Annotated in this window: 109 protein-coding genes, 1 pseudogene and 1 riboswitch (1 of these 111 only partly in view); of the genes and pseudogenes, 76 read left to right on the top strand and 34 right to left on the bottom strand. The window is 40.5% G+C overall.

The window, feature by feature from the left end:
- Window positions 1-311 precede the first annotated feature (311 nt).
- Window positions 312-815: a hypothetical protein gene (locus tag J2S05_RS11955; RefSeq protein WP_306983083.1), complete on the bottom strand. Its 504-nt coding sequence runs from the start codon at window positions 813-815 to the stop codon at window positions 312-314.
- A 107-nt stretch (window positions 816-922) separates the two neighbouring features.
- Here J2S05_RS11955 and J2S05_RS11960 point away from each other — a divergent pair, with 107 nt between their 5' ends.
- From J2S05_RS11960 to J2S05_RS11970, 3 genes are read left to right on the top strand one after another with little or no spacing between them, the layout of a single operon-like run.
- Window positions 923-1,702, top strand: a complete 780-nt coding sequence (locus tag J2S05_RS11960) for a class I SAM-dependent methyltransferase (RefSeq protein WP_306983085.1) — start codon at window positions 923-925, stop codon at window positions 1,700-1,702.
- Window positions 1,703-1,723: 21 nt separating this feature from the next.
- Window positions 1,724-2,287: a class I SAM-dependent methyltransferase gene (locus J2S05_RS11965; RefSeq protein ID WP_306983086.1), complete on the top strand. Its 564-nt coding sequence runs from the start codon at window positions 1,724-1,726 to the stop codon at window positions 2,285-2,287.
- A 2-nt stretch (window positions 2,288-2,289) separates the two neighbouring features.
- Entirely contained in the window at window positions 2,290-3,144 is an 855-nt protein-coding gene (locus J2S05_RS11970) for an alpha/beta fold hydrolase (RefSeq protein ID WP_306983087.1), read from the top strand.
- Here the strand turns inward: J2S05_RS11970 and J2S05_RS11975 are convergent.
- Window positions 3,141-3,299 carry a YvrJ family protein gene (locus J2S05_RS11975; protein ID WP_306983088.1) on the bottom strand — a complete coding sequence of 53 codons (159 nt, stop codon included), beginning with the start codon at window positions 3,297-3,299 and terminating at the stop codon, window positions 3,141-3,143. The genes J2S05_RS11970 and J2S05_RS11975 overlap by 4 nt on opposite strands.
- A gap of 189 nt (window positions 3,300-3,488) precedes the next feature.
- Here J2S05_RS11975 and J2S05_RS11980 point away from each other — a divergent pair, with 189 nt between their 5' ends.
- The 3 genes from J2S05_RS11980 to J2S05_RS11990 all read left to right on the top strand — a co-directional run bounded on the left by J2S05_RS11980 (window position 3,489) and on the right by J2S05_RS11990 (window position 6,029).
- Window positions 3,489-4,043, top strand: coding sequence for a sigma-70 family RNA polymerase sigma factor (locus J2S05_RS11980; RefSeq protein ID WP_306983089.1), 555 nt, complete (start codon window positions 3,489-3,491; stop codon window positions 4,041-4,043).
- Complete coding sequence (locus J2S05_RS11985; protein WP_306983090.1) at window positions 4,036-4,239, top strand: hypothetical protein; 204 nt, start codon at window positions 4,036-4,038, stop codon at window positions 4,237-4,239. Before J2S05_RS11980 ends, J2S05_RS11985 begins: the two co-directional genes overlap by 8 nt.
- Before the next feature lie 62 nt (window positions 4,240-4,301).
- Window positions 4,302-6,029 (top strand): ABC transporter ATP-binding protein, encoded by a 1,728-nt coding sequence (locus J2S05_RS11990; protein WP_306983093.1) that lies wholly within the window; start codon window positions 4,302-4,304, stop codon window positions 6,027-6,029.
- 109 nt (window positions 6,030-6,138) lie between these two features.
- Here J2S05_RS11990 and J2S05_RS11995 read toward each other — a convergent pair whose 3' ends face one another.
- Entirely contained in the window at window positions 6,139-6,390 is a 252-nt protein-coding gene (locus tag J2S05_RS11995) for a GlsB/YeaQ/YmgE family stress response membrane protein (protein ID WP_306983095.1), read from the bottom strand.
- Window positions 6,391-6,670: 280 nt separating this feature from the next.
- Here J2S05_RS11995 and J2S05_RS12000 point away from each other — a divergent pair, with 280 nt between their 5' ends.
- From J2S05_RS12000 to J2S05_RS12025, 6 genes are all read left to right on the top strand, one after another.
- Window positions 6,671-7,210 (top strand): stress protein, encoded by a 540-nt coding sequence (locus J2S05_RS12000; RefSeq protein WP_306983096.1) that lies wholly within the window; start codon window positions 6,671-6,673, stop codon window positions 7,208-7,210.
- A 256-nt stretch (window positions 7,211-7,466) separates the two neighbouring features.
- Window positions 7,467-9,587: a YecA family protein gene (locus tag J2S05_RS12005; protein WP_306983098.1), complete on the top strand. Its 2,121-nt coding sequence runs from the start codon at window positions 7,467-7,469 to the stop codon at window positions 9,585-9,587.
- A gap of 60 nt (window positions 9,588-9,647) precedes the next feature.
- Window positions 9,648-9,750, top strand: a riboswitch (SAM riboswitch).
- Window positions 9,751-9,912: 162 nt separating this feature from the next.
- A complete protein-coding gene (locus tag J2S05_RS12010) occupies window positions 9,913-10,941 on the top strand; it encodes a methionine ABC transporter ATP-binding protein (protein ID WP_306983099.1) in 1,029 nt (342 codons plus the stop codon).
- Window positions 10,942-11,014: 73 nt separating this feature from the next.
- Window positions 11,015-11,614 (top strand): methionine ABC transporter permease, encoded by a 600-nt coding sequence (locus J2S05_RS12015; protein WP_370873643.1) that lies wholly within the window; start codon window positions 11,015-11,017, stop codon window positions 11,612-11,614.
- A 22-nt stretch (window positions 11,615-11,636) separates the two neighbouring features.
- Window positions 11,637-12,506 carry a MetQ/NlpA family ABC transporter substrate-binding protein gene (locus J2S05_RS12020; protein WP_306983103.1) on the top strand — a complete coding sequence of 290 codons (870 nt, stop codon included), beginning with the start codon at window positions 11,637-11,639 and terminating at the stop codon, window positions 12,504-12,506.
- 144 nt (window positions 12,507-12,650) lie between these two features.
- Window positions 12,651-13,466 carry an arylamine N-acetyltransferase gene (locus J2S05_RS12025; RefSeq protein WP_306983104.1) on the top strand — a complete coding sequence of 272 codons (816 nt, stop codon included), beginning with the start codon at window positions 12,651-12,653 and terminating at the stop codon, window positions 13,464-13,466.
- 49 nt (window positions 13,467-13,515) lie between these two features.
- Here the strand turns inward: J2S05_RS12025 and J2S05_RS12030 are convergent, their stop codons facing one another.
- A complete protein-coding gene (locus J2S05_RS12030) occupies window positions 13,516-13,710 on the bottom strand; it encodes a hypothetical protein (protein WP_306983106.1) in 195 nt (64 codons plus the stop codon).
- A gap of 125 nt (window positions 13,711-13,835) precedes the next feature.
- Between J2S05_RS12030 and J2S05_RS12035 the strand changes: the two genes are divergently transcribed.
- The 18 genes from J2S05_RS12035 (at window position 13,836) to J2S05_RS12120 (ending at window position 32,585) form a co-directional block, all read left to right on the top strand.
- Entirely contained in the window at window positions 13,836-14,282 is a 447-nt protein-coding gene (locus tag J2S05_RS12035) for a DUF4385 domain-containing protein (RefSeq protein WP_306983108.1), read from the top strand.
- 28 nt (window positions 14,283-14,310) lie between these two features.
- Window positions 14,311-14,562, top strand: a complete 252-nt coding sequence (locus J2S05_RS12040) for a DUF3006 domain-containing protein (RefSeq protein WP_306983110.1) — start codon at window positions 14,311-14,313, stop codon at window positions 14,560-14,562.
- Between the two features lie 207 nt (window positions 14,563-14,769).
- Window positions 14,770-16,287: an extracellular solute-binding protein gene (locus tag J2S05_RS12045; protein ID WP_306983112.1), complete on the top strand. Its 1,518-nt coding sequence runs from the start codon at window positions 14,770-14,772 to the stop codon at window positions 16,285-16,287.
- 80 nt (window positions 16,288-16,367) lie between these two features.
- Window positions 16,368-17,327: an ABC transporter permease gene (locus J2S05_RS12050; protein WP_306983114.1), complete on the top strand. Its 960-nt coding sequence runs from the start codon at window positions 16,368-16,370 to the stop codon at window positions 17,325-17,327.
- Window positions 17,328-17,344: 17 nt separating this feature from the next.
- Entirely contained in the window at window positions 17,345-18,220 is an 876-nt protein-coding gene (locus tag J2S05_RS12055) for a carbohydrate ABC transporter permease (RefSeq protein ID WP_306983116.1), read from the top strand.
- Window positions 18,221-18,332: 112 nt separating this feature from the next.
- Window positions 18,333-20,639 carry a helix-turn-helix domain-containing protein gene (locus tag J2S05_RS12060; protein WP_306983118.1) on the top strand — a complete coding sequence of 769 codons (2,307 nt, stop codon included), beginning with the start codon at window positions 18,333-18,335 and terminating at the stop codon, window positions 20,637-20,639.
- Window positions 20,640-20,665: 26 nt separating this feature from the next.
- Window positions 20,666-22,993 (top strand): glycosyl hydrolase, encoded by a 2,328-nt coding sequence (locus J2S05_RS12065; protein WP_306983120.1) that lies wholly within the window; start codon window positions 20,666-20,668, stop codon window positions 22,991-22,993.
- Window positions 22,994-23,008: 15 nt separating this feature from the next.
- A complete protein-coding gene (locus J2S05_RS12070; RefSeq protein WP_306983122.1) occupies window positions 23,009-23,650 on the top strand; it encodes a YesL family protein in 642 nt (213 codons plus the stop codon).
- A 93-nt stretch (window positions 23,651-23,743) separates the two neighbouring features.
- A complete protein-coding gene (locus tag J2S05_RS12075) occupies window positions 23,744-24,325 on the top strand; it encodes a GNAT family N-acetyltransferase (protein ID WP_306983124.1) in 582 nt (193 codons plus the stop codon).
- Between the two features lie 51 nt (window positions 24,326-24,376).
- Window positions 24,377-25,366, top strand: coding sequence for a Gfo/Idh/MocA family protein (locus J2S05_RS12080; protein ID WP_306983125.1), 990 nt, complete (start codon window positions 24,377-24,379; stop codon window positions 25,364-25,366).
- 67 nt (window positions 25,367-25,433) lie between these two features.
- Entirely contained in the window at window positions 25,434-26,393 is a 960-nt protein-coding gene (locus J2S05_RS12085; protein ID WP_306983127.1) for a carbohydrate kinase family protein, read from the top strand.
- A 684-nt stretch (window positions 26,394-27,077) separates the two neighbouring features.
- Window positions 27,078-27,785, top strand: a complete 708-nt coding sequence (locus tag J2S05_RS12090; protein WP_306983128.1) for a response regulator transcription factor — start codon at window positions 27,078-27,080, stop codon at window positions 27,783-27,785.
- Window positions 27,782-29,320, top strand: a complete 1,539-nt coding sequence (locus J2S05_RS12095; RefSeq protein ID WP_306983130.1) for a sensor histidine kinase — start codon at window positions 27,782-27,784, stop codon at window positions 29,318-29,320. Before J2S05_RS12090 ends, J2S05_RS12095 begins: the two co-directional genes overlap by 4 nt.
- A gap of 59 nt (window positions 29,321-29,379) precedes the next feature.
- A complete protein-coding gene (locus J2S05_RS12100; RefSeq protein WP_306983131.1) occupies window positions 29,380-30,231 on the top strand; it encodes an aldo/keto reductase in 852 nt (283 codons plus the stop codon).
- Between the two features lie 145 nt (window positions 30,232-30,376).
- On the top strand, window positions 30,377-30,832 hold the full coding sequence (locus J2S05_RS12105; RefSeq protein ID WP_306983133.1) for a MepB family protein: 456 nt from the start codon (window positions 30,377-30,379) through the stop codon (window positions 30,830-30,832).
- A gap of 276 nt (window positions 30,833-31,108) precedes the next feature.
- Window positions 31,109-31,819 carry an MBL fold metallo-hydrolase gene (locus J2S05_RS12110; protein WP_306983134.1) on the top strand — a complete coding sequence of 237 codons (711 nt, stop codon included), beginning with the start codon at window positions 31,109-31,111 and terminating at the stop codon, window positions 31,817-31,819.
- Window positions 31,816-32,379: a TetR/AcrR family transcriptional regulator gene (locus J2S05_RS12115; RefSeq protein ID WP_306983136.1), complete on the top strand. Its 564-nt coding sequence runs from the start codon at window positions 31,816-31,818 to the stop codon at window positions 32,377-32,379. The genes J2S05_RS12110 and J2S05_RS12115 overlap by 4 nt, the downstream gene beginning before the upstream one ends.
- Before the next feature lie 47 nt (window positions 32,380-32,426).
- Window positions 32,427-32,585 carry a hypothetical protein gene (locus tag J2S05_RS12120; RefSeq protein ID WP_306983138.1) on the top strand — a complete coding sequence of 53 codons (159 nt, stop codon included), beginning with the start codon at window positions 32,427-32,429 and terminating at the stop codon, window positions 32,583-32,585.
- A gap of 79 nt (window positions 32,586-32,664) precedes the next feature.
- Here J2S05_RS12120 and J2S05_RS12125 read toward each other — a convergent pair whose 3' ends face one another.
- Complete coding sequence (locus J2S05_RS12125) at window positions 32,665-33,204, bottom strand: hypothetical protein (protein ID WP_306983140.1); 540 nt, start codon at window positions 33,202-33,204, stop codon at window positions 32,665-32,667.
- A 193-nt stretch (window positions 33,205-33,397) separates the two neighbouring features.
- Complete coding sequence (locus J2S05_RS12130; protein WP_306983142.1) at window positions 33,398-34,333, bottom strand: aldo/keto reductase; 936 nt, start codon at window positions 34,331-34,333, stop codon at window positions 33,398-33,400.
- 315 nt (window positions 34,334-34,648) lie between these two features.
- On the opposite strand from J2S05_RS12130, the gene hutH reads away from it, so the two are divergent.
- The 11 genes from hutH (at window position 34,649) to J2S05_RS12185 (ending at window position 49,772) form a co-directional block, all read left to right on the top strand.
- The gene (hutH, locus tag J2S05_RS12135; protein ID WP_306983144.1) at window positions 34,649-36,160 is read left to right on the top strand and encodes a histidine ammonia-lyase; all 1,512 of its coding nucleotides are present in this window, start codon (window positions 34,649-34,651) and stop codon (window positions 36,158-36,160) included.
- Window positions 36,153-37,817 carry a urocanate hydratase gene (hutU, locus tag J2S05_RS12140; RefSeq protein WP_306983146.1) on the top strand — a complete coding sequence of 555 codons (1,665 nt, stop codon included), beginning with the start codon at window positions 36,153-36,155 and terminating at the stop codon, window positions 37,815-37,817. Before hutH ends, hutU begins: the two co-directional genes overlap by 8 nt.
- Before the next feature lie 3 nt (window positions 37,818-37,820).
- Complete coding sequence (gene hutI / locus J2S05_RS12145) at window positions 37,821-39,095, top strand: imidazolonepropionase (protein WP_306983147.1); 1,275 nt, start codon at window positions 37,821-37,823, stop codon at window positions 39,093-39,095.
- An 11-nt stretch (window positions 39,096-39,106) separates the two neighbouring features.
- Window positions 39,107-40,420 carry an amidohydrolase family protein gene (locus J2S05_RS12150; RefSeq protein WP_306983149.1) on the top strand — a complete coding sequence of 438 codons (1,314 nt, stop codon included), beginning with the start codon at window positions 39,107-39,109 and terminating at the stop codon, window positions 40,418-40,420.
- A gap of 142 nt (window positions 40,421-40,562) precedes the next feature.
- Window positions 40,563-41,324 carry an ABC transporter ATP-binding protein gene (locus J2S05_RS12155; protein WP_306983151.1) on the top strand — a complete coding sequence of 254 codons (762 nt, stop codon included), beginning with the start codon at window positions 40,563-40,565 and terminating at the stop codon, window positions 41,322-41,324.
- Window positions 41,325-41,338: 14 nt separating this feature from the next.
- On the top strand, window positions 41,339-43,159 hold the full coding sequence (locus J2S05_RS12160; RefSeq protein ID WP_306983153.1) for an ABC transporter permease: 1,821 nt from the start codon (window positions 41,339-41,341) through the stop codon (window positions 43,157-43,159).
- A gap of 136 nt (window positions 43,160-43,295) precedes the next feature.
- On the top strand, window positions 43,296-44,300 hold the full coding sequence (locus J2S05_RS12165; protein WP_306983154.1) for a LacI family DNA-binding transcriptional regulator: 1,005 nt from the start codon (window positions 43,296-43,298) through the stop codon (window positions 44,298-44,300).
- A 65-nt stretch (window positions 44,301-44,365) separates the two neighbouring features.
- Window positions 44,366-46,681, top strand: a complete 2,316-nt coding sequence (yicI, locus tag J2S05_RS12170; RefSeq protein ID WP_306983155.1) for an alpha-xylosidase — start codon at window positions 44,366-44,368, stop codon at window positions 46,679-46,681.
- Window positions 46,682-46,697: 16 nt separating this feature from the next.
- Window positions 46,698-47,969 (top strand): ABC transporter substrate-binding protein, encoded by a 1,272-nt coding sequence (locus J2S05_RS12175; RefSeq protein ID WP_306983157.1) that lies wholly within the window; start codon window positions 46,698-46,700, stop codon window positions 47,967-47,969.
- 151 nt (window positions 47,970-48,120) lie between these two features.
- Window positions 48,121-48,969, top strand: a complete 849-nt coding sequence (locus tag J2S05_RS12180; protein ID WP_306983159.1) for an SAM hydrolase/SAM-dependent halogenase family protein — start codon at window positions 48,121-48,123, stop codon at window positions 48,967-48,969.
- A 101-nt stretch (window positions 48,970-49,070) separates the two neighbouring features.
- Window positions 49,071-49,772: a YczE/YyaS/YitT family protein gene (locus tag J2S05_RS12185; RefSeq protein ID WP_306983162.1), complete on the top strand. Its 702-nt coding sequence runs from the start codon at window positions 49,071-49,073 to the stop codon at window positions 49,770-49,772.
- A gap of 57 nt (window positions 49,773-49,829) precedes the next feature.
- Here the strand turns inward: J2S05_RS12185 and J2S05_RS12190 are convergent, their stop codons facing one another.
- Window positions 49,830-50,690, bottom strand: a complete 861-nt coding sequence (locus tag J2S05_RS12190; RefSeq protein WP_306983164.1) for an AraC family transcriptional regulator — start codon at window positions 50,688-50,690, stop codon at window positions 49,830-49,832.
- 116 nt (window positions 50,691-50,806) lie between these two features.
- On the bottom strand, window positions 50,807-51,607 hold the full coding sequence (locus tag J2S05_RS12195) for a formate/nitrite transporter family protein (protein ID WP_306983166.1): 801 nt from the start codon (window positions 51,605-51,607) through the stop codon (window positions 50,807-50,809).
- Window positions 51,608-51,835: 228 nt separating this feature from the next.
- Between J2S05_RS12195 and J2S05_RS12200 the strand changes: the two genes are divergently transcribed.
- The 5 genes from J2S05_RS12200 (at window position 51,836) to J2S05_RS12220 (ending at window position 56,191) form a co-directional block, all read left to right on the top strand.
- Entirely contained in the window at window positions 51,836-53,116 is a 1,281-nt protein-coding gene (locus J2S05_RS12200) for an ATP-binding protein (RefSeq protein WP_306983168.1), read from the top strand.
- A gap of 78 nt (window positions 53,117-53,194) precedes the next feature.
- On the top strand, window positions 53,195-54,799 hold the full coding sequence (locus J2S05_RS12205; RefSeq protein WP_306983170.1) for a putative polysaccharide biosynthesis protein: 1,605 nt from the start codon (window positions 53,195-53,197) through the stop codon (window positions 54,797-54,799).
- Window positions 54,796-55,248 (top strand): ASCH domain-containing protein, encoded by a 453-nt coding sequence (locus tag J2S05_RS12210; RefSeq protein ID WP_306983171.1) that lies wholly within the window; start codon window positions 54,796-54,798, stop codon window positions 55,246-55,248. The genes J2S05_RS12205 and J2S05_RS12210 overlap by 4 nt, the downstream gene beginning before the upstream one ends.
- A gap of 52 nt (window positions 55,249-55,300) precedes the next feature.
- Window positions 55,301-56,038, top strand: coding sequence for a sulfite exporter TauE/SafE family protein (locus J2S05_RS12215; protein WP_306983172.1), 738 nt, complete (start codon window positions 55,301-55,303; stop codon window positions 56,036-56,038).
- Window positions 56,039-56,068: 30 nt separating this feature from the next.
- Window positions 56,069-56,191: a hypothetical protein gene (locus tag J2S05_RS12220; RefSeq protein ID WP_306983175.1), complete on the top strand. Its 123-nt coding sequence runs from the start codon at window positions 56,069-56,071 to the stop codon at window positions 56,189-56,191.
- Between the two features lie 396 nt (window positions 56,192-56,587).
- Here J2S05_RS12220 and J2S05_RS12225 read toward each other — a convergent pair whose 3' ends face one another.
- Window positions 56,588-58,069: an NAD(P)H-binding protein gene (locus J2S05_RS12225; RefSeq protein ID WP_306983176.1), complete on the bottom strand. Its 1,482-nt coding sequence runs from the start codon at window positions 58,067-58,069 to the stop codon at window positions 56,588-56,590.
- Between the two features lie 130 nt (window positions 58,070-58,199).
- Between J2S05_RS12225 and J2S05_RS12230 the strand changes: the two genes are divergently transcribed.
- Window positions 58,200-59,183, top strand: coding sequence for an aldo/keto reductase (locus J2S05_RS12230; protein WP_306983178.1), 984 nt, complete (start codon window positions 58,200-58,202; stop codon window positions 59,181-59,183).
- An 836-nt stretch (window positions 59,184-60,019) separates the two neighbouring features.
- Here the strand turns inward: J2S05_RS12230 and J2S05_RS12235 are convergent.
- Window positions 60,020-60,886: a DUF1206 domain-containing protein gene (locus J2S05_RS12235; RefSeq protein ID WP_306983179.1), complete on the bottom strand. Its 867-nt coding sequence runs from the start codon at window positions 60,884-60,886 to the stop codon at window positions 60,020-60,022.
- 142 nt (window positions 60,887-61,028) lie between these two features.
- Between J2S05_RS12235 and J2S05_RS12240 the strand changes: the two genes are divergently transcribed.
- Window positions 61,029-61,376, top strand: a complete 348-nt coding sequence (locus J2S05_RS12240; RefSeq protein WP_306983182.1) for an ASCH domain-containing protein — start codon at window positions 61,029-61,031, stop codon at window positions 61,374-61,376.
- Between the two features lie 38 nt (window positions 61,377-61,414).
- Here J2S05_RS12240 and map read toward each other — a convergent pair whose 3' ends face one another.
- Window positions 61,415-62,158, bottom strand: coding sequence for a type I methionyl aminopeptidase (gene map / locus J2S05_RS12245; RefSeq protein ID WP_306983184.1), 744 nt, complete (start codon window positions 62,156-62,158; stop codon window positions 61,415-61,417).
- Between the two features lie 204 nt (window positions 62,159-62,362).
- Between map and J2S05_RS12250 the strand changes: the two genes are divergently transcribed.
- The gene (locus J2S05_RS12250) at window positions 62,363-62,857 is read left to right on the top strand and encodes a GNAT family N-acetyltransferase (protein ID WP_306983186.1); all 495 of its coding nucleotides are present in this window, start codon (window positions 62,363-62,365) and stop codon (window positions 62,855-62,857) included.
- A 28-nt stretch (window positions 62,858-62,885) separates the two neighbouring features.
- On the opposite strand, the gene J2S05_RS12255 is transcribed toward J2S05_RS12250, so the two are convergent.
- Window positions 62,886-64,577, bottom strand: a complete 1,692-nt coding sequence (locus tag J2S05_RS12255) for a DUF2207 domain-containing protein (protein WP_306983187.1) — start codon at window positions 64,575-64,577, stop codon at window positions 62,886-62,888.
- Between the two features lie 172 nt (window positions 64,578-64,749).
- On the opposite strand from J2S05_RS12255, the gene J2S05_RS12260 reads away from it, so the two are divergent.
- Both J2S05_RS12260 and J2S05_RS12265 read left to right on the top strand, forming a co-directional pair.
- Entirely contained in the window at window positions 64,750-66,096 is a 1,347-nt protein-coding gene (locus J2S05_RS12260; RefSeq protein WP_306983190.1) for an MFS transporter, read from the top strand.
- Window positions 66,097-66,116: 20 nt separating this feature from the next.
- A complete protein-coding gene (locus J2S05_RS12265) occupies window positions 66,117-66,419 on the top strand; it encodes an MGMT family protein (RefSeq protein ID WP_306983191.1) in 303 nt (100 codons plus the stop codon).
- Here J2S05_RS12265 and J2S05_RS12270 read toward each other — a convergent pair whose 3' ends face one another.
- The 5 genes from J2S05_RS12270 to J2S05_RS12290 are packed head-to-tail and all read right to left on the bottom strand — an operon-like array spanning window position 66,420 to window position 70,860.
- Window positions 66,420-66,746: an STAS domain-containing protein gene (locus J2S05_RS12270; RefSeq protein WP_306983193.1), complete on the bottom strand. Its 327-nt coding sequence runs from the start codon at window positions 66,744-66,746 to the stop codon at window positions 66,420-66,422. It abuts the gene before it with no gap.
- Between the two features lie 15 nt (window positions 66,747-66,761).
- Window positions 66,762-68,765: a FapA family protein gene (locus tag J2S05_RS12275; protein ID WP_306983194.1), complete on the bottom strand. Its 2,004-nt coding sequence runs from the start codon at window positions 68,763-68,765 to the stop codon at window positions 66,762-66,764.
- 13 nt (window positions 68,766-68,778) lie between these two features.
- Window positions 68,779-69,582 carry a PP2C family protein-serine/threonine phosphatase gene (locus J2S05_RS12280; RefSeq protein ID WP_306983197.1) on the bottom strand — a complete coding sequence of 268 codons (804 nt, stop codon included), beginning with the start codon at window positions 69,580-69,582 and terminating at the stop codon, window positions 68,779-68,781.
- Window positions 69,549-69,899 carry an STAS domain-containing protein gene (locus J2S05_RS12285; RefSeq protein ID WP_306983198.1) on the bottom strand — a complete coding sequence of 117 codons (351 nt, stop codon included), beginning with the start codon at window positions 69,897-69,899 and terminating at the stop codon, window positions 69,549-69,551. The genes J2S05_RS12280 and J2S05_RS12285 overlap by 34 nt, the downstream gene beginning before the upstream one ends.
- The gene (locus J2S05_RS12290) at window positions 69,874-70,860 is read right to left on the bottom strand and encodes an ATP-binding protein (RefSeq protein WP_306983199.1); all 987 of its coding nucleotides are present in this window, start codon (window positions 70,858-70,860) and stop codon (window positions 69,874-69,876) included. Before J2S05_RS12290 ends, J2S05_RS12285 begins: the two co-directional genes overlap by 26 nt.
- A 205-nt stretch (window positions 70,861-71,065) precedes the next feature.
- Between J2S05_RS12290 and J2S05_RS12295 the strand changes: the two genes are divergently transcribed.
- The gene (locus J2S05_RS12295; protein ID WP_306983201.1) at window positions 71,066-71,599 is read left to right on the top strand and encodes a hypothetical protein; all 534 of its coding nucleotides are present in this window, start codon (window positions 71,066-71,068) and stop codon (window positions 71,597-71,599) included.
- 80 nt (window positions 71,600-71,679) lie between these two features.
- On the opposite strand, the gene J2S05_RS12300 is transcribed toward J2S05_RS12295, so the two are convergent.
- The gene (locus J2S05_RS12300) at window positions 71,680-72,603 is read right to left on the bottom strand and encodes an NAD(P)-dependent oxidoreductase (RefSeq protein ID WP_306983202.1); all 924 of its coding nucleotides are present in this window, start codon (window positions 72,601-72,603) and stop codon (window positions 71,680-71,682) included.
- Between the two features lie 124 nt (window positions 72,604-72,727).
- Between J2S05_RS12300 and J2S05_RS12305 the strand changes: the two genes are divergently transcribed.
- Complete coding sequence (locus J2S05_RS12305; protein ID WP_306983204.1) at window positions 72,728-73,264, top strand: DUF4269 domain-containing protein; 537 nt, start codon at window positions 72,728-72,730, stop codon at window positions 73,262-73,264.
- Between the two features lie 349 nt (window positions 73,265-73,613).
- On the opposite strand, the gene J2S05_RS12310 is transcribed toward J2S05_RS12305, so the two are convergent.
- From J2S05_RS12310 to J2S05_RS12340, 7 genes are all read right to left on the bottom strand, one after another.
- Complete coding sequence (locus J2S05_RS12310) at window positions 73,614-74,663, bottom strand: galactitol-1-phosphate 5-dehydrogenase (RefSeq protein ID WP_306983205.1); 1,050 nt, start codon at window positions 74,661-74,663, stop codon at window positions 73,614-73,616.
- Window positions 74,664-74,696: 33 nt separating this feature from the next.
- On the bottom strand, window positions 74,697-74,867 hold the full coding sequence (locus J2S05_RS12315; RefSeq protein WP_306983207.1) for a hypothetical protein: 171 nt from the start codon (window positions 74,865-74,867) through the stop codon (window positions 74,697-74,699).
- Between the two features lie 19 nt (window positions 74,868-74,886).
- Window positions 74,887-75,918, bottom strand: coding sequence for a zinc-binding dehydrogenase (locus J2S05_RS12320; protein ID WP_306983208.1), 1,032 nt, complete (start codon window positions 75,916-75,918; stop codon window positions 74,887-74,889).
- Between the two features lie 15 nt (window positions 75,919-75,933).
- Window positions 75,934-77,199: a PTS galactitol transporter subunit IIC gene (locus J2S05_RS12325; RefSeq protein ID WP_306983209.1), complete on the bottom strand. Its 1,266-nt coding sequence runs from the start codon at window positions 77,197-77,199 to the stop codon at window positions 75,934-75,936.
- A 120-nt stretch (window positions 77,200-77,319) separates the two neighbouring features.
- The gene (locus J2S05_RS12330) at window positions 77,320-77,601 is read right to left on the bottom strand and encodes a PTS sugar transporter subunit IIB (RefSeq protein ID WP_306983211.1); all 282 of its coding nucleotides are present in this window, start codon (window positions 77,599-77,601) and stop codon (window positions 77,320-77,322) included.
- The gene (locus tag J2S05_RS12335) at window positions 77,598-78,086 is read right to left on the bottom strand and encodes a PTS sugar transporter subunit IIA (RefSeq protein WP_306983213.1); all 489 of its coding nucleotides are present in this window, start codon (window positions 78,084-78,086) and stop codon (window positions 77,598-77,600) included. The genes J2S05_RS12330 and J2S05_RS12335 overlap by 4 nt, the downstream gene beginning before the upstream one ends.
- Window positions 78,067-80,175 (bottom strand): BglG family transcription antiterminator, encoded by a 2,109-nt coding sequence (locus tag J2S05_RS12340; RefSeq protein ID WP_306983215.1) that lies wholly within the window; start codon window positions 80,173-80,175, stop codon window positions 78,067-78,069. The genes J2S05_RS12335 and J2S05_RS12340 overlap by 20 nt, the downstream gene beginning before the upstream one ends.
- Before the next feature lie 200 nt (window positions 80,176-80,375).
- Between J2S05_RS12340 and J2S05_RS12345 the strand changes: the two genes are divergently transcribed.
- A complete protein-coding gene (locus J2S05_RS12345) occupies window positions 80,376-80,996 on the top strand; it encodes a peptidylprolyl isomerase (RefSeq protein ID WP_370873642.1) in 621 nt (206 codons plus the stop codon).
- A gap of 310 nt (window positions 80,997-81,306) precedes the next feature.
- On the opposite strand, the gene J2S05_RS12350 is transcribed toward J2S05_RS12345, so the two are convergent.
- On the bottom strand, window positions 81,307-81,867 hold the full coding sequence (locus J2S05_RS12350; protein ID WP_306983217.1) for a GNAT family N-acetyltransferase: 561 nt from the start codon (window positions 81,865-81,867) through the stop codon (window positions 81,307-81,309).
- 171 nt (window positions 81,868-82,038) lie between these two features.
- On the opposite strand from J2S05_RS12350, the gene J2S05_RS12355 reads away from it, so the two are divergent.
- From J2S05_RS12355 to J2S05_RS12365, 3 genes and pseudogenes are all read left to right on the top strand, one after another.
- Window positions 82,039-83,757: an NAD-dependent malic enzyme gene (locus J2S05_RS12355; protein WP_306983219.1), complete on the top strand. Its 1,719-nt coding sequence runs from the start codon at window positions 82,039-82,041 to the stop codon at window positions 83,755-83,757.
- Window positions 83,758-83,789: 32 nt separating this feature from the next.
- Window positions 83,790-84,736: pseudogene (locus tag J2S05_RS12360) on the top strand (AEC family transporter).
- Window positions 84,737-85,105: 369 nt separating this feature from the next.
- Complete coding sequence (locus J2S05_RS12365) at window positions 85,106-85,600, top strand: LURP-one-related/scramblase family protein (protein ID WP_306983221.1); 495 nt, start codon at window positions 85,106-85,108, stop codon at window positions 85,598-85,600.
- A gap of 28 nt (window positions 85,601-85,628) precedes the next feature.
- Here J2S05_RS12365 and J2S05_RS12370 read toward each other — a convergent pair whose 3' ends face one another.
- Complete coding sequence (locus J2S05_RS12370) at window positions 85,629-86,222, bottom strand: TetR/AcrR family transcriptional regulator (RefSeq protein WP_306983225.1); 594 nt, start codon at window positions 86,220-86,222, stop codon at window positions 85,629-85,631.
- A 126-nt stretch (window positions 86,223-86,348) separates the two neighbouring features.
- Here J2S05_RS12370 and J2S05_RS12375 point away from each other — a divergent pair, with 126 nt between their 5' ends.
- Window positions 86,349-86,768, top strand: coding sequence for a DUF4188 domain-containing protein (locus tag J2S05_RS12375; RefSeq protein WP_306983226.1), 420 nt, complete (start codon window positions 86,349-86,351; stop codon window positions 86,766-86,768).
- Window positions 86,769-86,790: 22 nt separating this feature from the next.
- Here the strand turns inward: J2S05_RS12375 and J2S05_RS12380 are convergent, their stop codons facing one another.
- Genes J2S05_RS12380 through J2S05_RS12390 form a run of 3 tightly spaced genes read right to left on the bottom strand, consistent with a single transcriptional unit; the run spans window position 86,791 to window position 91,138 of the window.
- Window positions 86,791-88,095 carry an amidohydrolase gene (locus J2S05_RS12380; protein WP_306983227.1) on the bottom strand — a complete coding sequence of 435 codons (1,305 nt, stop codon included), beginning with the start codon at window positions 88,093-88,095 and terminating at the stop codon, window positions 86,791-86,793.
- A gap of 24 nt (window positions 88,096-88,119) precedes the next feature.
- Window positions 88,120-89,664, bottom strand: a complete 1,545-nt coding sequence (locus tag J2S05_RS12385; protein ID WP_306983228.1) for an AbgT family transporter — start codon at window positions 89,662-89,664, stop codon at window positions 88,120-88,122.
- Window positions 89,665-89,695: 31 nt separating this feature from the next.
- Window positions 89,696-91,138 carry a M20 family metallopeptidase gene (locus J2S05_RS12390; RefSeq protein ID WP_306983230.1) on the bottom strand — a complete coding sequence of 481 codons (1,443 nt, stop codon included), beginning with the start codon at window positions 91,136-91,138 and terminating at the stop codon, window positions 89,696-89,698.
- A gap of 184 nt (window positions 91,139-91,322) precedes the next feature.
- Here J2S05_RS12390 and J2S05_RS12395 point away from each other — a divergent pair, with 184 nt between their 5' ends.
- Entirely contained in the window at window positions 91,323-92,585 is a 1,263-nt protein-coding gene (locus tag J2S05_RS12395; protein WP_306983232.1) for a LacI family DNA-binding transcriptional regulator, read from the top strand.
- A 130-nt stretch (window positions 92,586-92,715) separates the two neighbouring features.
- Here J2S05_RS12395 and J2S05_RS12400 read toward each other — a convergent pair whose 3' ends face one another.
- On the bottom strand, window positions 92,716-93,831 hold the full coding sequence (locus J2S05_RS12400; RefSeq protein ID WP_306983234.1) for an NADH-dependent flavin oxidoreductase: 1,116 nt from the start codon (window positions 93,829-93,831) through the stop codon (window positions 92,716-92,718).
- A gap of 236 nt (window positions 93,832-94,067) precedes the next feature.
- On the opposite strand from J2S05_RS12400, the gene J2S05_RS12405 reads away from it, so the two are divergent.
- From J2S05_RS12405 to uxaC, 5 genes are all read left to right on the top strand, one after another.
- On the top strand, window positions 94,068-94,865 hold the full coding sequence (locus J2S05_RS12405) for an ABC transporter ATP-binding protein (RefSeq protein WP_306983236.1): 798 nt from the start codon (window positions 94,068-94,070) through the stop codon (window positions 94,863-94,865).
- The gene (locus J2S05_RS12410) at window positions 94,837-95,658 is read left to right on the top strand and encodes an ABC transporter permease (protein WP_306983238.1); all 822 of its coding nucleotides are present in this window, start codon (window positions 94,837-94,839) and stop codon (window positions 95,656-95,658) included. Before J2S05_RS12405 ends, J2S05_RS12410 begins: the two co-directional genes overlap by 29 nt.
- Before the next feature lie 17 nt (window positions 95,659-95,675).
- Window positions 95,676-96,692 carry an ABC transporter substrate-binding protein gene (locus J2S05_RS12415; RefSeq protein WP_306983240.1) on the top strand — a complete coding sequence of 339 codons (1,017 nt, stop codon included), beginning with the start codon at window positions 95,676-95,678 and terminating at the stop codon, window positions 96,690-96,692.
- 347 nt (window positions 96,693-97,039) lie between these two features.
- Window positions 97,040-97,798: a DeoR/GlpR family DNA-binding transcription regulator gene (locus J2S05_RS12420; protein ID WP_306983241.1), complete on the top strand. Its 759-nt coding sequence runs from the start codon at window positions 97,040-97,042 to the stop codon at window positions 97,796-97,798.
- Window positions 97,799-97,915: 117 nt separating this feature from the next.
- Window positions 97,916-99,334: a glucuronate isomerase gene (uxaC, locus tag J2S05_RS12425; protein WP_306983243.1), complete on the top strand. Its 1,419-nt coding sequence runs from the start codon at window positions 97,916-97,918 to the stop codon at window positions 99,332-99,334.
- A 51-nt stretch (window positions 99,335-99,385) separates the two neighbouring features.
- Here uxaC and pelA read toward each other — a convergent pair whose 3' ends face one another.
- Window positions 99,386-100,393, bottom strand: coding sequence for a pectate lyase (pelA, locus tag J2S05_RS12430; protein ID WP_306983245.1), 1,008 nt, complete (start codon window positions 100,391-100,393; stop codon window positions 99,386-99,388).
- Between the two features lie 197 nt (window positions 100,394-100,590).
- Here pelA and J2S05_RS12435 point away from each other — a divergent pair, with 197 nt between their 5' ends.
- From J2S05_RS12435 to J2S05_RS12445, 3 genes are all read left to right on the top strand, one after another.
- Window positions 100,591-102,081 carry a UxaA family hydrolase gene (locus J2S05_RS12435; RefSeq protein WP_306983246.1) on the top strand — a complete coding sequence of 497 codons (1,491 nt, stop codon included), beginning with the start codon at window positions 100,591-100,593 and terminating at the stop codon, window positions 102,079-102,081.
- 18 nt (window positions 102,082-102,099) lie between these two features.
- The gene (locus tag J2S05_RS12440) at window positions 102,100-103,587 is read left to right on the top strand and encodes a tagaturonate reductase (protein WP_306983248.1); all 1,488 of its coding nucleotides are present in this window, start codon (window positions 102,100-102,102) and stop codon (window positions 103,585-103,587) included.
- A 127-nt stretch (window positions 103,588-103,714) separates the two neighbouring features.
- Window positions 103,715-103,915 carry a hypothetical protein gene (locus J2S05_RS12445; protein ID WP_306983250.1) on the top strand — a complete coding sequence of 67 codons (201 nt, stop codon included), beginning with the start codon at window positions 103,715-103,717 and terminating at the stop codon, window positions 103,913-103,915.
- A gap of 18 nt (window positions 103,916-103,933) precedes the next feature.
- On the opposite strand, the gene aguB is transcribed toward J2S05_RS12445, so the two are convergent.
- Both aguB and J2S05_RS12455 read right to left on the bottom strand, forming a co-directional pair.
- Window positions 103,934-104,809: an N-carbamoylputrescine amidase gene (gene aguB / locus J2S05_RS12450; RefSeq protein ID WP_306983253.1), complete on the bottom strand. Its 876-nt coding sequence runs from the start codon at window positions 104,807-104,809 to the stop codon at window positions 103,934-103,936.
- The gene (locus J2S05_RS12455; RefSeq protein ID WP_370873644.1) at window positions 104,806-105,843 is read right to left on the bottom strand and encodes an agmatine deiminase family protein; all 1,038 of its coding nucleotides are present in this window, start codon (window positions 105,841-105,843) and stop codon (window positions 104,806-104,808) included. The genes aguB and J2S05_RS12455 overlap by 4 nt, the downstream gene beginning before the upstream one ends.
- Window positions 105,844-106,068: 225 nt before the next feature.
- On the opposite strand from J2S05_RS12455, the gene J2S05_RS12460 reads away from it, so the two are divergent.
- From J2S05_RS12460 to J2S05_RS12500, 9 genes are all read left to right on the top strand, one after another.
- A complete protein-coding gene (locus J2S05_RS12460) occupies window positions 106,069-107,010 on the top strand; it encodes an ABC transporter substrate-binding protein (RefSeq protein ID WP_306983257.1) in 942 nt (313 codons plus the stop codon).
- Window positions 107,007-108,014: a FecCD family ABC transporter permease gene (locus J2S05_RS12465; RefSeq protein ID WP_306983259.1), complete on the top strand. Its 1,008-nt coding sequence runs from the start codon at window positions 107,007-107,009 to the stop codon at window positions 108,012-108,014. The genes J2S05_RS12460 and J2S05_RS12465 overlap by 4 nt, the downstream gene beginning before the upstream one ends.
- A complete protein-coding gene (locus J2S05_RS12470) occupies window positions 108,011-108,784 on the top strand; it encodes an ABC transporter ATP-binding protein (RefSeq protein ID WP_306983261.1) in 774 nt (257 codons plus the stop codon). The genes J2S05_RS12465 and J2S05_RS12470 overlap by 4 nt, the downstream gene beginning before the upstream one ends.
- A complete protein-coding gene (gene isdG, locus J2S05_RS12475) occupies window positions 108,781-109,104 on the top strand; it encodes a heme oxygenase (RefSeq protein ID WP_306983262.1) in 324 nt (107 codons plus the stop codon). The genes J2S05_RS12470 and isdG overlap by 4 nt, the downstream gene beginning before the upstream one ends.
- 50 nt (window positions 109,105-109,154) lie before the next feature.
- Window positions 109,155-109,847, top strand: coding sequence for a heme uptake protein IsdC (gene isdC, locus J2S05_RS12480; protein ID WP_306983264.1), 693 nt, complete (start codon window positions 109,155-109,157; stop codon window positions 109,845-109,847).
- Between the two features lie 26 nt (window positions 109,848-109,873).
- A complete protein-coding gene (locus tag J2S05_RS12485) occupies window positions 109,874-113,224 on the top strand; it encodes an NEAT domain-containing protein (protein ID WP_306983266.1) in 3,351 nt (1,116 codons plus the stop codon).
- A gap of 85 nt (window positions 113,225-113,309) precedes the next feature.
- Complete coding sequence (gene isdE / locus J2S05_RS12490) at window positions 113,310-114,185, top strand: heme ABC transporter substrate-binding protein IsdE (protein ID WP_370873645.1); 876 nt, start codon at window positions 113,310-113,312, stop codon at window positions 114,183-114,185.
- A 13-nt stretch (window positions 114,186-114,198) separates the two neighbouring features.
- A complete protein-coding gene (locus J2S05_RS12495) occupies window positions 114,199-115,182 on the top strand; it encodes a FecCD family ABC transporter permease (protein ID WP_306983270.1) in 984 nt (327 codons plus the stop codon).
- On the top strand, window positions 115,169-115,343 hold the start of the coding sequence (locus J2S05_RS12500; protein WP_306983272.1) for an ABC transporter ATP-binding protein. The gene runs 593 nt beyond the window's last position; 175 of the gene's 768 nt are visible here — the first part of the coding sequence; the start codon lies at window positions 115,169-115,171; its stop codon lies beyond the right edge, outside the window. The genes J2S05_RS12495 and J2S05_RS12500 overlap by 14 nt, the downstream gene beginning before the upstream one ends.

Genomic DNA, 115,343 nt, shown 5'->3' on the forward strand with positions numbered 1-115,343 from the left:
AAATCTCATGAAAAAATAGGCGAAACGAATACAATTTGAATTGTCCGTTTCGCCTACTAGCTTTTATGGAGGATCTAGCTCTTGCTAAATGAAGTATTTTTCTTGAGAAAAGGCATACTGCTCTTAGTACCAGGCTTGTGATCTTGATAAAAGTCAAACCGCCTTGATTATAATGACTTTCCTCGCGATAAAACCGCTTTCTGCGTAGTAACTCTATTCTTCTTTGTATTATGTTTATTTCACTTGGTAAGTCCCTATATTCCGCATCTAAGTGTTGAGCAAAACCTTAAATAAACGTTTGTTTAAACGAGTTATTCCACCTTAATCATAAAAGCATGACTCGTATCACCTTGTTCCCAGTCTGCCGTTACGCGATAGATATAATCATCGGATTCTTCTGGAAGATTAAATGTTTGATCCGCTAACGTGATATCTTGCTCGTTTTCGTTCGTGCTTGTTTGAACAGTCACATGCAAGCTAGTTGGCCAATCAGATTCAGAGAATTCAAGCTCAACGATTGAGCCACTAGAAAAAGATGGAGGCTCTCCTTCTTTTTCTTTCTCAATTACAACAGGGTCTTCCATATCTGCACATTCGGTGACTTCATGATTACGACTAACTTCTTGATTCCAACAATAGGATCCGCTAGTGGTTCCAATCGTTTCTCCATCAATCACGACGTTTAGTATGGGAGGATAAATGTTTGGGTTCATTCCTGACGGTTTGGTTTTGGACGGATTTGGATCTTCCTGACATGCAGATACAATGAGGAACAAACCAATGATACCAATCAACGTTTTTATTATTTTGCTCATGACGATCCCCCAACCATTTTCTTTCTATTATAGCTGTAATAAAAAATGTTAATAGCAGGAAAAAGTGTCTCTGGCAGAGAAGTGATTAAAGGAATGGGGTGAATCATATGACAAACAAATTTGACCAAATGGAAAATAAGTTTACTTATGCAGAGCGTATTGCTCATGATGATTGGATTCAGTTAGTACAATCTAAGATCGTTCTCCAAGGAAAAAATGTAGCGGATATCGGTTGTGGTGGTGGAATTTATACTCGTGTGATGGCTGAGCAAGGTCCTACTTCGGTTTTAGGGCTGGATTCTTCTATTCGCATGCTTGAGGCGGCAGAAGCAAAAACGTCGGAGAAAAATATCAGCTTCGCCTATGCAGATTGTGAGCATTTAAAGCCAGTGTCTAATCAGAGTCTGGATATTGTGCTAGAGCGCGCTGTCATCCATCATTTATCAAAACTTGAGATGAATTTCAAAGAAGTATCACGGGTACTTTCGGCTGAAGAAGCAGTATTCATTGTTCAGGATCGTACACCAGAAGATTGTTTACTGGAGGGGACGTCCTCCCACATAAGAGGTTACCTCTTTGAATGCTTTCCATTTCTTGCTGAGACAGAAAAGCAACGTAGATATTCAGATCTAGAGGTACGTGCAGCCTTAGCTGATTCTGGATTTAATCGAGTGGAGATGGTGCCGTTTTGGGAAACACGTTCGATCTATGACTCTTTCTCTGAGCTTAGAGAGGATTTACAGTCTAGAAGAGGACGAACCATTTTGCATGAGCTAAGTGATACCCAAATTAATGAACTGGTGGAGTATATCTACTCTCGTCTGCCTGATAATGGCCAAATTATTGAAAAGGATCGCTGGAGTGTGTGGTTTGGATTTCGCAACTAGAGAGAGCCGAGGTGTGTAAGAATGCAGGAAGACATCAAGGTAGTCATTGGAGCAGGGGGATACAATAACAACCCAGGATGGATTCATACAGAAGAGACAGAGCTTCATTTGCTCAATGAAAGAAACTGGAGACAGAACTTTGAGCCTGCCTCCATATCAAGTCTACTAGCGGAACATGTTTGGGAACATCTTACATACGAAGATGGAAAGAAGGCAGCCAGTCTTGCTTATCACTATCTCAAACCAGGTGGGTATGTTCGAGTCGCAGTACCTGATGGGTTGTTTCCAGATGAGCATTACCAAAAGGTTGTGCAGGTGGGGGGACCTGGACCAGAAGACCACCCAGCTTTTGATCATAAGATTGTGTATACACACGGTCTATTACGTGCGCTATTTGAGGAGGTAGGATTCAAAGTCAAATTACTTGAATATTATGATGATAAAGGAGTCTTTCATTGTTCTGAATGGTCAGGTGATGATGGGGTTATTTTCCGTTCATCCAAATATGACCCTCGTAATCAAGGGGAGGTTCCATTATTTCCATCACTTATTGTCGATGCGATAAAGCCTTGCAAGGAGGAATAGACATGTGGCGTAAGCAAATAATAGAAACAGATAATGGGCGGTTTGAAGTGTTTGTACAGGGCAACGGGAAACCGCTTTGTATTACGCATTTATATAGTGAATTTGATGAAAGGGGAAACTATTTCGCTGATCACTTTGTCCCATTTTTCACTGTATATTTGGTTAATCTACGAGAGGCAGGGAATTCAGAGAAAGCGGATCATGATGATCAGCTGAGTATGGGTCAGAGTGTCAGAGATCTTGAAGCGATTCGAAAAGCTTTGGAGATCGAGACATGGAGTTTTGCCGGACATTCCACAGGAGGGATGCTAGCCCTAGTTTATGCAGCTGACTATCCGGAATCATTAGAAAAAATGGTTGTTAGTGCAGCGGCGTTAAGTTATGAATATATGCAGCATCCCGATAGCATCTACTGCAAAGAAAATGAATACAATAAACGAATACTTGAATTGATGCAAACCCTACATTCACCGACTGCCACGTTAGAAGAACGAAGAGCTACTGGAAGGGAATGGATAGAGATGTCACTCTATCGTCCTGAAAACTATGATCAATACTTCGTAAAACCTAGTAGTGGAAAAGTTGTACCTAAAAGGCTTAATTATTTTTCTTATCAGGAACTTCCGACCTATAATCTTTCTGATAAAGTAAATCAAATCACTGTTCCTGCCATAATCTGTTGTGGGAGACATGATTCTCAGTGTCCTCTTGATTGTTCCATATCAATTCAGAAACTACTAGTGCATTCCACATTTGTCGTATTCGAAGAGAGTAATCACTCGCCATTTTTAGAAGAGAGCACGGCTTTTTCTAAGATGGTGGAGCAATTCACTAAGTTAGAAGAGAACGTAGTCTAATGTTCACTTTTACGGCTTGATAATCGCTCGACATCTCGTACCGCATTTGTTAAGTTATCAATTCTTTTCTCGAAGCGAGTTAATAAGTAGATAGCTATTAGAATTGGGAACCCAAAGTTACCTAACAATACAGCCCATTCAGGTAAGTGTTCCATCCTTCTCCCTCCTTTCTGTGTTTCTATAAAAAGAACACGATAACCTTTTAAATCAACCAGTTTACTAAATATGTAGTTGAACGTGTTGGGAAATACGCAAATGCTGGAACGCACGTTCTGACAAGGTTGTTTTTCACCGACGTATCGTTCTTTTTATAACAAAGGGACCATTAAAAAAGGAGGGGTATGATGTCTAGGATGAATGTAGAACACTATATCAAAGACAACTCAACATTCTTTAATGAACCTCTTATTCAAACTTTTTTAAACCAGGAAGATCATTATGATCTTTTAAAGAGAACGATTGAAGAGAATGATCTGGAGTCCTCCTGCCTTTTAGATAAAAGATTTGAACGATTCTATTTGAAGGTCCGAATGATTCATTATATGGATAAACTGGCTCGCTATTATACCAAATCATATGATAAAAAAATGCGCAAACACCGATCTGAATTAACATTTGATTGCTTGATGAATGATGAGGAGTCTGAAGAGGTTGCGGCTGGATCATTTCAAACGGATGATCTAATTCCCTCTTACATCACGGACCTGCTGCCATCTAGTAAGCAAAAAGATTGTTTTCTATCGTTTAGTGATCAAAAGAAACAAATTCTTTCTCTTTCCATTATCTATGAGTACAATCATAAAGAAATCGCGAAAAAGCTAAACTGCTCACCTCAAAATGTATCAAAAACAAAGAAACGAGCCTTGATTCAACTTCGAGAGGAGTACGCGAATGGATAAGAATCAATTAATTGAAGAGGTAGTTCAAAAGATGGATGATAGGATTAATAGTGGAATCAGGTCTACGACCCTTCAAGAACGTGACGATCTTAAACAAGATATTTTGTTACGTTTAGTAAAGGTGACTCATGAGATGGAGACCATATCGTTTTGGACATTTAAGAAAAAATATGATGAGGGTAAGAAATCATTATGATGGCGGCTGGTAAAAAGCTGTTGTAAGGTAGTAGGCAACTGGTAGAGAAGTGAGGACTGTTTATGGGTGTATTTACTTTCTTGAAGAATTACCGTCCGATTGTTATGTTGTCAGTCTTTCTCGTGCTCATTGAGCTTAGTGTGGAGCTCTTTCATCCCTATCTATTAGCGCGTATTATTGACGACGGTATTCTTCAAGGCGATTTGTCTGTGGTTGCTATGTGGGGGGCTGTGATGATTGGTCTCACACTCATTGCATTTGTCGCAGGCATCATTAATTCTTTTTGTGCAACCCATGCAGGCCAAAGTACGGGCTATGATATTCGTTCACAGCTATTTAAACGAATTCAGTATTCTTCATTTGACCATCTTAAACAATTTGCAACTTCATCCCTTATTATGAGATTAACAAATGATATCACTCAGATTCAAAACAGTATTGTCATGACCCTTCGTTATCTGATTAGGCCTCCATTAGTGGTGGCTGGTGCTATTGTGATGTCATTTGTTATTAATATAAGACTGGCTCTTATCCTTCTTGTTCTTATCCCGATTCTAGTATTGTTAATAGGATGGATATTTAGAAAAGGCTCTATCTATTTTAAGGACGTTCAAAAAAAGCTTGATCAAGTAAACAATGTTATGAGAGAAAATTTACTTGGATTCAAGCTGATTAAGGCGTTTGTTCGAAGGAAAACAGAGGCAGAACGCTTTTTAGCAGTGAACTCAGAGCTAAAGAAAAAGTTGGTTCACACACTTCGGTTAATGGAAGTCTCACAACCGGTTCTCTTATTTAGTATGAATGGTGCGATTATCGTTATTCTATGGATTGGCAGTGAATCAATACAGACAGGAGCTCTGCCGGTTGGTGATCTTGTAGCAATCGTAAATTATATTCTTCGTATTACGGCGGCTCTTACATCAATTCCGATGATGATTATGACGTTTTCAAGAGCAAAGGCATCCTCGGATCGATTAATGGAAGTTATGGACAAGTGTGAAGGGGATGAAAAGAAGGATACAACTCCATCTATTTCACGTCTTAAAGGACAAGTGGCTTTTAAACATGTGTCTTTTTCTTATGATACGGATCATGAATCTCCGGTGCTTAGTGACGTCTCTTTTTTCATTGAGCCAGGGCAGCGTGTAGCGGTATTAGGTGCAACAGGGTCGGGGAAGTCAACAGTCTTTCAACTCATTCCTCGTTTGTATCGTCCGTATTCCGGGGAAGTGTTGTTGGATGGAAAGGATATAAAATCATATCCATTAAAAAGCCTTCGTAGCCAAATCAGTTATGTTTCTCAAGAAACGATTCTTTTCACCGGGACAATAAGAGAAAACATATGCTGGGGCAAACCGCATGCAGGAGAAGAGGAAATGATTCAAGCTGCCAAAGATGCGCAAATACATGATGTCATCATGAAACTGCCAAATCAATACGAGTCATCTGTCAGTCAAAGAGGAATGAACCTCTCTGGTGGGCAAAAGCAACGTATCGCGATTGCTCGTGCACTTATCCGTCAACCTGCTGTTTTGCTGTTAGATGATAGCACTAGTGCATTAGATAACAAAACAGAGGCGAGGTTTTTGAGTAGACTTAATCACTATCAATGTACAACGATTATGATTACACAAAAAATAACAACAGCCATACAGGCAGATCAGATTATTTTGTTTGACCACGGAAAAATTGTCGATCAAGGCTCTCATGAAGAATTATTGACTCGATCAAAAATATATCAAACATTAATTGAATCGCAAGGAAGATCAGATGAAGGATTGTATGGATGATGTTTTGAATACGAAAATACTGGAAAAACCCGAATCATTATGCGACTTTAATAGCATAATGGTTCGGGTTTTTAGATAGCTAAAACCGTTCTATCCCAAGCTTTTTGGTTTAATTTTTCCTCATCGTGCGCAAAATTAAGCTGACAATTAATACAAGAATGACTGCTCCAATTAAAGCAGGTAGTAAAGCAAATCCGCCTAAGGATGGTCCCCAACTTCCAAGTAACCATACACCAAGGTTAGCGCCGATAAAACCAGCAATGATATTACCAATAATTCCGAATGGAACGCCTTTTCCTGTAATCGCTCCTGCCGCCCAACCAATCAGTCCGCCAATAATTAAACTCCAGATAAATCCCATTGTAAGCAACTCCTTTTGTAGTTGAAATGTATAAATAATGTCGATCAATGTGGTTATTATGTCCTGAAGTATCGGTTTTATGAGTTCATTTCCCAATTCTTTAGTAGAAGGCAATGTAACAGGTGCTAGTCCTTAATTAGATAGACGTTTCCACCATTCGTTCGCATTATAAAAGGGATCATTAAGGTCTTGATTACTCTGTTATTTCCCAAGTTTTGGCCGCATGTAGAGGGGTATTGTACCTCTGTACCACAAAAAATCTACAGCAGGAGGAGAAACAATGAAGAAGACCAGATCAAAAGTAATGAGCACCGTGGCAGGAGCAGCGATTCTTGGGATGACAATTGCGATCCCCAATTATGGTGCTGTAGGCAATGTGGCAAAAGCAGAGGAACCAGTTCAACAGGAATTAACTGATGAAGAGAAGGGACAAGCACTCGAGCAACATGTTGAGGCGCAGGCCCAGCCGCCGAATGTAAATATTGATATTGACCCGGTTGCGATCTTTGACAGTATTTCTGAGACAATTAAAACCGCAGATAACCGAGGTGGTTTTGTCAAAGCTGCGCGGGAAACCGTGTCGTTCCATACGGATTATAGCTTAAATGTTATGGTTCTGAATTTAAGTAATGATTATGACGAATCAAGTTATAGTGGTGTCCACTATTTTGACACCTTTACGTATGATGGAGCCATTTATGGAGTATGGGCATTTGAGGAAGGTACGTTTGTAAATAATGGCGATGGTGGGTATGATAACTGGGCCTTTTACGGCTGGTTTGACCGCGATGGTGGAACGGTAGAGTTTCGTTTGCCATAAGATATGATCGATGGAAGTTTTAAAAAGATACTGACAGATAAACAAAGCGAACGACCTCAGGGTCGTTCGCTTTTTGGATGGAAGGTACATAGCAAATGCCTGCTCAACAGCAACGTCATTTGATTTTTTATCACGTTGTTTTCAGATCATCCCGTTGTTTAGGTGTTTTCTAATAATACCCAATATGTATTTTTCAGCAGAAACCCTTAAACCTATGTTACATTATAAGCTGACAAAGCTTAATAGAGGTGTAAATATGGAAATGATTGCTGGCAGAAATGAACCTTGCCCATGTGGTAGTGGCAAGAAATATAAGAAATGCTGTATGAATAAACAACAGGTTGTGGATATCAATCAAGCACGTGAAGAACGTATTGCACAACAAAAGCATCAACTAACAAAAAAAATACAAGCTTTTATGGATAAAAAGATTACATATAGTGCGTTTTTAAAGCTTCAATCAGAGTTTCACCAACGTTCAGAAAAGCGTGTCCCTGAGCAAATTGAAGAAGGGTATGTGAATTTCTGGCTTAATTTTTTCCGGGTTCATGATAATGGATTAAACGGCATTGATTGGTTCTTGAAAGAAGAAGCGCATCGATTGCAAACGGAAGAAAAAACGATGGCTGAACAATGGAGCACTCTTAAGCCTAGAATTGTTCAAGCTGTGAATGAAGAGGACAATCAGGTTGTATTTGAGGATATCTTCACAGAAGAAACATTTAAAATGGCAAAGGATACAGAGAACCTTCCAACATTCCGACCGTGGTACGGAACGTTAGGTCTTATTGAATTCTTTGGAGATACTCCATGTTTTAACGGAGTGCGGATATTCCAGGGGCCTGATCACATTGAGCGAAGCAAAGCAAAAGTGAACGAGTTATCAGCTGAACATGATATGAAGGTTGAAGAAATATTCATTCAGTATTTCCCAGAGATTCTTGGTGCGCTTTTAGAGAAGGAACAGGGAGTCGTTTCCGAAACTCAACAGTCAAATGCCCAAATCACTCTTGAAGCACATGTCACAGATGTTGAGTCGTTTGCAACGATGTTAAAAGACAAAGATGAGTTTGTTGTCTATGACTGGCGCGAAGATCGTAAGCATTTAACGCAAGCTGAAAACTGGGCGGTATATAAGGATAGTATCATTGACAGCGAAGTGTTGATGGCGGATGCTGTAGCGACCTTGGAATTTTCAGGAGAAGGCTTGAAGTATGTCACTCATACGAAAGAGAAAGCTGAACAATTCAAAGCTTTATTGAATGATTACCCACAATACGTGGGAGCGTTAGAAGAATCAACAAGTCGCCAATTAAGCAGCGGAATGGCCTTTTCAAATAGCTTGCTTCAGATGACAGGGGAGGCGCCTGAATACTTCCCAATATATGCGCAGCGTGCAAAGGATATGGATTTAGGCCGTCCAATTCCAGCTCTTACACAGCATAGCATCTATGAACTGATAGATAATGGGCGTTCTGAAGAAGCGGATATCTGGTTTAAACAGATTGAATACAATCTTTATGATCAAGTGATAACTAAGTATAAGAAGATGGATTTCACATTTGATATTAATCCGTTCCGTAAAGAAGCTGGATTATCTCCTTCTCCTTTTGTGACAAACAAAGAGAGCCGAGATTCAAGTATCAAACCAATTTATTACCATGATAATCAATTTCTTTCAGTGAAAAAAGAAGATATAAATACCTATGAAGATCTTGGCTTCACTCCTGCTACAATTGATGCCTTTTACCACGATCCAATTCTTAGCTTCTTTAAGGAAAAAACGGATGGAAAAGGGGCAAGTACGGTAAGGAAATACCGGATGAGCCTTTATAATCTCCGTTACTCATTAGAAGTACAAAAGGTGACTGACTGGACTAACTGTACAAAAGCATTTTGGAGAAAACATCTTTTAATTGATCTATTTGAGGATGTTGTGATTAGTCAAACGCAAGTAAAAGACTTGCTTAGTACAATTAAGATGTTTACGAAATGGGTAGATAAAAAGCATGGTACAGATCTGCATGCGGATGCTGCGGCTGTTAGTGCAGAACTTGAGGCATCTTTAATTGAAGCTGTACAAGTCTATAATCTAACAACAGATTCTGGGCGTTTTACACTTAAAGCATTCCAAGAAGATGTTGATGCAGAAGCAGTAGGCGGCATCTACAAGGTTCAGTCTGTTGATACAGGAAATGTGGAGCTTCAATCTATTGATAGTAAAGAAGAATTTTCCATCACATTGCCGGATAAAGCACATCAGCTTGTTACGGAAGGGTTGTTGCTTGAAGCCGTTGTGACTAGAGATGAACAAAATCAGTTTCAACTAGTTAAGCTACTTAATGCCTACCCAAAAGAAGCACTGAACTACCTATAGGAAATAATTAGTGCTTGTCAGAATCAAAAGGATCTGTTATTGTTTGAACACAACCTAATATTCTTATTAAGAGGAGCAGAGGGACTGGCCTGATGACGCTTCAGCAACCCCGCCATGGCGGAAGGTGCTAATTCCTGCAGGAGAAGATCCTGGATGATAAGAGCTGAATGACTTACTAAACCATTTCAACCCTCTTATTCATATTGAATAAGGGGGTTTTCTTATTTTATTTCGTTCTTATAAAAGGACAGGGGTCACTAATTGGGAATAAAACCAAGTAAAGGTATAAGTTTAGTTTTAAATGAAGTGAAAGGTAGGGAGTCCGTTGATTGAATTTAAAAATGTAAGCAAACTATTTAAAACAAACGAACGAGAAGTTAAAGCTCTTGATCAGGTAAACCTTTTTGTTGATGAAGGGCAAATTTCAGGTGTAATCGGATTTAGTGGCGCTGGAAAAAGTACATTAATTCGTAGTGTGAATCTCTTGGAGCGTCCAACAGAAGGGGAAGTCATTGTAAACGGACAAACCTTAACATCATTAAAGGGTGGACAACTACAAAAAGCAAAGCGAAATATTGGCATGATCTTTCAGCATTTTAACCTACTGCAATCCAAAACGGTGTTTGAAAATGTAGCTGTACCGCTTCGCCTTGTGCGAACACCAAATGCAAAATTAAAAGAACGTGTGCAGGAACTGCTTGAATTTGTAGGGTTGTCTGATAAAGCATCCAGTTATCCAGAACAACTTTCTGGTGGTCAGAAGCAAAGAATTGGTATTGCCCGAGCTTTGGCATCAAATCCCGCTGTACTCCTTTGCGATGAGGCCACATCTGCACTAGATCCTGAAACAACTAGTTCGATTTTGCAGCTTCTCAAACGTGTGAATAAAGAATTTAACGTAACGATTTTGATTATTACACATGAGATGGGTGTCATTCGGGAAATCTGTGATCGGGTTGCGGTAATGGAGGAAGGAAGAATTATTGAAGAGGGAACGGTACTCGATATTTTTTCCAAACCACAGCACCAGACAACAAAGAATTTTGTTCGTTCTGTTTTTAAGGATCAAATACCTGCCAGTGTAAGGAGAATTCTTGAAAGAGGCTCAGAAAAAACGAGAATCTACAAAATTGAGTTTATTGGAGAGTCATCAGGAAAACCTCTTTTGTCTGAGCTAGTCAGGAGATTTGATGTAGATGTTAACGTTCTATTTGGAAATATAACAGAGATTCAAGATACTCCGTTTGGTAGCTTAACTGTTGAGGTACAAGGAGATCCAGCATCGCTTGAATCTGCCTTTCGTTTTATGAAAGAAAAAGATCTATTGGTATCGGAGGTGAAGCTTGATGCTTGAACGTCTGCCAGAGTCGATTAGGCCAAATATTTCAACGGATATACTTCTTACCTCCCTATATGAAACGTTATATATGGTATTTCTATCTTTAGTCTTTTCAGCCATCCTGGGTATTTTGCTTGGGGTTGTGCTTGTTGTAACACGTAAGGGACATATTCTGGAGTGTGCTTGGGTCTTTAATCTGTTGAATCCAATCATTAATATTCTACGATCCATTCCATTTATCATTTTGATGGTTGCTATCATTCCATTTACAAGATGGATCGTCGGAAGTGCTGTAGGCATGGAGGCAGCAGTAGTACCTCTTGTCGTATATGCTGCACCATATATTGCTCGATTAATCGAAAATTCACTCCTAGAAGTAGATCCTGGAATCATTGAAGCCGCTGATTCCATGGGGGCTTCAAAAGCCCAGATCATCTTTCGCTTTTTACTACCAGAAGCCAAGGGGTCATTAATTCTAAGCATTACAACAGCCACCATTGGTTTGGTGGGGGCTACCGCTATGGCTGGAGCTATCGGAGCTGGTGGGATTGGAAATGTAGCTATCACTTACGGCTACCAACGTTTTGACGATGCCACTATGGTGATTACAGTCGTGCTGCTAATTGTTATGGTTCAAGGTTTGCAGTCGCTGGGTAATATACTCGCAAGAAATTCTAGAAGAAGATAAAAAGAAAAGGTGGAGAGAGTTTATGAAACAATCATTCAAACTAATCGTAGCAGGACTAGGTGTGCTAGCATTAACAGCATGCGGACAAGGAAATGATGATAACGCAAGCGGAGATACAGAGGGATATAGCAAAGATAATCCGGTTGATATAAAAATCGGGATCTCAGGTACGGATTCACGCCAGTGGGACTTTATTTCTGGTATTGCTGAAGAAGAAGGCATTAACATCGATATTGTTAGCTTTAATGATTATGTACAACCCAACCAAGCATTGGCTGATGGAGATCTAGACGCAAATGCGTTCCAAACTGTCTCATACTTTGACAACTTCAGAGAAGAGAATAATCTAGATTTGGAAGCTATTGGAACTACAATACTTGCGCCACTAGGTGTCTATTCTGATAAATATGACTCTGTTGAGGAGATTCCTGATGGAGCTGAAATTTTAATAGCAAATGAAGTTACAAACCAAGCGCGTAATCTAATGCTTTTACAAGAAGCTGGATTAATTGAGCTTGAGGATGACTTTGGCGTGACAAGTGGGTTGGATCAAATTAAGGACAATCCAAAGAACCTTACACTAACGGAAGTTGTTCCTGCTAATGCACCACGATTAATGCAGGATGTGGATGCGGCAGTAATCAACAACGGAATTGCTGTTGATGCAGGACTAAACCCAACAGATGATCCACTTGCACGTGAAGATGAGACAGCAACACCATACATTAACATCATCGCTGCACGTACAGATAATGCAGATGATCCAGCGCTACAACGTATCGTGGAGATCTATCAGACAGATGAAGTAAAAGAATTTATTATTGATGAATACCAAGGAGCCACAATCCCAACGTATATCACGTTAGATGAATTAAATGAATATCCACGTTAATAAATAGGTGGAGGAAAAGGTGTCTGTGCGCAGGCATCTTTTTTTTATGTCAGAACCTCATTCAAAAGATGTAGACATAATCAACCAAATGAATCGTTGAAAAATGGAGTTACTATAGTAAATTAAAAAGAAAGGAGTGGTCTTATGAAGAAAAAGACGATGATGAAGTATACACAAATTATGAATATAGAGATCAAACCACCAACATTTCACTATCTACAGGACCTCTGTAAGGCACACTTACACACCTTTGCATTTGAAAATATAAGCAAATTATATTCTATTCAAAAGGGTGAACGATGGATTCCTTCTGCAGAACATTTTATAGAGAACTACTTGAACTATCAGTTCGGAGGAACGTGTTTCACGCTAAATTCAACGTTCATGCAGCTACTAACTGAGCTTGGATTTGATTGTTCTCTTGTTAAGCTTGGTCAAACTCATCTTGCTATCATCGTTCAACTAGATCATCAAGCATATTATGTAGACGTAGGCTCCACTGCCCCCATATTTGAACCAATAAATTTAGATTTAGAAGCCAATACGGAGAGACGTTTTGGAAAGGAGAAAATGGAAATCACCAAATCGGGGAATCAATTTGAATACATTCGATGGGTGAACGGTCAGAATCGGGATATGCAATGGACGTTCACGATGAATGAAGAAATTGAATTGGAACATTTCAAACCAATTTATGAAAAGTCCATTCAACCAGGAACGCCATTTATGAAAATTCTTCGGTGCCAATTATGGCAAACGGATCAAGGGAGGTCTTTATCGCTTCTAAATAATCTGTTTACAATAAGATATCCAGATGGAGGGGACACGAATGTTACATTATCAACTGTGTATGACATTAAACAAGTGCTTGAAACGGAATTTAGATTAGGTAAACTGCCTGTTCGGGAGGCAGTAGAAGAGTTAGAAAGGCTAGGAATTGATGTGTTTGAGAAAGCTTAACCACTAAAAAAAACCGAATCAAGCACGCAGCTTTGATCCGGTTCGTGGTTTACTTCTTGTTTCTCTCGTGTTCATCCTTAGTTTCTTTCCATCTCGTTAAAAAGATACTAACAAGTACAATGGTTGCAAGGACAATTAACAAGGTTGGAGAAATGTTAATTACACCTGTAATTTGTAGAATGGCTAGTACAAGAAGTACCAGGTTCATTGCAATACGAATGGATCGGATGATTGTCATACTCATGGTGTGTCACCTCTTTGTTTATGCTTCTTCTCATACTATAAAACAACATACGCTTGTTTACCAGCTCTACAAATGAAGTGTGGGTTCTTAAATAGTAGGGTACTTTACTAAGAGAGGTGAGTACGATGAGCTACTATGATACGATTGATTTTGAGAATACAGATTTTCGCAAAGAGCCACACAAATATAAAGTCGGGCGCGGCGAACAAGGAGTTTTGATGATTGAGCCGTATAAGGGTGAGATTCTCCCTAATTGGCGATTTAAAACGCCAGATATTGCACAGGAATCATCCGACGCAATTTACCAGCAATTCTGTGAGTATAAAAAGCAGGATGATTTTGTTGGCATGGATATGGCTCGTAAATTTTTACAAATGGGGTATACACGTGCAAGACGCTATGCCAACTACCCAGGAGGCAAAAAATACAACAAAGATGGCGAACTAAATGAACGAGATATTGATGAGACCAAAGCAAAGTCTGCCGAAATCTTTGAAGAAAAATGGATTCTTGTCCGTGAAGATGAAGAATACCTAGAAAAGAAAAAAGCGCATCAAAAAAAATACGGATAAGGACAGAGGTGTTTGTTTGGAGAAGGCTGTGATAGATCGTTTTGAGGATCAAAACCATGCGGTGTTGTTGGTTGGAAAAGATGAAAAAGAATATCATGTGAGTCGAACATCCCTACCTGATGATGTTAAGGAAGGAAACCATTTGTTCGTTGTCCTAGAAAACGAACAAGTGATTTCTGTGGAGTTAGATAAGGAAACGACAACAGAGGCAGTTAATCGAATTGGTAATAAAATGGACAAATTAAGAGAGATGAAAAGGATGAAAAGACGCGCTAAATAAAGGCTTTCTGTCAAAAAAACAGAAGGCTTTTTTGTCGTGGGTCAAAAAAGTATTACGTTGTAAGAAAGTATTAAGAAGAGCTGTAAGTACTGTCATAGTAAGATTTATTAGAACAAAAATTAGCTATTGTCTGGAAATGCAGCAGAACCTATATTAAAAGGGCAGAGGGGAAAGTGGCTGCGAAAATGAGAGGGGGACGTTTGAGATATGAAGAAAAAGAATACTAAAACCAAAGTAAGCTTGTCCTTATTAAGTGCAGGGATGTTACTCCTTGTTGGCTGTAGCGAGGAAGGAAGCTCAGGTAATAATGGAGAAGATGGTTCTGCCATTGAAACAATTGACATTATGACGATGAGTTATACACCAGAGCCTCCACAAAATGATAGCCCTGTTATAAAAGAACTTGAAGAGTTAACCGGTAAAAAGATGAATATGTTATTTGTCCCTTCAACTACGTATGGTGATCGGTTTAATGTCACTCTGGCATCTGGAAGCTTGCCACATGTGATGTTAGGTGATAAAAGTCCAAGCTACATTAGCGCAGTAAGGGACGGAGCATTTTGGGATCTAACAGATTATCTAGATGACTATGAAAACTTAAAGATAAACGACATTGTAAAAGAAAATGTATCAATTGAAGGTCGGATTTATGGAATTCCGAGGGCAAGGCCACTTGGAAGAAATGCAGTTGTTATCAGGAAAGACTGGCTAGAGAATGTAGGCATGGATATGCCAGAAACAATCGATGACTTTTACGATGTTCTGAAAGCGTTTACAGAAGACGACCCTGATGGAAATGGTGAAAATGATACGTATGGTATGGCGATTTCTGAGCACGAAGAGCCGTGGAATATCATGCAGACGTGGTTTGGTGCACCAAATAAGTGGGGCTTTGATGATAATGGAGAGTTAATTCCCGACTTCACAACGGATGAGTATCGCGAAGCATTAGAATGGTTTAATCAAATTTATGATGAAGGCCTCATTAACGAAGACTTTGCCATTATGGATCCAACTCAATGGACTAACCCAATGATTAATGAAGAAGTAGGAATAATAGTGGACGTAGCCGATACGGCAGGTAGGCTTCATAAAGCAATGGTCGATAAAGACCCTGAATTAGATGATGTTCTTGATGTATTTGGTGCTGTAAGTGGTGATCATGGTCTAGTGACTAAGCCCACCACAGGCTATCACAGCGTGTTCTCTATCTCAACCACTTCTGTTAAGTCAGAAGAAGAGTTGAAAGAGGTGCTGGCTTTCCTTAATGATTTGAACTCTGAGGAAGCACAGAACTTAACGATTAACGGCATAGAAGGCGTTCATTATGAATTAGAAAATGGGGAACTTAACGATCTTACCGTTGATGATGAAAAATCGAGAAATGAGTTTCAAGATTTGAACCAAATACAAATGTATCTTCCTGAAGAAAAGTTCCATAAACCAGAACAAACAGATCTAGCCATTCGATCACAAGAAGTGATGATCGAGAACGAAGATATAGTTCTCCCGGATCCTGCTTATCCACTTGTATCTAAAATCTATGCTCAAAGAGGTCAACAGCTAGATAATATTATTGGGGATGCCCGAATTAAATACATTATTGGTGAGCTTGATGATGCAGGATTTGAAGATGCAATTGACACATGGATGAGTTCAGGCGGAGAAGATTACGTAAAAGAAATAAATGAACTTTATAAAGAAGCTCAGTCAGTTAAGGAATAGTAGAAAATCTAAGGGCACAGCTTCGCAAAGTCGTTCTGTGCTCTTTGACCTTTTTACAGGTGGAATAATGGAGGTGGACAATGGAAAAACAAAAAAATGAATCAACTGTACAACTACCTTTAAATACTAGAACAAAGCAATCAACTCTTCAAAAAATGCTACGTGATAAATGGATGTACGTCCTTGTCATGCCAGGAGTGCTATACTTTCTTATTTTTAAAATTCTTCCTATGTGGGGAGTGTTATTAGCTTTTCAAAATTATTCACCATTCTTAGGATTTTGGGGTAGTGAATGGGTAGCATTTGAGCATTTTCAGCGATTTTTTAGTGATCCTGATTTTTTGAGATTAATGAGGAATACATTATTACTCGCTATATATGATTTGATTTTCTTTTTTCCAGCGCCGATTTTATTAGCATTAATGCTGAATGAAATTAGGCTTTCAATCTACAAACGGACCATTCAAACCCTTGTTTATGTACCACACTTTATGTCGTGGGTGATTATCGCAAGTATCTCCTATGTGTTTTTAACAACAAGTGGGGGCATAGTGAATGAGTTGGTCGAACGTTTTACAGGGAGTCAAATTTCCTTTCTTTCTCATCCTGATTGGTTCCGACCGATGATTATTGGACAAATCATCTGGAAGGAAAGTGGATGGGGAACGGTTATATTTCTTGCTGCATTAGCCGGCGTAAGCCAAGAGCAGTATGAGGCTGCAATTGTTGATGGAGCGGGTAGATTTAGACGGATGTGGCATGTAACTCTTCCAGCCTTACGTAGCACAATTGTCATCCTTTTGATTCTAAGACTTGGAAATTTTCTGGATCAAGGGTTCCAACAAATCTATCTAATGACAAACTCATTAAATCGTGATGTTGCCGATGTATTTGATACGTATGTGTACTTCATGGGGATTACTCAAGGAGCCTTTAGTTATAGTACTGCGGTTGGATTATTTAAAGCGGTTGTAGGAATTGTTTTGATCTTTGGAGCCAATCATTTAGCTAAACGATTTGGCCAAGGTGGAATTTTTTAGAAGGGAGGAAACAATAGATGAAGATTCACAATACACCAGCTGGACGAGTGTTTGATGTTTTTAACCATATCATTTTGTTAGTGATAGGTTTAGTCACATTTTTACCATTTGTCTATATTGTTGCTGGATCATTTGCGACGGAATCAGAAGTAATAGCTAGATCATTCTTTATCTGGCCAAATACTTTCTCGCTTAATGCTTATGAATATATCTTCTCAACAACAACTTTTTTACGCAGTATAGGGGTATCTGTACTCGTGACTATAGGTGGGACAATTGTTAGCTTGTTTCTTACACTAACAATGGCCTATCCTCTTTCTAGAAAAGGCTTGATTGGCAGAAACTTTTTGTTGAATATGATTATCTTTACGATGGTCTTTAGCGGGGGAATGGTCCCGACTTATATGGTTGTAAAAACATTAGGATTGCTTGATTCATTATGGGCGTTAATCCTGCCACTCGCCATCAATCCGTTCTATTTAATTATCGTAAAGAACTTCTTTCAAATGTTACCATTAGAGCTAGAAGAATCAGCCAAAATTGATGGTTGTTCAGAGATTGGGATCTTCTGGAGAATTATTTTGCCTCTTTCAAAGCCAGTGATTGCAACATTTACATTGTTTTACGCCGTGTTCTATTGGAACGATTTCTTTCAAGCATTACTTTATATTAGTGACAGCAGCAAGTGGCCGGTACAGCTACTTTTGCAACAAATTATGACTGTTGCAGATACAAGACTTGGTGGTGAAGTGGATACCATGTTCTCTGAGCCGCCAGCAGAAACCTTAAAGCTAGCTGTCATTGTAGTAGCGACACTTCCTATTTTGCTCTTTTATCCGTTCCTACAAAAGCACTTTGCTAAGGGCATTTTAATAGGATCTGTGAAAGGGTAAGCGGATCGTCTAATTGGAAAAATAGTGAAAAAAGCTTCTTTCTTGATCCCTCATGCGATAGTATAGAATTATCTAATTCTTTAAGCTACAGCATGAGGGGTGGGAATTAAATGTGGGCCTTGTCAAAAAGATAAGAAGAGGTTGGAGTCGTGAATACTTCCGAAAAAACTTCTTGCTCATCCTCTTTATAGCTTTCATTCCTGGAGTCATTTCTGGAATAGGCATCAACTGGTTTGGTGTCAATGAGCTGAAGAATGGATTAAGAGAGAGACATGATAGCCAAATAACTGAAAAAGCTGAGATCATAAATGACCAATTAGATTATTTGGAAATGTCTCTTTCTTATTGGGCGTTTGAAAAGCGGTTTGGACCAGAGTTAATAGATCGTAACTTTGTAAAAGATGTGACGGAAACTCGTGATATGATGCAGATGCTTAGGGTACTTCAAGCAAGTCATCCCTTAATCAAAAAAGTGGAGCTTTATTTAAATAAAGATAATCAGCCTCTTCTCTTTAGTCCCTTTTACAGCGAAGTGAGTGCTGTCGATTACTCGATTTATCAACCATCCCTCAGTCGCGGCTATTCGCTTGGCTGGGAACAAGTAGACGATCGATCAAATGAAGGTGGTACGGAGACGACAGTGTTAAGTCATGCGATACCAGGTTCGAGTCAGGAACCGTTTGGCTCATTAAATGTAACGCTAGATCAAGAGAAGTTTGGACAGCTTTTACAAACGTTAAAACCGTATGATCACGGTACAACCTTCTTAATTAATGGACAGAATGAGACCATCCCTCCGGCAGTTCCATTAGAAGAGACTCATTTTGTAAGCGCTTTAAAAAATGAAGTCGTTCAACTTGATAATCAAGAAGGATCATTTGTATTTACCTACAATGGTGATAGCTATTCAGTTTCCTATGGAGTATTTAAACGTGTGAATGATACTTGGACATATGTTTCGGCCGCACCTTTGTCTGCCATCACAGCTCCAATTGAACTTGTTTCAAAAAGTATCATGGTCATCTCAGTAACAGGGTTAGGATTAGCCCTCGTGTTAACGTGGTTTGGATCTAAGAAAATCTATCGACCGGTGGAACAATTAATTGAGAGAGTACAAGAGGAATACCAAGAAGTCGATTCGACGAAACAAAAGGGAGAGTTCAGTCTTATCGAGGAAGGTTTTACACACCTTTTTCAAGAACGGCAACGGCTAAAATCTAGGTTGAACTCAGAAACCCCACAATTGCAAAAAAGTTTCTTAATTCAAATGAGTCAAGGTTATTTATATCAGCAAAATGAACAACAGTTAATAAATAGAATGGAAAACTACGGATGGAAAGTTAACGACAAGAGATTCAGAGTGATTGACATTCAGGCAAGTGGTACGGAGGAATTAAATCAAAGCTTTATCACAAGTGATGATAGTCTAATCACGTTTTCAATTCAAAATGTAATAGAAGAACTGTGTGAAAAGTATTTTCACCAATACAGTGTGTTGGATAATTACGATCTCTCGGTTAGTTTATTTCTAATTGAAGAAGATAGTGATTCAGCTCTTATTAAGGACTTTATTCAAGAAATGACAGCCATCATAAATCGTTTATTACACATGCAACTAATTATTACAGTTAGTGAACGAACAGACCAAGTAAAACGAATTCATACTTTGTTTGAAGAAACTAGACAAGGCAAGTACCAGCGTCGATTCAAAAATCAAAATCAAGTTCTATTTCTAGAAGAAGTGCAACAAAGAGGGACACGTAGCTATGGTATGTATCCGTTTGAGGTTGAGCGTGAAGTGATTCAGGCCATTCGAAATGGGGAGAAGCTTCAGATTCAAAATCATCTGCAATTATTTCTAAATCAATTGGTGGCAGGAGCAAAAACGTGGGAGAACATCCAGATGGGTATGCTCCAGCTGTTTAGTCGCATTCAACATGAGATGTTGCATTCAGATATTCATTTAGAAGAAGTGTATGCAAATCGAAATCTTTATGCTGAATTAAGTCTGATAAAAGAACCGGTCAGGATGCTAAGCTGGATGGAAGTTGAGGTCATTGATCCTTATCTGACTCACTTAAATGAACGAGTGAATTTAGAAACAAAACGATTGATTGAATCGGTGATTGACTATCTTAAGACTTCGTATATGAATGATATTTCGCTAGATCATTGCGCAGAGATGTTTGGGACAAATGCTCATACTTTAAGTCGTAGCTTTAAAAAGATGACGGGCGTAAAATTTATCGATTATTTAACAGAGTTACGAATCGACAAGTCAAAACAGCTTTTAAGTGGAACAACGATGAAAATACATGAAGTGGCTGAACAGGTAGGATATCGCCATAGTTATTTTAATCGAATCTTTAAAAAATCAGCTAGTCTTTCTCCAAGCGAATATCGAAAAAAATACGGGTAATATCAAGAACGAAGGAGGAACAAACGGTGCATTCCTTAAGAGAGCAATTCCTTAACCCATCTACTGAGTACACACCTGTACCTTTTTGGTTTTGGAATGACAGACTCACACACACAGAAATTAAAAGGCAAATTCATGCGTTCTGTGAAAAAGGTGTAGAAGGCTTTGTGATTCATCCACGCTTAGGGCTTCCCTCCGATATTGAGTATTTATCAGAAGAATTTATGGCCTATGTTAAAACAGCTGTATCTGAGGCGAGCTGCCTTTCAATGAGCGTGATGTTATATGATGAAGCAATGTATCCATCAGGATCGGCTCATGGCCGAGTCGTCAAAGATCAGCCTGCTTACGCAAGTAGGGGGCTTCAGATGGTCCGTTTAGAACCTAATGCCTCTCTTACACTAAGCGCAGACGAAAGACTGATTTCACTTCAAGCGATCAGTTTGAAGAATGATGTTGAACTACTAAGCCTGGATGATCTAAATGAGGGACGGTTCCATGACCGCGCCATCTTTGCCTTTATTGAAAAACCATCAAAAGGCACGATTCGAGGGGTACATGCCGGAGAAGATGATGGGGAAGCCGGAGCACCTGCATCAGCTGACTTGTTAAATCCTTTAGCTGTTGAGTCTTTTATCCACCATACACATGAGGTGTATAAACAATACGTAGGAAAATGGATGGGAACAACAATTACAGCTTTTTTTACAGATGAACCGGATATCCTCGGACGTAATGCATCGGAAGGACTCAAACCATGGACAGAAGGTTTTCTACAGGACTTTTTGCGGCATGGGGGAAAAGAGGAACAGCTCTCTGCGCTGTGGCTGGATACAGGTGAGCAGACTGAACAGATTCGTCACACCTATGAAAGAGCGGTTAATCAAAGACTGTCCACTGTTTATTATTTAAAGCTAGCCGAGTGGTGCGAGAGTCATTCGTTGGCGTTAACCGGACATCCAGCAGCTAGTACTGATATTGGGTTGCTAAAGCATTTTCATATACCTGGACAGGATGTCGTTTGGAGATGGGTAGGTCCTGAAGAGAATAAGGCGATAGAGGGTCCGCACTCCACAGCTGCCAAATGTGGGGCCGATGCAGCAAGGCATTATGGACGAAGACGTAATTTAAATGAGTTTCTAGGTGTATGCAGTAAGGACGGTGATTGGACCTTAACCGCTGATGATATGAAATGGTATATCGACTGGTTGGCCGTAAGAGGTGTGAATTTATTCTGTCCGCATGCATTTTATTACTCCGTATCAGGCAAAGAAAGAAGCCATGAACGTCCGCCTGATGTAGGCATGCATAATAGCTGGTGGCCTTTTTATAATCAGTTTTCAACGTATATGAAACGTCTGAGCTGGCTGATGACAGATTCGGTTAATCAGACATCGGTTGCTGTGCTCTGCACAGAAAACGTGATGCCTTCAAATTCAATAAAGTTCTTGTATCAGCAACAAATGGAGTTTAATTATCTGGAGGAGGATCTTCTAGAACAAGCCATAATAAAGAATGGGACCCTCTCCATTTGCGAACAAACGTACAGGACTGTTTTAGTAGATAAAGAGCTCCAATTAAAAAAAGAAACAAGAGCTCTTCTAAAGAAATTTGAGGAACAGGGTGGCCAGATTATTGAGGGTCACACATTTGATCAAGTGGAAAAAACAATGGAGCTAAACCCAGCAGAATCGGGGATTAGAGTGACACATGTGAAAAAACAGGGACAGTCGTTCTACTTCCTTGTAAATGAAGGAGAGACGGCCTTTTCTGGAGCGTGTACGATACCAGATGCACCTTCCCTACACGTGTGGAACGCATGGACAGGAGAACTATGCGCAAGACAGATGGAAAGGGATGGGTCCTTCATTCTTCATCTGGGTAGGAGAGAGAGCGTAATTCTGTTGCCAGCTGAGCATGTAGATGAAGGGAACAGAATACACTCTAAAACGGTTGAACAACAACGTAAACCAGTTACGGACTGGAGCATGCACTGTGATGGGGAAAAGCTCAGCCAAAAACCCCTTTCTTCATGGGTGACGTGGGAAGAGCATTGGACCCACTTTTCTGGGACTGTACGTTACGAAGCCAATGTTTACTTAAGTAAGGGGGAAAGTAAGGCGCTGAAAAAGCTTGATGCAGGAGAAGTATCTGAGCTAGCAGAGCTTTGGATCAATGATGTGCATATTGGTAGTAAACTCTGGGCTCCTTACCAAATAACCATTCCTGAAAGTGTTCTAGTGGAAGGGACAAACAAGATTGTTCTTGAAGTCACAAATAGTAAAGCAAATGAAATGGATGGTTTATCTAGACGATCTGGTTTAATGGGTCCTGTTGTGCTATCAAATGATTGAGTGAGGGGGATCGGTATGATGAGTAATAGTTTGACAGGTGGGATCTATGCAATAGGTGAATTTTTCTTATTCCTTGTTAAGCTGAACGTACTTTGGTTTATTGGTACATTAGCAGGGCTTGTGATTTTTGGGTTCGGCCCGAGCACCCTTGCAATGTTTGATGTTTTAAGACGCTGGATGAGGAAAGAAACCGATGTACCTGTTTGGAGGAATTTTTGGCAACAGTACAAAATCTATTTATTTCGCGGAAATGCGTTAACGCTTACATTTTTGCTTGCGACGGTGATATTATATGTGAATATTACACTTTTTGTCATAGAGCCTGTGTGGTTGATGATTCTAGTAAAGTACGCGTTATTTATCATATCAGCCCTACTTATCCTGACGGTGTTATATGTTTTTCCGGCGACAGTTCACTTTGATTTGCAGCTAGTAGAATCAATTAAGCAGTCTTTTTTTATTGGTTTATATATGCCGCTTCGAACAATTTATCTTGTAGCAGCCATTCTAACCGTTTATCATATACTCTTTTTATTCCCCATTTTAATTTTTCTTTTTGGGATTAGCTTATTTGGATTTATTCAAATGTGGATTGTCCTTAGAAGCTTTGCGCGTTTAGAAGATAAACAAGCGCGAATGGTTGCTGCTGGTGCATAATTTGAATATCAATACACAACATTTTCGCTAAGTAGTATAGGACCTGCCCAGCACACTTATACTTGATATATAGATGTGAAACGGGGTGTGAAGATGCTCTCAATGATGCCAAATGTTCCGCAATCATTTGTGACCGAGAGACTTTTTATAAGGCTACCTATGCCTGGGGATGGTAAGGCTGTGTTTGAAGCACAGCAAGCTTCACTAAACGAAATGTTACCATGGATTCACTGGGCCCATTATCAAACAACACTTGAGCAGACAGAGAGTGGGATTCGTTATGCTCATGACCAATTTAAGCGAAAAAAAGATTTACGACTGCATTTATTTGATAAACAAACCGGGGAATTTGTAGGTTCTTCGGGACTTCATAATATTAATTGGTCTGTTCCACGAATGGAAATCGGGTATTGGATGGATACACGTCATAGTGGAAAAGGATATATGACGGAGGCCGTTGCTGGGATTACAAGCTTTGCATTTCAAGAATTAGGGGTTCATCGCCTTGAAATTCATTGCGATCCTGAGAATAAACAAAGCCGTGCGATCCCAGAGAAGTTAGGTTATGAATTAGAGGCTGTTTTAAAACAAAACAGTGTATCCACAGATGGACGAACCTATCGAGATACGTGCGTATATGCCATGTTAAATCAAACACATATCCATAGAAAGTAACTCTATCGTTTGTCTAGATAGGGTTTTACATAGAACGAGAGGGGAAGACTCATGCCAACGTTAAGAGCAATTCAAATAGGAATTGGTGGTTTCGGATTGTCTTGGTTAGACCTGTTAATGGAGAATCAGAATGTAGAGCTTGTGGCTGTTGTTGATCAGCAGGAGGAAAGTCTACAAAAAGTGAAGGAAATCACTAGTTTGGAATCTGATCAGCTTTTTACTTCATTACAAGATGCATTGAAGGGGGTCGAAGCAGATTTTGTTTTGATTGTGACCCCTCCAACAACTCATAAGCAGCTCGCTGAACAATCTTTAGAAGCTGGATTACATGTGATGATGGAAAAACCGTTAACAGACACAGCCGAAGAAGCGAATGAGCTTTTGGCTTTTTCTAAACAATTCTCTCAGAAGGTAATGGTTAGTCAGAACTATCGTTGGAACCGGCAAATTCAAACCATTAAACAGTTAATTGCAGCGAACAGCATAGGCACAATTGAATACGCTGACTACTATTTTAATAAAGCCACTCACTTCGGTGGCTGGAGAGATCAATATGAAGAAATCCTTCTTCAGGATATGGCCATTCATCACTTTGATATTCTTCGTTACCTATTAAATGATGAGGCGTCGACTATTCAGGCAACCAGCTTCAGACCTTCATGGAGTTGGTTTAAAGGAAATCCGCATGCTGATGCTGCAATTACCTTTAGGAAAGGGACACAGGTTCACTATCGTGGCAGATGGGCTGGTAAAGGGAAAAAAACAACATGGAATGGGGACATTCGTTTAGTCGGAGATAAAGGAGCAATTGAATGTTTAGATGATCGAGTGTTTGTCTACCAAGGGGAGCAGGATACGCCGGAAGAAATCCCATTAATTAAAACGCCAGCCTCTGATCGAATGATATCATTAGATGCATTTATTCAATCAATTAGCGAAGACATGATTCCACCAACATCGATTGAAGATAATATCAAAAGCCTTCAACTGACCTGGGCTGCGATAGAATCCTCGAATACAGGAGAGCGCATTCGGCTCTAAACTCTTAATCTAGCTCTGTTCATGCTATAGTTAAGAATAGAATGATTGAGGCTAGGGGGCCATGCATATGCAAACGAAGCGAGGAATTATTTCTTTAGGAGAAGTCTTAGTCGATATGATCCCATTAAACGCCGAAAACACGCATTACCAAAAAAGTCCGGGCGGTGCTCCTGCAAATGTTGCAGTAGGACTTAGTCGTCTCGGTTTAGACAGTTATTTTATCGGATCTGTCGGTAAGGATTTAATTGGGGATTTTTTGCGAGAAACATTAGCTGATTACGGAGTCAATATTCAAGGGTTAACACAAACAGCTCTAGCCAAAACGCCACTCGTTTTTGTTGAACTTGCAGAAAAAGGAGAGCGCAGATTTGAATTCCTGATTGACCATAGTGCGGATCAACTCCTGTCTACAGATCACCTTGAAGAGGCACTATTTCAACAAGCAAAAATACTACATATCGGATCGATCTCAACGATTCACAAAATGAGCCGTACAGCCACGCATAAAGCCATTCATCTGGCGAAGGAGAATGGAATGTTAGTATCCTTTGACCCAAATCTTCGTCTAACAATTTGGCCAGATGAGCTGTCAGCGCTTGAACAAATCAAAGCGATCCTATTAACAAGTGATATTGTGAAGCTATCAGAGGAAGAGCTAGAATTTTTAACAGATGAGACGGATGAAACAGCCGCTGTTTTAAAGCTTAAAGAGTACGAAATCCCTCTATTAATTGTCACAAAAGGTGATAAAGGAAGCTCATTCTATACAAACACTCATAAAGTGAATGTACCAGCTTATAAAGTCGATGCAGTTGATACAACCGGTGCAGGAGATGCGTTTGTATCTGGAGTCCTTGCACAGCTGCATGACCTGCAAGAACCCCTCGATTCCCTTACGCCCGAACTCTTACAGCAGATCGGAGCGTTTGCATCAGTATCAGGTTCACTAGCAGCATCAAAAAAAGGTGCAATGACCGCACTTCCAACAAGAGAAGAAGTACAAGCATTTTTAGAAAAAAGAGGATAATAGAAAGCTGATGAAAGAGGCTGCCCGTGGGCGCCTCTTTTTTGTTTGTGTGGAGGGGAGAGGCGCGGAAATCTTGAAAATGCGCGAAAAAAGAGGGGAAGTGCGCGAAAACCCTGATAATGCGCGAAAACGAAGGGAAGAGGCGCGGAAATCCTAAGAAGTGCGCGAAAATGAAGAAGAGATGCGCAAAAATCTTGAGAATGCTCAAAAATGAAGGGAAGAGGCGCGAAAATCACGAGAATGCGCAAAAACGAAGGGAAGAGGCGCGGAAAACTTGAGAAGTACGCAAAAATGAAGAAGAGATGCGCGGAAAACTTGAGAAGTGCGCAAAAATGAAGAAGAGATGCGCGAAAATCTTGTGAATGCGCGAAAAAAGAAGGGAAGTGCGCGAAAACCCTGATAATGCGCGAAAACGAAGGGAAGAGGCGCGGAAAACCTAAGAAGTGCGCGAAAATGAAGAAGAGATGCGCAAAAATCCTGAGAATGCGCAAAAATGAAGAGAAGAGGCGCGAAAACCCTGAGATTCCGAAATAACCTGAATAAGCGCGCAAAAATACCTCAAAATCACTCCACTCCACCAATCCCTCCCATTCTTAAGAATTTCTTCAGTTTTTAACTAGTGGAAACTTCAGATCTGAGATGTACAATATAACCAATAGAACAAGTTAGATGGAGGTCTGGGATATGGCAGCATATACAGTTATGGTGGTAGATGATGATCAGGACATTCGAGATGGAATTGATATTTATTTGAAAAATGATGGATACTCCGTGCTGCAAGCAGAGAACGGGCGGGACGCTCTTCATTTGCTTGAAAAGAATGAGGTTCATCTAATGATATTGGACATTATGATGCCGGAGATGGATGGGATTGAGGCAACGTTTAAAATACGGCAAGAGCGCAACATACCCATCATTATGTTAAGTGCAAAGTCTGAGGAAACGGATAAAATTCACGGACTCTCTATTGGCGCGGACGATTACATTACTAAACCCTTTCATCCAATGGAGTTAATGGCACAAGTGAAGTCACAAATGAGACGCTATACACAGCTTGGTACCTATGAAAAAAGAGAGTCTATGATTCAAGTTGATGGTCTTATTCTTGATCAAGAGGCAAAGTGTGTGCAACTAGACGGAGTGACGATTAAGCTAACTCCGATAGAATATCGGATAACAGAGCTTTTGATGCTGCATCTCGGTCGGGTCTTCTCCATTCATGAAATCTATGAACGAGTGTGGAAAGAGCCTGCCTATAACTCAGAGAATATCGTCGCTGTACATATTCGAAAGATTAGAGAAAAGATCGAGTTGGACCCTAAAAAACCTCGTTACATAAAAGTTGTATGGGGTGTCGGATACTTAATCGAGAAGGAGGAGGGCAGGGTATGAGAAAACACTTTGGGAAAACGATGAGCTGGAGTTTTCTGTTAGGTATTGCGATAATTGGTGTATTTCTACTTCTAAATACTATTGGTGATGCGTATGAAGTGATGAATTCTGTTGATGATTTCAGAATGATCGCTATCTTTGTGATCGTTTCTGTGGGCATTATTGCAAGTGTTTTATTAGGCACGGTCTATAAATTTAACATGGAATGGTTTAAGGGAGGGTCTTTACAAAAGGATTATGCGTCGATTCCTCTAGATGTAAGGTTTATCCTGCTAGGCATAAACAGTTTTTTCATTCTAACTTTCTTCCTGATTTCTGGGTTTGGAAGTTATTATTTTTTCTTATACATCGATATTTGGTTTATAATATCGGCTTCATTATACATCTTCTCCATCTGGCTTGCGCTCCACCAGGTTGTCTGGCTCTACTTTGAAATTAAGGATAGTACCTATTTAATAAAAGGGCTAAAGGATGGTGTGGTTCTTAAAACATGTCATTCTCTGCGTGATGCATTTACGAATGTGTCTTTGGCGATAAAATTAATTCTCGTGCTTTTTATCCTATTTATGTGGGGTTTTGGCACTACTTTGTTATTAATATCTGATGGGAGCGTAGCTCTACTCTATATTCCATGTGTCCTATTCATCGGCATCCCCACCTTACTCATTTTCTTCCTAAAACTCGGCTACTTAAATCGTGTAATCAATCAAACGGAACAGGTAACCAAAGGAAGCCTAGGAACGCCGGTTCTTGTAAAAGGGCATTCGTTTATCGCAACGCACGCAACGCACATTAATAAGCTTCGTGAAGGGATTTCTCATTCTGTTACGGAGCAGGCAAAAAGTGAGCGGTTGAAAACAGAGCTAATTACAAATGTTAGCCACGATTTGAGAACACCTTTAACATCCATTATTACGTACACGGATTTGCTTAAAAATCCTGATCTTCCATCTGAGGAACGTCAATCGTATGTGGATGTGTTAGCGCGAAAATCGGAGCGATTAAAAACACTCATTGATGATTTGTTTGATGTGTCAAAAATGGCGAGTGGACAAATTGAATTAAAGAAGAACAATATTGAGCTGAAACAGTTAATTCAGCAAGCTATTGTGGAGCATCAAGAAGCTTTTGATCAAGAACAATTAGACTTACGATTAAGTTTGCCAGAGGAGGAATTACTGGTTTATGTGGATGGTCAAAAATTCTGGAGGATGCTTGATAACTTACTTCTTAATGCAGCCAAGTATGCGCAACCAGGTACACGTGTTTATTTAACAGCGAGCAGGCACGCAGGTAAGGTTACAGTGGTCATTAAAAACATGTCTCGTTATGAGTTAAGTGAGAATCCAGATGAGTTGTTTGAGCGTTTTAAACGGGCGGATGAAGCTCGTCATACAGATGGATCTGGTTTAGGTCTAGCTATTGCTCAATCAATTGCCGAGTTACATGGTGGTACACTTAAGCTGGATATTGATGGTGATTTGTTTAAAGTAACGATTCAAATAAACAATTTAAAAGGACCCCTATCTACTTAAGATTGGGGTTTTCTCTTTGCGGTATAAAGGGAATACTTTAAGCAAAGGAGGAATGCTCAGTGAGTAAGTATGTCAAATTAAAAGATGGTACCGAGCTTCCAAGTATCGGGCAAGGTACGTGGTTAATGGGAGAAGACAACAGTAGAAGGCAGGATGAGATTCGCGCCCTACAGCTAGGTCTAGATCTTGGTCTAAAAGTGATTGATACAGCTGAAATGTATGGAGAGGGACTGTCAGAACAACTTGTGGGGGAAGCGATAAAAGGCCGCCGTGACGAAGCATTTCTCGTGTCTAAGGTCTATCCACATCATGCTGGATACCCAGCAATTATTGAATCGTGTGAGAATAGCTTAAAACGTTTAGGTACGGATACGCTCGACCTCTATCTCCTTCATTGGCGAGGTGGTGTGCCTCTTTCTGAAACAGTTGAAGGAATGGAAAAGTTGAAGACAGAAGGCAAAATTAAACGGTGGGGTATTTCTAATTTTGATACATCTGATATGGATGAGCTTTGGAGCATACCTGATGGTCAGAATGCTCAAACGAATCAGGTTCTGTATCATTTAGGCTCGCGCGGTATTGAGTTTGATTTGATGCCTTGGCAGAAGGAGAAGCGAGTTCCTATCACGGCCTATAGCCCAATCGCTCATGGTGGCAGAGAGCGGGAACAACTACTTGAGAATAACGTACTTAAGGAAGTGGCTGCAGATTATGGAGTAACACCGCTACAGTTGGCACTCGCTTGGACGATACGATCAGGTGATGTTCTTTCAATCCCAAAAGCTGTACAAGAACAGCATGTCCGTCAAAATGCAGAAGCCCTTACCATTGAATTAAGTCAGGAAGTCCTTATAAAGCTTGATGCAGCTTTCTCTCCACCAACATCCAAACGACCTCTTGATATTATTTAAAAACAGGCTCAAATCTCCTAATAGAGATTTGAGTTTTTTTGATTCAATTTTATACAAGAACGAAGGTGTTATAGTGGATGGAGTTGCTAAGCACAATGAAAGGTGAGGATCTAACGTAAAATCTGAACAGCTAATCAGAGAACTAATGAACGAGATTGGAATAGTAGAGGATTTTGATCAAAAACAAGAAGTTCAAAATAATGAATATGAAGGCTTAATTTTAAAAATAAATAATCGTACATATAGAAGTAGACTTGCTAAGTTAACACCTAAGAAGAAAGGATATTTTGTTGCGTTTTGGGAGAAAAATGCTGATGGAGTTAATCAAGCGTTTAGCTACGAGCAAACACCTGAAAAAGTAATGATCACCATTATAGATCAAACGTTAAGAGGGCAATTTATTTTTCCGAAAGACGTACTCCTTACGTTTGGGGTATTAAAAAGTTCAGAGCAAAAAGGAAAAATGGCCATGAGAGTTTATCCAAGCTGGGTAACAGGATTGAATACAAATGCTAGGAAGACTCAAACATGGCAAGAGGATTTTTTTATTGATTTAACAGATGGTTTAGATGGTGAAAAGCTAAAGAAATTATATTTTTAATATGTGGATACTAATGTGGGATAGAAATCAGTTGATTTCTATCCCTTTTTCAGTCCATACAGAAATGAGATTTTGACAGATGGTATTATTCTTCACAGGAACCTAGATAGAGAAATGGCGGATGTAAGTGGGTTAGTCGAAGGGTTGAAGATTTATCTTAAGAGTGCTTTACATGTAAATAACCCCTCTTCATAAAAGAAAAAGCTTGCTTAAACTAATTCGATTAGTTATTATAAAACTAATCGAATTAGTTTTTGTGAAGAAGGGGGAGATTTTATGAAAGTGACCAAGATGAATCATGTGTATCAACTGGCTTTTATGCCAACGGTTTTCCCGGTGAATTGTTATCTTGTGGAGGAGTTAGATAGTCTGACACTTATTGATGCGGCTCTACCTTCAAGCTATAAAAAAATCATGAAAGTGGCGGAGGACATTGGAAAGCCAATTAAACAGATTGTCCTGACGCATGCTCATAGTGATCATATTGGTTCTCTAGATGCTCTTAAAGAAAAGTTACCAAATGTGACAGTAAGTATTTCGACGAGAGATGCAATCTTGTTAACTGGTGATAAAAGACTTCTAAAAGGTGAGCCAGATACACCTATTCGTGGAGGGGTTCCAAAAACGATTCAAACGAAACCGGATCGTACCCTGCAGGATGGCGACGTAATTGGCTCCCTAAAAGTTTTGGAAACACCCGGACATACACCTGGTTCAATTAGTCTTATTGATACAAGAACAAACTCAATCATCGTTGGCGATGCCTTTCAAGTTCGTGGAGGGGTTGCTGTGTCTGGTTCACTAAAATGGTTGTTCCCAGCTCCAGCAATGGCAACATGGAGTAAAGAAGTAGCATTACAAAGCGCGAAAATAATAAAGGCGATGAATCCAACATTACTTGCAGCTGGACATGGAAAAATGATTACTTCTCCCGCTAGTTTGCTACAACAGGCCATAGAAGAAGCAGAAAGGAAGAACGTAGTATGACACCGAGAAGAGGATTAACCATTGCAGAAATCGTCAATACGGCAGCTGCGATAGCAGATCGTGAAGGATTAAAGGAACTATCAATTGGAGCCGTTGCTAAGGATTTGAACATTAAGCCACCATCTCTTTACAATCATGTACGCGGCTTGGACGAATTGCATGACCTACTTGCCTTAAATGGCTGTCAGACCCTTTATGAAAATCTGCAGCAAGCAACCGAAGGCTACAGCAAAGATGAAGCAGTTCGAAGATTGAGCCATGCTTATATTGATTTTGCCAAGACTCATCCAGGGCTTTATGAGGCAGGTTCACGCTCAGCGGCAGATGAGAACGTTACGTTAAAAGAAGCTCAATATAAGGTAGTCGAGGTTGTTCTTGGTGTCTTTTATGCTTACGGGATACAAGAGGATCACTCTATTCATTTAGTTCGCATGTTCCGCAGTATGCTTCATGGTTTTGTAACACTCGATGCTTCTCAAGGGTTTGGGCTACCACATGACCTTCGGGAGACACAGGAGATCATGATAGAAACCTTTCTACAGGGGATAAAAGGGAGATAATGTTGGTCAAAAAAATCTTACCAACTTAGTATATCTAGAGGTGTTTAATGAAGAAAAATAGTAAAACGTATCGTTGGGCTTTCGCACTCTTTCTTTTATTCATGGCAGGGGCTTTCTTCCTACCTGAGACCCTTCGATTTTATTTTATTGTCATCTTTCCAATTACTTATTGGGCTGCTTACGGATTAATGACTCGTACTTTATAGGGTTATAGTTTCTTTCTCTAATAAGAAAGCATCCAATGTAATGGATGCTTTTTTATTTATAAATTAGGCTACAGATCACTTACTCCTCTTCTAGGAAAAGTTCATTCTCGTCTGAATCTAAAAAATGCCATTCAAACTGAGTTTGATCAGCGTCAACAGAGATGAAAAAATAGTAAGGTTGGGTCTCTCTTTCTATTGGAATAACAAACGATTGATTTTCTTTTTCATTATAATATGATGCATAGGCAATATCTATATCTTCGGCTATTTTAGGTGAGATATAAGCGCCAAATGATGTTTGGTGGGTTCCGTTCATCACTAAAGTAGACACATCATTTTCGTTCTTCACGAGGGTTACGATATTTGTTTTATCTTGGGTATACTCAATAAAGCCTATTTCTTTTTGATTAGCTGTTTCAAAAACAGCTAATACAGCAGGCATATCAGCATTTGATGGTCTAACCTCAAGAATACGGTAATCTGGTGATGTGGCATATTCCTTTGCAAATGCCTCATTTGTTTTGTCGTATATTGAAAGTGTATTAATTGAATAGATGCTATACACACCAACAGCAACTAAAAATGTAACAAGGAAAACGATCAAGTACTTAATTTTCATTATTGCCTCCATAAATGTGGGTTTCTCGCATGATAATTAGTGTGAAGTTCATTTATTCACCCAATGTATCTAAACTGTATTTTATTTATAGATTATACCATTATATCCCTAAGTGCTTAACGATTAAAAAGCTCATATTTTTCCGACCGCACAAAAAAAACCCCCAGAAGACATTTCTTCTGGGGCAGTATGATTATCCTTTAAAAATCTGATCTATTGCTTTCCACTCTTCAGGTGTAAGAGTGACGTCTAATGTTTTTAGGTTATTTGAAACCTGGTCTGGACGTTTGGCTCCAGGAATGAGTGCGTCAATGCCGTCTTGCTGAAGATACCAGGCAAGAGCAACATGAGCGGTTTCAACGCCTTTGCTTGAAGCGATCTCTTTTAGAGATTCGACCTTCTCCAAATTACGCTCAAAGGCATCGCCTTTAAAAAGTGGATGATTGGCTCGCAAGTCGTCAAACTTGGAATCTTTTGTGTACTTTCCTCCCAATAGTCCAGCTGCAAGCGGGAAGTAAGGGATAAAGGAAAGGTTGTTCTCTACAATGTATGGAAGGACATCGCTCTCAGCATCTCTTGTAAAGAGGTTATATTCACCTTGAAGAACATCCACATGTCCGTCTTTATTGGCTTCTTTTAACTGATCAAGAGAGAAGTTCGATACTCCGATTGAACGAATTTTTCCGGCATCCTTGAGTTCTTTTAATGCGCCTACAGCCTCATCTTTTGGTGTGTGTTCATCAGGGAAGTGAATATAAAATAAATCAATATAATCTGTTTGCAGACGACGTAGAGCATCATCAACAGATTGTTTTAAAAAGGCAGGAGAGTTATCAATTTTAATCTCTTCTCCTTCAAATCGGTGTGCTGCTTTTGTAGCGATGACAAGGTCTTCGCGTGAACCAACTTCCTTTACAACTTCCCCAACAAGTACTTCCGAATGTTCAGGACCATAAATAAAGGCTGTATCTAAGAAGTTAATTCCTTGAGAAAGTCCGGTGCGAACAAGCTCTCGACCTGTTTCATCTTCTAAATTCTTAAATAAATTGTGTCCTCCAACTGCGTTTGTTCCAAGTCCAATTGGATTCACAAATAAACCAGATTTACCGAGTTCTATTTTTGTAGACAATGTCATCATCCTTTCATCCTATAGTTGCCCTTATCATAGCAGAGGATACGAATCGCTACTAAGAATATGCTTGGTTCTTTTTGCACATCCTATTAGGATAATGGAGGTGGTCTGATGATTCATGTATTTAATGTCGGCGTTCCTTTTCTGTTTTACGTAATCATGCTGCTGACGGTTATCTTAACGAGCAGACTGCCATCTAATAAAAATAGAGAATGAGGCAGAAAGGTAAGGCATATAGATGTAGTATCTAGCGGGCTGTACTAAGATTCAATTCTTGGTATGGTCCGTTTTATGTTGAGGAGGGGACACGGCATGATTGAACTGAAAGGCGATTCATTAACGTTCGATGAGTTCAGTCGAATTGTCTATCGGAGAGATCCAGTCTTTCTTCACCCGTTAGCCGTTAAGAAGGTACAAGAAAGCAGAAGATGGGTTGAGGGACATCTTCTTAAAGGGAATAAGGTGTATGGTGTGAACACTGGGTTTGGGAAGCTAAGTGAAACGTCGATCTCTGCAATGGAACTCGATGCACTGCAACTTAATCTCATTCGAAGCCATGCATGTGGGATAGGTGAGATATTCTCAGAGGAAGTCAGTCGTGCCATGCTATTACTTCGTGCAAATGCGTTAGCAAAAGGATATTCAGGGGTTTGTGTTGAAACGTTGCAACGATTAATCGATTGCCTTAATAAAGGAGTTCATCCACTTGTGCCAAGCCAAGGTTCATTAGGGGCTAGTGGTGATTTGGCCCCATTATCTCATCTTGCATTAGTCCTTGTAGGAGAAGGTAAAGCTCAGTACAAAGGTGAAATTCTCTCAGGAAAGCAAGCATTAGAGAAGGCAGGTTTGAAGCCTATTACTCTTAAGGCAAAGGAAGGGCTCGCTCTTATTAATGGTACACAAGCAATGACAGGGCTGGGTGTGATCGCGTATTTGGAAGCGGAATATTTAGCGGATATCGCCGATAGGGTGGCATCGCTAACGATAGAAGGACTACGTGGTGTGATTGATGCGTTTTATCCTGAACCTCATTCGGTCAGGCCTTTTCCAGAGCAACAGAAGGTAGCGGCTCGTATATACTCGTTTCTCTCTGATAGTCAGCTTGTAACAAAGCAGGGAGAAGAAAGAGTGCAGGATGCCTATTCTATTCGGTGTATTCCGCAAGTACATGGTGCAGTCAGGCAGGTGCTTGGTTATGTCCGCGATACCTTGCTGATTGAAATGAATGCAGCCACAGACAATCCACTAATATTTACAGAAAGTGACCAAGTGATTTCAAGTGGTAACTTTCATGGACAGCCCATTGCATTTGCAATGGATTTTTTGGGTATTGCTGTTTCAGAACTCGCTAATATATCAGAAAGGCGGACCGAGAGGCTTGTTAATCCTCAATTAAGTGAAGGTCTACCCGCTTTTCTGAGCAACAAGCCAGGCTTAGAATCAGGGCTTATGATTGCTCAATATGCGGCTGCCTCTCTAGTTTCAGAAAATAAATCACTTGCTCATCCGGCAAGTGTAGATTCGATTCCTTCATCTGCTAACCAAGAAGATCATGTGAGTATGGGGACAACGGCTGCCTCACATGCGGCATCGATCATCCGAAATAGTCGTGTGGTGCTTGCTATTGAAGCCATTTGCGCGGCGCAAGCAGTTGATTTTCGTGGAGTGAATCAGCTTGGTACTCATTCTAAACAGTTTCATCAACATATTCGAGAGGTTGTGCCTATTCTAACAACAGACCGTGTGTTATCAACTGATATTGAAAATATGGCTGAAGCAATCAAGCAAAGGAGGTTCATTTTAAAGGAGGGGTTTGATGAGTGATCAGAAAAGGGTCGTTGTAGCTCCAAGGGGAAGTAAGCTTCATACAAAAGGCTGGATTCAGGAAGCTGCCCTGCGCATGCTAATGAATAATCTTGATCCGGAGGTTGCCGAGCAGCCAGACCAGCTTATTGTTTATGGAGGGATGGGCAAAGCTGCACGAAATTGGCAAGCCTATGACCAAATAGTTACGGCTTTGAAGGAGCTTGAAGCAGATGAAACGTTATTGATTCAATCGGGAAAACCTGTAGCTGTGTTTCGAACACATGTGCACTCACCACGAGTTGTACTTGCTAATTCCAATCTAGTTCCTGCTTGGGCAAACTGGAAAACGTTTCACGAACTCGATCAGAAAGGCTTAATGATGTATGGGCAAATGACCGCAGGAAGCTGGATCTATATTGGGACTCAAGGCATTGTCCAAGGAACATATGAAACGTTTGCTGAGTGTAGCAGGCAACATTTTCAAGGAAGTTTGAAAGGCACAATTACGGTAACGGCGGGTCTTGGTGGGATGGGAGGTGCTCAACCACTAGCGATTACGATGAATGGTGGCGTGGTTATTTGTATTGAGGCGGACGAATCGAGAATTAAGAAGAGGGTACAGACTGGGTACTGTGATACATGGGTGAATAGCTTGGATGAAGCGATCACTCAGGCTGAGAGTGCAAAGAAAGCGGGTAGAGCAGAATCGATTGGGTTGCTTGGGAACGCAGCAGAAATTCTCCCTGAAATGGTGAACCGTCACTATATTCCAGATATCGTAACGGACCAAACGTCTGCCCATGACCCGCTTCATGGCTATATACCAGTGGGATATTCGATCGTTCAGGCAAATGACCTTAGGGTAAAGACGCCTGAGCTTTATATGACAAAGGCAAAACAAAGTATGGCGCAACATGTTCTCGCGATATTGACGATGCAAAAGCAAGGAGCGATTGCCTTCGATTATGGGAATAACTTGCGTCAAGTGGCAGCTGATCAAGGAGTAGAAGAAGCATTTAGATATCCAGGATTTGTACCTGCCTACATTCGTCCGCAGTTTTGTGAAGGAAGAGGACCATTTAGATGGGTGGCTCTTTCTGGAGAAGCATCGGATATTAAGAAGATTGATCAGAAACTGCTTGAAGTATTCTCGGCTAATCAAGGTCTTTGTAACTGGATTAAGTTAGCTCAAAAACATATTCAATTTCAAGGGTTACCAGCACGTATCTGTTGGCTTGGTTATGGAGAACGGGCAATCGCTGGCACCATGATTAATCAGATGGTGGCTTCAGGAGAACTTCTCGCTCCGGTTGTCATCGGGCGTGATCACCTTGATGCAGGTTCAGTTGCCTCGCCAAATCGGGAGACAGAAGCCATGAAGGACGGGAGTGACGCGGTGGCTGATTGGCCATTACTTAATGCTCTGGTTAACACAGCAGCTGGAGCAAGCTGGGTATCCATTCATCATGGTGGCGGAGTCGGAATGGGTTATTCAATCCATGCTGGCATGGTTGTTGTAGCAGATGGCACAGTTGAAGCAGGAGAACGATTAAACCGTGTGTTAACAAGTGATCCGGGTATGGGCATTGTGCGGCACGCAGATGCAGGCTATGAAAAAGCTATTCATGCAGCCAACACCAACAAACTGAACATTCCTTTTTTGAAGGGAGACTAATCGATGACCTGTCTATATATCCGTAATGCTGCACAGCTCGTAACGATGCAAGGAAATAACACGGTTGCAAGGTGTGGGGTGAGTATGGGGGAGTTGGGCATTATCGAGGGTGGTAGTGTCATTATTAAGGATCAAGTGATTGGCTTTGTGGGAACGGATGATGAGGCTGTGGAGTATCTAGCCCATCTGTCAGACGATGTTCAAGTGATTGATGCTTCAGACAAACTTGTCACTCCAGGATTAATTGACCCTCACACCCATCTTGTTTTTGCAGGAACACGAGAACATGAATTGGAGAAACGGTTAAAAGGAACGTCATACATGGATATTTTGCAAGGTGGCGGTGGCATTCTCAGTACATGCGAACAGACGAGAGCCGCTTCAAAAAAGGACTTATATGTACAATCAGAGCAGCGGTTACATCAATTCTTACTACATGGTGTCACAACGATTGAAGCAAAAAGCGGGTACGGACTGACCATAGAGGATGAAATCAAGCAGCTGGAAGTAGCGCAGGAGCTGAGTCAACATCATGATGTTGACATTGTTTCTACGTTTATGGGAGCACATGCCATTCCTCCAGAATATAAGAATCATCCCGATGAATATGTTGATCTGGTTATAGAAAACATGCTACCCGCCGTGGTCGAAGCTGGATTAGCAGACTTCTGTGATGTTTTCTGTGAAAAGGGTGTCTTTACGATAAAACAGTCTGAACGTATTCTTGAAGCTGCCAGTATGCTAGGTTTGCAGCCTAAGATTCATGCAGATGAACTTGCTTCTTTTGGAGGAGCAGAGCTGGCTGCCAGAATGGGCGCGGTGACGGCTGATCATTTGTTGAAGGCATCGGATGAAGGCATAAAACAGCTTGCAGCTCAGGGTGTAATTGCTGTTTTGTTACCAGGCACGGCATTTTTCTTGATGGAGAAGCCTGCACAGGCACGAAAGATGATTGATGCAGGTGTTGCGGTCGCTCTATCAACGGATCGGAATCCAGGCTCTTCTCCAACTGAATCGTTGCCTTTTATGATGAATTTAGCATGTCTAACGATGAAGATGACACCTGAAGAGGTCCTTACTGCGACAACAATTAATGCAGCACATGCGATTCGTAAGGCAAGTTCTATTGGCAGTCTAGAAGTTGGCAAGCAAGCTGACCTTGTTCTATTTGATGTGCCAAACTATCAGATGCTGCAATATCATTATGCAGTAAATCATGTGGATACAGTGGTGAAAAAAGGGCGTCTAGTTGTTCAATCGGGAAGGGTCATTCAATAAAGGAGGGTGAAATGGAGGTATTATATACAGCTACACACATATTTGTGGATGGTGCCTTTCAATCTAATTATGCACTTCTTGTTAAGGATGGAGAACTTGTAGATATTGGTCAAAAAGCTATGCTGAAGCCATTATATCCACATGCTAAGACGGTAGATTTTGGAGAGAAAGCGATTGTGCCAGGTACCGTGAATGCTCATAATCACTCCTTTCAAAGCTTGCTTCGTGGCATGGCGATTGATGTGCCTTTTTTGCAATGGAGAGATGAAGCCTTGTATCGATGTACACCATTTTTGAATGAACAAGCGATTTATACAGGAGCATTGTTTGCCTTTGCAGAGATGATGAAGAATGGTGTAACCACGGTTGCGGACTTTTTTTATGTTCACAATGGCGGTATTCGCTCTGATGAAGCGGTGATACAAGCTGCAAAAGACGTCGGGATACGTCTGGTCTTTGCACGTACGATGTATGACTGGAAGGGAGCGCCTGATAGCTATATCGAGAGCGTGGAGAAAGCTACTCGACGGACGAAGCAACTTGCCATTAAGTATCAAGGGGATCAAATGATTACTATCCATCCAGCTCCACATAGCCCCCATGCAGCTTCACCTGAGATGATTCAAGCCGGTCACAAACTAGCAAAAGAGTTAGATGTTCCTTTTCATATCCATGTAGCGGAAGAGCCATTTGAGGTAGAAGAGACTCTAGAGAATTGTGGTCTCAGACCTGTACATTATTTAGATTCATTAGGTGTCGTAGATCACAATATGATTGCGATCCATCTCGTTTGGATTGATCCATCGGAAATTCAATTATTAGGAGACAAACAGGCGTCACTTGCCTATTGTCCATCTAGCAATATGTTCTTGTCTGATGGTGTTACACCAGTGCCGGATTTACTTGCATCTGGTGTGCAAGTTGCACTCGGAACAGACGGAGCATGTAGTAACAATCGTATCAGCGTTTATGAAGAAATGAGAATGTGCTCCTTATTACAAAAGGTCACTAGACTAGACGGAATGTGTATAAATGCAAATCAAGTTTTTCATATGGGAACAAAAGCAGGTGCGAACATGCTTCGCTTACCAACAGGCGAGCTGAAAAAAGGATTACGCGCTGACTTTGTTGTTTTAGATAGAGAAGATCTTTCACTGTTACCGAGCAAAGAGTTATTTGCCAATGTAATTTATTCAATGCAGCCAACAGCCATTACAGATGTTGTAGTGAATGGAAAACAAGTCATTGAAAATCGTCGACTCAAAAAGATTTCTGAGAAGAAGTTAGTGAATCAGGTGAATCGACTTGTGGAGAGATGGTCATAGATACGGTTGTCTTTTGGTCATTCTTAAAGATAGAGATGGAAGCTTACATTATTGTAAGCTTCTTGTTATTTAAATCGATACGAGGTGTTCTCTTGTGCATGATAATCTAAGAATAACTTAGAAACGCAGGAGGACTTCAATCATGGCTAACTCAGTGGTAAATGTAACAGATGTTGATAAGGTTTACGGAAAAAAAGGCGAGAATCAATTTCGAGCGTTAAAGAAGGTGAACATGAACATAAATGAGGGAGAATTTGTAGGCATCATGGGGCCATCTGGTTCGGGGAAAACGACACTCTTAAATGTGATTTCCACGCTAGATTCTATATCAGCTGGTCAAATTCAAATTGACGGGACCGATATTACGACGATGAACCAGAATCAGCTGGCTGATTTTCGCGCACAAAAGCTTGGTTTTATCTTTCAAGACTTTAATCTGCTAGAGAGTATGACGGTGTATGAGAATATTGCTCTTCCGTTGTCATTACAGAATGTACCTTCAAAAGAAATTTCGCCTAAGGTAAAGGCTATTGCAAAGACACTAGATATTGAATCTATTTTAGAGAAATACCCAGCACAAATATCTGGGGGCCAAAAGCAGCGTTCGGCAGCAGCTAGAGCTCTTGTACACAATCCAAGCATGTTACTTGGAGATGAGCCCACAGGTGCGCTTGATTCTAAAAATGCAACAAGCTTACTAGAAACAATGACGACCCTAAATGAGGATCATGGTATTACCATTATGATGGTTACACATGATGCCAATGCGGCAAGTTATTGCAAACGAATTGTCCTTATTCAAGATGGAGAACTATATAAAGAAATTACGCGTACCGGAACGAGAGAAGAATTCTTCAAAGAGATTCTAAATGAGCTGGCAGAGCTTGGGACAAGCAAGGCGTAGAGAGGAGGTTTATCATGTTAGGTAAATTAGCTGTATCAGGCATTCGAAGCAAGTTGAAGGATTATATTGTCCTTCTTGCAGGATTAGTGATGTCTATTTCTATTTTCTATATGTTTCAAACCTTAGCTTGGAATAAGGAATTTACAAGTGAAAATTCACTGATTAATAGTATTCAACTTGTTTTTAATGTAGGCTCAGTGCTCCTAGCTGTAGTTACGTTTTTCTACATCCTTTATACAAATTCATTCCTATTATCACTGCGTCAAAAGGAATTTGGGATGTATATGCTACTAGGAGCTAAGAAAAAACAAATCCAAAAAATTATGTTTATTGAGACCTTAGTGATTGGCGCCATTTCATTAGTCATTGGAATTGGTTTCGGAATATTGCTCGCTGAGATTGTAGGTCGTTTGCTCATGAATCAGCTTAACTTCACAAGTACTAGCTATTCATCCTTTTTCCTACCTGCAGTAGCCATCACTCTTGTGTTCTTTATTATTTTGTTTTTGATCAACGGTCTAATTAATTCCATTCGTTTATCAAGACTTCAAATATTGGAACTAGTACACGCAGAATCACAAACTGATCTAGTTCCGACTCAAGGTAAAACAAGATTTTTTAGTATGGTTGTTGGAATCATTTTTCTAGGAATTGGTTATTTCGCGCTAATCAATATGGAGAATCTCAGAGAACTTGGATTAATTGCTGCTCCAACCGCCACTACAATAGGAACATATCTGATCTTCTCTTCTTTGATTCCTTCTGTAGTGAATAAACTTAAGCGGAGCAAATCCTTAAACGAAAAGGGGATTCATGCTTTTACCTTTTCTCAATTGCGCTTTCGGATCAATGGACTAAAGACCATGCTCGCAACCGTGACGATGCTTATTGCCTTAGGTGCGGGAGCCATATCGGCTGGTATGGCCTTCCAGCATAATGTAAGTACATTAGTCGAATTGGGAGAAATCTATGATGTCGCAGTATTTGATGCAGATGAAGAGCAAGAAAATATCCTCAGTACGATTGAGTTCAAAGAAGAGATGGAATACCGGTATAAGATGGACGAACAATATGTTTATTTCGAAGGAGAAGAATTAGATGAACAACGGCCGCTTGTATTCGATTTTGAAAGTGGGCAAGCAATTGAACAATCCATCTATCGTTTAGATGAGGAGCTTCCACAAGATCAAAGAGACTCAGATGAAGTTGGATTAAATGGTTGGCAATGGGCTAATTTCCTGCGAGAAATCACGGAACCAAGTGCCCAAGGGAACTCTCCTGTTGTTCTTTCTACAGACGAATATAATGAGATCGATGCAGCAGAAAAAATTGTTTTTATTGGTAGGACAGATGCCTATACTCAATACCTACCTCAGTGGAAGCAGTTAAATGATCTTCAACAAGAACAATTCAATACAGAAATATATACTAAATACACGATGTACGAAGGAATGAATGCTATTTCAAGTGGTACGGTCTTTATGGGCTTTTTCCTTGGCATTGCCTTCCTTGCTATGATGGCGAGCTGCTTAATGTTTAAAGTGTTGTCTGGTGCTACAAAAGACATTGGACGTTATCAAATGCTTCGTAAAATCGGTGTAAGACCAAGCAAGCTTTCGGGGTCCGTCTATAAAGAATTGTTCTTTATCTTCTTGTTCCCAGGCATCTTTGGAATTGTGCATGTGTTAGTAGGTATGAATCTATTCTCATTCATTCTGCTAGAACCATATTATCGGATCTGGCTCCCAATTCTATTGTTTATCGGGATCTATGCAGTGTACTATTTAATAACAGTTAATTTGTATAAAGGTATTGTCATGCCGAAGGAAAAATAAAGGATTTAGGAAAGGTGGGACAGTCATTGTCTTACCTTTTTTTTGTTGAGAATGAAAAAGAAGGATGAATAGTATTGCCGATCAAACCTAAATGATGTACGATAATCTTAAATAGGGAGCAAAAGGAGAGAATTAATTGGTAACGCTTACAAAAACGACAGCTAAAACAATCGCAGAGAAATTAGGCTTATCAATTGCTACCGTAGATAGGGCTTTAAATAATCGAGGCAACGTAAAGAAAGAGACCTACCAAAAAATTATGGATACGGTTGAAGAGCTTGGTTATAAGCCTAACAAATTAGCCTCCGTACTTTCAAAAAAAATGAAATATAAGATGGCTGTTTTGTATCCGGCATTTGGACAATATTTTTGGAGCCAAGTTGAAGTAGGATTAAACAAAGCGATTAATGAACTAGCGGATTATGGTGTAGAGGTCACGACATTCCGCATGAAGGAAGGCAATGATTCTGACATGTTGCAGAAGGTCATTGATACAAATGAGTATCATGCTATTGCTGTAGCTTCAGGAGAAGAGATCCTTGATGTAGTGATTAATGACGGGATAGAAAAAGGTGTAACCATCTGTACGTTTAATCAGGATGCTCTTGGAAGCAAAAGATTATTTTACGTTGGGGCTGATTATTATGAGTCAGGCAGGCTCGCTGCAGAGTTAACCTGCAAGTTCGTTGGACAATCCGGTAAAGTGGCAGTGTTTGGTCAAAACAACGACTTCCAAACCAATGAGAAGAATCGAGGATTCATAGAGGCATCTACCCAGTACCAAAATGTTCAGGTCTATGGACCAATTGCGGTTTCTACCCCTTTAACAGATAAATTGAAGGACCTTATTGAAGGACTAGATGGAATCTATGTATCTACTTCAGATATTTTTGAGGTAGCCGCTTATTTGTCCTCAATCGATAAAAAACTAACGTTAATTTGTCATGATTTAAATGAGGAGATTCATCATTTTCTAGAATCAGGAGTCATTACTGCTACGATCAATCAAGACCCAGTGAATCAAGGGTACTTAACACTAATGGAGCTTTTTCGACACCTTGCCTTCGAGGAAGAGATAAAAGCAGAACAGATTACAAAATTGGAAGTAGTCATGAAAGAAAATGCTAAGTACTATCTATAGACATAGCTTTTCTTTTGACATAAATGATGTACGATAATCATTTCTTATAAAATGGGGGGAAGAAGATGAAGTTTAGTAATGGATGTTGGATGGATAAGGAAGGTCACGTCATAAAGAGTCCTGCTGAGGTTTATGATTGGAAACAAGAAGATCAGTTGTTGACGATGTACACACCCTTTCAAAAGATTAACCATATTGGTCAGACTCTTGATGGCGGAATCTTAACGGTTGAGATCTCTTCACCACTAGAAAATATTATTCGTGTGAAAGCCTATCATCATGTCGGTTCAGTCGTCAATGACCCATCGTTCACTGTAGCTGAAAAGTCTCCGGCGGTGCAACTTGAAGAAACAGAAGAGCAGCTTACTTTCACATCTGGAACGTTACATGCAACCATCGAACGAGAACATTGGCGTGTTCACTTTTCTTATAAGGATAAATCACTTACATCAAGTGAGCCAAGGTCCTTAAGTTACGTCCATAATGATAAAAACGAGCCATACATGAGAGAACAATTATCTCTTGATGTGGGTGAATTAATTTATGGTTTAGGTGAACGATTCACTCCATTTGTGAAGAACGGTCAGGTTGTAGATATCTGGAACGAAGACGGAGGCACAGGCAGTGAGCAGACGTATAAAAATATTCCTTTTTACGTGAGTAATAAAGGCTATGGTGTATTTGTCAATCATCCTGAGCATGTCTCGTTTGAGGTCGCTTCTGAAAAAGTATCGAAATCGCAGTTTAGTGTTGCAGGAGAATGTCTAGATTATTATATTGTGGCAGGCGATAGTCTGAAAGATGTCCTTCATAACTATACAGAGTTGACTGGTAAACCACCTCTAGTCCCTTCATGGTCATTTGGTTTGTGGCTAAGCACATCATTTTTAACAAATTATGATGAAAAAACCGTAACCTCATTTGTGGATGAGATGATTGAGCGTGAGATTCCACTTGACGTATTTCACTTTGATTGCTTATGGATGAAGGAATTAGAATGGTGTAATTTCGAGTGGGATGAGCGAGTATTTCCAGACCCAATTAATATGCTGAAACGATTAAAGGAAAAGGGACTCAAGATTTGTGTATGGATTAACCCCTATATTGGTCAAAAATCTCCACTATTTAAAGAAGCAGCAGACCAAGGCTTTTTATTAAAGAAGGCAGATGGACGTGTTTGGCAATGGGATAAATGGCAGGCAGGGATGGGTCTCGTTGATTTCACAAACCCTGAGGCTACCTCATGGTACACAGATAAGTTAAACGGACTCATTGATATGGGTGTGGACAGCTTTAAAACAGACTTTGGAGAACGTATTCCCGTTGATGTTGTTTATGCAGATGGATCTTGCCCGAATAAAATGCATAACTATTATACACAGCTTTATAATGAAAGCGTGTTCAACTTATTAAAAAAACGTTTAGGTAATGAACAGGCCGTATTATTTGCTCGCTCAGCAACAGTTGGCGGTCAAACGTTACCTGTACATTGGGGGGGAGATAGCTTCTCTAATTATTCCTCGATGGCAGAAACCTTAAGAGGAGGATTATCTTTAAGTCTTGCTGGATTCGCTTACTGGAGTCACGATATCGGGGGATTTGAAACGGGATCCACGCCAGATCTATACAAGCGTTGGACGCAGTTTGGACTTCTTTCTTCGCACAGTCGTTACCACGGTAGTGGAGATTACAAAGTACCTTGGCTCTATGATGAAGAAGCCGTTGATATTACAAGGCAGTTTACCAAGTTAAAATGCCGATTAATGCCTTATCTATATTCTATGGCGGTTGCTGCAACAAAAACAGGGGTTCCGATGCTTAGACCTATGGTCCTTGAATTTACAGAAGACGAAACGTGTCATTATCTTGACCGTCAGTACATGCTCGGTTCTGATTTACTTGTGGCACCAATTTTTAATGATCAGGGAACGGTGAAATACTATTTGCCAGAAGGTGAGTGGACGAACCTTTTAACAAACAGCAAGGTGACAGGTGAGCGATGGATTACAGAATCACATGATTATACGACACTTCCTTTGATGGTGAAAGAGAACTCCATTCTTGCTTTTGGTCATGAGGACACAACAGCAGCTTATGATTTTACAAACGAGGTAGAACTCCATCTATTTGCCTTAAAAGAAGGCGAAGAGGCAAGAATGGTGTTAGTAAATGAAGCAGGTGAGGAAGTTGGATTTGCTACAGCACTAAAATCAGATTCAAGTATCAAAGTACAAACAGAGGGATTATCTACATCCTATACGGTTGTCCTGAGAAATGTACATTCTGTTCAATCGCTCACAACAGGAGAACAAGGGCAGACTTCAGATGGCGTAACGATTTCTTTAGACTCGGATGTAAAAGAAGTGACCATTCAACTATAAAAGGGAGGTCATCTTAATGGGAGTAAAGAAAAGAACAATGGTGGTTATTGTAGCGTGTGGAATATTGGCTGGGTGTTCAAGTAGTGATACGTCAAGTGAAGAAGATGTGGTGAAGCTTGATTTTTTGACGTATGCGGATCCTGCTCAATTAAAAGTGTATCAACGAGCGGTTGATGCTTTTCATGAATTGCATGGCGATGAGATCCAAGTAGAACTTACGGGGCTTCCGGCAGATAACTATACTCAGACGCTGACAACACGTCTTCAAGGAAGCGAAGGACCAGATATTTATTATGTTCAGGACTTTTCGATGTCGACCTTTGTCCAAGGTGGCACGGCTCTCCCGCTAGATGATTTCTTAGAGGGGCCAGATTCTTATGTCAGGAAGGATGAATTTCCAGATGATATTTGGGGACCCACTCAAAAGGATGGTGTAACCTACGCATTGGTACCTGACGCCAATCCATTTGTGATGTATTACAATAAATCTGTCTTTGAAGAGGTTGGTGTAAAATCACCTCAAGAGTATTATGATGAAGGCAATTGGTCATGGGATACGTTAAAGGAAATTACATCAACATTTAAAGAAGCAGGCAAGGAAGGTTATGTGCAGGATGGAGGTCCATTTGGAGTGAATACATGGATCTATAGCAATGGAGGCAGTGTAGAAAAGGATGGGGAAGTGGTTATTGATTCAGATCCTAAGACAATTGAGGCCATTGAATATGTGAATCAGATGGTTCAAGATGGGAATTTTGTTTTCTCAGGAAGTTTACCACAGGGACAAGGACGAGACGCGATGTTTATGTCTGATCAAGTTGCCCTAGTAGGCGCTGGTCGTTGGTTAACCCCACTCTTTTTAGAGTCCAATAAGGACTTTGATTACATTCCTTGGCCGACGAATACTGGTGAGCAGATGGAACCAACCCTCGTAACCTCTGCTTATCTTGCGGTGAATAGTGACACGGATTATCCGGAAGAAGCGATGAAATTCATCAGCTACTATGTGTCGGAGGAAGGGCAAGAGATTAGATTAGCTGACAACGGTAATTCAGTGCCTTCTATTGCCGGACTTGAGCATGTAGTAACGGATAATCCTGAACCAGAGCACGCAGAATACCTTTTAGATGCCATCCGGATCGGTCAACCGATTGTCTTTGAGTTTGAAACGCCAGGTCTCTCAAATGAGATGCGAGACATCTATGAAATCATGTTTATCGGGGACATTACGGCTGAAGAAGCAATTAGTCGGTTAGGTGACAAAGCCAGAGAAATGACAGAAGAATAACGTTTAACCTTCCGCTTGATGTGTTCAAACGGAAGGTTTTTTTATTTGTGTAGATTGGATTGCTGTTTCTTTAGCCTTACCTTAAGATATGAATAACATTATTCCTGCTTCATATAATAGGTGAAATCCATTGAATTTCTAGGGGGTACACATGAATCGAATGTTAGTACTGCAATCTGATTTTGGACTAAGCGATGGAGCGGTAAGTGCCATGTACGGAGTAGCCTTGTCAGTCAATCCAGATCTCAAAGTGTCTAATTTAACACATGATATTCCTCCATATAATGTGTGGGAGGCATCCTATCGATTGCTACAGACTATTTCTTATTGGCCAGAGGGGACGGTGTTTGTTTCCGTTGTGGATCCTGGTGTCGGTTCCAAGAGAAAAAGCCTCATTGCTAAGCTGAATTCTAATCATTTAATCATTACACCCGATAATGGTACGCTTACTCACCTAAGTAGATTAATAGGATTAAAAGAGGTCCGGGAGCTTGATGAGGTTCGTAACCGCCTCCCTCATTCGGGTGAATCGTATACCTTTCATGGCAGAGATATTTACGCCTATACAGGGGCAAGGTTAGCTAGTGGAGAGATTACATTTGAAGAAGTAGGAGAAAGTCTAGATCCCGACCTGATCACCCAACTACCCATTCAAGAAGCACGTGTAGAAGAGCAGCAAGCATTAGGTAGTATTGATATATTAGATGTGCGATTCGGAAACATTTGGACAAATATTCACCGATCCTTATTTACCCAATTAGGTATTCAATACGGAGACATAATTGACGTTGCGATTGAAGATGGAACAAGACAAGTATATAAGAACACGATGACATTTGGCCGATCATTTGCAGATACGTCTGTTGGAAAAACGGTCTTATACGTAAATTCAATTGATCACATGGCGATCGGCATCAACCAAGGATCCTTTGCAAAGGCGTATGAAATTGGCACAGGACATAACTGGAAAATAGCCATCGTACCAACATTTGGGAAGTAGTAATACCCATTCTTACCTTGTTTTCATTTTGCACTTTCTTTATACTTATTTAGTATAGCGAAGTAAATGGTACGGATAAGTAGATAGAGAGAAGGCTAAGAATGAAGTACGAGGTTCGAGGAAGTCATAAGGTTAAAAAAGGGTTCGCTTATTATATGATAAAGTGGACAGTTTTTTTAGTTGGACTTTTGGTTTTGGCAACAGGTGGAGCATTTATGATAAAGTCTGCCTTTGGATCGGCTACATGGGACGTCTTGCATATTGGGCTTTCAACAAAGACGTCGTGGTCAATTGGTGTTTGGGTTCAAATTATTGGGTTGTTTATGATTGGATTAGCATGCATCATTGATCAATCTAAACCGCAGATTGGTAGCTTTATTAATATTATATTAATTGGTTTTTTCTTAGATTTCATGTTGAGCATTCCTATTTATCCAAGCGTGATGCAATGGTGGGAGAGTTTACTGTTTTTAATCGGAGGAATTTGTATTCTTGGCTTTGGTGCAGGAATGTATGTAGCGACTGGATTAGGTGCAGGACCGAGAGATGGAATGACAATGGTTTTGTCTAAGAAATCAGGATTATCCATTCGTCTGGTACGAACTCTTCTTGAAGGAACGGCTTTACTAATTGGATGGTTATTGGGTGGTCCGGTTGCAGCGGGAACGTTCTTATCGGTGTTCCTAATTGGACCAGTTATGCAGGCGTCGATTGGATTCTGGCGTAAGCAATTGTCCAGGTTGGACGAAAGAGATGAACTGGTTGAGGCACCTATGGAGCCAGAACTTAAAATACATGGTTAACGTAAAACGCAGGGACATTCGTGTCCACTGCGTTTTTTTGATGGATTATCTTTATGGTTATTGAACTGGAACCCAAATTTCTGTGACATAGTTTTCATCGTAAGGATCTCCGGCTGCATAAACTTCGAGTTCAGGAATGGGTGAAAGTGTATACCCGCTAGTAGGGAACCATTCCTCATAGATTCTTTGTGTAGTCTCATGTACAACCTTTGATGCAGGGCCCTTTGCCTCAAAGACAGCCCACTTTGAAGAGGGTACTACTAGTGTGTCAAAATGAGCAGGAACGGTTTGATTTGATTCAACTGCAATATAGTAGTCGAGGTATTCTTCGTTATGATCCTCGCTTATTGGAGCACACGCTCCAAATAATGAACCACTAGAAGGGTCTGCAATGGACAATATTTCGTCCGTCGTACCATTGTGATTGCTTTCATCCCAAAAAGCAGTAATAGCAGGCGCACCATTCTCTGTAATAGAAAACCTCCGCTTTATCCCAACAAGTGTGAAGGAATTTCGTTCTGTTATGTGATAATTCATCGGCTCTTCCCCTTTTAATGTGACTTTAATGACAAGTTGGTTATACGTCTTAATTACAGAAAGTGGATTTCTTGCTTCTTTCGGAGTGATTCCATGCTGGTTTTTGAACGCTTTTGAAAAAGCTTCAGGTGTTTCATACCCGTACTTGAGAGCGATGTCAATTATCTTACTAGACTCTCTTTTTAATTCATGACCAGCCTGAGTAAGACGACGTTTCCGAATGTATTCTCCCACTGTTATACCTGTTAAGATATAAAAGGTTTTTTGGAAGTGAGAGACAGAGACATGAGCTTCTTGGGCCACGTTTGTTAGTATAAGATTTTCTGTTAGGTGGTTCTCTATATAATGTATAGCTTTCTGCATAGATTCAATCCAGGCCATGTCCTCATCTCCTTACAAGCATCATAGTAGAATGGTAGGGAAAGATCCTGTTTTTAAACGTTCAGTTTGGATAGGTTTAGTATAATACAAAAAAGCCCTCCAAGGAGGGCTTTTCATTATGCTGCTTTAGATTGTTGCTTCTTTTCTTTCTTAGATACAGGATTTAAATAATGGTAGAAGAAGCCCATAAATACTGCTCCTCCAATGAAGTTACCAATCGTTACAGGAATCAGGTTGTGCACGACTCCCTGAATGGTGATATCCGGCGAATTAAGCATGAATGAAATGGCGAACATACACATGTTAGCAATGCTATGCTCATAACCAGATACAAAGAAACTAAACACAAGGAGCATCATGATAAAGATCTTGGCCATCTCGTTTTTAAGAGACATAGGGATAAAGAAGGCAAGACAGACAAGCCAGTTACAGAGAATGGCCCGGAAAAACAATTCACTAATCGGTGTTTCTGTTTTATGAGAAGCTACACTTAGTAGAAAACTATTTACACTAGAGTCACTAAATAATCCAGTAGCCCAAAGAAAACATGCAAAGAATATCGCCCCAATAAAATTACCGATATACGTTGTAAATAGTAGCTTACCTACGGAAGTCCAAGACATTTTTCCTCTTAATGCAGCAAAAGGAAAGTAAAATGTGTTCCCAGTAAATAAATCTGCATTGCCGTATTTTATGAGGATAATACCTACACCAAATGTAATGGCTGCAACAATATATGATAAAGATGATCCGGTTTCGTAGAAAAATCCGCCTGTTCGAAAGGCTACGATCACTCCAAGTCCAAGAAACATAGTGGCTAAAATGGAGCGAGCCAAATAATGCATATAATGATCGTTATAGGTTTGTTCCTTTTTTATAGCTAATTCTTCAATCTGTTGCAAAGATGTTTGTTCCATTTAATTATTTACACCGCCAGTATTTTGTTTGCGTTCAAACCGCTATCTGATTATACACGATTTAAGGAGACATGGGCGGTTATATAAGTTAAAAAAATAGAAAAGAATGTACCAAGTCTAAGTTGACAAATTTTAGCAAAATGAGTATGATACGTTCAAGAATAATGAGAAAGACAAAGAGACATGAATAGAAGCTCTATTCTGATCTTTACTAAGAGGAGTTAAGCGATGTCATACATAGAAACCCCGACTGTATATGAAGTAAATAAATCTGAAAGAACGGATGTAGTAGGCTATCCGTCTTTCGCAAGAATCATAGATGGTATTCAAAAAGCACTGTTTAATCGATTTGGCGTTCCTTATGAATTATATGCAAGTGAAGATACAAATTTTGAATACTGGAACTTGCTAGAGAAGGATATTCAAAATGGTTCCGATCAAGTGACTCATGTGGCTTCTATCTTTGAGAAGATCGAAAAACGAACATTTGCGTATGCAGAAGATGAAGAAACACCTGATTACCGTGTACATAAGTCTATATTAAATAATGTCTTTGCCTATGAAGAGGAAGGTGTCGCTCTCGCCCGGATCCCTTTTTTTATGGAGGATAGTTCAGGTATTATGTTCAGAAACTGTGTATTCGCGATCGGAGACCACCAAATATCGACCTTCCTAAAGAATGTCCGAGTTAGAGCTTGGGAAGACAGTCGCACGCGTGTAACGGTTTTTACAGACTCTGAGAACGGTACGATGCGAAAAGAGGAACCCGTTACTCGTGCTTTTAGTCGCAATGAAGTGATCATGGAGTCAGAGTTGAAAGAGGATATTTATCAATCATTGGACCAATTCTTTGAAAAAGATCGTTCATTTTACCAGACCTATCAGATTCCATATAAGCGAGGTATTCTGTTATATGGCCCACCTGGAAACGGAAAAACGACCCTGGTGAAATCAATTGCTGGATCTGTACATGCTCCAGTGGCTTATTGGCAAATTACTGAGTTTACGACAAGTGACTCCATCGAAGAGGTCTTTAGCTCAGCCAGAAGGCTTGCTCCAATGGTGTTAGTGATTGAGGACATTGATTCTATGCCGAAGGGGGTTCGATCCTTTTTCTTAAATACATTAGATGGAGCGACGTCAAAAGAAGGAATCTTTTTAATTGGTACAACAAATTATCCAGAAGAAATTGATCCCGGTTTAATGAATCGAGGAGGTCGTTTTGACCGAGCTTATGAGATTGTATTACCTACATTTGAACTTCGCATCCAATATTTGGAGCGAAGAGGATTTGATGCGTTTATGTCTCAGAGTAAAATTCAAGATGTAGCTACATTATCAGAGGGATTCTCCTTCGCTCAACTTGGTGAGTTATTTGTGAGTACGGCACTTGAGTGGCATCAAAAAGGTGAGGTCGATGTGGAGAAAGTAATACAAGGCATGCAGACGGAGCACCATAAGAGTAAAAAAGGGGACTGGATGAGCCCCAACAAAAAAATGGGGTTTTAACAGATGGTTCCCCTCTATTGAATTGAATGTGCTATTCTTTACATAGATTTATATGTCACGTAAAGGTGAGATCGTTCATTGAAGAATCAATTTCTAAAAGGTACATTCTACTTAACAGCTGCGACCTTTATATCTAAAATTTTGGGATTTATCTATATCATGCCGTTTGTTTTAATTGTAGGGGATTCAGGTTATGCCCTTTATAAATATGCATATGGCCCTTATACGCTAATGCTTAGTGTTGCCACTCTTGGATTGCCTCTGGCTGTTTCTAAGTATGTGGCTAAATATAACAGCCTCGGTGACTATCAGGCAGGAAGAGATCTGTTACGTAATGGATTGAAGATCATGGTCGGTATGGGTATTCTCTCCTTTACCATTCTATTCCTGTTTGCTCCTCACTTAGCTTCGCTTGTCATAAAAGAAGGCGATGTAAGTGGGAACTCTCACGAGGATGTTGTATACGTTATTAGACTTGTTAGTATTGCTCTATTAATTATTCCTCCTATGAGTATGATGAGAGGGTTCTTTCAAGGGAACCAACAAATGGGTCCATCGGCTCTCAGTACAGTTCTTGAACAGATTGTACGGATTTTCTTTATTTTGGCGGGTTCCTTTACTATTTTGTATCTTCTAAATGGAACAGCCACTCAGGCTGTAGGCATTAGTACGATGGGAGCTTTTGCAGGGGGACTTGCTAGTCTTTGTTTGTTATTGTGGATCTTTTTTAAACGGAAGGAAAGATTTCCACAGCCCCAGGATACTCATTTGACGCATTCAAAAATCAAATGGGTTCCGATGTTAAAAGAGCTTACGAGCTACGCCATTCCCTTTGTTCTAGTTGGATTAGCAATTCCTGTCTATCAAAATATAGATACCTTTACTATTAATGGATTGTTAACATCTGTTGGGTATACCTTACAAGAGGCTGAGCAGGTCAATGCAATTATTGGACTAGCACAGATCTTGGTTTTAGTACCCGTATCCCTTGCAACAGCATTTAGTATCTCTTTGATTCCAAATATTACGGCTTCATTTAACCGAGGAGATCTAGAAGACGTCATTAAAAAGATTAAACAAACGTTTATTTTACTCATGTTTGTACTTCTACCTGCCGTTGTAGGTATGACCCTTCTAAGTGAACCAATCTATACGAGTATTTTTGGGATGAATAACAACCCAGAATTAGGCGGCCGGATATTAGCATGGTACGCGCCAATGGGAATTCTGTTTTCGTTATTCGCTGTTTCCGCAGCAGTCCTGCAAGGCATAAACAAGCAGAAGCATGCGATCATGGGACTAGGTTTGGGGATTTTGGTAAAATTGATCTTGAATACGCTTTTGATTACTTCGTTGCACGAGCTAGGACCAATTCTTGCTACTTATGCAGGATATCTTGTATCCGTGAGCTATCTGTTTGTTGTCATTTACAAGAACGTTCACATACCTGTGTCCAAGCTTCTTAAACCACTGATTCCAATTGGCATGATGGTTGTTTTGATGACGATCATTGTCATGATATTCGAAGCAACCACACGTTTTCTTTTCTCAAATGTCATGGGTGAGTATCCACTATCATTTCTGGTGACAGGTGTTTCTGTCCTTGCGGGTGCGTTATTCTATCTATTGGCTAGCGGAAAAACAGGACTCATTCGACTAATCGTAAGGAGAAATGAATCATGACGGCAGCAGAACTTTGGAAGGAATACAAACGAGAACATCCTGAATCAGCAGATGACTATGAAGCCTGGTCTTTTGGAGACTCTGCTGAAATGGCTGATGAGCTTCTAGAACTTGTTCTAACAGGTGATAAAACAGCAACCTGCTGTAACTATACATTAGCTAAAGAACAGGGAGAAGATTTGGCTAAACCCGGGCAGTTAAACATTCTTTTAGATGGTCAAGAGAAGGCTAAAGCGATTATTGAGACAACTCATGTTGAAGTCGTTCGATTTAATGAAGTAACAGAAGCGTTTGCTCGGCTGGAAGGGGAGGGAGATCTTTCTCTTTCTTATTGGCGGCAGGAGCATGAGGCATTTTTTACAAGAGAGTGGAAGGAAGCAGGAGGAAGCTTCTCTTCTGATATGCTTGTTTTTTGTGAGGTATTTAAAGTTGTACATAGACGAGACTAAACCTATTATGTAATAGGTTTTTTCTTATGAAAAGCAAAAGTGGAGGCGCATCATGATCATCATATTAACTATGTTTCTGTTGGGAATATTATTAGGATTTATAGGAGCAGGAGGGGCGGGCTTTGTGATTGCACTATTAACGGTTGCCTTTGGATTCCCGATCCATACCGCACTAGGCACATCACTCGCAGCGATGGCTTTCACTACTCTGTCAGGCGCGTATAGTCACTATCGCGAGAAGAATATTGTAGTGAAAATGGGTCTGATTGTAGGAATATCCGCATTCTTTAGCTCATTTGCAGGAGCCAAGCTGGCCGTTTTAATACGCGAGGACACGCTTCATTATTTCACCGCTGCTATGTTGATTCTCTCAGCAGTGTGTATGCTGTTTAAGCTGATGATTTCAAAAGACACAACAGATATAAAGATGAAGAAAAACCAAGTATGGATTAGAGGCATTGGTCTTGGCCTACTCACCGGGTTGTTAGCCGGAATGTTTGGTGTAGGCTCAGCACCCTTTATCCAGCTTGGCTTGTTGATCTTTTTGCATCTCTCTCTACGCCAATCCGTCGGAACAACCATGCTTGTCATCCTACCTATTTCCATCGGAGGAGGACTTGGATACGTAACAGAAGGATTCGTTGACTGGATGCTACTCTTAAAAGTACTAATAGGAACAATGACCGGCGCATACATTGGAGCCAAATTCACAAACCTAGCCCCGAAAATAGTCCTAAAGATAGCGGTCATAGCAACCCCAGCTGTAGCTGGATTATTGCTGTTGCTGTAAGTGGGATTTTAGGGATATTGAGGAAATGTGATGATTACGTATGGTGGAATGGTGTGGGAGCAAGAGAAGGAAAGGCGTAATCAAGATGGAATGATGCTGGATCAAGAGGGATTTGATTTTATCAAGGTGGGGAGAGGGATACCAAGAGCTTAGGTGAGATCATTAAGGGATGAGCGGACTTTAGTAAGAGGTAGAGGACGTTATCAAGGTGGAATGATGAGGGACCAAGAAGGATTTGGTTTTATCATGAGGGAGAGAGCGATATCAAGAGCCTAGGTGAATTCATCAAGACCTGAGCCAACTTTAGTAAGAACCTCGCCAGATAAGGCCTAATTCAACGGACCAAAGGAAATAAAAATGGACATTTTTATTAAAGCGATTGAGTTTGAGGGTGTGGCAAGAGGGATTTGAGGTTATCAAGAGGCAGAGAGAAATACCAAGATCCAAGCTGATTTAACCAAGAGAACGTCCAAAGTTACTAAGACTGCTAACCACCTGATCTTACTAAAAAGCAAAAAGGACGACACTCTGTCGTCCTTTTTGCTTTTCTTATTCAGAGAGTTTTGGAACGGCGTCTATGATACGTCTGGGGTGTTGATCTTTGCTGATGGACTTTAGTAAATGCCTTTTGAATAAATACATAACCCAGAGATGAATTTTTGCTTGGGTGAGTGAGTAGACGAACCAAGGTAGTGATGGCTTGTATTCATGTATAGCAATCAGACATTCCTGCGAGTGAGGAATCTGCCTGAACTCGAGTCTACCGCGACCGGGTTGCTCTTCTGGTTTTGTAAAGGCTCCTCCAGTTATATAATATAGTGCTCTTCTTTCATGACTACGCTCGTGTGAATAGGTGAGCTCAAGTAGTGGTTTTTTGCCGAACAGATAGATGCTGGCATTGTGCTGATAATCCGTTGATGTTCGAATGAACGGTTTCCCTGATTCTTCTAGCCATTGAATATAACGAGTAGCTGCCCACGTTGCATCTTTGCCTGGTGGCAGAAGGACCCGTTGTACAGAACGGACATCAGAAATGACTGGACCAGATGGTTTCAGTTTTGAGGGTAAACTTTCTTGATTCTCCTTTTGTTTCTGCTCCTGCTCTTCATGTTCAAGCGCGGACTGAGCGGCTTCTTTAAATGGAATTTTTCCGTAGCTTAGATCTTTATCCATATGCTCAGGGTTTGCGACCATTGGATGAATGAGGCTTTCTATTAATGGATAAACCATTTCTTTAGGTGTCCCGGTTGTAACGCTGACCCACAGGCGGGAGAGATTAACAGTCATAAAAGGTACATTCACTAGTTTTCTCTTTTTACCCATGACCTCAGCTGTGTCAATCATCATTTCTCGATAGGTCATGACTTCTGGGCCACCCACATCGATGGATTCTCCTGTTAGTTTTTTGTTACCAATGCTGCCCTTCAAGGCATGCAGAACATCTTGGAGAGCAATCGGGTGCGTCTTCTGACGAGTCCATTTTGGAAGTAGCATCATAGGTAGTCGCTTTACTAACTTCTTCACAATAGGAAACGATGAACCTTTTGGACCAACGATTAATCCGGCACGTACAGTAGTTACTGGGACATCATAGGAACCAAGAACCTTCTCCACTTCTAAGCGGCTTTTTAAATGACGGGAGAGCTCATCCGCATCTGGGGGGATGATTCCACTCAAATAAATAATCTGTTTAACCCCATTTTTCTTTGCTGCTTGGGCAAAGTTGTCAGCGAGAATGAGGTCCATATCTTCAAACTTGGCTTGGGTCAGCTTTGCTGATGGCATCATAGAGTGAACGAGATAGACCGCATAATCAGCTCCTTCAAGTGCCTTTTCTGCGTCTTTTAAAGAAAATAAATCAGCAGATCTCCAAGTAACATTTTCTGTATTCTCATAGTTGTCGCCATTACGAGACAGAGCAATGATATTTGCTTGTTTTTCTAATTTTTTGAGGAGGTTGTTCCCAATATATCCACTTGCGCCGGTTAAGGCTATAACAGGTTTGCTTTCACTTTGTTCTAATCCGGTCATAGTGCACACTCCTATGTTGATATCGTTATTCGTATTCATACCCTAATTGTCGCTTAGATAACCTGCGAGAAGGGAAAAGGGGTATAATGGAAGAGAGCTTGCAATCATTCTCATGAGGAGTTGAAGGCACATGAAGTACAGACAGCTGGGGAATACGGAGTTAAAGATAAGTGAGTTGAGTTTTGGGACATGGGCTATAGGTGGTTCATGGGGACAAACAGATGATCCTGAGTCACTAAAAGCACTTGAGACCGCTATGGATAATGGGGTTAACTTCTTTGATACAGCAGATGTATATGGTGATGGACATAGTGAGGAATTGCTAGCAAAAGCAACAAAAGGTAAAGAGGACTCGATTCATATTGCGAGTAAATTCTGCCGAGCGGGAGATATCGAATCGCTGGATACGTACTCTGCTCAAAGTGTTCGAGAGTATTGTGAAAACAGTTTGCGACGCTTAAAGCGAGAACGATTAGATTTATATCAAATACATTGTCCACCTTTGGAGATTCTTCAAGAAGGTAGTGTTTTTCAAGTGTTAGATGATCTCCAGGCTGAAGGGAAAATTCGCCATTATGGTGTCAGTGTAGAAACCGTAGAGGAAGGACTTCTATGTTTGGATAATCCAAATGTCAAAGCTCTTCAAGTAATCTTTAATCTCTTCAGACAAAAACCACTTGAAACCTTATTTCCGAAAGCAGCGGAAAAAGGAGTAGGCATCATCGCTCGCGTTCCACTAGCAAGCGGGCTACTGACCGGGAAGTTCTCAAATGAATATACATTTGCCAGTGATGACCATCGTCATTTTAATCGTGACGGCGAGTCCTTTAATGTGGGAGAGACATTTGCTGGACTTAAGTTCGAGAAGGGACTCGATTTGGTTCAACAGCTTCTGTGGATCAGAAAAGAACGCAAAACACTCTCCAGTGCTGCGCTGCGTTGGATTCTTGACCAAGAAGAAGTAACAACCGTCATTCCGGGATTTAAAACGGCAGCTCAGGTACAAGCTAACTTAGAGGCTTTGGATGTGCCCTCGTTTACAGATGAAGAATTAGAGAAGCTTCACACGTTTTATACATCAGAAGTACATGAGCACATTAGAGGTGCATATTAATTTCCATACGCAATGAAAAAATAAATCGCAGCACCCTGAAATGGAGAAAGACATTTCTGGGTGCTTTTTTGAGTGGGAGCTTGCTAAATTGTTAGCCGTCTTAATTTTAGGCGCATTGCTCTTGGTTAAGCTCTGTAGCCCTTGGTAAACCTCGATTCATCTTGGTAATGAGGTCTTCCTTCTTGATCATCCCTCAAAATCCAATCTGATCAATAAAAATGTCCATTTTTAATCCTTATGTTCTTGTAACGAGGAGAGAATCTCAGCGTGGTCTTGCTAAAGGGAGCGGCTCTTTTAGTAAACTTAGCTCACGTCTTGCTAACGGACTCCGCCTCTTGGTGAAATCCCATCGGTCTTGATTTCAATCACATCACTCTTGCTATCGAGCTCTAGCCCTTGGCAATCCTCAATCCACCTTGGTTCTGAGGTCATTCTTCTTGATAACCCTACAAAATCCATTCAGATCAATAAAAATGGACATTTTTAATCCTTATGATCTTAAACGAGAAGAGAATCTCAGCGTGGTCTTGCTAAAGAGTGTGGGTTCCTTAGTAAGTCTAGCCTCCGTCTTGCTAACGGGCTTCGCCTCTTGGTGAAATCCCATCGGTCTTGATCTCAGACCCACCACTCTTGCTATTAACCTCCAGCTCTTGGTAAACCCTCAATCCATCTTGATTCCGAGGTCATCCCTCTTGACAACCCCACAAAATCCAATCAATTCAATAAAAATGTACATTTTTAATCCTTATGATCTTAGAATGAGGTGTGAATCCCTTCTTGGCCCCACACCGATTCCTGTTGATAATGTCTCGATAGCCACCCTCATCCCGATCCTCTCAAGTTTCGTTATTTTTTCCGAAGTTCATGTTAATATAACGTCCGTAAATGATACCGTATATTCCAAATACAACAAGTCCTAGAGCTACTGCGCCGAGGAGCCATTGTCCGAATGGTTGTTGCGATAGTTCGTACAAGGCTCCATCGAATCCTTCTGTTTCATCTGCGTCTGCTGAGATGGCTGTTCGAATGAGGAAGAAACCAATTAATGCAAAGACAATAGCACGTGCAAATAATCCAATCTTCCCCGAGGTTCGGGTCAATCTTGTTTCGTGTTTATTCATTTCACTAATTTTAAATTCTTTCATAAATAGTTCTTTGTAGGCTTTATATCCTTCATATATAGCAAAGCCAATAATTCCTGCTCCAGCTGCGCCAATCAACCACTGACCAAAAGGTTGTGAGAGAAGAATCTGAGAATAGGTTTGTTCATCACTACCACCTGATCCGCCGGAATGGGTAGCGAACTTAGCGGCATTAAAGGCGAGACTGGCATAGATAATGGCGCTGCTGAAGAATGCGATCCGAATAATGATACCTTTGGGTCCATGGCCGAAGTTGCCTGTATCAGCTATTCCGCGAATGAGCATCCAAATCACGTAACCCATTAGTCCAATGGCGACTAGCCATAACACAACTTCTCCAAATGGAATGCTTGCGAGGGATTGTAATGCACCAGTTGTATCCTCTGTATCTCCTCCTACGCCAATAGCGGCCATAAATGCGAGAACGCCAATGAGGATATACACAAATCCCTGCGACATATAGCCAATTCGACCAAATCGTCGAATCCAAGGTTTTGATTCATGCTTTGCTTCTGTTGCTTTTTGCTTCGTTTTTTCCTTGGAAGGTGGCTTATTTTTCATGATTCACATTCCTCTCTACGTTCTTACTTTAAGTTTCCCTAATATAAATAACAAAAACCTTTTGGTACGCATCTTTTCTCTGCCTCCTAACCTCTGTTATGATTAGAGTACATACCTAATTCATATCTTAGGAGGATGGATAATGGCTCATATGATGGGATTATATGATGAACCATTTGCATTAATGAAGACTGGGAAGAAAACAGTAGAGGTTCGAGTTAATGATCCGAAAAGACAGAAGCTAAGGTTAGGTGACGAGGTCGAATTTATTAAGGCACCTGTGCAGGATGATCGATTGCAAGTGACCATCACTAAGTTAAAGACGTACGAGACGTTTCGTCAGCTTTATGAAGATATTCCTCTGGATCAATTTGGGGAGAAGAATGTTTCTATAGAGGAGCTGTTGAGTCAGATTTATGCCATTTACTCGAAAGAGCAAGAGAAAGAGTTTGGTGTAGTAGCGATATACGTGAAAAGATTAGACGAATAAAAAAGGATGCCCATCTACTGGGCATCATTTTGTGCATTTTATTTAGTCAAAATAATGGGCTCATCTTTTGTGATGATAATTGTGTGTTCATATTGAGCCACAAAGCTTTGGTCGACTGTTGTTAACGTCCAGCCGTCATCAAGCTGATAAACATCCTCTGCTTTTGTTGATACAAAGGGTTCAAATGCAATGACTTCCCCTTCTTTAAACAACTTCGTATCTCTTGGGTTATAGTAATTGAAGATGTGTTCAGGTGAATCATGCAAGGAGAGACCAATCCCGTGCCCAGTTAGGTTTTTGATTACAGTAAAGCCATGTTCTTGGGCTGTTTGGTATACTGCACGGCCAACTCCATTTTGCTTTGAACCTGCTTTGAATTTCTTAAGGCCGGCAGCAAATGTTTCCTTTGTTGCGTTAACTAAGTCAGTCAACACAGGGTCTCCATTTCCAACAACAAATGAATGGCCAGTATCAGCAAAATAGCCATTTAATGAGCCGGATACATCAATGTTAACAATATCTCCTTCATTAATCACGCGAGGGCCTGGGATGCCATGTGCCACTTCTTCATTGACGCAGATGCATGTGTATCCTGGGAAATCATACGTGCTAATTGGTGCAGAGATAGCACCGAACTTTTTAAATAACTTTCCTCCAAGCTCGTCGAGTTCTTTTGTTGTTATGCCTACTCTTGTATGAAGTGTTAATTCATCACGAATTTCTGCGACTACTTTTCCAATCTCTTTTAACCCATGAATGTCTTTGTCTGTCTGTGCAATCATCTAAATTCTCCTTTTGATATATGTGTAAGTGCGTATTATCTTAAGTGTATTTTAGTCTGACTTAGCTTGTTACAAGATCCATTAAATTTATTCTACGCTTTAGTATAGCCTACATCAATCCCTTGTAAAAAAAGATGGCACTTTAATATGGATACATCTATACTAAATGGAACTATAAGTAATTAACATAGGAGGAGGAAGGCTATGATTATACGGAAAGCAACGACTGAAGACAGTTTTGCTGTGCAGCAAATTGCATATACTACGTGGCATCATACGTATAAGGATATGATTCCTTTGGATATTCAAAATCAATTCCTAAGCGAGGCTTATTCTGATAAAGCTATGAATTACCGTGTCAAAAGGATCATTGTGGCTGAGGTAAATGAAACAGTTATTGGGTTTACTGACTTTTCTATTGGAGAAGACGGTCGAAAGGCAATGTTACTTTCTCTTTATATTCTCCCAGATTTCCAAGGGAATGGAGCGGGTACGGCATTGTTTGAACACGGTATTTCAGAACTTAAGGATGTAGTAAGGTTAGATGTTGATGTCGAAAAAGAAAACGAGCCAGCATTGGAATTTTACAAAGGCAAAGGGTTTGAGTTAGAAGAAGAAATAACTGAACTATTTTATGGACACAAGGTTCATACTGTGAAATTAAGTCTGGATCTTACGCAAAAAAGAAGTGGACACTAATTGATGTCCACTTCTTTTGTCTATTGGATTAAAAAGCTCCTGAACCACCACCACTACCACCTGCACCGCCACCTGGAGAACCTCCTGATTGGGAGGAGCTTGGAGAGGCTTGAGAATTGGCTGTGTTGACACTTGATGATGTGATAACAGAAAGGGCAAGGAATGTAGTAACATCAAATGAATAAGCCATTGTCGTAGATGGTTGTGTTTTGAATACATCTTCTAACGCATTGTTTTTGTCTTTTAATTTTTTATCTCCGGTACCAATGCCAAAGATAATGGCACGCATAAGATCATCTTGCTTCCATTTGGTCATTTCTTCAACGGAAAGCTCAGCTGTCTTTTTACGATAGATGTTCCATTCGTGCGCAATTCGTGCACCTTCTTCTGTGCGCGGATGATAAAAACAAGCGTAGCTCACAAAACCAACGAATAAAAGGATTGTGAATAGTAGCCACATTGGGAGTCCGTATAAAGGAAACAACACAATGAGGGGAATAAGTAGTAGGCTGGATAAGCCAACTGTCAGCCTATAGGCTGTTTTGTTTTGATGAAGGTTCGCTTCTTTGACTTCTTTTTGTATCGCTTGTCTCCATTTTTGATCGTATTTCTGATAAGCTTCGTGGTTCTTTTTATTTTTAGCATACTCTTCAAGCTCTTGAAGTGAAAACTCGTTGTTTTGACCAATGGTGTCAAATAACCACTCGATTAAAATCTGTTCGTGTTCATTTGCTCCTTTTCGGTGAAGCAACGTGAATTGATTTTTGTCGTGTTCTTTGACATAACCTTGTCTAATGAGATCAAGTAGACCTGCTGCCATGGCTTCAGCTGGAAGGGTTAATCGTGTAAATAAAATCGTTGCGAGCATACTAAGTTTTTGTTTTGGGATGGTGCTAACAGACTCAGTGACTCGATCGAAAGACTTGTACATGCTTCTTGTTTTTAAAGAAGACAAAACAATGAGTAAAAGTAATACGAATCCAGCAATCGGAATAAAAAAGACGGCGAAAGTGGAGAGTCGGTCCTGCATTGAGGCGTAAGCAGCAGCCTCATCTATGCCTTCTTGTTCCTGTGCTAATAATTCATCTCTCTTCTGTTCATCAGAGCTGGTCGCTTCAGGGAAAAGCTCTGGTGGATAGGCAACCGTAATATTGCCATTAGAATCGTCGGATACGTTGCCAATTGCAAACTGTACTGAACCATCAGATTGAATGGATTCAGTAGCAAAAGATGTATCCATTCCATACGCAATCACGTCATCCGTATCTTCAGGTGGATGAATCGTAATCGTCATATCTTCATATGGAACCTCATTACTAGAGTCAAAAAATCCCCAGTGAAATTCAGCAACATCCTGATAAACGTCTACACCGTCCTTGATGGTATAGCTTAAGTCAACAGTTACAGGCTCGTAGCTACCAGGGCGCATAATTCTATAGAGGGCTTCGTCTTGTTCTACTTCGAGTGATTGCCCATTTTCACTCGCTTCAAAGTCAACAATCTCATCTCCCTCTTTTATATAGATCGATCGTGTTAACCCATTAAAGTCATCATCAAAATCATAAGAATGTGTTTCGTGTACTTCTACATCCCCATTACTCAAAAGAGTGGCGTCAATGGTTGTTTCAGGAATGGTAAAATCAATGGCATATGCCTTAGGTGGGAGGAGAAGGATGCCTACTAGAAGGACTAAAGTTAAACTAGTTAGTTGTTTGAACATAAAAGCACCTGCTTTCTTTCATACATATACGGATCATGTTGGCTTTGGTTTCACTGGAAATTCTTTTCGAGTTGCGAAGTAAGCATCCTAAGATGAATTAAGATATAATGACCAAGTGAAAAATTTAAGTCGCACCATCAAAAGATATGAGTGCAAGATTGGGATGAAAAAAATGAACGACCGTGTAATTGTGCCTTTATGGGCATTAGGACTTTTTATTGTCATTATGAATACAACGATGTTTAATGTATCAATACCTGGAATTATTGGAGAACTAGGTGTGACAGCCGAATTAGGTTCTTGGATTATATCCAGTTATTCTATTGGGTATGCATTAACGACAGTTATATATAGCCGACTATCGGATTCGGTTTCTATCCGATTATTAATCGCAATTGGTGTAACAATCTTAATGACAGGCTCAGTTTGCGGCATTTTCGCAACAGACTTTAACACGTTATTACTAGCACGTATCTTACAATCTGGTGGGGCAGGAGCCATTGCTGGCCTTGGAATGGTGATTGTAAGTCGACATATTCCTTACGAACGAAGAGGGAGCGCACTTGCACTCATATCTGCAGCGAGTGCGATGGCATTTGGTATGGGTCCAATCGTAGGTGGAATTGTCTATCAAACATTTGGTTGGGGTGGTCTCTTCGCCATTACATGTTTAGTTATTCTTATCTTCCCGATTATTATTCCTTTACTCCCGAAAGAAGAGCGAGCGGAAACAAAAGCCTTTACGTTCGATATGATTGGAGCAGGTTTAACAGTCATTAATACGATTTCGTTATTACTTGCAGTTACGCAACGCTCTGTTTGGATCTTTGTTTTATGTTTGGCTTCGGTTGTTGTTCATGGTCTCTATTTAAGAAGGAATAAACCGACTTTTATTCGTAAAGAGCTGCTTAAGCAACCTCCCTATGTAAAGTTATTAGTCGTTGGTTTTTGTGTTATGTCACTTAATTTAGGCAATCTATTTTTGATGCCTTTAGTATTGGCTAGTGAATTTCAAACGTCTGCAATGGGAATAGGCTTTATGATTGCGCCAGGGGCGATTCTAACAGCTGTTATCTCTAGATATGTTGGCAGAGGCATTGATCGATTGGGGAATGGCACATTTATTTTATGGGGACATGTATCTCTTGCAGGGGTAGCCCTCGTATTTTCGCTATTTACCTCTATTTCACCCTTAGTCATTCTTATTGGCTACTTGGTTTTCTCTCCTGCTTTTTCTGCGACCTTAAGTGCTCTAAATAACGAAGTATCCAGGATTCTTCCGGATGAGTATATTGGTTCAGGTATGGGGATGATGCAACTTGCACAGTTTATGGGAGGTTCACTTGCCGTAGCGGTTTGTGGGGTCCTCATATCGTTTCATGTGAATGTTTCAATCATCCATGAATATGGTTTTGTCTATCTGTGTTTACTTGGTCTAATTGTTTGTTCATTGGTTGTCTATCTCTGGTTTCGTCATTCAGCAGCCAATGGAAAAAATAGTGATGGATCAACTCTATAAAGATGTGGAGGAATGTATAGGTGGATACCTTTTTTCAAAGCGTATATCAAATCGTACAAGAGATTCCAAAAGGGCGCGTGGCAACTTATGGACAGATTGCACGTTTACTTGAGCAACCTCACAACGCAAGAGTTGTTGGGTGGGCAATGAGGCAGGCACCGAGTGGTCTGCCAAGTCACCGCGTCATAAAAAAATCAGGCGAGCCTTCGCCTGATCTTATATTTGATGGGAAGGGGACTCAGCGTGAGCGTTTAGAAGCTGAGGGAATCCCATTTCTTGCAAATGGTCAAGTTCATATGGAATTATGTTTGTGGGAGAGGTAATCAAGCTTCTAGCGAAGTAACAATGATATCTTCTCCAATGATTTCTGATACTTGTAAAATCGTAAAGACAGAAAGAACATCTTCTCTAATGTTATAGAGCTTAATGGTTATGTGTTGTTCCTTCAAAGACTCAATTAAATGAATTAGTAAACCAATCCCTGATGAATCTACAAAAGGAACGTCAGAAAAATCAAGAAAAATCTCCTTTTGTTTCTCTAGGATAGGCACGAGTTCGTTTTCAATTTTTTCTGTGCCATCGATATCTAAGTCTCCATGTAATTCAATATAAAGCGTTTCTTCTTTTTTCTCAGTTGAGAAATCAATCATGGATACGTTCCTCCTTTATAAGAAATTAATTGTATGAGTTTGTTTATCAAGAGATGCTTTAATATGCTGAGTCGTTTCTGAGAATGTATATTTAACTTCTCCTATTCTCAGGATAGCTCCTTCGTAAGCTTTTTTTATGATAATTTCTTGGTCATCTGGAACTGAAATGACGGTAGGGGCTCCAATATCAGAACCAACTTCGTCAAGCTCCACACCTCCCTGTGCAAATAGTTCTCCTCCTCTAATGATTCCTGATGCAATCACTTTTCCTCTAGAATGAAGAGTCGTATTAATGCATCCAGTCCCAGTTATAATGATGTTTCCACTGCTGTAGATGGTGCTGTTAGATGCATGTTTAAAGATGATATACGAATTGGGTTCAACAGGACTATCACTTAACTGCTTTAAGTCTTTTAATGTGTGAAGAAGATGCTCAAGACCTTGCAGTGTTACTTGTTGATCCGCAGGTGATAAGAACAAAAATAAATTAGTAGAAGAAGAGAGCGTACTCATCCAATTCTCATCTTCAAGGTAAGGTTCTGCTTCTTTTAATGCTTCAATAAAGTATTTAATTAATAGAGGGAAATGCTTGAATCGATTTTCTAAAAGAATAAATATTAGGGAGTGTAGACCATTTGTTGAAAAGTTATTGGACTTAAACCCTTGGGTTAATGTTACTTGTTTGATAACTCCGATTAGCGATTCAAATGTAGAAATAATGGGTGCTAATTTTTGTCCTAACTCAGAGATCAGTATATTATGACGTCCGGCGGAGATTTCAGAATGTATGATATGTCCGTTGATATTAATACTTCCCGACGTTTGTACGGTCGCATTATTTGTTGCTTTATGAATATGAATATTGCCATCAGCTTCAACGGTCATACCTTGTTGAACCTCACCTAGAATTTCAACATCCCCTTTAAAATGGATATTTCCTGTAGAAATACTTACATTGTCCCTATGTAGTAGCTTCGGCATAATAGACACTCGGTATAAATGACCTCTTTTTTGGATATGAGGGCGTCCTGATTCAATTGCAACAATTTTGTCATCAATAATGATGACGCCTTTGCCTGCTTTTACAATTATATCGTGGTAGGGTCTGGCTTCAATGGTTTCGTTTGTAATTGTATAACCCGGTTTTCCTTGTACAGGCTGATGAATGAGTGCAATGATCTTTCCTTGTTTAATGTTTGGAATGATTTTTAATTCCCTATAGTTTGCAAGGCCATCTTCGTTAATGTGAGGACCATTTTTAACATCAAGATTTAGTAGAAGTTCTACAGTGCCTTCGCGACCATCTCCGGGTCTTTTCCCTGTTGCCACCTTGAATGTACCTGGTTCCGTGGTTTCGATCGCACGAATGATTTCCGTTTGATTATAGCCAATGATAATTTGGTTATCCTGTAACTCTCTCATGATTTGTTCATAATTAATTGAATTTATGATGGATGTTTGCTCTTCAGTCATGACTTCAATATGGGAATCTGGTTTTGTATCAACAACTGAACGTATTGTTTTGAACCCAGGCTCTACTGTTAAGGTTGCTTCGAGCTTTGAGTTGCTAATGTTAAGCGACCATGACGTTCTACGATGGGATTCAATTGGAACAAGTGTATAGGCATTCAGTTCATCTAATAAAACCTTTTTCTCTTTCATAAGCGTATCATTCCGATATAATTCAACACCATCTGAAATAAGCGCAACTGGGAAGGAGTCTGGTGCATTTTTGTGATATAACGTACCGTTTGTAATCCAAGCTTTTCCAAGATTTTTATCCACTGCAACTTGCTTAGTCTGTTTCGTAGCAGGTTGTGGGATGACGTCTTTAGGTAGGTTGATGTCATTAATTAAAGTAAGCTGTACAATCGCTTCTTGTCTCCCGATTCCAAATAGACCCTTTTTTTCTTTTTGAAGTATATTAATCGTAACGTTCTCTTTTGTTGTTTTTAAGTGTGATAATCCTGAATCAATGGCTTCATTTATTGTTTTAGCTTTCTGGACGACCTGTTGCATGACAAAACCTCCGTTATAGGTCATTTGTTATTTTTAGGATGACAATTGTAATATCGTCTTTTTGTGGCATTTCGTTAATAAATTGGTCTACTGCCGCTAGGACATTATTTTGAATCATATCGGCTGACTGGTCTTTATAAAGAGATAAGAGAGTCATTAATTTAGATAAGCCAAATAACTCAGCCTGATTGTTATGGGCATCAATAATGCCATCTGTGTAGAAAAACACCACGTCAAACTTTTTCAGTTGTACGGTTTGTTCTTTGTAAATTTGGTTAGGAAGACCACCAAGCATAATTCCTGTAGCCTTAGGTAACTCAGCAATCGTTTCTGTTTCGTTTTGTACATGGATAGGAAGATTATGCCCAGCATTAGAATACGTAAGGACACCTGTACTTGGATCCAAGTCTGCACAAAACAGAGTCACAAACGATTTTAGTTTGCGTAGATCCTTATAAAGAGCCTGATTCATTGATGAGAGTGTATCGCCCGGTGACCTGGTTGTTTCTGAAGCACTTCGGAATGCTCCCCTTGTAAGGATCATCAGCATAGCAGCTGGAATACCTTTCCCCATTACATCACCAATGACAATTCGGATGCACCCATTTTTTAAATGGTAAAAGTCAAAATAGTCCCCTCCAATTAATCTAGCAGGTACAGAGACCCCAGATAATTGGCCGTTATCAAAAACGGGTACATCGCCATTTAATAGTGTCATCTGAATATTTTTGGCTAAATCAATTTCTCTTTGTAGTGTTTTTCCTAGATTCTCTTTCTGAGTATCTACTTGTTTGTCAGTTTCGGGAGGTCTTTGCATGACTGTTTCTCCTTTTGATCAGATCTCAGAATTTCGTAAACACCTACCGTTTTAAAAAGTTTCTTTGTTAAGTCGTTTTCACCTTGAAGCATGAGCTGGAAGAGAAGGTCTTTCGACAGATAATACATATTAATGATGAATCCAATGCCAGAAGAATCAATGATCTCAACCTTTGTTAAGTCTAAAATAACAATAGAAGACTCGTTCATATTTTGGAAAAGAGGTTCAATAAGGTGGACAGTCGTAATATCCAATATGCCTTCAAGATGAATGACTGTTCTATTTAGTGAACTATCCAATTGAAAAGTTAGGCTCATTATGTGAACTCCTTTCCATAATCAAACGTTTAGAGGTATGTTGATTAGTCGTTGTGAATCTTAAAATAAGTGTAGACCCCTGCGGTGAGGTATAGAGCTGTACTTGATTGGCGAGCTTGATCATGAAAGTAAATCCATGACCCAAAGACTCTTTAGATGAGTATCCCGCTAATAAGATGCTTTTTGGTAGAGTCTCCAATTGAAATCCAGGTCCTCTATCTTCTGCAACAAACAGAACCTCTTGACCATCAGATGATGTGAGCACCTTCAATTTGCCACGAAAAGCGTGAACGATAATATTGGTAATAGCTTCAGATAGAGCCAACAACCAATTCATGATCTGTTTTGTGTCATATCCTTGCTGAAGAAGCAAAGACTTTACATGATGTCTACAGGCAGGGATATCTGACTTTGTGGAGATCTCATACTCACTTATTAGATGAAAGTCTTTCACAGAATTCGACAACTCTTCTTGAGATAAGAGTGAGAATTGTCCTTGGCTAGAAGCATATAAAACATCTCGATAGATTTTCCAATGCATATGTTGATCGTTTGCAATAACGGATTGAGCGTTTGCTTGTACAGAGAAAACATCATCTTTATACAATGAATACGTGAGAATCGCCGCTTCAGATAAGAGGGGTGGGAGGAGCATTTTATTGACATTAGAAATAACGTCTTCATTACGCTCGTTCCAATGAATGATTAGCTCTGATAGATATAGAATAACTTCAGCAGAATGGTCCATTGTCTTTGGCAAATAAGACATTCCATGAATAGCCATCCCTCGCAACCTTTGTTTTTCGTTAGGTGGAACATGTATAAATTCGGCAAGTTTGTCGCTAAGGAAGCCTCTTTTTAATATAAATTTTACTTCTCTAAAGGAAACACCCGGAAGAAAAATAGGTGTGATTGCTGGTTCGCTGACAAATATTTTTTCAATCATTCCACCAAACAACATCTCAAAACCTCCTTTGTTTTGGAATTTAGTAGTATTAAAAGACTAATATATTAATAGGATAATTATACTATTGAGAGTACCCTCTATTTGTCGAAATGTAAATCATTTTAAGTTTAAAGAAGAAATCATGTCGATTAGACATCGTTGCCACAAAAACATAAAATAGATAGGAGTACAAAAATCGATTCAAAAAGGAGAAAAATCAGTGTCAAAACGCAAATGGATTTCTTTAGGCATAGCTTTGGTAGGAATGATTGGAATTGCGATCTATTTTGTAGGGTTCTATCCAACCCCTTCAGAGCGCGCATTTGATAAAGGGCTTACATACGTTAAAGAGAATAATAACGATATCCTGAGTATTTATAAGCCAGACTCGCACGGACCTTCAATTATTTTTTATGATAGCAATGAGGGCATTGGCATCTTGGAGGCGGCTCCAGGAGAAGATATGATTCAATCAAATGTAGATAGAAATAATGCGAGTGAAGGAATTAGTATTGTTTCGCTTGCGGGTATGGAAAGGCACAGTGGAGTGTTAATTGAAAGAGAAGACGCAAATGAAATTCAATCCCTTCGTTTACTTAGGAACAATGAAGAAGTGGTTCAGTTTGAGATAGAAGAGGATGATGAAAAATACAGTGGTTTTTTGAAGGATAGTGTAAGCCTTTCCGGTGTGGATGCAATCGTTTTAACAAAAGGGAATGGAGACACTGAAGAGATTGCTATATCTATGAATTGAAGAAAGCATGATCGTTCCGGGATTCTGTAAATAAGTGCTGGCCCCGCAGTATGATTGCGGTTACCAGCACTCCAATTTGATTATTTATCTTGTTTCAGAGCGAGATATACCGCAGCAAAATCCTCACGCCCTAGCCCTTTTTGTTTAGCAAAGGCGAACAGTTCTTTAGCTGCATGAGAGATTGGGAGTGGTGCTCCACTTTCATAAGCCGTTTCTGATAGTTGCTGTAAGTCCTTGTAGGCGTGTTCAAGCGGAAACTGTGTTTCAAATGTTCCGTGTACAATCATATCTCGTTTCCCATCGAGGACAGGTGCCGTAGTTGGGAGCATCAAGAGTAAATCGGCTAGTTGAGCTCGGTCTAGCCCAACGGATTCACCAAAGCTTACAGCTTCAGCAAAGCTAGCCATTGATTGAACAAGAGTGAGGTTAACCGCGAGTTTTGTGGCTGAGCCTTTCCCAACATCACCCATATGCTGTACAGATTGACCCATAACTTCTAAAAGGGGTGTAATCTCTTCGATATCTTGCTTCTTCCCACCTACTAAGAAATGCAGCTTACCCTGTTCGGCTGGCCCCTTAGAACCGGCTACAGGGGCATCAACAAAACGACCTCCCTGATCTTTTGCATCTTTGGCCCACTTTTCTGAGTAGGCTGGTTTTACCGTGCTTGTATCTACCCATAGCGTGTTATTTGATAAGCCTGATAACAACCCTTGTTCGCCGTATATAACTGATTCAACAACAGAAGGTGTAGTAAGCATGGTAAAAACAATGTCCGCTTTTTGCGCAACTTCAGCAGGTGAATCTGCCCAAATGGCTCCTTTTTCAAGTAGTGCAGTAGCTTTATCCTTTGTGCGGTTGTGAATGATGAGATCTTGTCCACTTTCAAGCATGCGTCTAGCCATGTTCTCGCCCATTATGCCGAGTCCGATAAATCCTATCATTTGATCACCTTTTTCTACTAAGATGTATCCATTTTCCCACTTATAGAGTAAGTGAATCAACTCTTAGCATTGTAAACCTTACAAAATTGTAAGAGAGATGTGAGGTAAATCCATTAGTAGATTGGACAGTTCATTGATATACTTTAGTTAATGATAGAATTTTCGGAAATGGAGAGTGCGCGGTATGTTTCGAACCTTAAGTTATCTAAAAGCAGGGACGCCAAAACAACGAGATGTGTATGATGCGATTGAAACACTTGAAGTCATGAAGACATGGTCAGCCTACTCTCCAACGCTTTGTGGTACGGTTCCAATTGGGATTGATGTGGATACCTCCGACCTTGATATTGTTATGTATATTGATGAGGATCATTTCACTGAGGTTGAAGCAGAGATGACACGGTTATATGGTCAATATGAAGAATTTAGAGTAAAACGATATGAAGTGAGAGGAATACCGACAATAAAAGCTAATTTTGTTTATAGGCAATATGAATTTGAGTTGTTTGGTCAGCCTAGGTGTGTCACAAAGCAAAATGCATACTTACATATGTTGATAGAAGCGACTCTTTTAAAGCAAAAACCATTGTTGCGTAGACAAATCATACGATTAAAGAATTTAGGGCTGAAAACTGAGCCCGCTTTTTGTAAGGTGCTTGGACTGGAAGGGGACTCCTATGAGCAGTTGCTTAAATATGGTAGAGAACACCAAATTATATAGAGATTTTGTCTAATAAAATAATTTGAAACGAGCAGGAAAGAGATCCCCACTCGTTTATGTGCTAACTACGTTACTTTCTGCAGCCGCAGCTTTTACGTTTATTGTGATGATCAGAATGACATGGGAACAGACTGCTCCAATCCTTGTACCAATATAAATCACAAACTGGTTTCTTTTTGCATTTGCATTTGTCCTTACATTTGTCTTTGGACATATTATCACCTCTTCTCCAGTTTCTATATACTATTCTCATGGAGTGGGACTGCCTGTGTGATCCACTCATCTTTAGAATAGAAGTCAAAAAAGCGACAAGTGACACGGTAGACGTGACACTTGTCGCTTTTTTGACTTATTTACTAGGATAGAGTAATACTTTCCCGTAGAACTCTTTTTGATGAATGATGTGATCAAATGCTTGAGGGCCTTCATGAAGAGGAAGTCTATGAGTAATCATCGGGGTGACATCTAGCTCACCTGTGCCCATTTTATTTAGGGTAGCTGACCATTCTTTCCCTGGAAAAGGTGACGAAACAGCGTTCCAAGAACCATACACTTTCAACTCATTACGGACAATTTTTTCGAAATAGAATCGCTCAATGGCAACATCCCCATAAGGTATACCCATAAATACAACCTCGCCACCTTTTCTTGGTAGCGCAAATACTTGCGCAGAAGTAATAGGAGAGCCTGCTGATTCAATGGCAATGTCTACGCCAATGCCTTCGGTCAAAGAATAAACTTTTTCATGTGCTGGTGTTTCTAGTGGGTTAATCAAAGCATCTGCGCCCATTTGTTTCGCTAGATCAAGCTTTTTAGAGTCGATATCTATGGCATACACAACATCGGCTCCAAATAGCTTAGCCCATGCAATTGAAAGCAAGCCGATATTTCCACATCCTAATATAGCAACCGTTCCACCAGGTTTAAGACTAGTTTGGTAAAGTCCGTGAACAGCCACCGCGGAAGGTTCAACTAAAGCGGCTTGATCCATAGAGATAGAATCAGGTAGAAGTAGAACATTATTAGCTGGAAGCTTTGTATAGTCAGCAAAACCACCAGGCTGTTTGGCACCGATAACAGAAAGATTGTCACATTGGGATGGAGATCCTTTCTGACAACTGAGGCAGTACCCACATGCAATCGTTGGGCAAGCAGCTACACGATCCCCTGGCTTCACGTGGGTAACGGATTGTCCAACAGACTCTACAATACCTGCAAATTCATGCCCCCACGTCATGCCTTTGACATAAGGACCTAGCTTTTTGTATCGAGACAGGTCAGAGCCACATATTCCAGCGGTGTGAACATGAATAATTACATCATCATCTGCTTCGATTACTGGTACAGAAGCAGGTTCGTAGCGTAAATCTTCTATCCCATATAAGTTAAGTGCATTCATGATTCGACTCCTTATGTGAGTGAGTTAATTAAATTACACAGATTCAGAGGGTTTGACAGAGTCTTGTTTTTTTCTCTTCTTAAATAGTCCGACCATCCCGATTCCGACAACAACAGAGTTGATGATGAATTGATGCTCTAAATAAAACGTACTGACGATTTTTCCGTAGGGACCGAGCATAGAATCGACCATAAATTGAACCATATTCGTCTACCTCCTAGTTTTAATCTAATGGTAGTAGGGATACTTTAATGGCTTCTCCGCTTTTTATCGCTTCGTAGCCTTTATCCCATTCTGCAATACTGAACTCATGGGTAATGAGAGATTTGGCGTTTACACGTCCATCGTTCATTAATTCGAGAGAAGGCTTCCAATCTGCTGATTTTTGACTTCTTGTACCAACAACTCGAATTTCCTTTTGAATAATTTTCTCGAAATCAATTTCTATTTTGGCGTTTGGGAAGATGCCTACTTGAACGAATTGCCCTTTTTTAGCAAGTAAGTCAAGGCCCATATTGGCTGCTGGAACAGCACCAGTACATTCAAATACTATGTCTGCCCCGTATCCAGAAGTGAGATCGTTCACGATATCGTGAATGGTTTCCTGTTGAATATTCACGACGGAATCTATGCCAAGTTCTTTAGCTTTTTGAAGCCTCGTCTGATCGTTATCAAGTCCAGTAATGACTACTTTGGCCCCGTAAGCTTTGGCTACTTGAGCCGTTAACAATCCAATGGGACCAGGTCCAAGAACAACTGCTACATCACCTGGTTGTATCGTTGCTTTTTTAACAGCATGATGGGCGCAAGCAAGTGGCTCGGTTAAGGAAGCAGATGCATAATCAACATGGTCGGGAAGGAGGTGTACACTGCTAGCTTTGGCTATAAGATATTTGGCAAATCCACCGTTAACTTGTGTGCCTAACCCCTTGCGATGGTTACACAAATTAAAGTCGCCAGATTGGCAATAACGACACTCCTCGCAAATATAAAATGTCGTTTCGGAGGTGACTCGGTCACCTACATTAAAATTAGTTACCCCTGCACCAACCTCTGTGACTACACCAGAAAATTCATGACCAAGGGTGACTGGAGCTTTCACTTTGTAATGACCTTCATACGTATGAAGGTCAGAGCCGCAGATGCCTGCATATTTCACTTCTATTTTCACCAGCCCTTCTTTGACGGTGGGTTCTTCCACCGTCAAGAGGTTAAGGTTGCCGAAGCCGAGTTCTTCTTTTACTAATGCTTTCATATCAGCACCTCCAAATTAATTAAACAGTTGAAATAGCTTATAGATTACGTAGTTCACATGGTTACCACCCTGGTCAATACTTGAGATCAGGCTAGTTCCTTCAGGGATTTGGAAGGCGGCACTTTCAGCCATTGCCGTATGAAGTGGAGCAATATCTGTAGCCATATACAGGGATAATGCAATTAAGGCTGAACCGACAATGACGGAGTGTACGATATTGCCTTTTGCCGCACCAACGATAAAGGCTACGATAAATGGAATGGTTGCTAGGTCACCAAATGGTAGAACATTGTTTCCAGGAAGAACAATCGCAAGCACAACAGTAATTGGAACAAGTAGTAATGCTGTGGCGATGACCGAAGGGTGACCAATGGCAACGGCAGCATCTAAGCCGATGTAGATATCTTTTGTACCGAATCGTTTATTAAGAAACTCACGTGCGGATTCAGAAACAGGCATTAACCCTTCCATAAGAATCTTCACCATACGAGGCATTAGAAGCATAACTGCTGCCATAGACATACCGATATTAATGGTGTCGCCAATGCTGTATCCTGCTAGGACACCTAGTAATAAGCCGAGAACCAATCCTATAATTAGTGATTCACCAAACACGCCAAAGCGTTTTTGAATAGACTCAGGATCTGCATTTAATTTGTTTATTCCAGGTACCTTTTGTAGTAGTTTTACGAGAGGAATACCCAGGATTGCATATGAAATCGTACTTCCTGTTGCAACGGAGATACCTGGTAGCTCAAAGTATTTTTCAAGCATAGGTGCTGTATAATCTGCAACTTTCAAACAAATGATTTGGAAGATGGTAGCTGCAATTAGCGCTTGAATAAAGCTTCCATCTGAAAGCACATAAACAATGGCTCCGATAAATGTGTAATGCCAAAAGTTCCAAATATCCACGTTCATCGTTTTAGTTGTTTTTGTTACAAGCATGAGTACATTCACAATTAAGGCGAGTGGGATAACGAATGCAGCCACTGGGCTTGCCCAGGAGATTGTTGCAGCGGCTGGCCAACCAACATCAATGATATTTAGCTCAACCCCAAGCCTGGCAACCATGGCTTCAGCAGCTGGTCCTAAATTGTTAACAAGTAAGTCAACGACTAGGAAGATACCGACAAATGCAACACCAATGGTTATAGCAGAGCGAAAGGCTTTCCCAATTTTTTGACGGAAGAATAAACCAAGTAGAAAAATAGCTACGGGTAATATAACAGTAGGGCCTAGATCAAGAAACGTTTGTAATCCATCAATGACTTGTTGCATAACAATTCCTCCTTTGTAAGAAACAAAATCAATCTATGAGTCAGGCATTTCTTCCGATATTCAGAAACCGTACAAGGGGTCCCAATTCGTGGGACCCTATTCTTATACCGCTTAAAGGTGCTATTTTTTTAGTTCATCTAAGATCTCTTGTTTTGTTTCATCTAAACCGATTCCGGTAAGAAATGAACGTGCGTTGATAACTGGAAATGGATAGTCTGTTTTCACAATCGTTGTTGTGACCAGAAGATGTGCTGTGTCAACATATGATGAGATATCAGACACTTTGATTTGAAGGACTTCCGCATCGATTTTGTTTTCTTTGATCATGGTTTCAACGGCATCATTCACAATCGTGGATGTTGCGATTCCAGTTCCGCATGCAACTAATACTCGTTTCTTCATGTTTTTTCACCTCCTTTTAAAGTTAAATCAAGGCTGCTTTGTAACGTATCAATTAATTTTTGTTTGTCGGTTTCTCTCGCTAAATAGAGGAGACGCTCTTCATCTTGAAAGATACCCATCAATTTTTGTAAGAGTGAGAGTTGGGCGTGGTTCTCATCCATCGCGAGCATAAAAATGAGCTTAACAGGAACGGTTTGCTCGGATTCACCCATAATGACAAAATCAACAGGCTCTTTTAGTACACCAACACTTAAACTTTTTTGTAAGACATGCTCCCTATCTGTATGGGGAATAGCCACAGCAACGCCTTTTGTTGGAAGTCCGGTTGCATAGTTGTTCTCTCGTTCGATAATGGCGTCAATGTAGCTTTCTTTGACAACGCCTTGCTCCAGCATGTTGCCGGCCATTTGTCTTAATGCATCTTCCTTAGAAGACGCCTGAATGTCGTGTAAAATAAGTGAATCGTTAATTAACAGCGTGGTCATTAGTTGGCACCTCTTTTTCAGTATTCAATGAAAGGGATTCAGTGGAAATGTTCTGTTTGATTTCGAAAGCTATGTCTTTCGGACTCGTTGCCTGCTTTATTCGTGACATGGCTTTTGTATTCTGTGATAGCCTGATCAGCTGTCTAAGCGCTTTCAAGTGTTGATACTTATCGGGAGCGGCAATGACAACAATTGTATAGATGGTATAAGAACTAGCAAAAGTGACTCCGTGCTTCAATTGCAGTAGACTCATGGATACACGCTTCACTCCTTCCTCAGGGTCGGCGTGAGGAATGGCTGCTCCTGACCCAATCACAATATAAGGGTCGTCAGTGTCTAAATTAAGCATGGCTTCAACGTAAGAAGGGGTGATGCTTTGGTTACTAAGTAAGGGTTTCGCAGCAAGCGTAACGGCCTCTGTCCAAGAGCTGACACGTGTAGCCAATTGAATCGTTTCTTCATGTACAAGATCAAATAAGTTAAGCGAGCTTGTGTCCTTCAACGTCTTAGTGGGTGTTGCTGAATCCTGTTGGAAAAATCGATTGAGTTCCATTTTCAGTGCATCTTTGTTTTCAATCGAAGCGTGTGTTTCGATCATTTGCATCAGTTGATCCACTTGTACATCTGTACTAATAAAACCATTTGTCTCAGTCATGACTTGTTTACGCAATCGAAGTTTTTCCATCTCATTCATCAATGACGATATGATAAATAGTTTTCTGTTCGTTTCTACGAAAATCGGTGAAAATACAAGGTCATAATGAAAGCTATAGGTTTGGAAGTCTCGTACAGATAAGGCTTCTAGAAATACAAACTCAGGGAATAGTTCATGTAATTGGGTAAGCATTAGGCTTGATATAGACACACCGTTCGGGCAAACAACAACAGCTTTAACTTTCTCTTGTAGACTATCTCCTTGCTTCGTTAGCCATCCTCCTAAAAACATGCTCAAATACATCGCTTCATGGTCAGGTATTGGCTCACCAATCAGCTTTTCCAAAGGTCTCATGGCTAATTTTGCAATATGATGCAACTCTTCGAATTCTGGACTAGTCGTTTGGTGAATCTCATTCATTTCAGTAAGCCGATATTTAATGCGATAATACGCAGGCTTTGTATGAAGCATCAGCTTAGCTAATAATTGCTCCTTATCTCTAAGGAAGATACAAGACCGCTTTTCAAACAATTCAAGCATCTCGCTTAATGCCTCTCTTAATTCTGGAATCACATTTTCTGTTAGACCTTCTGACCAGTAGACATTCGCTGTAAGTAAGTGAAGTGTAATAAATAATCTGTCACTAATCGGAACATGACCCACTTCATCAATAATTAACTCTGTGGCAAGGTATTCTTTTGTATCAGAGAGCTCATCATAATGAATATAAAAAGGATCAATGGTTTTATTCTGTCTAATTCTTCTGAAAAGAAGGGCTAGAATGACGGGCATAGCTTCAATTTTATCGTCTGTAAACTTAAGACCTAATTCAGTTTCAACATGGTTTAATTTTTCGCGAATGCTTTGAAGTTCATCTGGCCTAATATCCGCTGATTTGATTAAATAATGTTTGCCATGATGAATGGTCAAACAGCTATGAATTAACGATATCAATAGCCTGCGTTTGGAGAATTCTTTACCTGAAAGGAAGTACCCATGACGCCTAGAATATTCAATCTGAATGTGATAACGGGTAACGTAAGACTGAGCTTTCTTAAGGTCATTCAGAATGGTGTTTTTACTAAATGTTAATTCGCTAGTAAAGTGGAGTAAGGACAGTTCTTCTTTTCGACTCACTAACATAAGCAGAATCATGAGTACGCGCTCATTTTCAGAGGGAATGGATTCCTGTATGATCTCTTTTTCATCTGCTAAAATTGTTGATGAAAGAAGAGGACTGATAACAAAAGATCCTTTTTTTGTTCGTTTGATTTTTGGGAGGTTTTTGCTATCAAGCCAGTTGTTTATCTTATCGAAGCTGTACTTAATTTGGCGGCGATTTAACTGATGCTTCTGCTCAAGGTCGGCACTCTTAAGAGCGGGGTTTGATACGACGTCATTTAACAAGTCTGTACTTCGACTATCAAGATACATGATATCGTCCTCCCTTTCGTAATTAGTGTATCACCGAAAAAAATGATTTTGTATGCGTTTTCATCACAGTCTCTTGATACATGAATTGTCACATATTGTGATGAAGTCAAGAACAGATTTGATTTTGGCTTTTTCGTTACGTTCATCATGTAGTATGATAAGGCTTTAGGAGTCAGTCACATTAAAAGGAGTGCGTATATATGATGAAATGGGCAAAAGGACTAGGCATGGTTGCTGCAACAAGCCTATTTGTATTAAGTGGTTGTGGGACATCAGATATTGAACCCGAAGATACAACATCTGGAGAAGATCCAGTATCTGAAGAACCAAGCGGAGAAACAGTAACGGTTAACATGACGATGGATAATGGGGGAGAGGTTGTCATGGAGCTCTATCCAGATATTGCTCCAAAGACAGTGGATAACTTTGTCTCATTAGCAGAAGACGGATTCTACGATGGTCTAACGTTCCATCGAGTGATTCCAGGGTTTATGGTTCAAGGTGGAGACCCTGATGGAGATGGAACAGGAGGACCTGATCATTCAGTCGAAGGAGAGTTTTCAAGTAATGGTTTCCAAAATGACTTGAAGCATGAGCGTGGAGTGCTCTCGATGGCAAGAAGCCAGGATCCTAATTCGGCTGGTTCTCAGTTCTTTATTGTGCTAGAAGATAGTTCTCACTTAGATGGAGATTATGCTGGATTTGGAAAAGTAATTGAAGGTATGGATGTTGTAGATGAGATAGCATCCGTCGAAACAGGAAGTCAGGACGAGCCTGTTGAAGGTCAAGAGCAGATCATTCAATCAATTACTGTAGAATAAGCAAGAGGAGTAGCACTTTATGTTCTTTAACTTATGAAGAAATTCAGACGCCTACCACTAAAACAAGCGGACGAAAATGGAGGGCCGACACCTGCAGGGTGTACAGGCTTATTGAAATGAACGGGCGTAGGTAAGCGTGCCTCTATTTTCGGGAGCGATAGCGTAGAACCCGTTAAACTCTGAACCCTTTTTTGATGGTACTACGTCGATTCATCAGCGTCGCCAAATTTCATTTAATTTATATAAAAGGGCCAAACAATGGTTTATCATTGTTCGGCCCTTTTTGTGATAAAAAGACTTCTGCTCTGTGTTACTTACTCGTATTCAACTCAGCTTTCTTCGTTAGATCTTTTTCATAAAATAAGAAAGCGTGAGCTCTCTCAGGCAGCGTTAATTCTCCGACGGGCTGATAGTGTTGTCTGAGAAAGAGGCTTTGGGCTTTTTGATTGAGTGAGTACGTATCAACTTTCATTGAAGTGAATCCGTTGTTCTTGGCCCACGTTTCTGCATAGTCTATAAGTTCTCCAGCGACACCTTGCTTACGAATCGTTGGATTGACGACTAACCGGTGAAAAGTCACGGAATCAGACAATGATTGATGCCATGAAAATGTCTGATAGGCATCGGAGAAATGACGATCAATGGTAATTGACCCAGCTATTTCACCGTTTGATTCCTTGACATATAGCGTTTCATTTTTAATATCGTTGTGGAAATGCTCAGGTAAAGGATACGTCTGATCCCACTGATCATTCTTTTCATCAGCCATGACTTTAATGGTTTGTTTAACTATTTTAGTTAAATGTGGAACATCTGTTGATTTCGCTATTCGTATCACATAATCACCTCGTTGCTTAACTGATCTAATCATTACATGTTCACTCATACCTGTCGAGAAATGTGCCTAATTGAAAGAGAGTATATTTATATAAATTTAATAAACAATAAAGTAATTAAATAAAGCGGAATTCACATTGACACAAAAATGTCAAGGGTGTATATTTTGTGACGCTAAGTAATTTGAGGAGTATACCTTTAACTAATGAAAGAAGGTCCTATTGTGAAATCTACACAGCTTGTTTCTAGAGACGGAATAAAGACATCTTTACGAGGGAAGGATTTATTAATGAATCCAACCTTAAATAAAGGTGTAGCATTTACAGATGAAGAGAGAAAAGAACTCGATCTTGATGGGTTACTTCCACCTACTGTTTTAACAATAAAAGAACAAACAGATCGTGCCTATCAGCAATATTTGGCACAACCAACAAACTTGCGAAAGAACGTTGTGCTAAGTGACTTAGCCAATCGTAATCGCGTATTATTCTATCGTTTATTTAGTGAACATATTGCTGAAATGCTTCCTATTGTTTATACACCTACAGTGGGGACAGCTATTCAAGAATATAGCCATGAATATTATCGTCCAGAGGGAATGTATCTTTCTGTAAATGATCTAGATGGCATATCTAAAGCTTTTGAAAATATTCAAGCAAACGCGGATGACATTGATGTGATCGTAGCAACAGATTCCGAAAGTATCTTAGGAATTGGAGACTGGGGTGTTGGCGGAATTAAGATTGCTATTGGCAAACTGGCTGTATATACAGCAGCTGCTGGTATTGATCCAAGCCGTGTGCTTGCAGTCGTGCTCGATGCTGGTACAAATAACAAACAGCTTCTTGAGGATCCGCTTTATATTGGTAATCGTCATGAGCGCGTTCGTGGTGAGAAATATGATCAGTTTATTTCTACTTATGTGAATGAAGCCCTCAAAAAGTTTCCAAATGCACTTCTTCATTGGGAGGATTTTGGTGGTGGTAACGCTCGTACGATTATAGAGAAATATAAAGATACTGTTCTCAATTTTAATGATGATATTCAAGGTACAGGTGCTGTTACATTATCAGCCGTTGTTTCAGGGTTAAAAGTTACAGAGGAGCCTTTAGAAGAACAGCGAGTACTTGTATTCGGACCTGGTTCAGCGGGAATTGGAAATGCTGATCAAATCGTTGGAGCAATGGCATTAAAAGGCATATCAGAGGAAGAAGCCTATAAGAATTTCTGGGCTGTCGATCAGTTCGGTTTGTTAACCGAGAACAGAGAAAATACAGCTGATTTTCACAAACCATATCTTCGTCCTGATCAAGAAGTAGCAGATTGGGCAAGAGATGATAAGAATCAGATTGGCTTACTAGAAGTTGTGAAACAAGTTAAACCAACGATTCTAATTGGTACATCAGGTTCAACTGGTGCATTTACGGAAGAAATCATTCGTGAAATGGCTTCTCATACTGAGCGACCGATCATTATGCCAATGTCTAATCCGACTTCTTTGGCAGAGGCAGTACCTGAAGACTTAATTAAATGGACAGACGGTCAGGCACTTATTGCTACGGGAAGTCCTTTTGCACCTGTAAGTTATAAAGGAGTCGACTATGTCATAGGACAAGCAAATAATGCCTTTGTATTCCCTGGATTGGGACTAGGATCAGTTGCCGTAAAAGCAAAACTGATTACAGAGAAGATGTTTGCCGCTTCAGCTAATGCCGTTGCTAACGCAACAAAAGGAACGGGAAGAGGTGCTGGAATTCTTCCAAGAGTAGAGGATTTACGCGCTGTTTCTATTGACGTAGCGATTGCTGTTGCTAAAGCAGCCATTGAAGATGGTGTGGCAAGAGAAACGCCTGATAACATTGAACAAGCAGTGAAAGACGCTATGTGGGAACCGACATATAAAACAATCTATTCAACTAAATGAGTGAAGCTCAATTAAAATTGGAGTCCTGAAAAGTGGGAATTGGTGAGATTTTTATTATCCTTATACCGATCTTTTTTGTCATCATTTTAGGGTATATGGCTGGTAATTTTAATGTATTTGATAAAGAATCATCAAAAGGAATAAATACGCTTGTAACAAAATTTGCTTTACCAGCACATTTATTTGTGGGAGTTACAACAACCCCGAGGGATGTGCTGCTTGCCCAGTGGCCATTTATGATTGCCTTAATTCTTGGGATCTTTGTATTTTATTTTGTTGTCTTTTTAGTAACGAAATTTGGCTTTAAGTTCAACTTATCCAACGCAGCGATGTTTTCATTAAACTCTGCCCAACCAACATTTGCTTTTATGGGGATTCCTGTTCTCGGAAGTTTATTTGGTGCAGAGGCTGTAGCTGTACCTATTGCTGTAACGGGAATTGTAGTAAATGCACTTCTTGATCCAACGGCAACCATCATGGGTACGATCGCTCAGCGAGAAAAAGCTGAAAATGAAAATATGGTACGAGTGGTTGCTAAAACCTTTGCACATGGGTTACGTGAACCATTGGCGCTGGTTCCTCTAATTGCTGTTATCTTAACGCTTCTTGGATTCCATGCACCTGGATTATTAGCCGATTCATTTAATGAAATTGGGGATGTAACCTCAGGTGTGGCTCTATTCGCAGTTGGGGTAACAGTGGGGATTCGTAAAGTGAGCTTCAATATCCCTGCGTTTAGTATTGCATTCTTAAAAACAATTGTTCAGCCAGCACTCATGTTTCTAATCGCCTGGGCGATGGGCAGTCCGCTGAAAACACAACAATGCTAGTTCTTCTTGTTGCATTCCCAGGTTCTGCTGTAGCAGCTATGATTGCTGTGCGCTTTGAATCAATGGAAGCAGAGGCAGGATCTGCATTTGTACTAAGTGCAATAATATCCGTGCTTACCTTACCTTTCTTAATTTCATTATTAATGTAAGTGGTCGATAAGAACTTGGTACAACACACAGCTACAGTAAAACTTCGCTAACCTTTAAGTAACTCAACTTGCTTACTTATCAGCTAATCTAGCGTAGGACATACATGGAGACTCCTGTGGGAGTAAAGGCCCTGGTGAGACTTCGCAGTGCGTCAGCACAAGGAGGGTTACCAGCCAGCCCGCGGGTGCGGAGTGTATGTCCGAAGCGGTAGCCTTGCTCTATTATATCTTTGAATTATTGGACAAAAAACCGAGACATTACGCTGTTTTATTAGCGTAATGTCTCGGTTTTTTTGAAATTTATGGAACGTTTTGTAAGGTTGAAACGTAGATGTACTATTCTGATAATAGGGCAAAGGATGTGTTGAGATGGATTTGTATATTAAGCAGAGAGTATTTTCATTTGGTGATCAATTTACAGTAACTGATCAAGAAGGAAAGAAGCTATATGAGGTACAAGGAAAGGTATTCTCGTTTGGTGATCAATTAATGATTTCTGAAATAAATGGAACAGGGCAAATTCATATCAAACAGAAGTTGGCTTCTTGGATGCCGCGATATTCTATTGAGATGGATGGTGAAGTACTATGCGAAGTGGTCAAAAAGTTTACTTTTTTTAAAGCAAGCTTTGATATCACCCCTTTTAACTGGACCATAGAAGGCAATGTATTTAATCATCAGTATGTTCTTAAAGAGGGACAGAATGAGATTATGACTGTTCAAAAAGAGTGGCTTACTTGGGGAGATACTTACCACGTGACGATTAATGAGGAGCGTTTAGTGATGCCGTGCTTAGCAATTATGATTGTTCTTGATATGGTTTTGCATAATAAAAAGAACAATCATAGCGCAGCAGCTAATTAATAGAACGAGCACAAGGGTACTATACTATTTAGGGCTTTAAGGTATTCATCATATAGGTGTAGAATTCGTCTTTCTGTAAGGCAGTCCTTGTAGGTGCCAAAAGCTGAGTAACTCGTAAGCCAAATGAATACGTGAGAAAAGCTGCAGCTGTTTTCTCTGGATTTATCGTTGGATTAATTGCGCATCCTTGTTGTCCAGCTTCGATCCAGCTACTAGCTTGTGCAATACTATATGAATAAAATTCATCGAGAATTTGTTGCACGGGTGGGTTTTCTGTTTTGCTTAGCAAATAAATAAATATGGGGTTGGTCACATCTGATGCTGGTTCAAAGAAAAAAGTGAGCCCATCAGTAATTGCTTTTAGAGGTGCTTGGAGGTCAACCTCACCTTGGCTTAATACATTCCAAAAGGATTCATTTACATCAAATATATTTTTCTTGAGCATAAGACCAAATAATTCATCTTTACTCGAAACGTAGTGGTAGATAGCTCCTTTAGATACCTCAGCTTTATCCATAATCTTTTTTAGGGTAGTTTGAGAACAACCAAATTCTTTAATGAGAACTTCGGTTTGCTCCATTATATGAATCAAATTAGGTGGGTACTCAACAGACTGTTTCATCATTCATCCTTTCAAAAACAAATTGACAAACCGACGGTCGGTATTATACATTAAAACAAACCGATGGTCTGTTTTTAATGTAGCAGTTTGAAAGCGTTAAAGTCAAATGAATCTTGGGAGGGTACTATGGTGAGGAATCGCGTGGCTGTTAATTCTGATATCCCTTTAGCTGTTTTTATTATTGGTGTGAAAGTGAATAAAATATGGGCTGTACATAAATGGCTGAAAAGTGTACTCGCAATGAAGCCGATGGTAGATGAGCTATACAAAAATAAAGAGGAATTAGGCTTCTATCACACAGAGTATTATCTCTCATGGCGTGGGGTGACGCTTGTTCAATATTGGAAGTCTAATGAAGCGATTATGGACTATTCAAAAGGAAAGAAGCATACTGAGGCATATAAACTGTTTTATAAGACGGCGGCAGCTTCTAACAGTCTAGGCATCTTCCATGAAGCCTACTCTATTGAGCCCAATCATTATCATTCGCTATATGTAAATATGCCTGAAGCGGGTCTTCTGAAGGCATTGGAAAAAAGCACATGAGCCATCGCTCACGTGCTTTCTTTTATGTTTGTTGATTTAAAACAATGTGGATGAGTGTATCAACTGCAATCGATAGAACTCCTTCACCATAGTCAAAAGCTGGATTATGGTGCGCTGCTGAGAGGTTAGAGCCATATAAAAGATAGGTAGCAAGGCCACCTTTTGCTTGAACACGCTCCATCATAAAGGTCGCATCCTCAGAACCGCCAATCTTTTCAAAAGAAGACGACACATGTTTAACATACTTACTTCCTTGTACAGACGATGAAATAATCTCACTCCAGATCTCATCAGATTGTGCGGAAATGCCTTTTCCCACTAATTCTGAAGTCACTTGAACCCCATGCATATCTGCTGAGGCTTTTAAAATTGTTAGAGCCTTTGTTGAAACATATTCATTTAACTCGTTGGTTTCACCACGTGTTTCAATTTCCATATAAGCTGTGTCAGCGATGATATTACGGCCATTGCCTGCGATGAGCTTACCGACATTCATTCTCGTAGCTCCAGCTGAGTGTCTGGCAATGCCATATAGCTGTGTGGCTGCAGTAGCTGCTGCAAACAAGGCATTTTGACCAGTCTCGGGGCTTGCTCCTGCATGAGAAGATACACCTGAGAACGTAACGTTGTACTTTGACGTTGCTAACGAAGAGGAGATACCAGGAACAATGGTTCCCACGGGCTGATCCATGATGTGCCCCGCTAAAAATAAGTCAGCTTGATCGAGCCATCCTTTTTCAACAATGGATTGAGCCCCTCGAACACCTTCTTCTGCCGGTTGGAAGATCAGAGTGTAGACTCCGGTTAACTCATCCTTTAAATCATGTAATAGATGAGCAACGCCAAGTCCTATTGAAGTATGTCCATCATGACCGCAGGCGTGCATCTGTCCATCATGACGAGAAGCAAATTGTTCTCTTACTGGAGCGTGCTCAGCATCTGGTGTTTCGTGAATAGGCAGGGCGTCGATATCAAACCTGAAGGCCATATGTTTACCTGGTTTGCCTGTGTCCAATTGAGCGACTACACCCGTATGGCTACCTTTCATCTTTTCAAGTAATTCAAGTGGGACTCCATTTTTTCGAGCACGGTCTAGGTGCCATTGGTCTTCTTCTTCAGTGGGAAGTCCCATTCGAGACACGGAGTCACTAACCTCTTTTCCTAGAAAAAGCTGAAAGGAGAGAGGGGTGAGTTTTTCTACGATATAAGCTGTCGTTTGATATTCGCACCATCCCAGCTCAGGAAATTGATGCAGATCTCTCCGCCATTCGGTTAGGAGGGGTTCAATTTTACTCACTTTATCAGATACATGTTGGTTAACAGTCATATGTCACAAGCCTTTCGTTATTTATTATTGATCTAGATACACACCGTTGCCTGGTCCGATAGGAATTCCAATTAGATTCCATGCGAGGAACATGACGATCCAAATAGCTAGAATGATAAGCGTGTACGGAAGCATTAGTGAAATAATAGAACCAAAACCAAAACGAGAATCATAACGTTTCATAAATCCAAGAACCATGATGACATAGGGATTCACAGGAGAAATATTATTGGTAACCGAATCTCCAATACGATATGCAAGCTGAGTAAAGGCCGGGTTGTAATCCAATAACATGAACAATGGAACGAATACGGGAGCCATTAATGCCCACTGTGCTGAACCACTTGAGATGACCAAGTTAATAATGGTGACCAAGAAAATAAAGGCAACCACAAGGCCCATACCTGTAAAGTTCACATCTTGCAGAAGCTCAGAGCTTGATATAGCAGAAATTGTGCTTAGGTTTGTCCAATTAAAATAACTGATGAATTGAGCAGCGGCGAAGATCAGGACTATATAACCCGACATGTCCTTCATGGCTTCTCCTATAAGAATTGGGACATCTGCACTCTTTTTAACAGTGCCTGCTGTTTTACCATATGCAACGGCTACAATGATAAAGAAAATTAAAATGATTGGAATGATATTATCTAAAAAAGGAGAGGGAATAATCGTTCCTTCATCACTCCGTAGAAACCCATTTGCAGGAATAATTAGAGAGGCTAATAGTACTACATAAAGACCACCAGCGATCAGTGCATTTCTAAGTCCTTTTAGTTCCTTTGAAGTAGGCTCCTGAACCTTTTCACTGATTACACCTGGATCCGCATAGGTAGGATCAAATGTCCCCAAACGAGGCTCAATAATCTTATCGGTAATAAAAGCACCTACAACCACTAGCATCACAACCGAGGCACTCATAAAGAACCAGTTATCCACGGGTGTCACAACAAAATCAGGAATAATTCCTTGTGCAGCTTCCGTTGTGATTCCTGATAGTAAGGCGTCGGTTCCAGCAATGATAAAATTTGCTGTGAATCCAACTCCAACCCCAGCAAAAGCGGCTGCCATTCCGACAATAGGGTGGCGTCCGATGGCATAATAGACCATACCGGCGAGAGGAGGAATAATAATCATCGCTGCATCTGAGGCGATGTTTCCAAGCACACCTGTAAAGATAATGGCATACGTAATGACGGATTTTGGTGCACGAATGATGGTTGTCTTCATAAATGTTTCAAAAAAACCAACCTTTTGTGCTAGTCCAATCCCAAACATCATAACAATCACGAGACCAAATGGAGCAAAGCCAGTGAAGTTTTCTAGCATAGATGAGAGCATAAATAGAACGCCCTCTTTGGATAGTAATGATTTAGCGACAATCTCTTCGTCCGTTGTTGGATGAATGACTGAGACATCAAATAAACTGACAACAAAGGAGATGAACATGAGGAAAACAGCTAAGTATATAAAAAGAATAAATGGATGGGGTAACTTATTTCCCAGTCTTTCAATTACATTTAGGCATTTTGAGAAAAAGCTCGGCTTCTCTTCTTGGATGGTAGACACGATTTGAACCTCCTATAATAAAAAAAGATAGTTAACGAACGTATGAAGGGCTGACCCCTTTTGGAATAGGGCAAATATAAGATTTTCCAGCAAGCTTAGACTGGTGTTCTTCTTTTGCTTTGCTAATAAGTTCAGGAGATTCAAAAAGTCTAATGGCCGTATCAGCCATGACTAACGATGCTTGCTTCATCCCTTTATAAGCAGCGGTACTCGCACCTTGTGTGACCATTTGCCATGTGTGAAAAGGTGTACCCGCAGTAAAACAAGTAGTGAAACACTGTACTGTTGGAGCAATCCAACTCACATCGCCTACATCAGTAGAGCCGATGTTTTTCCCTTTTTTTGTCGTTGTAGGGATTACGTCTTCAAGTAAATCTTTGTTCTTCATTGTATCTAGTAGATTTTTTTGGTCGTCGGGTAGCATGTCTTCAATATCTTTAAAGAAACCCGTTCGTTCTTCTTCTGTGATTGATGCTTGAATAGCCTTCGCATAAGAACGTTCTTCATCAGTATAGGAAACGGCAGGCACAGCTTGAAAAGCAGCAGTCATTTGTTCCTCAAGTACATGATTGCGAACATAATTAGAGCAGCCTTTCTCAAAGTGAATGTCAAAGGTCGTTTCAGTCATAAGAGCCGCTCCCTTGGCAATGTCTTGTACTCTTTTATATAAGGCATTCACTTGGCTAAGTTCTGGAGCGCGGATAAGGTACAGGACCTCTGCTTCAGCTTGGACAACATTAGGAGAGAGACCACCTGAATTCACAATCGCGTAATGGACCCGAGCTTCATCAATCATATGCTCCCGTAAATAGTTGACTCCCACATTCATCAGTTCAACAGCATCTAATGCACTTCTTCCTAGATGAGGACTCGCAGCAGCATGAGAAGCTTTTCCTTTGAAACGAAAGGAGACTTGATAATTAGCTAATGATTCAAATGCGAATAGGCTATTATAACTGCCTGGATGCCAAGTTATAGCTGTATCGATATCATCGAAAACTCCTTCACGCGCCATAAATGCTTTCCCTGAGCCACCTTCTTCTCCAGGACACCCATAAAATCGAACCGTACCAGGTAATTGATGCTTGTCTAGGTAGTGGCGAACAGCCACCGCTGAAGCGAGTGCTCCAGTACCTAGTAGATGATGACCGCAGCCGTGACCACTCTCACCTTCAAAAACAGGATCTTGATAGGATATGGAGGGTTTTTGACTTAGCTGAGACAAGGCGTCAAACTCTCCTAAAAAGGATACGACTGGAGATCCTGAACCGTAAGAGGCTGTGAACGCAGTTGAAAGACCGGCCACATTATAGTCGACCTCAAACCCTTCTTGTTCTAGTACCGAGCTTAGAAGCTTTGAAGATTCTTTTTCCTCGAAACGTAGCTCAGCAAGATTCCAAATCTGATGGGCGATGTCATCAAATAGAGGTTGTTTTCTGTCAATAATCGAACGAATAGTTTCAAACTCAGGCATGACAATTCTCCTTTATTACTTATTTAAGGACATATTAAAGACGTTAAATATTTCACTCATCATATGAGAATCGTTTTATCATTACAACTCTTTTGTAAGCATATCTCCCATAAGAGAATGTTTTTTGCCTATAATTATCAGCGTATGATATAAATGTATAAAAGAAGAGCAGGGGTGAGGTCAGATGCGTCGTATCGGAGTGCTTACAGCCTTTCATTCGCAGACATATATAGAGGAAGCAGTTAACGAACTAGATCATATAGAATTTATTTATCTACCGTATGAGCGTCCTTCACAAATTATAGAGTTATATAAAAAGTACGAGTATAAGGTGGATGGCTTTCTACTTAGTGGTATCTATACACAATCTGTTTTAATTCAAGAGTTCCAACAATTGCGAGTTCCTATCGTTTATTTGGATGTAAGCGAAGGTGATTTTTATCAAGAGTTATTTAATGTGGCTAGAGTAAGTGGGCTAAATTTAAATCGAGTGATAATTGATTTCTTAACGATAGAGAATAATTATATGGGATTAAAACAAATGGTTTCAAAAGAAGAGAGACCGTATATTTACAGTGACAATTTCACTGATTATCTACATGAAACAGTTTATGAAAACCTCATTCACTTTCACGTGTCTTTGTGGGAAAAAGGAGAAGTGGATCTCTCAATTACAAGAATGAGTAATGTGGTGGATGAACTTAAAAGTAGAGGAATTAATACATTGTTTCTTTTTCCTTCAGAGGGATCCATTCAACAAAGTGTGCAAACGCTTATTCATCAAATCCAAGAAAAAAAGCTCCAAAATAACCAGACTGTAGTCGGCCATATAACAGGCATACAAGAGCGAACCAATCAAATTCGAATCGAGTTGATTAAGCAATTCGAACAACAGTATGGATACTCATTTTTGATACATAACAACTACCCAGAGATTGAGATTATTACGACATTTGGGGAATTAAAACAAATAACAAATGATTTCACTAGTTGCTCTCTTTCTCTTTTTCTCACAGAACAGTTACAAGAGGAGTTACATGTCGGCTGGGGAACTGGTAAGTCATTGCATCAGGCAAGACTACATGCAGAAACGGCTAGCAGGCAGGAGATGGGTTCATACATCTTAACTGAATCAGATTTAATTGGTCCTATGCAAGGCAAGCCAAGTACGCTGAATAGAGATGTTCCTGCGGGGACTCAACTAATTAATATTAGTGAACAATCAGGTCTAACCATCTTACAATTACAAAAAATTCAAGCAGCTCTAATAAGGGGAGGGACAGATCTCATATCCTCTGAAGAATTAGCTTTTTATCTAAGTGTAACGATCCGAAGTGCAAATCGAATCTTAAAGAAATTAGAAGAAGCTAATTTGGCCAACGTGTCCCTAAAGAGGCAAGAACGACTTAGAGGTAGACCTAAGAAAATTTATAAGATAAACATATAAGAATATTTTTTCTGCACAGAAAGTGACGAATGAGGTTTAGGAAGCAATGACTTTATTTTAAATGTCCGCACTTATATCAAAGCAAAAAAGCGAACGGGTTTGATGTAACCCGTTCGCTTTTTGTTATGGATTATTCTTCAAATGGTACCCACCCACCGGCATTCATGATGACATTCCATAGTGGTTCAGGTAATACGTATTTTTCTTTTTCGCTCACTTTGATTACGGTTTGAATTTGGTTCTCTTGTCCGTTCTTAACTAAGTTCACCCAATTTGGTTCGACTAGCAACTCTCGTCCTAGAGCAACAAAATCCATGCCTTCTTCCTCCAATACAGCCACTGCTTCCCCTGGTGTATGAACGGAGCCTACACCTACGATAGGGACTAACTCTCCCACACGTTCATGTAGCAAGCTTAGTCTAGTTCTTGTTTCATCAGCACCTCTGCGTGCTTTTGAGTGAGCTTCCATTAAGGAAACATGCAGGTAATCTAACTCTTTTGCTGCTAGTGCATCGACTAATACAAACGTATCTTCCATTGTTAATCCTGGAGTTTCTGGTTCTTCAGGTGAGAAGCGGTATCCCACTAGGAAGTTTTCAGGTGCTTTTTCAGCTACTGCCTGTTTAACAGCATCTACAACGGCTAAAGGGAAGGCTAAACGATCAGCAGCCGTTTCTCCACCCCATGCATCAGATCTCTTGTTTGTATGTGGTGAGAAAAATTGTTGAATAAGATACCCATTTGCTCCGTGAATTTCTACGCCATCAAAGCCAGCCTCGATAGCTCGTGTAGTTGCTTCTCCAAATCCCTTGACGATCTCTTTGACTTCTTCGTCTGTAAGGGCTCGTGCACCTTTCTCGGGTATATCACTTGCACTCAAAACGTCTCCATTTGGGACTAATTCAGGTGGGCATTGAACACCCCCATGATGAATTTGAATAACGGCTTTAGATCCTTTTTTATGGATGGTTTCCGCCAGCTTTTTTAATCCTGGTAAGTGAGTGTCCAGATTAATACCAGGCTGACCAGGGAAAGCTTTTCCGTTTGCGGTAACATTTGCACAGGCGGTAATGACGACACCTGGACCTTCAGAGCGAGCTTCAATAAATGTCAGCTCTTGCTCAGAAATACTCCCATCCTCCTTTGAACTGTAATGCGTCATGGGTGCAATCATAATGCGATTGTCTACTTTAACTCCACTTTTAAAGGTAAAAGGGTTAAAAAGCGATGTATAAGCTGAATTCATTTTCAGTGTCCTTCTTTCCATTTATAAATTGAATAGCTTTGATCAGTTTAGTTATATATTCATCCATCCGCAATTATTCTGCTCACATAGTAAGTAAATATGACAAAGTACATGCTTATTTTTAAAGATACCCTTCATTTATCGAGGGTCTTTGCATAGGATAAAACACCTGAAAGAGAGACTGTGTATACGATTGAACAATACAAGCATTAGTCAATCAGGTGGAGGTGAGATAGATGAAGCTTGAAATAAAGGAAGTAGGTAAAGTATTTCAAAAGGGTGGAACCTTCACAGAGGTCCTTAAACCTACAAGTATTCAAATAGATAAAGGTACCTTCGTAAGTGTTGTCGGGCCAAGTGGGTGCGGGAAGTCCACTCTCTTTAATATTATTGCTGGACTAACTAAACCATCTTCTGGAGATGTCTTGGTCGATGGTAGGAGTATTCTAAATCAAAATGGCCAAGTTGGTTATATGCTGCAAAAAGATTTGCTCTTACCATGGAGGTCGATTATTCATAACATCATTCTTGGTCTGGAGATAAAAGGAATGAACAAAAAATCAGCGATTGCTCAGGCAATGCCCTTATTAGAACGCTATGGCTTAAAGGGTTTTGAGCATCACTTTCCGGCTGAGCTTTCGGGAGGAATGAGACAACGTGCAGCGTTACTACGAACATTTTTATATGACGCTGAGATTATGTTGCTAGATGAACCGTTTGCTGCTCTGGATGCCCAGACAAAGGGACAGATGCAGTCGTGGCTGTTAAGAATGTGGGAGGACGTAGAGAAAACCATTATGTTTGTGACACATGATATTGATGAAGCTCTATTCTTATCAGATACCATTTATGTTCTTTCCGCAAGGCCAGGTTCAGTGAAGGCAGTTCTCTCAGTCGAACTTGAGCGACCTCGTTCGCGAGACGTATTACTGACAACCGAATTCTTAGAGATGAAACGAACGCTCTTTAATTTACTAGCTCAAGAGGAGAAGGAGGAGGAGCAAAGTGAAGGTGGTGAAAGAAAAGGGACATAAGGCAGGTGATGACCAAGAAAGTAAAAGTAGACGATTCTCACTGTACACACTGTTATGGCGATGTTTAATAGGAATTCTTTTAATAGTGGGATGGGAAGCAGGCGTACGACTAGGGATAGTGGATCAATACTATTGGAGCTCTCCAACTACCATTGTTGAAAAGGGTTGGTTCCAGCTTACCCAAAGTACGTTAATTCAAGATTTACTTTTTACATCAGGAGCTACCATTTATGGCTTTATACTCGGGACTGTGATTGGCGCAATCATTGGTCTATCCTTCTGGTGGTCAAAGCTTTATGCAGCAATTAGTGAACCGTATTTAGTAGCCTTTAATGCCATTCCAAAATTAGCATTGGCACCTGTCTTGGTGATTTTAATAGGAATCGGTTTTTCCTCCAAAGTCGTTCTCGCCTTCAGTATGACAGTCATTGTGACGGCACTCGCTGCTTACAGTGGGGTAAAGCAAATTGATCCAGATATGGAGAAGCTCCTCTACACACTTGGGGCAAAGAGATATCATGTTTTCTTCAAGGTGGTGGTTCCCTCTTCATTACCTTGGATTATAAGCAGCCTTCGCATTAATATCGCCTTAGCATTGGCAGGTACAATTGTTGGTGAATTTATTGCATCCCGTGAAGGAATCGGTCGGATGATTTTATATGCAGGGCAAATTTTAGATATCGATCTTGTATGGGTAGGCGTAACGGTTCTTTCTTTTCTGGCGTTGTTTATGTATTGGTTCGTGGGGATAATTGAACGTTGGCTACTAAAAAAAATTGGGCAACAAATATAAGGAGGCAGAGAATCTCAATGCGAACTCAAAATATGAAGATAAAAATAGGTATGATGACAGCCCTTATCTGCGGACTCATTGTAACGGGTTGTAGTGGCGGTGGGGGCGATGAGACAGAATTGAAAAAAGTATCTATAGCAGAGCCTGCACATTTGACGGGTTATCTCCCTCTATATATCGCCATCCATGAAGGTTATTTTGCAGAAGAGGGACTAGAAGTAGAGATGGTGACGGCTGCTGGAGGGGCACATGTTACAACACTTGTTAGCGGAGAAGTATGGGGGAATATTGCTGGACCAGACTCAAACGAACTCGCCAATGATGGAAGCAGTGATCCTATCGTTGCCGTAGCAAACGTTGTGAACCGGGCTAATGTCTATCTAATGGCGGAAAAAGGGGAGCAGCCTGAGGATGACAGTGAAGAGGCACTAGCTGATTTTATAAAAGGTAAAAACATTGCAGCAAGCCGTTATGGTGGTAGTCCAAACTTACTGACTCGATCCTTATTTATTGATCTAGGCATTGATTTAGAAGAAGATGTGATCTTGGAAGAACCAGCGGATGTAACAGCAGTGCTTGCTTTAGTTGAACAAGGGAAATCTCAAATTGCCAATGGAGCAGAACCAACCATTACAGAGGGGATCAACAAGGATGTGTGGGGTGAACCATTTTTTGGATTCCCATCCCTTGGAGATTATCCATACTCTGTTGTGAGTGTGAAGCAATCGACCATTGAAGAAGATCCAGAACTAGTAGAAGGTTTTGTTCAAGCCGTTCTCCGAGGACTTGAAACCGTTTATGATGACCCGGAATTAGCAGAAGAAGTGCTGCGTAAGGAATTCCCTACCTTAAGTGATGAGCAAGTTGAAGCGACGCAAAATAGGGCGTACGAAGATGAACATTGGAGTAAGGATGGCATCATCACAGAAGAAGCATTAGCAAAAACGATGGATGTTCTAAAGAAAACAGGGATCTATGACGAACCATATTCATATGAAAAAATGGTCGATATGCAATTTGTTGAGGGAGAGTAAGCAAGAGAGTAGGTTTAGGTCGAAATGGACGCTCTGAGGAGCAATCTATTTCGTCTTTTTTTATTTGTGTAGGAGGATCGTAGGGCTGCTTAGTGAGGGGGCGGTCGTGCTAAATTCGGCGAAGTGCTTATTCTGTCTACCAAAGCTCTTAATTACGGTACGTACCTCTTGCTAATCCTCTCTGTCTCTTCATTCACATTAGATTCCTCTTCACAAACGCCAGCTTGTATTCCACTTGGTAAACCAAATTGAACACATGTTTTCGAATATCTATTATAATAGACTGTTTACTAATGTTCGGTTTTGTTTGATAATGGAGAGATAAAGTAAGCTGAAGGAGAATAGAGATGCTTCCATTAGAACGCCACGAGAAAATACTTGCCTATTTAGATAAACATAAAGCACTTAAGGTATCGGTCGTAAGTGAGTTGCTTCAAGTCACTGAAAAAACGGTTCGTCTTGATTTAGAGGAGCTTGAGAAACGAAACTTATTGCAACGGGTGCATGGTGGGGCCGTTTTACGAAAGGATACAAGACGTTTGTTCCCTGAAAAGGAACGACAATCAAGTCACCAAAAGAAGAAATCAGACATTGCATCAAAGGCATTAGATTTAATTGGACCAAATGAGGTCATTTTATTAGATGGAGGAAGTACAACCTATGCCTTAGCTGAATTGTTAGGAGCATTTCCAGTTACCGTAATCACTAATGATATTGAGATTGCACATAATTTATATGCGAAGGAAAAAGTTCAATTAATGATGCTAGGAGGCTCTCAGCTGGGAGCAACTACCTCATTATTTGGCAAACAAACAATCGAAGCATTGTCACAGCTTTATGTGAACCGATTATTCCTCGGTACTACGGGGGTCTCGATTACACAAGGATTGTCTGTCTTAAATAGCTTTCATTACGACTGGAAAAGTACTGTGATTAAGCGAGCTAAACATGTCACACTACTTGCGGATTCAACAAAATTTGAACAAGTGGGTTTAATGAAATTCGCAGAACTTGATGAACTTGATGAAATTATTACGGATTCTGAGCTTGATCGCAGTATCCTCAATCAATTCACAGACCTTAAGTGCAGAATCGTTTTAGCTTAAATATGAGCGTTGTAGTGAAAGCGCAATCATGATATAATCAAACCAAATCGAACGAGTTCGAACAATTATAGTCTTTAATTCTTTGAAAGCGTTCATATATTAAAGGAGAGATTGTACATGATCACTACTGGTAAAGCGTTTATTCATGATGACTTCCTTTTAACAAACGAACCTGCAAAAAGACTGTATCACGAATATGCAAAGGATCAACCAATCTTAGATTATCACTGTCACGTGTCTCCACATGAAATAGCTGAGGATCGCAGGTATAACAATATTGCAGAAGTATGGCTTCATGGAGATCACTATAAGTGGCGTGGCATGCGTGCATTGGGAATTGATGAGTCCTATATTACTGGGGAAAAAAGTGATAAGGATAAATTCCTAAAGTGGGCTTCTGCTATCCCTCATACTATGGGTAACCCTTTGTACCATTGGACTCACCTAGAACTGAAACGTTATTTTGGTGTGGATGAACTATTAAATGAACAATCTGCTGAACGAATTTGGACTCAAGCAAATGAACGTCTGCAGGATGATGATATGAGTACGAGAGGAATTATTAATCAATCAAATGTAACGGTTATTTGTACAACAGATGATCCGATTGATTCGTTGGAATCACATAAAAAAATAGCTGCTGAGAACGGTGACTTTAAAACCAAGGTTTATCCTGCTTTCCGTCCCGATAAAATACTTGCAGTAAAAACAGACACATTTGTTGGATATATAGAGAAGCTAAGTGCCGCAAGTGGTTTAGAGATTCAAACGTTTAGCCAGGTGCTTAGGGCATTGGAAAAGCGGGCGGATGTATTCCATGAAGCTGGATGCCGATTATCAGACCACGGCATTGACACGATTCCATTTAAAGAAGCGACACAGGCGGAAGCGGAGGCTGTATTCGAGAAGGCACTTAACGGGTCTTCTATTACACCAGAAGAAGAGCTTTCTTATCAGGCGTATACCATGCAATTCCTCGGCCGTCTTTATTATAAGCTTGGATGGACGATGCAGCTTCATTTAGGTGCAGCTCGAAACAACAATACGAGAATGTTTAATCAACTCGGGCCAGATACAGGCTTTGACTCAATGGGTGACGCCCCTATGGCTCAATCACTAAATGGTTTCTTGAATGAGCTTGATCGAACAGACGAACTACCAAAATCTATTATTTATACAGTGAACCCTATATATAATGAAGTAATTGCTTCAGCAATTGGAAACTTCCAATCTAGTGGCGCGCGTGGGAAGATCCAGTTTGGTTCAGGCTGGTGGTTTAATGATCAAAAAGACGGCATGATTAAACAACTGAAGGATCTTTCTAACATCGGACTTTTAAGTACGTTTGTTGGTATGCTGACTGACTCGAGAAGTTTCCTATCTTATACAAGACATGAATATTTCCGTCGAGTTCTATGTGATCTAGTAGGTAGCTGGATTGCTGCGGGGGAAGCACCTGAAGATTATGAGTGGATTGGCGCGATGATTGAAAATGTTTGCTACAACAATGCAGAACGGTATTTTGAGTTTGCCTAAAAGAATGAAAAGGTCTGCCACTTACGTTGCGACAGACCTTTTTTCACTTATCTACTCTAAAATGCGTTGTGGCCACTGGCCAGCCCAGGCATAACCATATCTTCGTTCCTGCTCAACGTCCATGATGTCATAGCGGACAATACCGTCACGGCCGGAGAAGATAGGACGATTCGTTCCTATTTCATAAAATCTAGCCCACGTGTCTGTGCCTGCATCATCAAAGAAATGGGGCTCAGTTTGTCTTTCGTATCTAGTATCCGTTAACGTAGCTTCTTCAAACCAATCAAGTGCATAATTGATAGAAGCTGTGACTTCTGGTGTTGGATTCGGGCGTGCCTGTAACCATTCAACAATGCTGACTGATTCATCTCCCGAGATAGATACATGTTCATAAGCACGACCTGGCATAGGCTCGTACGTAGTTGGATCATGCTGCTGGCACCATGCAGTTGGTGTTCCGTTTACCACAATTTGTGATTGAAGGATATAGTCAAGTCCACCATCGATAGCAGCTTCTAGTTCAGACTGGAGATTATTATTTAAGAAATCGCCATTAAATGGAGCTTCTTGGTGTAAGACTTGTTCAAGTAGTTCTAATACGTTGATCATCGCACGGTCATTAAAGGTCACGTAATTTGAATACCAAACAGAACTCGAAGGATCTGACCCTCGCTCGGGATAGACCTGGCTAATTCCGCCATTTTCAGATTGTAGCTTAAAGAGAAAATCAATCCCGGCATAAGCACTATCTAGAAAACGTTGGTCACCTGTTAGTTGATAGGCTTCAGCAACAACGAGTATTTCTGATACGGTTGCATCATTATCAACCGTTCCGAGATCTTGCCCATTGGATTGCCAGACAGATTTTGATTCACTACCATTCCAATCGCGTGTGTAAATTTCGGGCTTATCCTTAGTCCAGCCACCATGGTCCATTTGCCATGTAAGAAGGTGTTCAGCTTGAGTAACGACAGAGTTTGCTTTCACGTCTGAGGTGGAGAACAATCCTACTAAAATAAAGAAGATGAGAAGCGGAGAAAAGCATAGTGCCTTTTTCATACAATCACTCCTTTTTATTATTTTACGTGCTGAAACTCTACAGCCCTCCTTCTGACCGTGGTATAATATACATGTTTAGAAAGCGCTTTCATATATCAATTCTACCTTTATATGGATTGATAAAACAATAGTAAATGGTCAATTGAAAGATACGTATACTTGGGAAAAAATCTGAGTTTTATGAGAGGGGCACAGAAATGGATCATATTATTGTTCATACTCAAGATCATGTTATTGTCGTTCTTCGAGATTATCAGCAGGGTGAAGTGATTCAGCTAGATGACCAGTCAATAACACTTAAAGAAGACGTGAAGCGAGGCCACAAAGTAGCATTACAAGACCTTAAAACAGGTGTTGCCATTCACAAGTATGGTTTTCCAATAGGTTATGCAACTGTAGATATTAGTCAAGGCTCTTGGGTGCATACTCACAATACAAAAACAACGCTAGAGGGCACACTTAATTATACATTCCAACCAAATGAAGTGGCTGTTAGCACAGCTGAACAGCTAGCGCCTCGTACGTTCCAAGGATATGTTCGGAAAAATGGAGACGTAGGAATCAGGAATGAAATTTGGATCGTGAATACAGTAGGCTGTATTAATAAAACCGCGGAAGTATTAGCACGACAAGGTGATAGTATGGGCTTTGACGGGGTGGATGCGGTGTCGCATTTCCCGCATCCATTTGGCTGTTCGCAGCTTGGAGATGATTTGCAAGCTACACAAAAAATTCTAAGTAATCTTGTGGCTCATCCGAATGCAGCAGGAGTACTAGTATTAGGTCTTGGCTGTGAGAACAATTATATAGAAGCGTTTAAAAAAGTAATTGGCGATTATGATGCAGAACGCGTGAAGTTTTTGAGTGTTCAACAAGTAGAAGATGAGCTGGAGAAAGGTATGGAGCTTATTGAAGAGCTTGCCACTTACGCAGGGACATTCCAAAGAGAAACATTACCTATTTCAAAATTAAAAGTAGGGTTAAAATGTGGTGGATCGGATGGATTATCTGGAATTACGGCTAACCCTTTAGTTGGGGTGTTCTCTGATAAATTAATTGCTCATGGTGGCTCGACCGTTTTAACAGAAGTACCTGAGATGTTTGGAGCTGAGACGATTCTTATGGAACGTGCAGCTGATGAAGAGGTCTTTACAGGCATCGTTGATATGGTCAATGGATTTAAGGATTACTTTATTCGTCACGACCAGGTCGTCTACGAAAACCCTTCACCAGGCAATAAGGATGGAGGCATTACAACTCTCGAAGAAAAATCACTAGGCTGTGTACAAAAAGGTGGATTTGCTCCTGTAGTTGATGTACTTCCTTATGGAGGTCGAGTGAAGAAAAATGGATTAAGCCTTCTTCAAGGTCCAGGAAATGACTTGGTTTCTGTGACCGCCCTAGCTGCATCTGGGGCTCATATCGTGTTGTTTACAACAGGACGTGGCACTCCATTTGGAGGTCCAGTTCCAACAGTGAAGATGTCTACCAATACACCATTGTTTGAAAGAAAGAAAAATTGGATCGATTTTAATGCGGGTGAGCTAGTACAAGATAAGAACATGGAAGAGCTATCAGATGAGTTGTTGGATTATGTGTTAAATCTAGCTTCTGGTGATGTTCGTACACACAATGAACGACATGGTTTTAAAGAAATTGCCTTATTTAAAGATGGCGTTATTTTATAGGAGAGAGGTTGATTAGTCATGGAGTGGAAGAGTCTTACGAAGGAACATCTAGAAAAGCAGCCAAACAAAGAAGAGAGAGAAACGATCGTTCAAGTAGGCGAGGGAAATTTTCTGCGAGGTTTTGTTGATTGGATGATTCATCAGTTAAATGAACAAGGATTATATAATGGGAAAGTGGTTGCCATTCAGCCAACTCCCCATGGGAAAGTAGTACCTAAGCTTAATGCACAGGATGGTTTGTATACCACCATTCTTAGGGGAGTAGAAGGTGGAGAAACAGTTAATCGAGCTGAGCTAATTGAGTCGATTTCAAGAGGTATTGATCCGTATCATAATTGGTCAGAAGTACTTGAAGTCGCTCGCTCTCCTTATATTGAATTCATGTTCTCTAATACAACAGAAGCTGGGCTGACGTATAGTAAAGAAGACTTTAATGTAGATAGCTCTCCTCTTTCATATCCTGGAAAGGTTGTTGCTTTTTTATATGAAAGATTCAAAACCTTTGATGGTGATGCGTCTAAAGGAATAACGTTAATTCCTTGTGAACTAGTCGAAGGAAATGGAGATCTCCTAAAAGAGATTGTGTCTAAAATTATGGATGATTGGAAGCTGCCAACTGAGTTTAAAGAGTGGGTTGTAGAACATAACCGGTTCTGTAACACACTTGTGGACCGAATTGTTACAGGGTTTCCAAGAGGAGAAGAAGAAGTATTTAGAGACAGATTAGGCTATGACGATATCCTTTTAACTGTGGGTGAGCCATACCATTTATTCGTAATTGATGCTCCAAAAGAAGTATCGGAACAACTTCCATTTCACAAGGCTGGATTAAATGTTAAATGGGGAGATACGGCTCCATATCGTGAGCTAAAGGTAAGATTGTTAAATGGAGCTCACACAATGATGTTTGCGACATGTTATTTAGCTGGAGTTGATACCGTGTACCAGGCGTTAACGGATGAAGAGTTGACGACCTTCACAAAGGATGGTCTGTTTAATGAAATCCTGCCAACGGTTCAAGCAGACAAAGAGGAGAAGGATCAGTTCGCTGCATCAGTCATTGAACGATTCAGCAACCCATTCTTAGAGCATCAATTGACTGACATTGGTATGAATCCACTGTATAAATTTAAAACGAGAGTCGTACCAAGCTTATTGGCGTATGTGGATCAGAATAACGTATTACCTCGTAAGCTATCAGTAAGTCTTGCTGCGTTGCTTGTGTATACTAAACCTGTTGGAAGAGAAGGTGCTTTCTTGGCTGGTGATCGAGGTGGCACAAGCTATGTCATCCGTGATAATGAAGCGACACTAGCTCTTCTTGAACGTGTATGGGGCCAATATGATTCAAGTGAACTGACACTGGAGCAGGCTGTGCAAATACTGTTGTCAGAAGAAGACATTTGGGGAACAAATCTATCGGACATTCAAGGGTTAACGGATTCCGTTTCTCATGATATTGATGTCATTCAAACCCAGGGTATCAGAGTACTCATTACTCGATAAATTAGAAAGACCTTAACCCATTACGTATGGTTAAGGTCTTTATTCTATTCTATTAAGATGATTGTTGATTAGGAATATCTGTATTAAGATTGGAATATACAGGATAAGACTTTAAGGACGAGAAGGTGTGATTGATGGACCTATTATTTGGTGCTATTTTTTCTTTATTGTGATGCTCGCCTTTAATGCATTTGGATACTTTGGTTTTCTAAGAGGTGAAAAGGGAGTGAGCAAAACTAGGTGGTTTACATTATCTGTAGTAATCACTTGTATCTTTGTAGGCATCGCTCTAATTTCAGGTCTCATTTTTGAACATCCAGTTGATTAACCAACTGGATGTTTTGTTTTATTTATTTATCTGTCCATCATGTGTTGTTAAGACGTGATATAAATCAGGACGACGATCTCTGAACAATCCCCATTCAACGCGCTGTGCTTCGAGTTGTTTCAAATCAAACTCTGCATATAAAATGTCTTCTGTATCTCTACTTGCTTCTTCAATCAGGTTACCTGTAGGACCAGCAATAAAGGAGGATCCATAAAACGTAATCGTCGAATCATCATCATGTTCGACTCCAATACGGTTAGAGGCAATAACAGGCATAAGATTTGTTGCGGCGTGGCCAAGCATACATGTCTGCCAATGCTGCTTGCTATCTACACTTGAATCTTCCGGTTCAGAGCCGATTGCGGTTGGATACAATAGAATCTCAGCTCCTTGCAAAGCCATCGCACGTGCGGCTTCTGGAAACCACTGATCCCAACAAATTCCGACGCCGACTTTTCCAACTCTAGTGTTCCATACTTTGAACCCGGTATCGCCAGGAGTGAAGTAGTATTTCTCTTCATAGCCAGGACCATCTGGGATGTGACTCTTACGATAAACCCCAAGAATCTCACCATCTGCATCGATCATCGCAACAGAATTATATCGAGCTGTATTTTTTTTCTCATAAAAGCTGATTGGTAAAACAACAGACAATTCTTTAGCTAGTTGTCTAAAGTGTTTAATGGCAGGGTTTTCTTCCAAGCTGGTTGCATAAGCGTAATACTCCGCTTTCTCCTTTTGACAGAAGTAAGGAGTTTCAAACAACTCCTGCAGCAAGATCAGGTTCGCTCCATTTTCTGCTGCTTCTCGTACGATACGGTCCGCTTTATCTATATTCTTCTGAATATCAGTGTGGCAACTCATTTGCGTAGCTGCGACTTTTAGTTGGCTCATTTGTTCTTCCCTTCTGCGGGTACCTGCTGCGTTGTGCAGTGTACATTTCCGCCCTCTTGAATAACGGCCATTCCATCAATTGTACGAATCGTACGTTCAGGAAAAGCTTTCTGTAGAATTTCCTCTGCTTTTTTATCAAAGTCTGTTGCGTCGCCACCAAATACAGGAAGAATTAACCCATCATTGACTAGATAGAAGTTAATATAGCTTAATGTCAGGCGCTGCCCCTCAACTTCGCGGTAAGGAGGTTGCTCAATTTGGATAATTTCAAATGATCGTCCAGTGGCATCTGTTTCTTTTCTTAGTATGTCAAGATGCTCCTGACTCCTTGCATAGTTAACATCCTCCGGGTCGTTACACACTTGGATAATAACTTTTCCAGGCGCTGCAAAACAGGCAACATTATCGATATGCCCATCTGTTTCGTCCCCATCTAGACCAAGTGGAAGCCATACAATTTTACTCAAGCCCAACAAAGGTTTTAAGTGTTCTTCTACATCCTTTTTAGTTAAATGAGGATTTCGGTTTGGGTTAAGCAAGCATTCTTCTGTCGTTAGTAAGGTACCTTCACCATCTACATGAATGCTCCCACCTTCTAGGATAAGAGGAGCATCTATGACAGGTACCTTCATAAAGGAAAGAAGAGCTGGAGCCACCTCGTCATCAAGGTCCCAAGGTTCGTACTTTTCACCCCAAGCATTAAACCCCCAGTTCACTCCAAAAAGCTGATGATGATCATCTCTAACAAAAGTTGGGCCATTATCTCGTAGCCACGCATCATTGTGAGGAAGAGAAATGAGTTCAACTGATGCATGGGTGAAGCGGGGTGCTACGTTCGCCTCATCATCAGGATTTACGACTAACAAAACCGGTTCAAACTCACTAATTGCTAGAATTAGCTCCTCGTACCCGGCGCACACCTTGTTATAGTTCTCTGGATAGACTAAGGAATCTTTTACTGGCCAAGCTAACATTGTTCTTGCATGTGGTGACCATTCAGCAGGCATTCTATATTGTTTTTCAGACATGGATATTCACTCGTTTTCTTTAGTTATTTTTTCTCGCTTTATCATACTCTACTTGGCTCAATAAATAAATAATAGGACAGAATTCGTCCTATTTTTGGCTATTTGAACACGAAAAAAAGATAATCACTAAATTTTGATATATTATGTGAAAATATGTTGACTTTGAAAATGACATTCATTATCATTTAAACTAATGATATTGATTCTCATTTTCGTTAGGATGATGATAGATTGAGAAAAATACTAGGAATGATAGCGGGATTATGTGTAATGGCTGGATGTCAGGCAAGTGCTGATTATACGCCGAACCCATCAGAAGAGACGGTTCTTCAGGTTTCAGACTTCACCGATCGAACAGTCTCTTTTCAACAGACACCAAGTCGCATCGCTGTTCTTGGTAACGGAGAGCTAGAGATGGTCTATGCACTGGGCGAAGAAGTTGTTGGGCGTCCAACAAGTAAGGATCCAGCGATTGTAACAGAAGCAGAGGACGTTTCTCAGGTGGGCACATCTCATGAGGTTGATTTAGAGAGGTTGACCTATGTGCAGCCTGATTTAGTAATGGCGAATGCACCGATGAATGAGAAAGACATTCCTGTCATTGAAGGCTTAGGAGCAGAGGTTCTCTTAACTTCAGCTAATGGGATTGAAGATATTCAAGATCAACTGGCTTTGTTGGGTGAAGTGCTTCAAAAGGAAGAGAATGCGCAGATTTTAATTGAAGAGATTGATCAAAAGATTGCAGACCTCCAAAATTCAGAACCAGAGGAGAAACCAAAAGTACTGCTTGTGTATGGTGCGCCTGGTTCTAACATGGCAGCCTTGCCAAATTCATTGGCTGGAGACATTTTAGAAAAGGCCGGAGGAGAAAATGTTGCTGCACAATTTGAAAGCTTAGAAACCTTTCCTCAATATGCTCAGCTAAATTCAGAGCGAATTGTTGAAGCGGATCCTGATTATATCTTCTTTATGGCGCATGGTGATCCAGCAAGTGCTCAGGAAGGGTTTATTAAAGAGATGGAACAGCATTCAGCCTGGTCTGAATTGTCTGCTGTGAAACATGATCACTTGTCTATCCTACCTTCAGAGTTATTTGGAACAAATCCAGGAACGCGCATTATTGATTCTCTTGACTATATGCGAGCTGAACTGGAAGAAGCGATGAGCGAATGAGTGAGTGGACGCTTCAAAAACGAACGAGAAGACGTAAACAAACGGCGATCTTTTTGCCTCTATTTTTCCTTGTATCAGCCGTTGGAGGACTTGCCTTAGGGGCTGTTGTTATTTCACCACAGGAGATCTGGGCTATCATGTTGGGAAATAACGAGTCATTGGGTCATACGATTCTCTTAAATGTCCGACTACCACGTTTAATATTAGCGACGCTTGCAGGGGCATGCTTAGCAGCAGCGGGTGCTATCCTGCAAGGAGTTATGCAGAATCCTTTGGCGGATCCAAGTATTATTGGGGTTACAGCCGGAGGAGGTCTTGCCGCTAGTCTTGCTATGGTTGCCATTCCCCAGATAGGCTATCTGCTACCAGTCCTCTCCTTTGGCGGCGCTTTCTTAACAGCGTTGCTTATCTACCTGTTTGCCTGGGATAAAGGTGCATCTCCACTGAAGATTATCCTTGCAGGAGTGGCTATTAACGCCTTACTTGGAGCAGTTCAAAGCGGCATTATGATTCTGTACAGTGATCGTGTTCAATCGGTTCTTCCATGGCTTGCAGGTGGGTTTCAAGGAAGAGGCTGGTATCACGTTGAGTTTGTTTTACCATATGCGGTCATTGGTTTAGTGCTTGCCTTGCTAGCCATTCGTCCTATCAATCTACTATTGCTAGGAGATGAAGCGGCACGATTACTCGGTACTCCTGTTGAAGGGTTCAGGCTTTTACTTATCATGCTCGCAGCATTACTCGCTGGTGCAGCGGTGAGCGTTGCCGGTTTGGTAGGATTTGTTGGATTAGTTGTGCCTCATATGATTCGGCTATTAATAGGTGGAGATTATCGATTATTACTGCCATTTTCAATGATTGGAGGTGCAGCACTAGTGATGTTCACAGATACGATTGCTAGAACAGCATTTGATCCGATTGAGCTTCCTGTTGGTATATTGCTAGCTTGCATGGGGGCACCATTCTTTCTTGTTTTACTTAAGAAAAGGGGGCTCTTGTTTTGACAGCTATTCAAGCAGAATCGCTTCACTTCAGACAGGGTGCCTTTCAACTGGATGATGTTTCATTACACATCCCAACTGGAAGTATGACAGCGATTATTGGCCCAAATGGGTCTGGTAAGTCCACATTGCTAAGGCTAGTGGCTCAGTTACTTAAGTTGGAATCAGGAACCATTGAAGTGAATCAAAAGGACATCACGACTTATAAACGAAAAGAGTTTGCTAGAACCTTGGCTATGATGACACAATCCCATGATGCAATTCCTGCAATTACTGTAGCGGAGTTCATTGCCTATGGGCAGTATCCTTACAGTGATTTTGGATCAAATAAACATAAACAAACGGATGCAATCGATTGGGCGCTTCAGGTTACGGGTTTAACAAAGTGGCGCGATCGAATGGTTCATACTTTATCTGGAGGTGAGAAACAGAGGGCACGAATCGCACTGGCACTGGCGCAGCAAACAAATATTATCCTCTTAGACGAGCCGACAACATTTTTAGATATTACCCATCAGTTTGAGTTGATGAACCTACTAGAGGAAATCAATCAAACCCATAATAAGACAATTGTTATGGTACTTCATGAATTGCAGCAGGCAGCTGCCTACTGCCATCAACTGATTGTCATGAAACAGGGTCGCATTACAGCTGTAGGTGAACCTGAACAGGTGTTAACCGAAGATCTTTTATCAAAGGTATATCAATTAGAAGCAAGCGTACGTTTTGAACAAAACTACCCAATTATCATTCCAAGGAGGAATAAAACATGATTATTGTTGCAAACAAAACCATTATTAAAAAAGGTGAAGGACACAAACTAGTAGATCGATTTAATAAAGTAGGAAAGATTGAGAATGCGAGAGGGTTCCTAGGACTAGAAGTACTAGTGAACAGTAAACCAAAGGAAAATGATGAAGTGACAATTAGCACTCGCTGGGAAGAAAAGGAACACTTTCACGCATGGACAGCTAGTGATTCATTCAGAGAAGCTCATTCCGGGAAAAATGCTCGACCTGATTATATCCTCGGTAACGAAATTGAATTTTATAATGTAGAGATTGTTAGAATGCCGATTGCCCAAGCTCAATAGATCGTTAAGGGGGTGAGTAGAGATTCATTAGACAAAGGGAGGAAAAAAGAATGAAGGTAACAAGCAAAATTAGTTTGATGACGATCGTTATGCTATTAATCACTCTTTTAGTAACCGGTCCAGGTCAAGCCCATGCTCAATTAGAAGATGGGACGTATACAATTAGCTACACGGTGATGCACGGACAAGATCCTTCGGCATCAATTGCCAATGATTATTGGGAGAAGCCAGCTACTTTGTATGTGGAGAACGGAGAAATAACTGCAGAGATGGGCCTAAACCACAGTTCGTGGATAGTGGAGTTTCAAACAGCACGTAATGGAGGATTCTCGGATGTCTCTGTTATTTCGGTTAATGAACAAGCAGATACTAGTGTGACTCAATTTCCGATTAACGGAATAAGCGACATGACTGAAGCAAAAATTCACGTCATTGTACCAGATATTGATTACGATCATAGCTATACCATTCGTTTTGACTTTGATGAGACCACACTTACTTCAACTGGTGGAAATTCAGAAGATGATAAGAAGGAAGAAACAAACGAGGACAGCAAAGAAGACGGCGAGTTGCTGGGAACAACTCAACCGTCCGATGACAATAAACAGACCACTGATCAGAGTGAAAGCAAAACAAGCGAGAAGAACCCGCAAACCAGCGATCAAACGCCGGTGTTTTTGCTTATGAGTCTTGCCATTGTCAGTGCTATTGTACTCCTTCGTAAACGAGTTACACAAGTCTAATTCTAAAAAGGCAGGAGCTGCATGTGATGAAAGCAAAATATAAATCACTAGTAAACGGCTTCCTGGCTTTTCTGCTTGTACTCGCTACATTTTTACCATCATTCTCAAATGTAGCGTATGCAGAAAATCAGGAGCTTAAAAATGGCACATACGAAGTATCGTTCGCAGTTCATAAAGATGGAACAAATGAAGTATCGGTCATGGATGATTATACAAAAAAACCTGCTGTTTTGACTGTACAAGATGGTAGCTTTTCTATTGATATGACTTTAACAAATAGTAATTGGTATGAAGATTTTACAATTGAAGGCTCACGTCCAGAAGTTGTAGAGGAGAACCCAAATAATAATGAACGTATTGTACGTTTCCCTATCTCGAATCTAGAAGAAAAGGTTGATGCGTGGGTACACATTATTGTGACTGGTATCCCAGGATTTAATTATGACCATGAATATGATGTACAAATCGCATTTGATCAATCAACACTTGAACCTATTCAAGTAGAAGAAGAGCCAGAATCTGAAGAGCCAGGAACCGAAGAACCAGGAACAGAGGAACCAGGAACCGAAGAGCCAGGAACAGAAGAACCAGGAACAGAGGAACCAGGGACAGAAGAGCCAGGAACAGAGGAACCAGGAACAGAAGAACCAGGAACCGAAGAGCCAGGAACAGAGGAACCAGGAACCGAAGAGCCAGGAACAGAAGAACCAGGAACCGAAGAGCCAGTAACTGAAGAACCAGGAGCAGAGGAACCAGGAACCGAAGAACCAGGAACAGAGGAACCAGGAACCGAAGAGCCCGGAGCCGAGGAACCTGTAACATTAGAAGATGGTACGTACCACATTCCATTTACAACGAAGCATTCAACGGAAGACAGAGATTCTACAATGAGTAGATATCTAGTCAGTCCAACAACAGCTGTCGTTAAGGATGGAAAAGCCACTGTAAAACTAACAACTAAAGATAGTGATGTCATTACAGGATTGCAGCTGGAATCAAATGGTGAATTTAAAGAAGGCAACATCACTGAAGAAGATGCAGAGACAAAAATCCGCACATATGAATTTCAATTATCGGAGCTAACAAAAGAGGTTCAAGCAAAAGTATCAATGAGAGTTCCGATGGGAAATGGTCAAGTATATGAGAATACTCAAAGTTTCCGAGTGGTATTGGCTTTAGATGAAGCGGAAAAACAACCAGAAGCCGAAGAACCAGGAACGGATGAAGAAGAGGAGCAACCTTATGAACTGAAGGACGGCAACTATAACATATTGTTTGAATCAAAGCACGCAACGGAAGATCGTCCGTCATCAATGGGTGATTACTTAACAAACCCTACTTCACTCGTAGTAGAGGATGGAGTATCAACACTTACACTTACTACTAAGGACAGTCACGTCATTACGGATATTCAACTTCAAGCCGATGGCGAGTATACATCAGGAAGTGTAGTAGATGAGGATGAACAAAATCAAACTAGATCCTATGCGTATATATTTAATGAACTAATAAGCGAAGTACCAGCAAAGGTATCAATGAGAGTTCCATTAGGAAATGGACAGTACTATGAAAATGTTAGAGAGTTTCGCTTGTTCTTTGATCTAGAAGGAGCCGAGTTAGAAGAGTCAGAAGAACCAGCCCCTCCAATCGAAGAGCCAACACCTGAAGAACCAGGAACAGAACAACCGACTCCTGAAGAACCAGGAACAGATGACGAAGAGCCTGTGAATGGTCAATACGAAGCAGATTTCACTGTTTTCAAAAATGGAACAAATGAAGCATCTGTCATGGATGACTACACAGAGAAACCAGCTACAATTTTTATTAAAGATGGTGAATACACAGTTGATTTAACATTAACAAATAGTAATTGGTATCAAGGATTAACGATTAATGGAGAAGAACCAGCTACAGTCTCAGAGGATGCAGAGGCTAACAAACGAGTGATTCAGTTTGAGATGGATGGCCTTGAAGAGAAAGTAGATGCATGGGTACACATCGTTGTGACAGGTATTCCAGGGTTTGACTACGACAACGAATATGATGTGCAAATTGCGTTTGACGCAACTTCATTAAAGCTAATTGAAGAGGATGTTGATCCAACTCCACTTCCTGAAAATCCAGGAACGGAGCAACCAACACCTGAGGAGCCAGGAACAGAAGAACCAACACCTGAGGAGCCAGGAACAGAAGAACCAGAAAATGAAAAACCAACACCTGAAAATCCAGGGACAGAACAACCGACTCCTGAAAATCCAGGAACGGATGAAGAAGAGCTTGTGAATGGTCAATACGAAGCAGATTTCACTGTTTTCAAAAATGGAACAAATGAAGCATCTGTCATGGATGACTACACAGAAAAACCAGCCACGATTTATGTGAAGGATGGAAAGTTCAGTGTGGATCTGACGTTAACGCACAATGATTGGTATAAAGAGCTAACCATTGATGGGAAAAAGCCTGCAGTAGTATCTGAGGATAAAGATCATAATAAAAAGACCGTACGATACGAAACAGATAGTCTATCGACTTTGGTTGATGCATGGGTGCATATTGTTGTGACAGGAGTTCCAGGTTTTGAGTACGACAATCAATATGATGTGCAGATTGCACTTGATGTAGATTCATTAGAATTAGTCAAAAAAGATGAGCAACCACCAACTCCGGTGACACCTAGTCAACCCGGAGATGTAAAAAAACCGAATAATAATGAGGGTCCAAAAGATCAGAACAAAGATAATGATCTTGATGAACTTGTAGATGGACGTTATGAGGTTGATTTCTCAGTCTTAAAAGATGGGACAAGCGAAATCTCTGTTATGGATCAATACACGGAAAAACCAGCTACTGTTTTTGTGAAGGATGGTCAATTTACAGTCGATCTAACACTAACGAATAGCGACTGGTATCAGGACTTAAAGATACAGAACCAACGTCCTGAGGTCATCTCAGAAGACGAAGCTGCAGGTAAACGGGTTGTTCGTTTTGATACAGATGATCTTTCTAAAAAGGTAGATGCATGGGTTCACATCATTGTGTCTCCTATCCAATATGACAATCAATATGATGTTCAAATTGCCTTAAATGTAGATAGCCTGAAGTTAATAGAGAAGGATCAAGAACCACCTTTACCTATAAAAGCAGGTACTCCTATTAATCTTACTAATGGTCCAGGAAACAACCAAACAGATCCTCTTTCATATGATCGAGGGGATAAAGATACAGTTAAACCAAATTCTAATCAGGTAGCTTTAAGTGGCAAAGAAGTAAATGCCAAGACTTCAGAGAATTCAATTGTTTGGCTATATGTATCTCTCTTCCTTTTATCTATAGGTTATTTCACATGGAAGTATCTACGTAAACGTACGGTGCAATAAGTTTCATAGAGCCTTGGTGCATGATGCACCAAGGCTCTCATTTAAGGAGCTGATTAGAATGAATCATCGCATTCTGTTTTCGTTCATGTGTATCGGTCTAGTTCTCACTGCATGTCAGCCAGCTTCTCAGGAACCATCGTCACAGGAATCTGAAAAGAAGGAAGAGGTTTTAGCTGAAGAAAAGCGGGTGATTGCAACGACAGTTTCTTCCACTGAATTAGCAGGTGCCTTAGATTTGGAGCTAGTGGGCATCCCAACTAGCTATAAGGAACTACCCTCTCGCTATGATGAACTTCCTGAGATTGGAAACCCAATGAGTCCAGATATGGAAATGGTGCGAAGCCTACGACCAGATGAAGTATGGAGTGTCACAACACTTGAAACCGATTTGCAAGAGCCGTTTAATCAAGCGGATATCGATGTGCAGTTTTTAGATTTTCAGAGTGTTGAAGCGATGTCAGAGGAGATTCTTGCGATTGGAGAACAGTTTGATCGAGTTGAACAAGCAACGGCCTTAGTTGATTCCTTTCATGATAAGGCAGACGAAGTGAAGCAAGAAACAGAGGCGTATGAGGCTCCTTCTGTTTTGATCTTGATGGGGGTGCCTGGAAGTTATCTCGTCGCGACTGAGCATTCGTATATTGGGGATCTAGTGCAAATGGCTGGAGGAGAAAATATCGTTCAAGGAGAGAATGAGGCTGAATATCTTGCTTCAAATACTGAATACCTTCAGCAGGCTAACCCTGACGTAATTTTAAGAGCAGCTCATGGGATGCCTGAAGAAGTTGTGGATATGTTTAATGAAGAATTTCAAGCGAATGATATTTGGAAGCATTTTAATGCTGTTCAATCAGGTCAAGTATATGACTTGGAGGAGCTGATCTTTGGGACAACCGGTAATATTGCTGTGGTCGAAGCTTTAGAAGAACTACAAAAAATGCTCTATCCGGTACCAAATTAAAGGTGGGAAAGAAATGAAATACGTCGCTGTATTTGGCACACTTATTTTGCTTATTTCGGGTGTTCTTTATTGGTCCGTAATGAGTGGTAGTATTCAGGTACCGTTTACTAGATTGATTCAAGGTGTGCTTTCAGGTTTGGATGATGAGGTGAATGTGATCTATGATCTGCGCTTTCCGCGGATCATTGTGGCATCCCTTGCTGGCGGCGCCCTTGCTGTGTCTGGTGCGTTACTGCAAGCGGTGATGCGGAACCCATTAGCTGATGCCAGCATTATTGGCATCTCGTCTGGAGCTAATTTTACAGCGATTTTAGCTGTAACCATTTTCCCTCAGCTGTTTTTTTATATGCCGCTGTTTGCATTTATTGGCGGTATGATTGCATGTGTGTTGGTCTATTCACTCTCTTGGAAGGGTGGGCTTAGTCCGATGAAACTAATTCTAGTTGGTGTGGCGATCCATGCAACATTTACAGGATTGTCAGAAGCATTTAATTATCGAGGCAGTTATTCCGTGACAAGTATCTCAACTGCCACTACCTCAACCCTTTCTATGAAAACTTGGTCAGAGGCAAATATGATGATGATCTATGGTGGCCTTGCTATTCTTATTGCACTTTGTTTATTTAATTGGTGCAACATGCTTGTATTGGATGATCGTACGTCGTCAAGTTTAGGGCTACATGTCATGAGGGCTAGAATCATTGTTTCGGTTGCGGCAGTGATATTAGCAGCAACTGCTACAGCGGTGGCTGGAGTCATTGCTTTCTTAGGTTTGTTAGTTCCGCATATCGGTCGTCAATTAGTTGGGTCTGATTATAAGCTTCTCCTACCATTCTCGGCCATTGGTGGGGCCTTCCTTTTGTTACTAGCTGATACGATCGGGCGAACCATTCTGGCGCCAAACGAAATTCCCGCATCCATTTTGATGGCTGTCATCGGTGGACCGTTCCTAATCTTTTTACTTAGAAAGAGTGGTCAATTACATGGACATTCATAATCTAACTTTTTCATATGGTACACCTACATTTATTCATGAACTCAGTCTATCTATTCAAAAAGGAGCAATTACCACGATACTTGGTCCAAATGGGAGTGGGAAATCTACTTTACTTGCTCTGATGGCTAAAAGTCTTTCGCCTAAATCAGGTGAAATCATGT

Origin of the sequence: Alkalicoccobacillus murimartini, assembly GCF_030813245.1 — a bacterium.
Lineage (GTDB): Bacteria > Bacillota > Bacilli > Bacillales > Bacillaceae_D > Alkalicoccobacillus > Alkalicoccobacillus murimartini.

Excerpts from the sequence above, each read along its gene's own strand:
- J2S05_RS11955 (WP_306983083.1), bottom strand. The coding sequence starts at position 815 with ATGAGCAAAATAATAAAAACGTTGATTGGTATCATTGGTTTGTTCCTC.
- J2S05_RS11960 (WP_306983085.1), top strand. The coding sequence starts at position 923 with ATGACAAACAAATTTGACCAAATGGAAAATAAGTTTACTTATGCAGAG.
- J2S05_RS11965 (WP_306983086.1), top strand. The coding sequence starts at position 1,724 with ATGCAGGAAGACATCAAGGTAGTCATTGGAGCAGGGGGATACAATAAC.
- J2S05_RS11970 (WP_306983087.1), top strand. The coding sequence starts at position 2,290 with ATGTGGCGTAAGCAAATAATAGAAACAGATAATGGGCGGTTTGAAGTG.
- J2S05_RS11975 (WP_306983088.1), bottom strand. The coding sequence starts at position 3,299 with ATGGAACACTTACCTGAATGGGCTGTATTGTTAGGTAACTTTGGGTTC.
- J2S05_RS11980 (WP_306983089.1), top strand. The coding sequence starts at position 3,489 with ATGTCTAGGATGAATGTAGAACACTATATCAAAGACAACTCAACATTC.
- J2S05_RS11985 (WP_306983090.1), top strand. The coding sequence starts at position 4,036 with ATGGATAAGAATCAATTAATTGAAGAGGTAGTTCAAAAGATGGATGAT.
- J2S05_RS11990 (WP_306983093.1), top strand. The coding sequence starts at position 4,302 with ATGGGTGTATTTACTTTCTTGAAGAATTACCGTCCGATTGTTATGTTG.
- J2S05_RS11995 (WP_306983095.1), bottom strand. The coding sequence starts at position 6,390 with ATGGGATTTATCTGGAGTTTAATTATTGGCGGACTGATTGGTTGGGCG.
- J2S05_RS12000 (WP_306983096.1), top strand. The coding sequence starts at position 6,671 with ATGAAGAAGACCAGATCAAAAGTAATGAGCACCGTGGCAGGAGCAGCG.
- J2S05_RS12005 (WP_306983098.1), top strand. The coding sequence starts at position 7,467 with ATGGAAATGATTGCTGGCAGAAATGAACCTTGCCCATGTGGTAGTGGC.
- J2S05_RS12015 (WP_370873643.1), top strand. The coding sequence starts at position 11,015 with ATGGTATTTCTATCTTTAGTCTTTTCAGCCATCCTGGGTATTTTGCTT.
- J2S05_RS12020 (WP_306983103.1), top strand. The coding sequence starts at position 11,637 with ATGAAACAATCATTCAAACTAATCGTAGCAGGACTAGGTGTGCTAGCA.
- J2S05_RS12025 (WP_306983104.1), top strand. The coding sequence starts at position 12,651 with ATGAAGAAAAAGACGATGATGAAGTATACACAAATTATGAATATAGAG.
- J2S05_RS12030 (WP_306983106.1), bottom strand. The coding sequence starts at position 13,710 with ATGAGTATGACAATCATCCGATCCATTCGTATTGCAATGAACCTGGTA.
- J2S05_RS12035 (WP_306983108.1), top strand. The coding sequence starts at position 13,836 with ATGAGCTACTATGATACGATTGATTTTGAGAATACAGATTTTCGCAAA.
- J2S05_RS12045 (WP_306983112.1), top strand. The coding sequence starts at position 14,770 with ATGAAGAAAAAGAATACTAAAACCAAAGTAAGCTTGTCCTTATTAAGT.
- J2S05_RS12050 (WP_306983114.1), top strand. The coding sequence starts at position 16,368 with ATGGAAAAACAAAAAAATGAATCAACTGTACAACTACCTTTAAATACT.
- J2S05_RS12055 (WP_306983116.1), top strand. The coding sequence starts at position 17,345 with ATGAAGATTCACAATACACCAGCTGGACGAGTGTTTGATGTTTTTAAC.
- J2S05_RS12070 (WP_306983122.1), top strand. The coding sequence starts at position 23,009 with ATGATGAGTAATAGTTTGACAGGTGGGATCTATGCAATAGGTGAATTT.
- J2S05_RS12075 (WP_306983124.1), top strand. The coding sequence starts at position 23,744 with ATGCTCTCAATGATGCCAAATGTTCCGCAATCATTTGTGACCGAGAGA.
- J2S05_RS12080 (WP_306983125.1), top strand. The coding sequence starts at position 24,377 with ATGCCAACGTTAAGAGCAATTCAAATAGGAATTGGTGGTTTCGGATTG.
- J2S05_RS12085 (WP_306983127.1), top strand. The coding sequence starts at position 25,434 with ATGCAAACGAAGCGAGGAATTATTTCTTTAGGAGAAGTCTTAGTCGAT.
- J2S05_RS12090 (WP_306983128.1), top strand. The coding sequence starts at position 27,078 with ATGGCAGCATATACAGTTATGGTGGTAGATGATGATCAGGACATTCGA.
- J2S05_RS12095 (WP_306983130.1), top strand. The coding sequence starts at position 27,782 with ATGAGAAAACACTTTGGGAAAACGATGAGCTGGAGTTTTCTGTTAGGT.
- J2S05_RS12105 (WP_306983133.1), top strand. The coding sequence starts at position 30,377 with ATGAACGAGATTGGAATAGTAGAGGATTTTGATCAAAAACAAGAAGTT.
- J2S05_RS12110 (WP_306983134.1), top strand. The coding sequence starts at position 31,109 with ATGAAAGTGACCAAGATGAATCATGTGTATCAACTGGCTTTTATGCCA.
- J2S05_RS12115 (WP_306983136.1), top strand. The coding sequence starts at position 31,816 with ATGACACCGAGAAGAGGATTAACCATTGCAGAAATCGTCAATACGGCA.
- J2S05_RS12120 (WP_306983138.1), top strand. The coding sequence starts at position 32,427 with ATGAAGAAAAATAGTAAAACGTATCGTTGGGCTTTCGCACTCTTTCTT.
- J2S05_RS12125 (WP_306983140.1), bottom strand. The coding sequence starts at position 33,204 with ATGAAAATTAAGTACTTGATCGTTTTCCTTGTTACATTTTTAGTTGCT.
- hutH (WP_306983144.1), top strand. The coding sequence starts at position 34,649 with ATGATTGAACTGAAAGGCGATTCATTAACGTTCGATGAGTTCAGTCGA.
- hutU (WP_306983146.1), top strand. The coding sequence starts at position 36,153 with ATGAGTGATCAGAAAAGGGTCGTTGTAGCTCCAAGGGGAAGTAAGCTT.
- hutI (WP_306983147.1), top strand. The coding sequence starts at position 37,821 with ATGACCTGTCTATATATCCGTAATGCTGCACAGCTCGTAACGATGCAA.
- J2S05_RS12150 (WP_306983149.1), top strand. The coding sequence starts at position 39,107 with ATGGAGGTATTATATACAGCTACACACATATTTGTGGATGGTGCCTTT.
- J2S05_RS12155 (WP_306983151.1), top strand. The coding sequence starts at position 40,563 with ATGGCTAACTCAGTGGTAAATGTAACAGATGTTGATAAGGTTTACGGA.
- J2S05_RS12160 (WP_306983153.1), top strand. The coding sequence starts at position 41,339 with ATGTTAGGTAAATTAGCTGTATCAGGCATTCGAAGCAAGTTGAAGGAT.
- yicI (WP_306983155.1), top strand. The coding sequence starts at position 44,366 with ATGAAGTTTAGTAATGGATGTTGGATGGATAAGGAAGGTCACGTCATA.
- J2S05_RS12175 (WP_306983157.1), top strand. The coding sequence starts at position 46,698 with ATGGGAGTAAAGAAAAGAACAATGGTGGTTATTGTAGCGTGTGGAATA.
- J2S05_RS12180 (WP_306983159.1), top strand. The coding sequence starts at position 48,121 with ATGAATCGAATGTTAGTACTGCAATCTGATTTTGGACTAAGCGATGGA.
- J2S05_RS12185 (WP_306983162.1), top strand. The coding sequence starts at position 49,071 with ATGAAGTACGAGGTTCGAGGAAGTCATAAGGTTAAAAAAGGGTTCGCT.
- J2S05_RS12190 (WP_306983164.1), bottom strand. The coding sequence starts at position 50,690 with ATGGCCTGGATTGAATCTATGCAGAAAGCTATACATTATATAGAGAAC.
- J2S05_RS12195 (WP_306983166.1), bottom strand. The coding sequence starts at position 51,607 with ATGGAACAAACATCTTTGCAACAGATTGAAGAATTAGCTATAAAAAAG.
- J2S05_RS12200 (WP_306983168.1), top strand. The coding sequence starts at position 51,836 with ATGTCATACATAGAAACCCCGACTGTATATGAAGTAAATAAATCTGAA.
- J2S05_RS12210 (WP_306983171.1), top strand. The coding sequence starts at position 54,796 with ATGACGGCAGCAGAACTTTGGAAGGAATACAAACGAGAACATCCTGAA.
- J2S05_RS12215 (WP_306983172.1), top strand. The coding sequence starts at position 55,301 with ATGATCATCATATTAACTATGTTTCTGTTGGGAATATTATTAGGATTT.
- J2S05_RS12220 (WP_306983175.1), top strand. The coding sequence starts at position 56,069 with ATGATTACGTATGGTGGAATGGTGTGGGAGCAAGAGAAGGAAAGGCGT.
- J2S05_RS12225 (WP_306983176.1), bottom strand. The coding sequence starts at position 58,069 with ATGACCGGATTAGAACAAAGTGAAAGCAAACCTGTTATAGCCTTAACC.
- J2S05_RS12230 (WP_306983178.1), top strand. The coding sequence starts at position 58,200 with ATGAAGTACAGACAGCTGGGGAATACGGAGTTAAAGATAAGTGAGTTG.
- J2S05_RS12235 (WP_306983179.1), bottom strand. The coding sequence starts at position 60,886 with ATGAAAAATAAGCCACCTTCCAAGGAAAAAACGAAGCAAAAAGCAACA.
- J2S05_RS12240 (WP_306983182.1), top strand. The coding sequence starts at position 61,029 with ATGGCTCATATGATGGGATTATATGATGAACCATTTGCATTAATGAAG.
- map (WP_306983184.1), bottom strand. The coding sequence starts at position 62,158 with ATGATTGCACAGACAGACAAAGACATTCATGGGTTAAAAGAGATTGGA.
- J2S05_RS12250 (WP_306983186.1), top strand. The coding sequence starts at position 62,363 with ATGATTATACGGAAAGCAACGACTGAAGACAGTTTTGCTGTGCAGCAA.
- J2S05_RS12255 (WP_306983187.1), bottom strand. The coding sequence starts at position 64,577 with ATGTTCAAACAACTAACTAGTTTAACTTTAGTCCTTCTAGTAGGCATC.
- J2S05_RS12260 (WP_306983190.1), top strand. The coding sequence starts at position 64,750 with ATGAACGACCGTGTAATTGTGCCTTTATGGGCATTAGGACTTTTTATT.
- J2S05_RS12270 (WP_306983193.1), bottom strand. The coding sequence starts at position 66,746 with ATGATTGATTTCTCAACTGAGAAAAAAGAAGAAACGCTTTATATTGAA.
- J2S05_RS12275 (WP_306983194.1), bottom strand. The coding sequence starts at position 68,765 with ATGCAACAGGTCGTCCAGAAAGCTAAAACAATAAATGAAGCCATTGAT.
- J2S05_RS12280 (WP_306983197.1), bottom strand. The coding sequence starts at position 69,582 with ATGCAAAGACCTCCCGAAACTGACAAACAAGTAGATACTCAGAAAGAG.
- J2S05_RS12285 (WP_306983198.1), bottom strand. The coding sequence starts at position 69,899 with ATGAGCCTAACTTTTCAATTGGATAGTTCACTAAATAGAACAGTCATT.
- J2S05_RS12290 (WP_306983199.1), bottom strand. The coding sequence starts at position 70,860 with ATGTTGTTTGGTGGAATGATTGAAAAAATATTTGTCAGCGAACCAGCA.
- J2S05_RS12305 (WP_306983204.1), top strand. The coding sequence starts at position 72,728 with ATGTTTCGAACCTTAAGTTATCTAAAAGCAGGGACGCCAAAACAACGA.
- J2S05_RS12310 (WP_306983205.1), bottom strand. The coding sequence starts at position 74,663 with ATGAATGCACTTAACTTATATGGGATAGAAGATTTACGCTACGAACCT.
- J2S05_RS12315 (WP_306983207.1), bottom strand. The coding sequence starts at position 74,867 with ATGGTTCAATTTATGGTCGATTCTATGCTCGGTCCCTACGGAAAAATC.
- J2S05_RS12320 (WP_306983208.1), bottom strand. The coding sequence starts at position 75,918 with ATGAAAGCATTAGTAAAAGAAGAACTCGGCTTCGGCAACCTTAACCTC.
- J2S05_RS12325 (WP_306983209.1), bottom strand. The coding sequence starts at position 77,199 with ATGCAACAAGTCATTGATGGATTACAAACGTTTCTTGATCTAGGCCCT.
- J2S05_RS12330 (WP_306983211.1), bottom strand. The coding sequence starts at position 77,601 with ATGAAGAAACGAGTATTAGTTGCATGCGGAACTGGAATCGCAACATCC.
- J2S05_RS12335 (WP_306983213.1), bottom strand. The coding sequence starts at position 78,086 with ATGACCACGCTGTTAATTAACGATTCACTTATTTTACACGACATTCAG.
- J2S05_RS12340 (WP_306983215.1), bottom strand. The coding sequence starts at position 80,175 with ATGTATCTTGATAGTCGAAGTACAGACTTGTTAAATGACGTCGTATCA.
- J2S05_RS12345 (WP_370873642.1), top strand. The coding sequence starts at position 80,376 with ATGATGAAATGGGCAAAAGGACTAGGCATGGTTGCTGCAACAAGCCTA.
- J2S05_RS12350 (WP_306983217.1), bottom strand. The coding sequence starts at position 81,867 with ATGATTAGATCAGTTAAGCAACGAGGTGATTATGTGATACGAATAGCG.
- J2S05_RS12355 (WP_306983219.1), top strand. The coding sequence starts at position 82,039 with ATGAAAGAAGGTCCTATTGTGAAATCTACACAGCTTGTTTCTAGAGAC.
- J2S05_RS12365 (WP_306983221.1), top strand. The coding sequence starts at position 85,106 with ATGGATTTGTATATTAAGCAGAGAGTATTTTCATTTGGTGATCAATTT.
- J2S05_RS12370 (WP_306983225.1), bottom strand. The coding sequence starts at position 86,222 with ATGAAACAGTCTGTTGAGTACCCACCTAATTTGATTCATATAATGGAG.
- J2S05_RS12375 (WP_306983226.1), top strand. The coding sequence starts at position 86,349 with ATGGTGAGGAATCGCGTGGCTGTTAATTCTGATATCCCTTTAGCTGTT.
- J2S05_RS12380 (WP_306983227.1), bottom strand. The coding sequence starts at position 88,095 with ATGACTGTTAACCAACATGTATCTGATAAAGTGAGTAAAATTGAACCC.
- J2S05_RS12390 (WP_306983230.1), bottom strand. The coding sequence starts at position 91,138 with ATGCCTGAGTTTGAAACTATTCGTTCGATTATTGACAGAAAACAACCT.
- J2S05_RS12395 (WP_306983232.1), top strand. The coding sequence starts at position 91,323 with ATGCGTCGTATCGGAGTGCTTACAGCCTTTCATTCGCAGACATATATA.
- J2S05_RS12400 (WP_306983234.1), bottom strand. The coding sequence starts at position 93,831 with ATGAATTCAGCTTATACATCGCTTTTTAACCCTTTTACCTTTAAAAGT.
- J2S05_RS12405 (WP_306983236.1), top strand. The coding sequence starts at position 94,068 with ATGAAGCTTGAAATAAAGGAAGTAGGTAAAGTATTTCAAAAGGGTGGA.
- J2S05_RS12415 (WP_306983240.1), top strand. The coding sequence starts at position 95,676 with ATGCGAACTCAAAATATGAAGATAAAAATAGGTATGATGACAGCCCTT.
- J2S05_RS12420 (WP_306983241.1), top strand. The coding sequence starts at position 97,040 with ATGCTTCCATTAGAACGCCACGAGAAAATACTTGCCTATTTAGATAAA.
- uxaC (WP_306983243.1), top strand. The coding sequence starts at position 97,916 with ATGATCACTACTGGTAAAGCGTTTATTCATGATGACTTCCTTTTAACA.
- pelA (WP_306983245.1), bottom strand. The coding sequence starts at position 100,393 with ATGAAAAAGGCACTATGCTTTTCTCCGCTTCTCATCTTCTTTATTTTA.
- J2S05_RS12435 (WP_306983246.1), top strand. The coding sequence starts at position 100,591 with ATGGATCATATTATTGTTCATACTCAAGATCATGTTATTGTCGTTCTT.
- J2S05_RS12440 (WP_306983248.1), top strand. The coding sequence starts at position 102,100 with ATGGAGTGGAAGAGTCTTACGAAGGAACATCTAGAAAAGCAGCCAAAC.
- aguB (WP_306983253.1), bottom strand. The coding sequence starts at position 104,809 with ATGAGCCAACTAAAAGTCGCAGCTACGCAAATGAGTTGCCACACTGAT.
- J2S05_RS12465 (WP_306983259.1), top strand. The coding sequence starts at position 107,007 with ATGAGTGAGTGGACGCTTCAAAAACGAACGAGAAGACGTAAACAAACG.
- isdG (WP_306983262.1), top strand. The coding sequence starts at position 108,781 with ATGATTATTGTTGCAAACAAAACCATTATTAAAAAAGGTGAAGGACAC.
- isdC (WP_306983264.1), top strand. The coding sequence starts at position 109,155 with ATGAAGGTAACAAGCAAAATTAGTTTGATGACGATCGTTATGCTATTA.
- J2S05_RS12485 (WP_306983266.1), top strand. The coding sequence starts at position 109,874 with ATGAAAGCAAAATATAAATCACTAGTAAACGGCTTCCTGGCTTTTCTG.
- isdE (WP_370873645.1), top strand. The coding sequence starts at position 113,310 with ATGTGTATCGGTCTAGTTCTCACTGCATGTCAGCCAGCTTCTCAGGAA.
- J2S05_RS12495 (WP_306983270.1), top strand. The coding sequence starts at position 114,199 with ATGAAATACGTCGCTGTATTTGGCACACTTATTTTGCTTATTTCGGGT.